Raw genomic sequence first — 81307 nt, forward strand, 5'->3', positions numbered from 1 at the left:
CACCACCGCTGCGCGGCGGTCCCCCTCCCCGTGCCGGGGAGGATTTCTTGGGACTAGCTTCCCCCCGCACCTTCGCTATAGCCTTGCGCCATGCCATCGATCGATCGCTACATGGCCCGGCTGATCGCGGTGCCGCTCTTCTCGACGCTGCTGATCTCGGCGATGCTGCTCGTCCTCGACCGGATGCTGCGGCTGTTCGATTTCGTCGCCGCGGAGGGCGGGCCGGTCAGCGTCGTGTGGCGGATGCTCGCCAACCTGCTGCCCGAATATCTGGGGCTCGGCATCCCGATCGGGCTGATGCTCGGCATCCTGCTCGCCTTTCGCAAGCTTGCCACCTCGTCCGAGCTCGACGTGATGCTGGGCGTCGGCATGAGCTATTGGCGGCTGCTGCGCGTGCCGTTCCTGTACGCGACGGTGCTGGCGGCGGCGAACCTGGCGATCGTCGGCTTCGTCCAGCCGCTGGCACGCTACAATTACGAGGCGCTGCGCTTCGAACTGCGCACCGGCGCGCTCGGCGCATCGATCAAGGTGGGCGAGTTCACCAGGCTGGGCGAGCGCATGACGCTGCGGATCGAGGAAAGCCGCAACTCAGGATCCGACCTGCGCGGCATCTTCGTGCAGGCCAGCCGCCCCAATGGGCAGTGGCTCGGGGTGACTGCCGAGCGCGGCCAGTTCCTGCGCTCCCCCGATCCCGACACGATCATCTTCCGCCTGACCAACGGCACGCTGATCCATAACGCACCCGATTTCCGGGTTCCCCGGACGCTGACCTTCACCGCGCACGACCTGCCGATCGATCTGCCCAAGTTCGGCAGCTTCCGCCCGCGCGGCGGACGCGATCTCGAACAGACGCTGCCGCAGCTCGCCATCACCGGCCAGAACCCCAACGTCAGCGAGGAGGATCGCGACGGCGCGCGCGCGAACTTCCACTTCCGTCTGGCGGAGGTGGCGACGATGTTCCTGCTGCCGATGCTGGCGCTGGCGCTGGGCGTGCCGCCCAAGCGGTCGTCCTCGGCGCTGGGCGTGTTCCTTTCGATCGTCATCATCGTGACCTATCACAAGGTCAACGAATATGGCGAAGCGGTCGGCGGTCTGGGCCGGATCGACCCGATCATCGCATTGTGGGTGCCGTTCCTGCTGTTCGCCGCGCTGGTGCTGCGCCTGTACTGGGTGATCGCGCGCGTCCCCGGCGGGGAGCCGATCGGCGGCCTGGAACGCGGCGCCGCCAAGATCGGCAAGTTCATCGGCCGCTATCTGCCCGGCAAGCGCAAGGCGGCGGCGTGATGCGCAGCTTCTTTCCGTCCGCGACGGTCGCGATCTACATGGCACGGCTGTTCCTCGTGCGGACCTTCGCCATCCTGTTCGCGCTGGTGCTGGTGCTCCAGGCGCTCGACCTGCTCAGCGAGAGCGGCAAGATCCTCGCCCATCCCGGCAACGGACAGGCGGAGGTCCTGCGCTACGTCTCGCTGCGCACGCCGCAGATCATCGCGCGGTTTCTGCCCTTCTCGGTGCTGCTCGGCACCATCCTGACGCTGACCCAGCTGAACCAGAACAGCGAGATCATCAGCCTGAAGGCCGGCGGCCTGTCGGCGCATCAGGTGCTGGCGCCGCTGATCCTCGCCAGCTTCGGCGTCGCGGCGGTCTCGTTCGCGTTCAACGAACGCGTGGTGGCGCGCGCGACCGCGACGCTGACCGTGTGGGACAATGTCGACTATGGCCCGATGCCGGTCGACCGGGGCGAGCGGACCAATGTGTGGGTGCGCGACGGCGACAACCTGATCCAGGCCGCGCGGGTCGCGGGCCGCGGCGAGGCGACCCGGCTGCGCGGCATCACCGTCTACAGCCGCGAGGGCAGTTCGCTGCGCGCGCTCATCACCGCCAGCCGTGGCTGGCGCGAGAACGGGGCGTGGCGGATCGACAATGCCGAGCGCTTCACCGTCGCGACCGGCGTGCGCGAACGGTTGGGGTCGCTGCGGATCGCCGGCGGGGTACGGCCCGACCAGTTCACGCTCCAGAATGTCGATCCCGATGGCCTGTCGTTCCACCAGCTGTCGACCGCGATCGACGATCTGGTCGAGGCGGGGCGCCCTACCAAGGCGCTGGAGGGTGCGTTGTGGCACAAGCTGTCCGGGCCGCTGTCGGCGGTCCTCATGCCGCTGCTGGCGGCGGTCGCGGCGTTCGGCGTCGCGCGGTCGGGCAAATTGTTCGTGCGCGCGGTCATTGGCATGGCGCTGGGGTTCACCTATTTCGTGGCGGACAATTTCGCGCTCGCGATGGGCAACCTTGGGGCCTACCCGCCGTTCCTAGCGGCATGGGCACCGTTCCTGCTGTTCTTCCTGATCGGCGAGGCGGTGCTCATCCGGACCGAGGAATAGCCCCCTTGCCGTCCCACTTTGGCCGCAAAGCGCGGGCAATGCGGGCATCATGGGCGAATCGTCCGGTTAAGGGATTGGATTGAGGAAGTTAGGCCGATGAACGCGATCACCGGGAAGCAGGGCTTCTGGAAGAAGTCGCACCATCTCGACAAGATGACCTTCAGGCAGCTGGTCGTCGCGTATTTTCAGTATCCGGCGATCATCGCCTATATCGCGCTCGCCTTCGTCGCGATCGGGCTGTTCGCCTGGTCGCCGGCACCGCTGGTTCCGACGCTGGCGTCGATCGGCATCGCGGTCGTCGCCTATCCGCTGGTGTGGTACGCGCTCCACCGCTGGGTGCTGCATTCGAACTGGATGTTCAAGTTCTCGCCGCTGGCCGCGACGTGGAAGCGGATCCATTACGACCATCATCAGGACCCGAACCAACTCGAAGTGCTGTTCGGCGCGCTGCACACCACGCTGCCGGCGATTGCGATCGCGACCGCCCCGATCGGCTATGCGATCGGAGGGTTCGGCGGGGCGATGGCGGCGCTGGCGACCGGCCTGCTGACGACCTGTTTCTACGAATTCTGCCACTGCATCCAGCATCTGGCCTACAAGCCCAAGAACAAGCTGCTGGTCGAATGGAAGCGCAAGCACATGGCGCACCATTTCCATGACGAACATGGCAATTTCGGCATCACCAACTTCTTCTGGGACAAGGTGTTCGGTACCCATTACGAGCGGTCGGAACGGCCGGAGAAGAGCCCGACCGTCTTCAACCTCGGCTATACCGAGGAGGTGGCGAAGCAATATCCGAAGGTCGCCGAGCTGTCGGGCGGCGTTGCCAAGGGGCATCCCCGCTACCGCGACTGATCCGGGGCGGATCATCGGACGCCGGCGAACCGGCGCGGATGACCGATTTGTCATTTGAAGTTTGCCTCGGGGCGGCGCATTGCCGCCCCGTTGCTGTTTTGGGGGAGAGCCATGTCGATCACCGTCCGTCCGGTCGTAACCGCTGCCGATCGCAAGGCGTTCATCGCGCTCCCCTATCGCCTCTACGCCAACGACCCGCACTGGGTGCCGCCGCTCAAGACCGAGGTCGCCGGACAGATCGATCCGAAGAAGAACGGCTGGTTCAGCCATGCCGAGGCGCAACTCTATATCGCCGAGCGCGCGGGCAAGGTCGTCGGGCGGGTATCGGCGCATCTCGACACGCTGGCGCTGACCATGCCGAGCGACAAGGGCTTCGGCCCCGGCGTCGGCTTCTGGGGCATGTTCGAGGCGGAGGACGAGGCGACCGCCAACGCACTGATCGCGCAGGCCGAGCAGTGGCTGCGCGGCAAGGGCATGACGCGCGCGATCGGCCCGTGCGCGCTGTCGATCTGGGAGGAACCCGGCCTGCTGATTCAGGGGCATGACCACAGCCCGACGGTGCTGATGGGCCATCACCTGCCGCAATATCAGGGATGGATCGAAGGTGCCGGCTATGCCCCGGTCAAGCAGCTCGTCACCTACGACCTCGACATCACCACGGATTTTCCGCCGATCGTCCAGCGCATCGTCGCAGCGGGCGAAAAGAACGACCGCATCCGCATCCGCCGGGTGAACAAGGCCAAGTTCGCCGATGAGGCGGAGATCATCCTGCGCATCCTGAACGACGCATGGTCGGACAACTGGGGTTTCGTACCGCTGACCCAGCCCGAAGTCGACGATGTCGGCAAGAAGCTGAAGCCGCTGGTGTTCGAGGACCTGATCCGCATCGCCGAGCTGGACGGCGAGCCGGTCGCGTTCATGATTACCCTGCCCGACATGAACGAACCGCTCAAGCCGATGGGCGGATCGCTGCTGCCGTTCAACTGGCTGAAGCTGCTGCTGTGGCTGCGCGCGCCCAAGGCGCGGACGATGCGCGTGCCGCTTATGGGGGTGGTCAAGCGGTTGCAGGCGTCGCGGATGGCGAGCCAGCTGGCCTTCATGATGATCGAATATATCCGCCGCGACGCGGTGGCGAAGTTCGGTGCGTCGCGCGGCGAGATCGGCTGGGTGCTCGACGACAATCAGGGGATGAACGCGATCGCGACGACGATCGATAGCAGGATCAACCGCGTCTACCAGATGTACGAACGCACCTTGTGACGGCGCGTCGCCGGGCGGTCGGCCCGGCGGCAGCGGTCGACGCTCAGCGTCCGCCGAGTGCGACGACGGGGTCGAATCCGCGCGCCTGCCACGCTTCGCGCGTCCGGCAGATCCGGCGGCGATCGATCGCCCCTTCGCGACGGTCGCGAATGCAGTAGCGCATGACCTTGACGGGCGGTGTGGTCGCCCCCGCGGGTGGTGCGGGCGTCTGGCTGGTTGCGGCGAACAATGCGGCGAGCAGCGTTGCGATGGTCATCGGAATGTCCTCCCTGCTGCCCGATCAGCGACCGGCGAGCGCCGCGTCGAGATCGACGCCCATCGCTTCCCAGTTCGCGCGCGTATTGCACAGGGTCCGGCGAATATGGCTCCCGGTGACGGCTTCGGCGCGGAAGCAGTAGCGGGCGTTGCGCGCGCCCTTGTACGCCAGGGCGTCCTTGCCGGCGCGAACCGTGACGGTGCCACCACCGACGGTGGTGGCCGCCGTCGTGGCGGCAGTCGTGGTCGCGGCAGGCGCGGCGTCGGGTTCGGCGGCGAAGGCCGACGTGGTGGCAACGAGGCCGAGGACGATCGACGTGGCGAAGCGAATGGCGGTCATGATGCTGTCTCCCTGTGCATTCCGGCGTGTTGCCGGAGTTGCATCAGTCTTTGCAGTGACTGTGCCAGTTTTCAAAAACAGCCAATTACAGGTACTTAGCTTTTGACTACAAATGTAAATGTGATGAACACCGCCAACTGGCAGTAGCATACGCCAAATATTGGCAATCAGAAGCGGTGCGACAAACCGCTATAGACCCGGAGGGCGGGCGTATCGTGGTCGAGCCCCGCGACACCGCCCGCATCTACGAAGAAATCGTCGGACAACTGCCACGCGACCGCCAGCGCCGCGCGGTGTTCGGTCGCCATGTCGTCGTGCGCCCATTGCCCCTCGACCGTGACCTGACATTTGTCGCTGACGACGATGCCCAGCCCCAGCGTGGCGGTAGCGACGGCCATGTTCCCACCGCGATCCTCACGCGGCATCGTCGCGATCTCCGGCGAGAATTGCAGGTTCAGCCTGTCGGTCAGGTCATAGCTGACCGGCGCGATCAGGCTGGCGCCCCACCCGCCCGAACCGACCGGCGACCGGCCCGTCGGCACGGTGACCGACGGTTGCAGGCCGTAGGACAGCCCCTTGCCATCCGGGTTGCGCAGCGCGATGCGGCTGCCGATTTCGAGATCGCCCGTCCGTGCGGTCCGGCCACCGGTCGCGCGATCGCGCACGACGCCCACCGGCGCCCAGTCGGCCTGCAATTCGATCCGGTCGGTCAGGCCCAGCCGGACCAGCGTATCGCCGAACAGGACGGTGTCGGCATCGCCGTCGCGCTCCCAGTCGGACAGGGCGGTCTCGATCGCCACGCGCCCGGCATCGATCGTGCAGGCCGACTGGCCGAGACTGGGCCGGGTCGAACAATAATCGCGCGCCGATGCAGAGGTCGGCAGCAGGACGGCCATGCCCCACAGGGCGACGCCCGCGCGCTTCAACGCAGTCGGACCCAGGTCGGCGCGTGGTCGCTCGCCTTCTCGCGTCCGCGATAGCCCTTGTCGACGCCGGCATCGACCAGCCGGTCGGCAGCGATCGGGCTGAGCAGCAGATGGTCGATACGGAACCCGGCGTCACGCTGCCACGCCCCCGCCTGATAGTCCCAGAAGGTCCACACTCCGCCCTTCGGAAAGCGGGTGCGCAACGCATCGGTCCAGCCCTGCGAGACTAGGCCGCGATAGCCGGCGCGCGATTCGGGCTGCATCAGCGCGTCGTCCTGCATCGCACGGACCGAGAACACATCGTCGTCATTCGGAATGACGTTGTAATCGCCCGCCAGCACCACGGCGCGTTCCTCGGCGAGCAGCAACGCCGCCCGCGCCCGCAGCCGGTCGATCCAGCGCAGCTTGTAGTCGAATTTCGGTCCCGGCTGCGGGTTGCCGTTCGGCAGGTAGATCGACGCGACCACCAGCCCGCCGACATCCGCCTCCAGATAGCGGCTGTGTTCGTCCTCGGGCTCGCCGGCGAGGCCGCGCAACCGCTCTACCGGATCAGCTCCGCGCGCCAGCACCGCGACGCCGTTGAACCCCTTTTGCCCATGCCACAATGCGCCATAGCCCGCCGCGCGGATATCCGCCTCGGGAAAGGTTTCGTCGCTGGATTTCAGCTCCTGCAGACAGACGATGTCGGGCTGTTCCTCGGTCAGATACTCGATCAGCCGGGGCAGTCGCGCCTTGATGCCGTTGACGTTGTAGGTGACGATCCGCACGTCAGACCGCGAAGCTGGTGCCGCAGCCACAGCCCGACGCCGCCTGCGGGTTGGTCACGCGGAACGCCGCGCCACCCAGCGATTCGACGAAATCGACCTCGCTGCCGCGGACCAGATCGAGGCTGACGGTATCGACGACCAGCTTCACGCCGTCGGTTTCGGCGACGCTGTCATCGGCATCGATGCTGTCGGCCAGGCCGAAGCGATACTGGAACCCCGAACACCCGCCGCCCTCGACCGACAGGCGCAGGATCGCGGGCTTTTCCTGCTTCGCGGCAATCGCCGCCACGCGCGCCGCGGCGGCAGCGGACAGGGTCACGTCGGTCACGGTCATATCCATGCCGTGCAGATAAGCGCATGGCGCCCGGACGGCAACCGGCGCAGGCGGTACGGCGCTTTATTCGGCGACGACAGGACCACCCATCGCCAGCCGCTGCCGCTGCGCCCGGTCGGCCGCCATCGCCAGCTGCCCGGCCTGCAGATACGGCGCCGGATTGACCGCCGAACCGTCGATGCGGACTTCGTAATGCAGGTGGCTGCCGGTCGAACGGCCGGTCGAACCCATCAGCCCGATCAGCTGCCCGCGCTTCACCCGCTCGTGATCGCGCACGATGATCTTCGAAAGATGGCCATAGCGGGTCGCGATGCCCTTGCCATGATTGACCTCGATCAGGTTGCCATAGCCGCCGGCGCGTTCGGCGCGGGCGATGACGCCATCGGCGGTGGCATAGACCGGGGTGCCGATCGGACCGGGGATGTCGACGCCGGCGTGCATCGCGGCGGTGCCGCGGAACGGGTCGGAACGGACCCCGAAATTACTGGTGAACGACAGGCTGGCGACCGGCTGATAGGACGGGATCGAGATCGCGGCACGCTCGATCGTGTCGAGCTTCTTCCAGCTTAGGAACAGCGCGCGGAACTGGGCATCGGCCTGCGCATCGGCGGTCGCCGACGCGGCGGTGGCGGCAGCGGCGGTCGCGGCGTCGACCGGCTCGTACGGACCGCCCATCGCCGGCATCACGCGACGCGGGTTCAGCCCCAGCCTGCGCAGCGTCCGCGCGGTATCGGCATAGCGGGCATCGGCCATCGCCTTTGCCTGCACCGCCATCGCCGCCTGCTGCCGGGCGACCCGGTCGAACGGGCGGGTGACGAGGCTGGCTTCGCTGGCAGGCTGCTGGTGAAGCGCGGCGAGGGCGAGGCCGTCGACATCGTCACCACCGGTCAGCACCGCGGCCAGTGCCGCCTGTCGCTTGTCGAGCCGGGCGGCGTGCGCGCGGGCGTCGGCGTGGAGGCGGGCGACATCGGCGCGCATCGCATCGACCTGCTGCTGCATCGACGCGACCTTGTCGTCCGATGCGACCGCGGTACCGATCGCCACCTGCCCCATGCCATAGGCCGAGAAGGCGACGGTAATCGCCGCCAGCCCGGCGGCCGCGGCCTGGTTCCGGCCGGAGATGCTGTGGCGGCGAAGCTGCTTGCCGTCGTGCAGGATGAAATGGCGGGTCCGGAAGATCGAACGGAACCCCGCGAACGGAGCGACGTTATTTTTCAATACGGAAGTAATCGACATTCTGTCCCGCTATCCGAGCGTTATGCCCGCATCGGCATGCCGACACGAACGATGAACCCTGCTGTCTCGACGGTTGCCCCACCGCGTATCGACCGGTGTAGGACTTGCCGGATGCGGGCCGCCCCGCGCAAGCGCGGCGACAGCGCGTCGCGCCGAACCGTCGCGCCGGTACGGCGAGTCGTTTAACCTTGTTTGGCCGGTGCCGCTTTGTTCCGTCGTCGCGCGTCGAACGGTCGTTGCAAACGATTCGACCGGATCATGCCGACACGGCGTCCAGCACGTCCTGCGCATGGCCCGCGACCTTCACCTTGCGCCATTGGCGGGCGAGCGTTCCGGCCGCGTCGAACAGGAACGTCGCCCGCTCGATCCCCAGATACGTCCGGCCGTACATCTGCTTTTCGCCCCATACGCCGAACGCCTCGCACACCGACCCGTCGGCATCGCCGGCGAGCGTGACGGTCAGCCCGTGTTTTTCGGCGAAGCGCGACAATTTGGCCGACGTGTCGCGCGACACACCGATCACCGTCGCGTTCCGCGCGGCGAACCCTTCGGCCAGCGCCGAAAAGTCCTGCGCCTCGCGCGTGCAGCCGGTCGTGTCCGCCTTGGGGTAGAAATACAGGACGAGCGGTGCCCCGATCTGGTCGCGCAACGCGATATCGGTCCCGTCGGCCCGGGTCAGCCGGCCATCGGGTAGCGTGTCACCAGTTTCCATCGTCGCCCTCCTGTCGCGCCATCGCGGTCCATGCCGCGGCGACGATCTGCCGCGTCGCCTCCAGCGTGGCAAGCGCCGTCGGCCAGTCGCGGCTGCCCAGCGCCGCCGCCAGGATCGGCTGGGTCGCTGCCGACGGCACCTGTCCGTCCGGCGCGACCAGCCGCATCGCCACGATCAGGCGGGTCAGGAAATCATGCGCCGGTCGCAGCGGCGCGGGCAGCAGGCCGTCGGCGACCAGCAGGTCGATCGCCTCGCCCAGCTGCGGCACCAGCCCCCGTCCGGTGCGCAGCTGCGTGACGTGGACCGTAAATTCGAGGTCGACCAGCCCGCCGGGTGCGAGCTTGGCGTCGAGCGGTCCCGAGGGCGGCTTGTGCCGCGCCATGTCGACCCGCATCGCCGCAGCCTCGGCCGCGATGTCGCGCGCCGGCCGGTCGCCGCGCAACACGCGCGCGATGATCGCCGCCGCCTCCGCCTGCCCCGCCGCCGAGCCGACGATCGGTCGTGCCCGGGCCAGCGCCATATGCTCCCACGTCCACGCATCCTCGCGCTGATAGCGGTCGAAGCCGGCCAGCGACACGACCAGCGGCCCCTGCGCACCCGATGGCCGCAGCCGCGTATCGACCTCGTACAGCGGCCCCGACGCGGTCTGGACCGACAGCGCCGCCGTCAGCCGCTGCGCCAGCCGGTTGTAATAAAGGACCGCCCCCAACGGCTTCGCGCCATCGGATTCGGCGGCGAAATCGCCGGTGAAGCAGTAGATCAGGTCGAGGTCGGAGGCATGGGTCAACGCCCCGCCCCCCAGCCGCCCCAGCGCCAGCACGATCAGCTCGCTGCCCGGCACCCGCCCGTGCCGCTCGGCGAACGCATCGATCGTCGCGGCCGACAGCACCCGCACCGCCGCCTCCGCCACCCGTGCATAGCCCGCCGCCACCGCCAGCGGGTCGCCCGTCCCCGCCACCACCTGCACGCCCAGCATGAAGCGCTTTTCGTTCACCACGTCGCGGACATGGTCGAGCAGCCGTTCATAGCCTTCGCCGCCGCGCGCGCCCATCTCCGCCGCCAGCGCATCGACCGACCCGACCGGTTCGAGCGCGCGTGCGTCGATCAGCGCGTCGAGTAGCGTCGCCCGCCGCGCCAGCGCCTCGGCCAGCGTCGGCGCATGGCACAGGATCGTGCTGAACAACCGCGCCAGCGCCGGCTGCGCCTCCAGCAGGCGGAACAGGTTGATTGCGCTGGGCAGCCGCGCCAGCATCGCGTCGAGCCGCAGCAGCGCGGCATGGGGGTCGGCGGCGGTCGCCAGCCCCTCGATCAATCCCGGCAGGCTGTCCTCCAGCGCGGCGCGTGCCGCCGGACTGCGCAGCGCCGGATAGGCACCGCCGCGCCAGTCGGCGATCCGCCGTGCCCCCCGCTCGCCCGACGCGAAGCCGAGCGCGGTCAGCCGCTCGGCCAGCGATGGCGGATCGACCGGCAAGCGCGGTGTCGCGGCACCGTCGAGCCGGTCATAGATCGCACCGACCGCCGCGACCTGCGGCGACAGCAGGTCGAGCAACGCCCGCCCGTCCGCGACCCCCTGCAACCGCGCGACGCGATCGAGCGCATCGGCGTGTTCGGGCAGGCTGTGCGTCTGGCGGTCGTCGACCATCTGCAACCGGTGCTCGATCGTGCGGAACAGCGTGTAGGCCCCGTCCATCGCGACCGCTTCGTCGTGCGCGATCCGGCCACCTGCCGCCAGCGCCGCCAGCGCGTCGCGGGTCGCCGGCGCCCGCAGCGCCGGATCGCGCCCGCCGTGCACCAGCTGATGGACCTGCGCGAAGAACTCCACCTCGCGAATGCCGCCGCGCCCGCGCTTCAGGTCGTATCCCGGTCCGAACGCCTGCCCCTGCGCATAATGGTCGCGGATGCGCCGCGTGATCTCGCGGATTTCGCCGATCGCGCCATAGTCCAGCGCGCGGCGCCACACGAACGGGCGGATCGCGTCGAGGAACCGCTCGCCGAGCGCCACGTCGCCCGCCACCGCGCGCGACCGGATGAAGGCGGCACGCTCCCATGGCAGCGCGGCGGATTCGTAATAGGAAACCGCCGCATCGACCGGCAACGCGATCGGCGTCGCTTCGGGCGATGGCCGCAGCCGCAGGTCGACGCGCAGGACATAGCCGTCGCCGTCGCGCGCCTGCAACAACTCGACCGCGCGCTTCGCGATCCGCACCGCCGCCTCGGACGGATCGTCGCGCTCGCGCCGCGGCAGGACGGCGGGATCGTACAGCAGGATCGGATCGATGTCGGACGAATAGTTGAGCTCGTGGCTCCCCTGTTTGCCCAGCGCGATCGCCGCGAAGCCGACCGGGTCGGCGCCGGGGGTACGCTCCGCGATCGCCTGCACGATCGCGCGATGCAGCGCGCGGTCGGCGAAGTCGCTGAGCGTCCGGGTCACCTTCGTCAGGTCATATGCCCCCGACAAGTCGCCGAGGGCGACCAGAAGCGCGATGCGCCGCCGCTCGATTCGCAACGCCCGGGCGAGCGGCAGGTCGGGCGTGGACGCGACCGCCGACAGGATATCGCCGTCGAACCCGGCGACGCGGTCCAGAAACTCGCTTTCGCGATCGATCAGCGTCGACAGGAACGGCGATCCGGCGCGCACCCGCGCCAGCACATCCGGTGAAAGCTGCATCATATCCTCGCTACCAGACGCGACCAGTAACGGTAACTATCGGGTAAACGGGTGAAACGAAACGACGATGCGGCCGTTGGAGACACATGGCACCGCATGTTCCCTCGTCCGGCAAACGGCCCTTTTCAGGCCAGGTCGTCCGGTCCCCCAGCGCCGGCGACGGCGTGGGCCGGGCGTTGCGCGACGTCTATGGCAAGGACAAGCGCCTGCCGGGGATATGGGATCAGTATCTGCAACGGCTGGACGACTGGTCCGGCGAGTGACGATCCTCAGCGCTCGCGGCTGAGGTCGTCCACTTCGCCCATGATCGTATCGAGTACGGTCTGGCCGTTATTGTCCGGCTGTTCGGCGCGCGACGGCAATTTGCCCTCGGTCATCAACGCTTCCAGCGCGACGCGGCCACGCGCCACGCGGCTCTTGATCGTGCCGACCGCGACGTTGCAGATTTCGGCGGCTTCCTCATAGGCGAAGCCACCCGCGCCGACGAGGATCAGCGCCTCGCGTTGCGGCTGCGGCAGATGCAACAGCGCGCGCTGCATGTCCGCCAGCTCGACATGGCGGTCCTGGCTCGCCGGGGCCGCAAGGATGCGGTCCGCGACCAGATCGTCCCACTCGCCCTTGAAGCGCGCACGACGCATTTGCGACAGATACAGGTTGCGCAGGATGATGAAGGTCCATGCGCGCATGTTGGTGCCCGCCTGGAACCGCTGCCGCGCGGCCCATGCCTTCAGCAGCGTTTCCTGCACCAGGTCGTCGGCGAGATCGCGGCTGCCCGACAGCGACCTGCCGAACGCGCGCAGATGCGGGATGACCTGTGCCAGTTGCTTCTTGAATTCGGGGTCCGGCAACGCGACGTGCTCCCGCACCTCGCCCGCCGCGTCCTCGCTGATATCGGATTCAGTCATTCTTATCCGTTCGATACGCAGTCGGCCCATGAGGGGCGGCCCCGAACATAGGGTCGCCGAACGCCGATTGCCAGCACCTCCCGGCGGTCCGTGCCGGACGGTCGCGTCGGGGGTTTCAGGTCAGCAGGATGTACGCCATCACGCCGATCGCGGCGACGAGCGACACGATCAGGATGTAGCGGGTAACGCCGGGGGTTGCGCCAGCGCGTGCTTCCGTCGCGGTGACATGAATGCGGTCTTGATCGTCTGCCATCGCCTATCAACCCCCGAAGTTCGTTTTGGGTCCGTACCGTTATTCGGCAGCTTCCGGCACCGTGGCTTCGTCGAAGAACAGCGCCTGGCTGATCGCCGCCTTGACGGTCGAACGCTGGAACGGCTTGGTAATCAGGAACGTCGGTTCGGGACGCTCGCCGGTCAGCAGCCGCTCGGGGAAGGCGGTGATGAAGATGACCGGCACGTTGAACTCGGACAGGATGTCCTTGACCGCATCGATGCCCGAGCTGTCGTCAGCAAGCTGGATGTCGGCGAGCACGAGGCCCGGACGATCCTGCATCGCCAGCGCGACCGCCTCGTCGCGGGTCACGGCGACGCCGGTCACTTCGTGGCCCAGATCGCGGACGATCTGTTCGAGGTCCATCGCGATCAGCGGCTCGTCCTCGATAATCATCACGCGCGAGCGGGTCTGCTGCTCGATCTCGCGCAGCGCCTCGGCGACCAGATCCTCGACCTCGTCCGGGCTCGCCTCGATCAGATAGGCGGCATCCTCGGTCGTGAAGCCTTCCATCGCGGTCAGCAGCAATGCCTGACGCGACAGCGGCGCGATGCGCGAGAGGCGCGCCTGTGCGATCGCCTCGTTCTCGTCGCCCGATGCGCTGGCGGCACCGAACGCTTCGGGCTGTGACGACGCCCAGATCGCCTGGAAGGTGCGGTACAGGCCGAGGCGCGGATCGACGTCGCGCGGGAATTCCTCCGGTGCCGCGACGATCGCTTCCAGCGTCGCGCGGACATACTGGTCGCCCTCGGTCTGGCTGCCGGTGAGCGCCCGGGCATAGCGCCGGAGGAAGGGAAGATGCGGCGCAAGCTGCTGTCCGAGCGACATGGTCAGATAAGTCTCCTTCGGCGCGGCGCCGGTCGACCCGTCACCGCAAACTTCAACATCAACGATACGTGCACGGAGAAACGCCTCCCCCGAGTTCGCGTCGGATCATGGAACCAACGAGCGCGTCTTTAGTTTCATGTGCGCCCGGCGTGCTGACAGCAGATTGTCCAGACGTCGTTCGGCAGGTGATTATCGTGCCGGGATTTGACCGGGCATCGGGGGAAGGCATTGCTTCGTGAAGGATGGTGAACAGGCGGCCAAGCAGTCGAACGCGAAATCCGCTGCGGCCTCGCCCGACAAGAAGGATGCTTCCAGTCTCGGGAACGCCCTGCGCGCGGTCTATCAGGATGCAGCGGGGGAAGCGGTGCCCGACGAGATGCTCGACTTGCTGAGCAAGCTGAAATAGCCGCGGCGGTGTGACGACCACCACTTCCGCCCGCCTGAAGCCGCCCAGTCCGACCGCCGCGCTTCGCCGGGCACCGACCGGCGCCAAGCTGATGCTGATCCTCAGCGCGGCATTGCTTCCGCTCGCCCTGATCGCATTGTTCGCCACCCTGCAAACGTCGCGGATCGCCGATGTCGATTTGCGCGCGCGGTTGCGCGTCGCGGCGACCGAGGCGTCGCGGGCGTTGTCGATCGAACTTGCCGGCGACATGACCGCCTTGCGCGTGGCGATGACCGCGCTCAGCACCGATCCGGCCAATTCGCCTAGCTGCGCGCGGGTCGAAGGTGTGTTCGCGCAACAGACATCGGTCGGCGCCCGCTTCGGCATCTATTCGTCCGACGGACGGCTGGTGTGCGGTACCGCGATTCCCGTTCGGATGACCGGCGCCCCCGATGCCGGTGGCGTCCGCGCGCAGATCGTGCCCGGTGGCGGGCTGGTGCTCGACATTCGCGGCGTCAGCGAGGCGCGCGCTGTCGCGTTCTTCCCGGTGACGATGCTGCGCGAACTCGCCCAGCCCAGCGGGTTCGCCACCCCGTTCCAGGGCAGCCTGGAACACGGCAAGGACGACGAACTCGTCCTTGCCCAGCTTCCGGACGAGGCAGGGCTCGATCGCCGCGAACAGGTCGATATTCCGCTCGGCATCGACGACCTGACCTTTACCATGGCGGTGCGTCGCGCGCCGTTCACGTCGTCGGCGATCGTCGCCATGCTGTTGCCGCTGGTGATGTGGATCGCCGCGACCGGCATCGGTTGGTTCGTCGTCGACCGGTTGCTGATCCGGCCGCTGCGCCGGTTGCGCGACGATATCGAGCGCTATCGCCCCGGCCATCCGATGGCGGACGTCGATCTGGGCGCGGTTCCGGCGCAGGAGATCGCCGATCTGGGCGAGACCTTCCAGGAACTGACCCACACCGTCGAGCGCCACGAACAGTCGATGGCCGACGGACTGGTGCGCCAGACCAAGCTGACGCGCGAAGTGCATCACCGCGTGAAGAACAACCTGCAAGTCATTGCCAGCCTTATCAATTTCCACGCACGCAGCGCACATGGCGAGGCAGCGGCCGACGCTTATGCCACGATCCAGCGCCGCGTCGACGCGCTCGCGGTCGTCCATCGGAACCACTATGCCGAGATGGAGGAAAATCGCGGGCTCGAACTGAAATCGGTGATCGGCGAACTGGCGTCGAACATCCGTGCCACCGCGTCGGGCAGCGCGACCAGGTTGGGCATCACGCTGAACGTCGAACAGGTGCTGGTGACGCAGGACGTCGCGGTCGCGGTGTCGTTCCTGCTGACCGAGCTGATCGAACTGGCGGTATCGGTCAATCCCGAGGCGCAGATCGGCGTATCGCTGCGCCACGTGCCCGACACCGACACCGCGATGCTGCGCGCCAGTTCGCCGGCGCTGGTCGAGAGCGAGGAACTGGAGGCGCTGGTCGCCAGCCGCTACGGCCGGATCATCCTCGGCCTCTCGCGCCAGTTGCGCGCGCCGCTGCATCACGATCCGCTGATCGGCGCCTATGAGATCACGATCGCCGCGAAGGCGGGCTGAACCCGGTCAGCGCAGGCCGAGCAGCTTGTGCGTCTGTAGCGACAGCCGCCATTTCGGACGCGCCATCGCAAAATCGACCGCCGCGTCGCGATTCACCGCTTCGAGACCGATCGCGTCCATCGGCTGGACCAGATGATGCGCGAAGTCCCATCGCTCCAGCGCGTCGACGTCGATCCCCGCCTGCGGCCAGACCAACTTCAGCTCGTCGCCGCGTCGCTGGACGACGTCGCTCCCCGCCTTGGGACTGATGCAGACCCAGTCGATGCCCGGATGCGCGGCGATCGTGCCGTTGCTTTCGATCGCGATGGCGAAGCCGGCATCATGCAGCGCGGCGACCAGCGCGTCGTCGATCTGCAGCATCGGTTCGCCGCCGGTCAGCACGACGAAACGCCGCTCCGCCCCGCCGTCCCAGTGCCCGACCACCGCCGCGACCAGCGCCGGGGCGTCGGCGAACTTGCCGCCGCCCGCGCCATCGGTTCCGACGAAATCGGTGTCGCAGAAACGGCAGATCGCGGTGGCGCGATCCACCTCGCGCCCGGTCCACAGATTGCATCCGGCAAAGCGCACGAACACCGCCCGGCGCCCGGCATGCACCCCCTCCCCCTGCAGAGTCAGGAACATTTCCTTGACCGAATAGGTCATCGCCCGGTGTCGGGCCGTTCCGCATAGCGCGTCGGATCGGGCAGGCCCGCCTCGACGAAGCCGCGTGCGCGCAGGCGGCAGCTGTCGCACCGGCCGCAATGGAGATCGCCGACCGGGTCGTAGCACGACCAGCTCATGCCGGCGTCGATGCCCAGCCGGTCCGCCTCGCGCGCGATATCGGCCTTGGTCATGGTCTGGAGCGGGGCGTGGATGCGGAACGGATCGCCCTCGACCCCTGCCCGCGTCGCCAGCTCGGCAAGCCGTTCGAACCCGGCGATGAATTCGGGCCGGCAATCGGGATAGCCCGAATAATCGAGCGCGTTGACGCCGATCCACAGGTCGCGCGCGCCCGCCGCCTCCGCCCAGCCGAGCGCGAGGCTGAGGAAGATCGTGTTGCGCGCCGGGACATAGGTGACCGGGATCACATCCGCGACCACCCCGTCCTTCGGCACGGCGATCGACGCATCGGTCAGGGCCGACCCGCCAAAGGCCGACAGGTCGAGCGGCAGCACGACATGGCGTTCGGCGCCCAGCGCCGCCGCGATCCGCCGCGCCGCCGCCAGTTCGACCAGATGGCGCTGATTATAGTCGATCGACAGCGCCAGCAGCCGGTGCCCGGCCTCGCGGGCCAGCGCTGCCGCCACCATCGAGTCGAGCCCGCCCGACACCAGCACCACGCTGAGGGGAGTATTCGTCATGCCGCGCTCGCTAGGGCTTTCGGGAAGGAAGGGCAACCGCCGGACAAAGAACGGGCCGCACTGCGGCGGCCCGAGGGGGTTCCATGCCTAGGGGAAACATGCATGCCCGCAAGGACATTTCATTGTCCTACACCATCCAGGTTAAACAGGCGCTTAACGGGGCCGGGCACCGCAATTGCCCAGCCGCCGGGCGACATATGCATCGGCGAACGGCATGCCGTCGACGATGCCCTCGCTCTCGATCCGCAACGCGCGCGGCGTATCGACATGGATCGTGGTGCGGACATGGCCCGATCCGGGGCAGGTATAATGTACCGTGGCGATACGCGGCGTATCCTCAATCACGAACCGGCTGCACTGGGCGGCGCGCAGCCGCAGGCGGAAAAGCACCGCGATATCGGACACGCAGCTGTCGCGCGCCGCCTCGGGCGATCCGGGATTGCGCAGCGCCCATTGTCCGGGCGCCACCGCCTGCATCGCGCGCAACGTCGGCGCGGCGGCCGGCTGTGCGACGGCCGCCGTCGCCATTCCCAGTGCGGCGATCAGCGCACATCGTAACGGCAATCCCCCCATGTCCATTCCCCCAGATGGCCCGCGTCAGGCGGCGATGTCGGCCAGCGCCAGCGGAAACTTCGTCGCGCAGAAGGCGCAGTCGACGGTGATGATCCCCGCCTCGTCGGCCATCGCCGCCCGTTCCTCCTCCGGAAAGCGGGAGATGACGCCGGCGATATAGTCCCGGTCGCAGCGGCAGCCGCGGACGAGCGGCGTGCTCGCCAGCACGCGCACCTCGCGCTCTTCGTTGAACAGGCGCCAGACCAGCGTTTCGAGCGGCAGCATCGGATCGGCCAGTTCGTCGGCACCCATGGTCGAACCCAGCGCCTCGACATGGTGCCATTCGGGATGGTCGAGCCGGACGTGCAGCCGCTCGCGCCCTTCCTCGCCCTCGGGCAGATGCTGGAGGAAGATGCCCCCGGCGATCCGATCGCCATTGTCGTCGACGCCGATGCCGAGGCGGACCAGCGACGGGATCTGTTCGGATTGCAGGAAATAGCTTTCCGCCGCCGCCGCGATCGAATCGCCGTCCAGCGGCACGATCCCCTGATAGCGCTCGCCCGACGTCACCTGATCGAAGGTGATCGCCAGATAGCCCTGTCCGAACAGCGCGAACAACGACGGCTCCTCGCCCAGTTCGGCAAGGCGGTCGCGATCGAAATCGACATAGCCCCGCAGTTCGCCGTTCTTGTAGTCGCACACCATCAGCCGGACGATGCCGCCCTGCGTCTGCGCCTGCAGCGTCAATTGCCCTTCGGCATCCTTCAGCGTCGATCCCAGCAACGCGGTCAGCGCCAGCGATTCCGCCAGCAGCTTCTCGATCGGCGCGGGATAGGCATGGGCGGCAAGGATCGACTGCGCGACCGGCCCCAGCCGGACGACGCGACCGCGCGCATGATGGTCGGGAAGCGTGAACCCGATCGCACGATCGAGGTCCGGCAGGCGAACGGTATCAGACAAGCGAAGCTCCCATGGCCCGGCCGAAACGGCCAAACTGTGATCGATCACTCACATGGTAGCCCGCACCGGATTCCGCAAGCGCTTTGCGCTACGTTGCGGTTGCGAAATGTAGTGCAGTCGCGGTGGTCAGCCCGGAGGCGATCGACATTCCGTCGTTCCTGGCGACCACGGGCGGTTCCGGTCGAACGATCCGCCCCGCCCGTCACCCGGGTGACTTCGCGACCTCTGCGAAAGTCGCGAACAGAGCCAACTCCTCGCAGTACCCCGGCGAAGGCGAGACCTCTGCAAAAGGTTTCGATTCCTCGCCTTCTTCTGTACCCCCCGCGCAGGCGGGGGTCCAAGGAGCCGGCGCGCCGACGTTCGGCACCAGATCCAGCGTACCCCCGCGCAGGCGGGGGTCCAGGGGCACAAGCGCAAGCCGTTGTTTTATACTTGGCTCTGCCCCCCGCCTGCGCGGGGGTACAATGCACTTTATGGGCAGATTAGAGACTTTCGCAGAGGTCTCGGTCACGCCCGGGGTAACAATACGCCCGTGGACGACGACCGGCCTTAGCCGACCAGGCCGAAGCACCAGCGCAGGATCGCCTTCTGCGCATGCAGCCGGTTCTCCGCCTCGGGCCAGATGTGCGACTGCGGTCCGTCGATCACCTCGGGCGTCACCTCCTCGCCGCGGTGCGCGGGCAGGCAGTGCAGGAACACCGCGTCGGACTTCGCCTGCGCCATCAGCGCAGCGTCGACCTGATATGGCGCCATCGCCGCCAGCTTCTGTTCGGCATGCGCCTGCCCCATCGATATCCACGTGTCGGTGACGACGACATCGGCATCGCGCACCGCGGCGACCGGATCGCGGGTGATCGTCGCGCGCGCGCCCGCCGCCGACAGCACCCCGGGCGCGGGATCATAGCCTTCGGGACAGGCGGCGACGACGTCGAAACCCATCAATGCTCCCGCCTCGACGATCGAATGCAGCACGTTGTTGCCGTCGCCCAGCCACGCCCATTTCGTGCCGGGCAACGCCTTGCCCGCCTCGATCACCGTCAGCAGGTCGGCGACGATCTGGCACGGGTGCGAATGGTCGGTCAGGCCGTTGATGACCGGGACCGAACTGTAGCGGACCATTTCGCCCAGCTTGGCCGGATCGTCGGTCCGCACCATGATCGCATCGCAATAGCCCGACAGGACGCGGGCGGTATCGGCGATCGTCTCGCCGCGGCCGAGCTGCGTCGTGCCCGCGTCGAGCACCAGCGCCGATCCACCCAGCTGACGCATCGCCATGTCGAACGAGACGCGGGTACGGGTCGACGATTTCTCGAACACGCAGGCCAGCGTATGGCCGGCGAGCGACGCATCGGCATCGGCGCGGCCCTTCGGCCAACCCTTCCGCGCGGCCTTCGCGTCGAGCGCGTCGTTGAGGATGGCGGCGATGCCGTCGGCACCGGCCGAGGCGAGATCGAGGAAATGGCGCATTGTGGGTAAATCCTCCCCTTCACGGGGAGGGGGACCGTCCGCAGGACGGTGGAGGGGGTTCTCCACCAACGCCGCGCTTCGGGGCAATCCCCCTCCACCATGCTTTGCATGGTCCCCCTCCCCGTACCGGGGAGGAGTTTCTATCAATCGTCGGCGACCGGCACGTAGACCCGCGCGGCGGCCGACAGCTTCTCCACCGCTTGCGCGATATGGCTTTCGTCGATCACCAGCGGCGGCAGGACGCGGACGACGTTGTCGCCCGCCGCAACCGTCAGCAGCTGATGCTGGTCGCGCAGATGGGCGACGAAGCGGCGGCTGTCCGACTTGAGCTTGAGCCCAAGCATCAGCCCCATGCCGCGTACTTCCTGAAAAAGATGGTCGTGGTTCGGGATCATCTGTTCGAGGCTGGAACGCAGCCGGTCGCCCATCGCCTTCACATGGGCGAAGAACGCGGGTTCGAGCATCACATCGAGCACCGCCTGCCCCGCCGCCATCGCCAGCGGATTGCCGCCATAGGTCGATCCGTGGGTGCCGAACACCATGCCCTTGGCCGCTTCCCCGGTGGCGAGGCACGCACCGAACGGAAAGCCGCCGCCGATGCCCTTTGCCGCCGCGACGATATCGGGCGTCACGCCATATTGTTCGTGCGCGAACAGCGTGCCGGTCCGGCCATAGCCGCACTGGACCTCGTCGAGCACCAGCAACAGGCCGCGTTCGTCGCACGCCTTGCGCAGGCCCGTCAGGAACTCGGGCGTCGCGGTGCGCAGGCCGCCCTCGCCCTGCACCGGTTCGACCAGGAACCCGGCGGTGCTGTCGTCGATCAGCGCCAGCGCGCCGTCGAGGTCGTTGAACTCGGCATATCTGAACCCGGGCAGCAGCGGTTCGAACCCGTCGCGCATCTTGGCCTGATTGGTGGCCGAGATCGTGCCGAGCGTCCGCCCGTGGAACGCCTGGTTGAAGGTGATGAGCGTGTGCCGCTGCGGATTGCCGTTGGCAAAATGGTAGCGGCGCGCGGTCTTGATCGCGCATTCGACCGCCTCGGCACCCGAATTGGTGAAGAACACCGTGTCGGCAAAGCTGTTGTCGACGATCCGCTGCGCCAGCGCCTCGCCCTGCGGGCTACCGTACAGGTTGCTGACATGCATCAGCGTCGCGGCCTGTTCCTGGATCGCCCTGGTCAGGTGCGGATGGCCATGGCCCAGCGCATTCACGGCGATGCCGGCGGCGAAGTCGAGATACTGCGTGCCGTCCTCACCATACAGGTAGCAGCCCTCGCCTCGGACCGGACGCACGCCGCACCGTGGATAGACGGGCATGAGCGCGGGGGTCGTCATCGAACTGCTCCTTTGAGAAATAACGGCGTTCAAAACGCAAACGGGCGGCCAAGCGGGCCGCCCGGAGCGGCGCTGTACCGCCCCCGATGCCGTGCCGTCAATTCTTGAGCTTCCATCCCGAGCGCAGCAGCGCATAGCAGCCGATCGCCATCGCGATGTCGGCCGCGAGGATGACGGCGCCGCCCACCAGCACCGGCGAATCGGCGCGTTCTAGGAAGCCGTAGCGGAAGCCGGAGATGATGTAGAAGAACGGGTTAAGGTGGCTGATCGACCGGAACAGCGGGGTCAGCGCCTCGACCGAATAGAAGGTGCCCGACAGCAGCGTCAGCGGGCCGATCACGAAATTGGTGATCGCGGCCGCATGGTCGAACTTTTCCGCCCAGATCGACGTCATGACGCCGGCCAGCGCGAGGAAGGTCGATCCGAACAGTCCGAACCACAAGACGGCGCCGGGATGGCGCGGCATGACATGGACGCCGGGATAGAGCAGCATTGCCCCCCACAGCACGATGCCAACGAGGAACGCGCGCGTCACCGCCCCGCCGACCAGCGCGGCCAGCAGCTCGCCGGTCGACAGCGGCGGCATCAGGTAATCGACCACCGTTCCCTGGATCTTGCCGACCAGCAGCGCGAAGCTGGAATTGGCGAAGGCGTTGTTGAGCATCGCCATCGCGATCAGCCCCGGCGCCACGAAATCGGGGAACGGCACGCCCAGCACGGTGCGCCCCGCCCCGCCCATCGCCACCGAAAAGATGACGAGGAACAGCAGCGTCGTGACCGCCGGCGCCCAGATCGTCTGCAGCTGCACCTTGAAGAACCGGCGCACCTCCTTGATATAGAGCGTGCGCAGTCCACCCCAGTTCACGTTCCGGATGACCGGTACGCCGGGGTCGGCGATAGTGATTTTCGCGCGTAACGGGGATTGTTCCTGCATGGCTGTGTCGCCTAATCGCTGGCGCGCGCGGCGGCAAGGACGATGGTCGCGGCGCGCACGGGCGAATTGAAGGACGAAGACGGGCATGAGCTGGACCGAAGAACGCATCGCGACGCTGGCCAAGATGTGGGAATCGGGGATGACCGCCAGCCAGATCGCCGAGGAACTGGGCGGGATCAGCCGCAACGCGGTGATCGGCAAGGCGCATCGCCTGGGCCTGCAATCGCGTCCGTCGCCGGTGCGGTCGAACGATGCGGCCAAGGCGGCAGCACCCGCGCCGAAGCCCGCAGCACCCGAACCCGCGCCGGTCGTCGCCGCACCACCGCCGCCGCCGCCCGCGCCAAAGCCGGCCCCCGAACCTGCGCCTGCCCCCGAACCGGTTGCAGCCGCGCCGGTCGAGGACGATCCCTTCACCCCGTTGCCCGAGGAAGAACAGGCCGACGCGGTTGAGGACGACGAGGAAGAGGAAGACGCCCCGGTTGCAGCGCCGCGTCGTGCCGAACCGGTGATGCGCTCGGTCGGCCCCGGTGGCTTCCTGCGCCAGAACCCCGGCGAACAGAGCGCCCCGCTGACCCCCGCCCCGCCGCGCCGCCTCGTGCCGGCACGGCCGAGCGATGCGATCGCGGGCAAGACCACGTTGCTCGACCTGAACGACCGCATCTGCAAATGGCCGATCGGCCATCCGGGCGAACCCGATTTCCATTTCTGCGGCGACAAGGTGAACCCCGGTTTCCCCTATTGCGTCGACCATTGCGGCCATGCCTATCAGGCGCAGTTGCCGCGCCGCGACCGGCGCCCGCCGCCGCCGCTCCCCTATGGCGGCCCGCGCGTCCGCTGATGTCCGAAGCCGCTCCGTTCGCGACGGGGCGGCTTTTTCGTCGGTGCGTCAGAAGCGGAAGTTCGCCCGGACGCGCGCGCTGTGCCAGTCGAACCGGCGATCGCCGGGGGTTACGTCGGCAAGCGGAAGACGCTCGCCCGCGGAACGCGACCGGTCGGTCACGCTGGTGAAGGTATAGAGCAGGCCGATCGAGAACCGCTCCGACACCCGTTGATCGAGCCCGGCCCCCGCGGTCCAGCCCCAGCCATTGCTCCGGTCATGATCGCCCGCCCGATCCGTCGCCGGCCCGCGATCGATCCGGGCCATGGCCGCACCCCCGGTGACGTAGGGCAGCGTGTCGCCCAGCGCATAGCCGGCACGCAGCCGCCCCTGCGTACTCCAGTCCATCGACCGCACGATACGCTGGCGCAGCGCCGCCCGGTCGTTCCCGGCGTTCCGCTCGCCGATATTGCTGCGGCCGAATTCGCCCACCGCGCCGACCACGACATCGCCGAACTGGAGATCGTACCCCACATGCCCGCCATAGCCGGAGCGCTCGCTGTCGCGCCGGCAGCCGACGGGCGCGGATGCCGTGCGGCCGCTGCACGCCATGGCGGCGAACGTCGTCCGGCCGGTGTCGGCGAAAATGCCGTCGAGGTCGGTATCGCGCTGCAACGGCGCCTCGCGTTCCTCGTGTGCGAAATCGAGCCCGGCGCTGATCCCGGCATAGCCCCCGCGCCACATCCGGTCCTGCGCGAAGGACGAGGTCGCCACCATGCTCGTCGCCATCGCCGCCAGCACCCGCAACCGCATACGATACACCTTCCACCGTTGTTGCCGGGTCGAACGGGCGAGCGCCGTGAGCGCTCCGCGATGCAGCATAAATTTTGGCATCGGCCAGGAATCCGGCGAGGCCGGCCCCGCGTCGCGTGCTTTGCGGACAGTCCCGTTTCGTTCTATAGCGCGGGCATGGCCGACAATCTGTTCGAAGCGAATATCCCCGCCACGCCCGCCTATGACGCATCGTCGATCGAAGTGCTGGAGGGGCTGGAGCCGGTGCGTCGCCGGCCGGGCATGTATATCGGCGGCACCGACGAGCGCGCGCTGCACCACCTTGCCGCCGAGGTGCTCGACAACGCGATGGACGAGGCGGTCGCCGGCCATGCGACCCGGATCGAGGTGCAGCTGGACGTCGGCAACCGCCTGACCATCATCGACAATGGCCGCGGCATTCCGGTCGATCCGCACCCGAAATTTCCCGACAAGTCGGCGCTGGAGGTCATCCTGTCGACGCTCCATTCGGGCGGCAAGTTCGCGGGGAAGGCCTATGCGACGTCGGGCGGCCTGCACGGCGTCGGCATCTCGGTCGTCAACGCGTTGTCGGTCGATACGGTGGTCGAGGTCGCGCGCGACCGGCAACTGTATCGCCAGCGTTTCTCGCAGGGGCAGACGATCGGCCCGCTCGAACATGTCGGCGCCGCCCCCAACCGGCGCGGCACGCTGGTCGCGTTCACCCCCGACGCGGAGATATTCGCGGATCTCCAGTTCAAGCCGGCGCGCCTGCACAAGCTGGTGCGATCGAAGGCCTATCTGTTCGCCGGCGTCGAGATCCGCTGGAAATGCGCGCCCGAACTGGTCGAGGGCAGCGACGTCCCCGCCGAAGCGGTGTTCCAGTTCCCCGGCGGCCTTGCCGACCATTTGCGCGAACAGATCGGCGGCCGCGAATGCGCCACCGCCGATTTCTTCACCGGCACGCAGGACTTTCCGGGGGATCAGGGCCGCGTCGAATGGGCGGTGGCATGGCCGCTGTGGAGCGACGGCAGCTACAGCTATTACTGCAACACCATCCCTACCCCCGATGGCGGCACGCACGAACAGGGGTTGCGGCAGGCGCTGGTCCGGGGCCTGCGCGGCTTCGCCGATCTGGTCGGCAACAAGCGCGCGAAGGACATGTCCGCCGACGACGTCACCGTCGGGTGCGAGCTGATGCTGTCGGTCTTCATCCGCGACCCGCAGTTCCAGAGCCAGACCAAGGACCGCCTGACCAGCGTCGAGGCCGCCAGTCTCGTCGAAAAGGCGGTGCGCGACCATTTCGACCATTTCCTCAGCCACAATATGGAGCGGGGCAAGGCGCTGCTCGGGCTGGTGCTGGACCGGATGGACGAACGCCTGCGCCGCAAGGCCGAGCGCGAGGTCAAGCGCAAGACCGCCACCTCGTCGCGCAAGCTGCGCCTGCCCGGCAAGCTGACCGACTGCGCCTCCGACGATCCCGCCGGCACCGAACTGTTCATCGTCGAGGGCGATTCGGCGGGCGGTTCGGCCAAGCAGGCGCGCGACCGCAAGACGCAGGCAATCCTGCCGATCCGCGGCAAGATTCTGAACGTCGCCTCGGCGACCAGTGCCAAGATCCTGGCCAATCAGGAGATCGCTGACCTGGTCCTCGCCATGGGGTGCGGCACGCGCAAGGACTGCCAGCCCGACGCGCTGCGCTACGAACGCATCGTCATCATGACCGACGCCGATGTCGACGGCGCGCATATCGCCACGCTGCTGATGACGTTCTTCTTTCAGGAGATGCCCGACATCGTCCGGCGCGGGCACCTGTATCTGGCGCAGCCGCCGCTCTATCGCCTGACCGTCGGTGCCAAGTCGCTTTATGCGCGCGACGACGCCCACCGCGCCGAGCTGGAACGCACCGCGTTCAAGGGCAAGAAGGTCGAGGTCGGCCGCTTCAAGGGGCTGGGCGAGATGAACCCCGGCCAGCTGCGCGAAACGACGATGGACCCAAAAACCCGCAGCATGATCCGCATCACCCTGCCGCAGGAATATGAGGAGCGTGCGGCGGTGAAGGATCTGGTCGACCGGCTGATGGGAACCAACCCGGCGCACCGCTTCGCCTTCATCCAGGAAAATGCGGCGCGGCTGGACGACGAGGTGATCGACGCCTGATCGCCGATTGACCCTTTTCGCCCCGCCTTCCATGATCTTGCACGGGATCGAGGGGGATATGGAATGGGTATCGCGACGGGCATGATCGCCTTGATGTTGCAGGCGGCGGCGCCTGCCACGCCACCGCCGGCAGCGGTGACGTCGGTTACCACCCCCACGCCGATGATCGTCCGACAATCGGATGCGCTGGTCGCCCTGCTGCGCGGCACCGGCGAGTATGAGACCTTGTTCGCCCCGTCGTTCCGCGCGGCGATACCCAAGGCGCAGTTCGACAGGCTGACCGCACAGGTCATCGCCGCGCTCGGCCAGCCGACGCGGATCGAACAACTGGAGCCCACGAACCCGCTGCACGCCACGTTGAAGATCGGCTTCGAACGCGGTGTCATGAACGCGGATATCGTGATCGCCGGGGACGCGCCGTACCAGATCACCGGATTGCTGTTCAAAGGCGCCGAACCCCGCGGCCCCCGCGCGGCGACGATCGACGGGGTGATCGAACAGCTGGCGACGCTGCCGGGAACCACCGTGTTCGCGCTGGCGCGACTGGGCGATGCCGCGCCGAAGCTATCGGCGTCGCGGGCAGCGACGACCCCGATCGCGATCGGCTCTGCGTTCAAGCTCGTCATCCTCGCCGAACTCGTCCGCTCGATCGAGGCGGGGGAGCGCAAGTGGAGCGATGTCGTGACGCTGGACGGGTCGGCGCTGCCCGGCGGGGGCTATGCGCAACAGCCAAAGGGCACGCGCATCCCGCTTCGCGCGCTGGCGGAGCGGATGATCTCGGTCAGCGACAACAGCGCGACCGACATCCTGCTGTTCCATCTCGGGCGGCAAAAGGTCGAGGCGATGCTGCCCGTCGTCGGTTTCACCGACGGGGCACCGCGCAACGTCCCGTTTCTGGGAGCGCTGGAATTGTTCAAGCTGAAGGGCGTGGACGGCGGCGCGCTGGGCGCGCGGTATCTGGCGCTGCCGCCGGCGGCGCGACGCGCGTTCCTCGACGGGACGGTCCGCGATACCCCGATCGCCGCGATACCCGCGACGTTGTTTCAGAACGGCACGCCGCTGCGCATCGCCGAACTGGAATGGTTCGCCAGCCCGAACGACCTGATCCGTGCGCTGGACTGGCTGCGCCGGCATATGGACGGGGCGGCGGGTGCCGATCTGCGCGCGATCCTGTCGAAGAACCCAGGCTTGCCCGATGCGACCGGCGGCTGGCGCTATGTCGGCTACAAGGGCGGTTCGGAGCCCGGCGTGCTGACGATGGCGTTCCTGCTACAGGGCAAGGACGGGACGTGGCATGCGCTGGCGGGCGGGGTCAACGATCCGGCAAGGGACGTCGACACGCTGCGGTTCACCGGACTGATGGGTCGCGCGCTGGAACTTGCCGCGCCGCGTTGAGGGTGGGAGCCGGACGACCCGCTGCGAAATCGTTGCGGCTGCTTCCTTCCGGACCTGACCGGGTTGGCGACGGCATCGTCCGCCCGACTCCCGCGCGCCATATGGGCCAAGCGCGCGGCGTGCGCAAGAGGATCAGTCGCGGTTGCGCGGCAGTCGCGAGTACGGGACGAAATCGCCGAGCGACAGCGACCCGCTGAACATCCGCGAATTGCGATCGACCAGATTCACGATGTCGATCCGGCACAGCTGCGTGCCGATGGTCCGCGTGACCAGAATGTCGTCGCGGTCGAGCAGCCCGCCGCCCGCCGGCCGGTTGACGTACAGCGTGCCGTTGTTCATCCGATAGACGATCGCCGTGTCCTCGACGATCTCGCTCGATCGGATGTTGCGCAGGTTGATGCAGTCGACCGGCCGGTCGCTGGTCCGCCCCGCGGTGATACGCGACAGCGCCGCCTCTCCGGCCGCCGCACGCTGCGCGGCGCGATCCTGTGCGCCGACCGGAATCGCGCTGCCGGCGAGGAGCATGACGGACAACAGGGTGAACAGGCGCATGGTCGGGGTCCCGCGATGAATGGTCGATGCCGTCGATAGCATCGACTGCCTGAACGCATGCTGACGCCGGTTCGTTGCCGGCGCAATCCCCGCTGCGACCGTTGGCGCGGGCCGAAGGTCGGCGACCGGGGCGGCGACCCCGTTCCCCCGGACTTCGCGTCGAAACCTCTGCGAAAGTCTCGATTCCTCGCCTTCTCGCGTACCCCCGCGCAGGCGGGGGTCCAGGGTCACGAGCGCAAGCCGTTGTTATACCTGGCTCTGCCCCCCGCCTGCGCCGGGGTACGGATTGAAGACTTTCGCAGAGGTCTCGAACAGTTCCGGGGTCACGGGCAGCGGCAGGCGCTTCAATCGGCAAGGTGGTCGACCGACGGAAGGCCGAACGCCCGATTACAGCGTCGCTGCCGCCTCGATGATCGGCACGAACTTGTCCGCGGTCAGGCTCGCGCCGCCGACCAGCGCGCCATCGACGTCGTCGATCGCCAAGATCGTCGCGGCGTTGGCGCCGGTGACCGATCCGCCATAGAGGATGCGGATGCCGTCGGCGGCGTCGCCCACCATCTGGCGCAGCTTGGCGCGGGCGATCGCGTGGACCTGCGCGATCTCGTCCGGCGACGGGGTGCGGCCGGTGCCGATCGCCCAGCGCGGTTCATAGGCAAGGGTGAACCAGTCGCCGCTCGCCCCCTCGGGTACCGACTTCTCGATCTGCGCCTGCACCACGCGCTCGGCACGTCCGGCGTCGCGCTCGGCCTCGGTCTCGCCGCAGCACAGGATGACGTCCAGCCCCTGTCGGCGCGCCGCCGCCGCCTTGGCCCACGCGTCGTGGCTGGTTTCGTTCTGGTCGGCGCGGCGTTCGCTGTGGCCGACGATGACGATCGTCGCACCGGCCTCCGCCAGCATCTCGGCCGACACGCAGCCGGTGTGCGCCCCGCGATCGTTGGCGTGGACGTCCTGCCCCCCGATCCGCAGCACCTTTGCGACGGCGGCGGCATGATGGACCAGCGTCGCGGGCACGCACAGCGCGACGTCGACCTTCGGCGCAGCGGCGGCGGCGGCGTCGATCGCCTCGATCTCCGCCAGCTGTCCGCGCAGCCCGTGCATCTTCCAGTTACCCGCGACCAGCTTGCGACGACTCATACCGATGGCTCCCCGGCGTTTTACATGTTCTACAGCCGATAGCGGCTCTGGCGTTTCGCGCAACCTTGAAGCGGCGGCAACCGCCTTCTAAAGCGGCATCCTCCCATTCCTTTCGATCGGTTGCACGGATGCTCGGTTTCTTCAGGCGCATGACCAAGTCGAAGGTCGGCATCTTCGTCGGCCTGCTGCTGCTGGCGGTGATCGCCATCGGCTTCGCGGTGGCCGATCTCAACGGCCTGCGCCCGGCGTCGATGGGCGGCAGCGGCGCGGCCATCGCGACGGTCGGCGACGACAAGATCACCGACACCGCGCTGACCGAACGGATTCGCGGCGACGTGCAGCAGGCGGCGCAGCGCCAGCCCGGCCTCGACACCGCGCAATATATCGCGCGCGGCGGATTCGAAGGCTCGCTGAACCGCGCCATTTCCGATGCCGCGCTGCGCCAGTTCGCGCAGGAGCACGGGCTGGTCGTGTCCGATCGCTACGTCGACGGACAGATCGCCAGCCTGCCCGCGTTCCAGGGGCTGGACGGCAAGTTCCACCAGCAGACGTTCGAACAAACGCTGTCGCGTGCCCGCATCACACCGCAGCAGCTGCGCGACGACATCCGCCGCGCGACGCTGACCCGGCTGATGCTGGAGCGGACGATCGAGAGCAGCTTCCTGCCGCAGCAGCTGGCGCTGCCCTATGCGTCGCTGGCGAAGGAAGCGCGCACCGGACAGGTGGCGATCGTGCCGACCGGTGCCTTCCCCGCGCCGGCCGCACCGACCGACCAGCAGCTGCAGGCCTATTACACCGCCAACCGTGCGCGCTACACCGTGCCGGAGCGCCGCGTGATCCGCTATGCGATCGTCACCCCCGCCAGCGTCACCGCGCAGGCGGCGCCCAGCGATGCCGAGGTGCAGGCCGCCTACAGGGCCAATGCCGCCCGCTTCGCCCCGTCGCAGACGCGCAGCGTGACACAGGTCGTGGTCGCCGATCAGGCGGCGGCGACGAAGCTGGCGCAGGCGGTGCGCGGCGGACAGGCGCCGGGCGCTGCCGCCGGTGCGATCGGGCTGGAGGCGACGACCCTTGCCGGGCAGACCCGCGGACAGCTGGCGGGCAGGACGTCGCCCGCCGTCGCCGACGCGGCGTTTGCCGCGCAACAGGGTGCCGTGGTCGGCCCGGTACGCTCGCCGCTGGGCTTCGTCGTGCTGAAGGTCGACGCGGTGACGCAGGTGCCGGGCAAGACGCTGGAACAGGCGCGCCCGGAACTGGTCGCCGAGCTGAGCAAGACCAAGGGCGCGACGGCGCTGGGCGCGATCCAGGAGAAGATCGACGGCGGCATCACCGATGGCGCGACGTTCGACGAGATCGTCGCCGACGCCAGGCTCAGCGCGCAGGCGACGCCGCCGGTCACCGCGCAAGGCATCGACCCGATGAGGCCGGCCCAGCCCGACCCCAGGCTCGCGCCGATCATCGAGGCCGGGTTCGCATCGGAAGCGGGCGACGCGCCGCAGATCGTGCAGACGGCGGCCGACGGCACCTTCGCACTGGTCGCGACCGGCGACGTCACCCGCGCCGCGCCGCGCCCGCTGGCTGAAATCCGCGATCAGGTCGCCGGGCAATATCGTCAGGACCAGGCGCTGAAGGCGGCGCGGGCGGTGGCGCAGCAGATCCTGAACAAGGTGAATGGCGGCATGCCGCTTGGCACCGCGGTCGCGCAGGCGGGCTTGCGGCTGCCCGCCCCGCGGCCGGTGACGGCGTCGCGTGCGCAGCTGGCCCAGCTGGGTCCGCAGGTGCCGCCGGCCTTGTCGCTGATGTTCTCGATGGCGCCCAGGAAGGCGCGGCTGACGGCGGCGCCCAATGGCGAAGGCTGGCTGCTGGTCTATCTGGACAACATCCAGCGCGGGAACGCCGCGAACGACAAGGCGGCGATCACCGGTGTCGGCCGCGAGCTGGGCCGACTGACCGGCAACGAATATGCGGAGCAGTTCGTCGAGGCGGTGCGCCGGCAGGTCGGCGTGCAGCGTAACGAGCAGGCGATCAACCGGGTCCGCAACGAACTGGTCGGCGGCGCCGCTCCCGCTGCCGCGCAATGACCGGCGTAGAGGGGCTCGCCGCCGCCCGTGCCGCGCTGGCGGACGGGCGCCCGGCGCTGCTGTGGGCGACGCGGGTCGCCGATACCGAAACGCCGGTCGCCGCCGCGCTCAAGCTGATGCAGCCGGGCCGCGGCGACTTCCTGCTCGAATCGGTCGAGGGCGGGTCGGTGCGCGGACGCTACAGCCTGCTCGGGCTGGCTCCCGACCTCGTCTTCCGGGCCGAAGGCCACCGGGCGACGATCAACGACCGCTGGCTGACCGATCGCGACGCCTTTGCCGATTGCGGCGAGCCGACGCTGGCGGCGCTGCGCACGCTGGTCGCACAGTGCCGGATGGACGTGCCCGCCCCCCTGCCCCGCGCGCTTGCCTGTCTGGTCGGCTATTTCGGCTATGAAACGGTCGGGCTGGTCGAACACCTGCCGCAGGCGGCGAACGATCCGCTGGGCCTGCCCGACATGATGTTCGTGCGGCCGACGGTGCTGCTGGTGTTCGACCGGCTGTCCGACACGCTGTTCGTCGTCGCGCCGGTGTGGCCGGACGGCAGCGTCGATGCGGCGGCGGAGCGGATCGAGGCGACGGCGGCGGCGCTGGATGCCGCGATCCTGCCCCCGGCGGTGCGGCGCAACGACCTGCCCGAGCCGGTGCTGACGCCGACGCTCCCCGCCGGGCGCTATGGCGACATGGTCGCGGCGGCGAAGGAATATATCGCGGCGGGCGACATCTTTCAGGTGGTGCTGGCGCAGCGCTTCACCACGCCCTTCCCGCTCGAACCGTTCGAGCTGTACCGAGCGCTCAGGCGGATCAATCCGTCGCCGTTCCTCTATCACCTCGACCTGCCGGGCTTTGCGCTCACCGGGTCGAGCCCGGAAATCCTCGTCCGGCTGCGCGACGGCGAGGTCACGATCCGGCCGATCGCCGGCACGCGGCCGCGCGGCGCCACCGCGGCGGAGGACACGGCGAACCGGACCAGCCTGCTGGCCGATCCCAAGGAGCGCGCCGAGCATCTGATGCTGCTCGACCTTGGCCGCAACGATGTCGGTCGGGTCGCGTCGACCGGCAGCGTGCGGGTGACCGACAGCTACATGGTCGAATTCTACAGCCATGTGATGCACATCGTATCGAACGTCGTCGGCACCCTGCGCGACGATGCCGATGCGCTGGATGCGCTGTTCGCCGGGTTCCCGGCGGGCACCGTGTCGGGCGCGCCCAAGGTGCGCGCGTGCCAGATCATCGCCGAACTGGAGCAGGAACGCCGCGGTGCCTATGCCGGCGGGGTCGGCTATTTCAGTCCCGACGGGTCGATGGATTCGTGCATCGTGCTGCGGACCGCGGTGGTCAAGGACGGGATGATGCATGTCCAGTCGGGCGCGGGCATCGTCGCCGACAGCGATCCCGCGTCCGAACAGCGCGAGTGCGAGGCGAAGGCCGGCGCGCTGCTGGCGGCGGCACGCGAGGCCGTGGCGCAGGCGGCGAAGGTGCGCTTCGGACAATAGCGCGGAAGTTGGCGAAGGTTGCGCTACGTTAAGGTCGCCGGGTTATGGTGTCGGGCGGCGGGTTTCGCGCAACCGTTTGATATCGCGTGGCTCGTCGGGTGAACGTCATTTCCATCGCCGCGCGGATGTTGACACCGCGCGGTCGTGAACGAGGAAAGCCATGGTGACCATCCGCCGTGCGACGCTGGACGATATCGATCGCATCGTGCCGCTGTTCGATGCGTATCGCCAGTTCTATGATATGGGCAGCGATCCCGACGGCGCGCGGCGGTTCCTGACCGAACGGCTGGAGCGCGACCAGTCGGTGATCCTGCTGGCGGCGGACGATGCGGGGTTCGCGCAGCTCTATCCGTGTTTCTCGTCGGTGCGGATGGCGCCGACGATGATCCTGAACGACCTGTTCGTCCGGCCCGAGGTCCGCTGCGGCGGCGTGGGGGAAGCATTGCTGCAAGCGGCGTGCGACCATGCGCGGGCAAGCGGCGCGACGCGGATGACGTTGCAGACCGCGGTCGACAACAGTGCCGCGCACGCGCTGTACGTGCGTGCCGGATGGGAACGCGATGCGCGGTTCCTGACGTACGGCATCGTGGTGTGAGCGGTTTACCGGAGAAAGAGCGCTGGCGAGGGTAGGCGGGAGCCGGGGTGTAGGAAAGTGGTTCGTACGCCCCCGCCGCTACCGCCGCAGCGCGATCCAGCCGAGCCAGAGCCAGCCGACGATCATCGCCAGTCCGCCGAGCGGGGTGATTGGCCCCAGCACCCCCCGCGGCCCGCCCAGCGCCATCGCGTAAAGCGATCCGCCGAACAACAGGCCGCCGGCGACGAACAGCCAGCCGGGTCCGCGCGCGCCGAGGTTCAGCGCGACCATCGCAGCGATTGCATGGGCGAGCTGATACTGGCCGCCGGTCTTGAACCACTCGACCGCCGGACCGGACGCGCCATGCGCCCCGAACGCACCGGCGGCGACGGCCATGGCGCCGGACAGCGCAGCGGCGAGGAGCAGGAGGTTCATGACAACAACTCCAGAGTATCAACGACCATCGCCGTGGCGACCAGCAGCGCAGCAATCGCAGCGATCAGCACGGCACCTGCCAGCATATCCTTTACGGCCCCAATCTCGGCATGATAGCCGGGATGCAACAAGTCGATTACGCCTTCCAGCGCAGCGTTCAGCAGTTCGAGTGCCAAAACCAACGCAATGGTCACGGCGACCAGTGCCCACCACGACGGTGCCGGCCGCAGGGCCAGCAGGGCAACAATCGCCGCCGCAGCGAAGGCGAGATGGGTGCGGAAGCTGGCCTCACGACGCCAGCCGACACGCAGCCCCGCGATCGCGAAGCCCAGTCGCTCACGCAACGGCCGACCCTTCATGCCATCCTCTCCATCAACCCTCGTCCGCCACCGTGCCGGACGCCGCGCTGACACGGGCATGGGTGAAGATCATCTCGCGCCCCTGTTTCAGGTCGCCGGTTTCCGACTGTTGCAGCAGGCGCTTCGCGTCGGTCTTGCGATACAGGTCCTCGGTCCGGTCGATCTCGCCATCGTCGACGCCGACGCTGACCATCGCCGCGCGGGCCATGGTGACGGCGGAGTCGAGTACTTCGCGGAACACGCCCAGCACCGGCGCGTCGACCAGCTTGATGACGGCGCGGCGGTCATAGGCACGCACGAAGATGCCGGGCGCGGGAAACGCCTGATGGATCGCGTCGATCGTGGCGGCGTCGAACGGATCGCCGTCGGTGCAGAAAAGCAGCAATTCGGCATCCTGCGCACCGGCAAGGCGCAGCAGGTCGATGCGCGTGCCGTCGCCATAATAGACCTTCATCCCGAAACTGCCGGCGATCTCGATCATCTCGACATCGCGGTCGATCACGGTGACGCTGATCCCTTGCGCCAGCAGCATCTGCGCCACGGTCTGTCCGAAGCGGCCATAGCCGACCACGACCGCGCTGGCGCCGTCATGCCGGGGGCCTTCGGGTTTCATGCCGTCTTTCCGCTCGGGATCGGCGCGGAACCGGCGCGTGGCCATCATCAGGAACGGCGTGGTCGCCATCGACAGGGTGACGATCGCGCCGAAGACGCTGGCCGCCTCGGGTGCGATCAAGAGCGCGTTCTGCGCCTGCGCGAACAGGACGAAACCGAATTCGCCGCCCTGGCTGAGCAACAGGCCCAACGCCAGCGCACCGCGCCACGGCATGCCGAACAACCGCCCGATGCCGAAGATCACCAGCCCCTTGGTCGCGATCAGCGCCAGCGCCATGCCGACCACGAAGACCGGGCGTTCGATGATCGCGCCGAGATCGAGCATCATGCCGACCGCGAGGAAGAACAGGCCGAGCAGGATCGAGCGGAACGGCTCGACATCGGCCTCCAGTTCGTGACGATACGGGCTGTCGGCCAGCATCACGCCGGCGATGAACGCGCCCAGCGCGGTCGACAGCCCCAGCGACTGCATCACCGCCGCGCTGGCGATGACGGTGAACAGCCCGGCGAACACGAACATCTCGCGCTCGCCCATATTGCCGATCAGGCGGAACAGCGGGCGTAGCAGGAAGCGGCCGGCGAGGATCAGGCCGACGACCGCGCCGACGGTCCACAGCGCCAGCTGCCAGCCCGGCGGGCCGGCGGCATCGGCCGGGTTGCGCGACAGCGCGGCGACAATGGTGATGAGCGGGACGATCGACAGGTCCTGGAACAGCAGGATGGCGAAGGCACGCTCGCCGAACGGCGTCTTCATGCGCCCGGCCGATTGCAGCATCGGCAGCACCTGCGCGGTCGACGACAGCGCCAGCGGCAGGCCCAGCGCCAGTGCCGCAGCCCAGCTGAAATGCGTCGCCAGCCAGACGACGCCGGTGATCGCGACGCCGCACAGCACGACCTGCAACAGGCCGAGGCCGAAGATGTCGCGCTTCATCTGCCACAGCCGCGAGGGGCTGAGCTCCAGCCCGACGAGGAACAGCAGCAGGGTAATGCCGAGTTCGGCGATGGCCAGTTTCGATTCGGCGTTGCCGACAAGGCCCAGCACCTGCGGCCCGACGACCGATCCGGCGACGAGATAGCCGAGCGTGGCGCCCAGCCCGAGCTTGCGGAAGATCAGTACGAACACCAGCGCCGCCCCCAGCAACGGGGCGAAATCATGGAGCAGCGACGCGGTGCCGTGTTCCATCAGGCGGCGGCTCGCTGGCCGGCGGCGACCGCCGCGGCTTCGGCAGCGGCCTCGAAGGCGAGGCGGATCGAGGCGTGGCGCGCGCTGTGCGGACGCGCCGGTTCGAACAGCGTCAGGCCGGACCAGTCGGGCGCATCCCCCTCCCCGGCCAGCCATGTGGCCAGCGCGTCGCTGGCGGCGGCGAGGTCGGCGGGTGACTTGCCGACGATCTGCCGGGCGAGCAGCGCCGACGATGCCTGTCCCAGCGCACACGCGCGCACCAGCATGCCGACCGCCGCGACCCGGCCGTCGTCGCCGAGTGCGATGTCGACGGTCACGCGGCTGCCGCAAACGGCTGAGCGTTTCTCGACCGAGGCGTGGGGCTCGGGCAAGCGGACGGCCTGCGCGGTTTCGGCGGCGAGGCGGAGGATTTCGGTGTTGTAGAGATTTGCGGTCACGCGCGGGATGTAGGGCGCGATCGTGACGGTGGCGAGTCGCCCCCTGTCGTTTTCTACTCGCCGAACACCGGCTCGCCGCGGCGGCGACGATCGATGAAGTCGACGACGCTGGTGCTGGTGGCGTTGAGCAGCGGGTAGGTGCGGGCGTCCTTGATCCACGCGGGCCGGCGCGTCGGCCCGCCACCGATGAAGTCGGCCGCGAGCAGGAGCAGCAGGAAGGCGAGGCTGACGAGGATCAGCCCCTTCACCGCGCCGAAGCCGAAGCCGAGGGCGCGGTCGACGGGCCCCAGGACCGAGGCGCGGGTCCGCCGGCCGATGCCGTTGGCGACGAGGCGTCCGGCGAAATAGCCGATGCCGGCGATCAGCGCGAAGGCGAGCGTCGCCGCGCCGCCCGCGGTCCCGGTCGGCCCGACCAGCGCGGCGGCAACGGGGGTGTGGAACAGTTTCAGCGCGATCACGACCAGCGCCCATGCGCCGAGCGACAGGACTTCGGTGACGAAGCCGCGCATGAAGCCGAGCACCGCCGCGCCGCCGACGGTGAGGAGAACGGCGATGTCGAGCGAGGTCAGGCCCATGGGCGTGGCTATGCCGGGCGACGGGGGGATTGTCGAGCGGCTGCTAATCCTCCCCGGGATCGTTCACCGGCCGAGCATATAGTCGACGAACCGCGGCAAATCCTTGAACCCGGACAGCTTGACCGCGCCGCCCTCCGCCTGGTTCGCCGGGGCCAGCGCGCGGGCGAAGCCGAGCTTGCCGGCCTCCTTCAGCCGCAGCGCGCCGTGCGCCACCGGGCGGACCTCGCCCGACAGCGCGATCTCGCCGAACACGATCGCATCGGCGGGAACGGGGCGTTCGGACAGCGCCGACACCAGCGCGGCGGCGACCGCAAGGTCGGCGGCGGGATCGGTCACCCGGTAACCGCCGGCGATGTTGAGATAGACTTCGGCGGTGGCGAAGGCGAGGCCGCAGCGCGCCTCCAGCACCGCGAGGATCATCGCCAGCCGCCCCGAATCCCACCCGACGACCGCGCGGCGGGGCGTGGCACCGGAGGCGAGGCGGACGGTCAGCGCCTGCACCTCGACCAGCACCGGACGCGTCCCCTCCAGCGCGGGGAAGACGACGGTGCCAGTGACATTCTCGTCACGGCTGGTGAGGAACAGCGACGAAGGGTTTGAAACTTCGGACAATCCCTCGCTCTCCATCGCGAAGACGCCGATCTCGTCGGTGCCGCCGAAGCGGTTCTTGACCGCGCGCAGGATGCGGTACTGGTGGCTGCGCTCGCCTTCGAACGCCAGCACCGTGTCGACCATGTGTTCGAGCACGCGCGGGCCGGCGATCGAGCCGTCCTTGGTGACGTGCCCAACCAGCACGACCGCGGTGCCGCGTTCCTTGGCGAAGCGGATCAGTTCGCCCGACGACGCGCGGACCTGGCTGACGGTGCCAGGCGCACCCTCGATCAGGTCGCTGTGCATCGTCTGGATCGAATCGATGATGAGCAGGTCGGGTGCCGCCGATCCGCCGAAGGTGGTGAGGATGTCGCGCACCGAGGTCGCCGCCGCCAGTTGCACCGGTGCATTGCCGAGCCCCAGCCGCCGGGCGCGCAGCCGGACCTGATCGGCGGCTTCCTCGCCCGAGACATAGGCGACCGACTTGCCGGCCAGTGCGAGCTTCGCGGCGGCCTGTAGCAGCAGCGTCGACTTGCCGATGCCGGGATCGCCGCCGATCAGCGTCGCCGATCCTTCGACGAAGCCGCCGCCCAGTGCGCGGTCGAGTTCGGCGATGTCGGTCTTGAGCCGGTCGGGCAGCGCGATGGCGGTGTCGAGACCCGACAACAGGATCGGCCGGCCGCCGCTTTGCAGGTTGTGGCGCGCCGAAAACGGCGTCACGACCGCGCCGGCATCCTCGACCAGCGTGTTCCATTCGCCGCAATCGGCGCACTGCCCCGCCCATTTCGAGGATACCGATCCGCATTGCTGGCAGACATAGCGCTTCTGGGGTTTGGCCATGCCGCCGCCGGTAGCAGATGCGGAACGAAAGGGGAATATCAGTCCAGTTCGCTGCCGCGCTTCAGGACCTTCGTGCCGTCGTCCTGCTCGATCAGATAGGCTGGATTGTCCTTCGTGCCGTTCTTGGTGATCTTGCTGCCCTTGATCGTGCGCTGCACGCGGCGGTCGAAGCGTTCCTCGACCTTGCCCTCCGCCGTGCCGTTGCCCCACGACCATTTCACGGTCTGGCCCTTCCGGTAGCTGTCGCTCATCCTGCCGCCTCCTGTTCGTCGGCGAGGTCAACCCTCTGGCCGCGACAGCGTTCCGGTGGCGTACGTGGCGTTCCGACGCTATGGCGCGCAAATGAAGCCTTCCCAGCTCCGCGTCGCGATGTTCAGCGGAAACTACAATTATGTCCGTGACGGCGCCAACCAGGCGCTCAACCGCCTTGCGCGCCACCTGCTCGACCATGGCGTCGCGCTGCGCGTCTATTCGCCGACGACCGACAAGCCCGCCTTTCCCCCGACCGGCGATCTGGTCAGCGTGCCCGCCTACGGGATGCCGGGCGGGCGCGGCGAATACAAGCTGGCGCGCGGGCTGACCGCGAAGACCCGTGCCGACCTGACCGCGTTCGCGCCGAACGTCGTCCATGTCAGCGCGCCCGACATCCTCGGCCACCGCGCGCTCAGCTGGGCCCGGACGCAGGGGATCGCGACCCTCGCCTCGCTCCACACCCGGTTCGAAACCTATCCGCAATATTACGGCATCGGCTTTCTCGAACCCGTGGCGGTCGCGCTGTCGAAGCGGTTCTACAACCGCGCCGATCAGGTGATGGTGCCCGGACGCGGCATGGCCGACCTGCTGCGCGAATGGGGGGTCGGCTCCCCCATCGGCATCTGGTCGCGCGGCGTCGACCATCAGCGGTTCAGCCCGGCGATGCGCGACCTCGACTGGCGCCGGTCGCTGGGCATCGGCGACGACGAGGTGGCGGTGAGCTTCCTCGGGCGGCTGGTGCTGGAAAAGGGGCTCGACGTCTTTTCGGAGGTCGCGACCGAGTTGCAGCGTCGCGGCGTCAGGCACCGCATCCTCGTGATCGGGGAAGGCCCGGCGCGCGACTGGTTCGCCGAGCGCGTGCCGCATGCGGTGTTCGCCGGGTTCCAGGCGGGCGACGATCTGGGCCGGGCGGTCGCGTCGATGGACGTGTTCTTCAACCCGTCGATCACCGAGACGTTCGGCAACGTCACGCTGGAGGCGATGGCGGCCGGCGTGCCCGTCGTCGCCGCGCGGGCGACCGGCGCGTTCGGCATGGTCGAGGACCGCACCACCGGTTTCCTCGTGCCGCCGCGCGACGTGCCCGCCTATGCCGATGCGATCGCGCGACTGTGCGAGGATGCCGATCTGCGCTGGCGCATGGGGCTGGCGGGGCATGATGCCGCCAAGGAATATCGGTGGGACAGCGCGAACCAGTCGGTGCTGGATGCGTATCTGCGGATCGCGCGGGGGTAGAGTACCGATCCTCGCCGGCGTCGCCCCGGCGAAGGCCGGGGCCTTTCGCGGCGAGGCGCGCGCGCCATTACCGGGAGATCCCGGCCTTCGCCGGGATGACGATCGGGTTGCGTGGGAAACACCCCACGCTTGGCTCCTGCCCGCCCGTGCGCTTAACGTCGCATCAACCCGTGTCGGTTATCGCTGGGGGGTACGCGAAGGGTCCGGCCGATGATCGACAATTTCTCGCTGGGGCTGACCCACCTCCTGATGCTGGTCGCGGCATGGCGGTTGCTGCGGCGGAGCGACCTCGACGACGAGCGGGTGCGCGACGACAACCCGCGCAAGGGGCGGGATCGCTTCGGTGCGTGACCTCGTCTTCGTCGCCTTCCTCGGTGCACTGTTCGCGGCCGGTTTCCGAAAGCCGTTCGTGTTCGTGCTGACCTATGTCTATATCGACATCGTGTCGCCGCAGCGGCTGACCTATCTGCTGCTCAATTCGATCCCGATCTCGCTGATCGCGTGCGGGCTGGCGGTGCTGGCGTGGGCGGTGGTCGACGACAAGCGCGATACGCGGCTCGCCCCGCGACAGGGGCTGATGCTGGCGCTGCTGCTCTATTGCCTGTGGACGACCAAGACCGCCGACTTCCCGGTCGAGGCACAGTTCAAATGGGAATGGGTGTGGAAGGCCCTGGCCTTCGCGATCTTCCTGCCGCTGACGCTCAGGACCAGGCTGCGCATCGAATCGCTGCTGCTGTTCATGGTGCTGTCGGCGGCGTCGATCATCATCGTCGGCGGGATCAAGACGCTGGGATCGGGCGGCGGCTATGGCGAGCTGAACCTGATGGTGTCGAACAATGCCGGGCTGTACGAAGGATCGACGATCTCGACCGTGGCGATCGCGATCATCCCGCTGATCCTGTGGTTCAGCAAGTTCGGCACGGTGTTCGCCCCCGACTGGCGGGTGCGCGCCTTCTGCTATGCCCTGATATTCTCGTGCCTGCTGATCCCGGTCGGCACGTCGACGCGGACCGGCCTGCTGTGCATCGTCCTGCTCGGCGTGCTGATGCTGCGCGACGTGAAGCGGCGGCTGACCTATCTGGCGATGGCCGGCGCGGCGGCGGTGATGGCGGTGCCGTTCCTGCCGTCGGCCTTCACCCAGCGGATGGAGACGATCGGCACCTATCAATCGGATGCGTCGGCATCGACCCGGCTGGCGGTGTGGATGTGGACGCTGGACTATGTGCAGGACAATCCGTTCGGCGGGGGGTTCGTCGCCTATCTCCAGAACCGCATCCGCTATGAAAAGGTCGCGGTGGTCGGCGAAGGCGCCAACCGGACGGTCGAGCGCAGCCTCGAGGTCGATGCCGGTCGCGCCTATCATTCGGCCTATTTCGAGATGCTGGGCGAACAGGGCTATCCGGGGCTGTTGCTGTGGCTGGCGATCAATCTGGGCGGGCTGTTCCGGATGGAAGTGCTGCGGCGGCGCTATGCGAAGGCGGGCGAAGAGGACGCGTGGGTCGTGCCGCTGGCCGCCGCGCTGCAGAACGGACACGTGGTCTATCTGTTCGGCGCGAATTTCGTGGCGATCGCCTTCCAGCCGTTCGTCTTCATGCTGATCGGCGCGCAGATCGGGCTCGACACCTATCTGGCGCGCAAGCGGAGCGAACAGGCATGGAGCCCGATCCAGCGACGCAAGAAGGGGGCGGTAGCGGCATGAACGAATTGAAGGCGCTGACCGGCGCGCGCGGCCTCGCCGCATGGTGGGTGGTGCTGTTCCACCTGCGCGGATCGATGGCGGAGATGCATCCGGCGATCGAATCGGCGATCGCCAAGGGGTATCTGGCGGTCGATTTCTTTTTCCTTCTGTCGGGCTTCGTGATCTGGCTGTCATGGGGCAAGCGGTTCGGCGAGGGCGGATTTCCGGTCGCCGGACGGTTCCTGTGGAAACGGATGGCGCGCATCTGGCCGCTGCACCTGTTCGTGCTGGGATGCGCGGTCCTGCTGGCGGTGGTGCTGGCGGCGAGCGGACGCAACATCGACCGCTTCCCGTTCGCCGAATTGCCGCTGCATATCGTGCTGCTGCAAAGCTGGGGCATGACCGACCCGCTGGCGTGGAACGACCCGGCATGGTCGATCAGCGCCGAGTCCGCCGCGTACCTGCTGTTCCCGCTGCTGGCGGTGGCGTTCGACTGGCGGCGGGTGCCGGGCGTCGTACTGGTCGCCTTCGTCGCGGTGCTGCTGGTCGGCATCCTGCCCTTTGCCGGCCAGGACGGGCTGGGGAGCGACCTGCAACGCTTTGCGGTGGCGCGCTGCGTGCTCCAGTTCGCGGCGGGGACCGCGATCGGCGCGCTGTGGCTGCGATGGCAACAGCGCGACGGGGTGGCGGCAATCGCCGGCGTGCTGGCGCTGGCGCTGGTCGCGGCATGGGGATTGAAGCTGCTGCCCGAAGCCTATGCGCTGCCGCCCGCGCTGGCGTGCCTGTTGCTGGCGCTGGGGATCACGTCGAACCGGCGCGGCAATCCGCTGGAATGGTGGCCGCTCTATCGGCTGGGCGAGATCAGCTATGCGACCTATCTCGGCCATTTCCTGCTGTGGTTCGTGTTCAAGCTGCTGCTGGTCGACGATGCGGCCAATGCGCCGGTCTGGGTGCTGGCGCTGTATGTCGTCGCGGTGATCGCGTCGTCGGAACTGCTGTATCGCGGGGTCGAGCGGCCGGCGCAGGGGTGGTTGAACCGGGTCGGGGACCGCAGGCGGGTGGCGGTGGCGTAGCGTTACCGCCGTCACCCCGGACTTGATCCGGGGTCCCGCTTCTCCTGCGACGGTTGAGAAAGAAGCGTCACCCCGGGTCAAGCCCGGCGTGACGTGTGGCGGCCTGGCATTTTGAAGGAAACGTCGCCCCAGCACAGGCTGGGGCCCCCCGCGGCTAGAGTTTGATCCATCCGCATGGAGACGTCACCCCAGCGAAGGCTGGGGTCTCCATCGGCTCCTGCTGCACGCTATCACAGGAAGATCCCAGCCTTCGCTGGGATGACGTGTGTGGTGGCTAACGTTTGTCCTCCGAGCCACGTACCCCCGCGCAGGCGGGGGTCCAGAGCCCGGAACGCGACGATAGCGTCTGCTGCCCTGGACCCCCGCCTTCGCGGGGGTACGGCATGGGGCACGCCGCAGCCCGCCCCCTCACCTCACGCCTCCGCCAGCTCGCTTTGCAGCGCCTCGATCACCGCTTTCGAAAAGGCTGGGATGTCGTCGGGCTTGCGGCTGGTGATGAGGTTGCCGTCGATCACTACCTCTTCGTCGACCACGTCGGCACCGGCATTTTCGAGGTCGGTGCGGACCGAGGGCCAGCTGGTCAGGCGGCGGCCGTCGACGACGTCCGCCTCGACCAGCAGCCACGGGGCGTGGCAGATCGCGGCGACGATCTTGCCGTCGTCCATGAATTCGCTGACGATCTCCACCGCGCGTTCCTCCATGCGCAGCTTGTCGGGATTGCCGACGCCGCCGGGCAGCAGCAGCATGTCGAATTCCTCGGTATCGACATCGTCGAGCGTCAGGTCCGGCGTGATCTTGCGCGCCGCTTCGCTGTCGTTGACGACGCCCTGGATCGGATCGGTCCCGATCGAGGCGAGCGTTACCTGCGCGCCGGCATCCAGCAGCGCCTGACGCGGGTCGAACAATTCGGATTCCTCGAACCCGTCGGTGGCGAGGATCAGGACGCGGGCATTGGCGAGGTCGGCCATCGGTAATCTCCTGGGGCGTGGTCCGGTCCCTAACCGGTCGGCATCGGGCGGGTTCCGGAACGAAGCGACGAGCCGAACATTCATCAGGTCAATCGCAGGGACAGCCCGATGGAACCAGCCGCCGACGACGACCTCCCCTGCCCCGCCGGTTGCGTGTTTTCCGATTGCGAGGCGCCCGGCATTTCCCGGCGCAAGCTGACGCGCGGCTGGGGCTATTACGATGCCGATGGCGACCGGATCACCGACCGCGAAGAGATCGACCGGCTGAACCGCATCGGCCTGCCCCCCGCCTACCGCGACGCATGGTTCTGCCCCGACCCGACCGGCCATATCCAGGCGATCGGATGGGACGAAAAGGGCCGCAAGCAATATCGCTATCACGTCGATTTCCGCGAGGCGCAGGAAACGGCGAAATATGACCGGTGCGCGGCGTTCGGACGCAAGTTGCCGAAGCTGCGCGCGCAGGTGGAGCGCGACCTCGCCAGGCGCGTGCTCAGCCGCGAACGCGCGGTGGCGGCGGTGGTACGTCTGCTCGATCTGGGCCGGGTGCGCGTCGGCAACGAAGGCTATGCGCGGGTGAACAAGAGCTTCGGCGCGACGACGCTGCGCAAGCGCCATGCGAAGCTGACCGGCACGAAGCTGAAACTGCAATATCGCGCGAAGTCGGGCAAGATGCGGGTGCTGACGATCACCGACCGCTCGCTCGCCAGCTTCGTGCGCAAGTGCCAGGACCTGCCCGGGCAGCACCTGTTCCGCTGGATCGACGATGTGGGTGAGACGCATCCGGTCACCTCCAGCGACGTCAACGCCTATATCCGCGCGGCGATGGGCGACGACTTCACCGCCAAGCATTTCCGGACCTGGGGCGCGAGCGTGCTGGCCTTCACCTCGCTGGCCGAGGCAGCGGACGATATCAGCCTGAAGACGATGCTGGGTCCGGTCGTCGATGCACTGGGCAACACCCCCGCCATCGCGCGAAAATCCTATGTCCATCCGCTGCTGGTGACGCTGGTGAAGGACGGGCAGAGCGCGTTTCGCGAAACGCTGCGCCTGCCGCGATCGGCACGGCATCTCAGCCGTCACGAACGCGGGCTGATCGCGTTGCTGGAGGCGCATGACGACGTCGCCGCCGCCGCCTGAGAGGACCACATGACTACCAACACCGCACCGCCCGCCGCGACGGTAGAAAAGAGCTTCAACACCGATCAGGCGCAGGCGCAGGCGCGGCTGCTGTTGCAGGACAGCGCGCGGTGGATCGCCGACAACTGGTTGCAGGTGCTCGTGGCGCTGGGCATCGGCGTGGCGATCGTGCTGGTGCTGCTGCTGGTGCGGCGCTGGGGGATGAAGCTGGCGAGGGACGACCGCGCCGGATGGGGCAGCGTGGTCGCGCGCGCGATCGGGCGGACCGGGCTGTTCTTCATGGTGATGCTCGCCGCCAAGCTGGTCGACGGCTATACCAGCGCGCCGCCGATGGTAACCCGGACGATCGAGTTCCTGTTCACCGTTGCTGCGGTGTTCCAAGCGGCGATCTGGGCGCGCGAGGTGATTTTGGGCGCGGTCGAGCGGCGGACGGCGAGCGACCATTATCATGGCGAGGCGCTGGCATCGGCGATGGGGCTGATCCGGCTGCTGGTCACCTTCGCGCTGTTCGCGATCGCGCTGATCGTCGTGCTCGACAATCTCGGGGTGAACGTAACCGGCCTCGTCGCCGGGCTGGGCGTCGGCGGCATCGCCATCGGCCTTGCGGCGCAGGGCATCTTCGCCGACCTGTTCGCCGCGTTGTCGATCATCTTCGACAAGCCGTTCCGCCGCGGCGACAATGTCAGCTACGACCAGACCAACGGATCGATCGCCGAGATCGGGCTGAAATCGACGCGCATCCGCTCCGTCACCGGCGAGGAGCGGATCATTTCGAACAAGAACCTGCTCGACAAGGAAATCACCAACAACACCCGCCGCGCGCACCGCCGGGCGTCATTCGTGATCGGCGTGACGTACCAGACCGATGCCGAGACCTGCGCCCGCATCCCCGCGCTGCTGCGCGCGGTGGTCGAAGGCGAGGAACGGGTGTTCGTGCGCTGCGGGCTGATCGGGTTCGGCGCGTCGAGCATCGATTTCGAGCTGCTGTTCGATTCGACCGGCGCGGACTATGCCGCCTTCTACGACGGGCGCACCGCGGTCGGCATCGCCATCCTGCGCCGCTTCGCCGCTGAGGGGATCGAGATCGCCTATCCGACGCAGGTAAACCTGAGCGCGCGGGCGGACGGGACGATCGTCGATCCGTAACCCGCACGTCCGTAGCATTTTTCGAACATAGGGTCTGGCTGATCAGTGACTGGATGAACGTTTTTCCTGTTCTCGGTCCGGAAATGCTTGGCGGCGGGACCGGTCCGCGCTACAACCGTTCGCATAACGGATGAGGATGCGCGCGTGGCGGAAATCGCGGCGGAGGAGATGGCCGGGCAGATCGGCACAGTGTGGCATTCCGACTGGCTGGTGCTGACCCAGACGATGATCGACGCCTTTGCGGAGGCGACCGGCGACCGCCAGTTCATCCATGTCGATCCGCAGGCCGCCGCCGCCACGCCGTTCGGCGGTACGATCGCGCACGGATTCCTGCTGCTGTCGCTGATGCCGAGGCTGGCGGCGATAAGCGACCAGCCCGCCATCGCGGGCGCACTGATGGGCGTGAACTATGGCGGCGACCGCACCCGGTTCCTGTCCCCCGTCCGCGCCGGCAGCCGCATCCGCGGACGCTTCACCCTGCTGGCGATGGCCGAGAAGCGGCCGGGCCGGTGGCAGCAGACGATCGAGTATGCCGTCGAGGTCGACGGCACCGACAAACCCGCGCTGATCGCCGAATGGATCAGCCAGATCTTCACCGGAACAAGGATTTAGGCATGCGCTCCGCCGTTATCGTCTCGACCGCGCGTACCCCCATCGGCCGCGCCTATCGCGGGGCGCTCAACAACCTGCCCGCGCCGACGCTGGCCGCCCATGCGATCCGTGCGGCGATCGAACGTGCCGGCATCGACGGCGCGGAGGTCGGCGACGTGCTGCTGGGCGCGGCGATGCAGCAGGGGCATCAGGCGAACAACATCGCGCGCAACGCCGCGCTGCGCGCCGGGCTGCCGATCACCGTGCCCGGCATGTCGATCGACCGGCAATGCGCCAGCGGACTGATGGCGATCGCAACCGCCGCCAAGCAGATCGTCCACGACCGCATGGACATCTGCGTCGCGGGCGGCATGGAATCGATCAGTCTCGTCCAGACGCCGCAGATGCGCGTCGCGCCCGATCCCGAACTGCTGGCGATGCACGCCGACATCTACATGCCTATGCTGCAGACCGCAGAGATCGTCGCGCAGCGCTATGGCATCTCCCGCGAGCGGCAGGACGCCTATGCGCTCCAGTCGCAACAGCGCACCGCCGCGGCGCAGGCCGCCGGACGGTTCGACGCGGAACTGATCCCGGTCACTGCGACGATGAACGTCGTCGACAAGGCGACCAAGGAAATATCGACCCGCGAGGTCACGCTGACGAAGGACGAGGGCAACCGCGCCGACACGACGCTGGAGGGGTTGCAGGCGCTCAAGCCCGTGCTGGGCGAACAGGCGGTCATCACCGCGGGCAATGCCAGCCAGTTGTCGGACGGGTCGTCGGCGTGCGTCGTGATGGAGGAGTCGGTCGCGGCGGCGCGGGGCTTGCAGCCGCTCGGCCGCTACGTCGGCATGGCGGTGGCCGGTACGAAGCCCGACGAGATGGGCATCGGCCCGGTCCATGCCGTGCCCAGGCTGCTCGAACGATTCGGCCTGACCGTCGACGATGTCGGACTGTGGGAATTGAACGAGGCGTTCGCGGTGCAGGTGCTGCATTGCCAGGACGTGCTGGGTGTCCCGAACGATCGGCTGAACGTGAATGGCGGGGCGATCGCGATCGGCCACCCCTATGGCATGTCGGGCGCGCGCATGACCGGCCATGCGCTGATCGAGGGCAAGCGGCGCGGGGCGAAATATGTCGTGGTGACCATGTGCGTCGGTGGCGGCATGGGGGCTGCGGGATTGTTCGAGGTGCTATAAACCGTCAACACCGTGTTGACAGTAAGCCGTCAATAATGGATTGACCAATCGTCAAATCATCATTGACGGAGAGTCGAATGCAGATACAGGAAGAACAGGCGCTGCGGTCTCGGACGGCGTCGATCGTGCTCGAATGGGCGGCGGATCGTCAACCCGCGTTCGCCGGCGAGGGCAAGGCCGACTTTGCTGACGCGATCGTGGCGGCGCACGTCGTGGCCGACGAAGCCCGGCTGGGCCTGCACCGCTGGATCGATGCTGCGCGCCGGGCCGACATGAGCTGGACCGAGATCGGCGATACCCTGGGCATCAGCAAGCAGGCGGCGCAGCAGCGCTTCCGGCGGCTGGCGAACGACAGTGAAGACGGCGAAGCGGACGGCGCGACTTTCGTTCGCACCGGGGCGACGGCGTTCAACGAGATGCGCATCCTCGCCGAGGAAGGGCGCCGCGGGAACGAACTAATCGCGCTGGGCGTGCTGACGCTGATCCTGCGGCCGGGCGACCGGGTGTGGGAATATTGCCGCCGGATCGGCACAGGCAGCGATTCCGTGCGGCTAGAGGCACAGGGCTGGACGCATGTCGCCAGTTACCTGCCGTTCCATTATTACAAGCGGGTGGTCGGGTAAAACAGGATGACGTTGGATGGGTCCGTTCGTCCTGCGTAGCCCCTTCGACTGCCTGCCTGCGGCTGTTGCTCCGGGCAGGCGCTGCGCTGGTCGAGAAGCGTCGGTCGAGAACGGGTCGCTTGGGGCAACCCGTTCTCGACTTCGGTTCTCGACAGGCTCGAACCTGCGCTCGAACCAAACGGATGGGTAGAGATATCGGAAATGAAGGCTTCGCCCCCTCACCCGATCCGCTGCAACCACCCGTGCGGATCGTTGCTCCGGCCGCGCTGGATGTCGGTCAGCTGCTTGAGCAACGCCCGTGTCCGCTCGCCCGGCTGGCCGTCGCCGATCTGGAACGCGAAGTCCGCCGACGATACCTTGCCGATCGGCGTCACCACCGCGGCGGTGCCACAGGCGAAGGCTTCGACCAGACGGCCGCTGGCGGCGTCGGCCTGCCACTGATCGATCGAATAGCGTTCCTCGCGCACGGTGATCCCGGCGTCGCGCGCCAGCGTCAGGATCGAATCGCGGGTGATGCCGGGCAGGATGGTGCCGGTCAGCGGCGGGGTCAGCATCGTGCCGTCGTCGAACACGAAGAAGATGTTCATGCCGCCCAGTTCCTCGACCCAGCGGCGCTCGACCGCGTCGAGGAATACGACCTGGTCGCAACCCTGCCGGATCGCCTCCGACTGGGCGAGCAGGCTGGCGGCATAGTTGCCGCCGCATTTGGCGTCACCGGTGCCGCCGGGGGCCGCACGGGTGAATTCCTTCGATACCCATAGCGACACGCTCCTCGCGCCGCCGGGCCAGTAATTGCCTACCGCCGAGGCGATGACGCAGTAGAGATATTCGGCCGAGGGCTTCACGCCGAGGAACGTCTCGCTCGCGATCATGAACGGGCGCAGATACAGCGCGCTGCCCTCCCCGGCCGGAATCCAGTCGCGCTCCGCCAGCACCAGTTCGCGGCACGATTCGACGAACAGGTCCTCGGGCAGCTCGGCCATGGCAAGGCGGTGCGCCGAACGGCGGAAGCGCGCGGCATTCTGTTCGGGGCGGAACAGCGCGACGCCGCCATCGGGCAGCGCATAGGCCTTGAGCCCTTCGAAGATTTCCTGCGCATAGTGGAGTACGGCGGCGGCAGGGTCCAGGACGATCGGCGCGCGCGCGGTGATCTTCGCATCGTGCCAGCCCTTGTCGTCCGACCAGCGGACCGTTGCCATATGGTCGGTGAAGACGCGTCCGAAACCGGGATTTACTATCCGCGCGGCCCGCTCGCTCGCCGCGACCGGGGTCGCATGTGGTTCGAAGGCGAAGCTCGGCTGCGTCATGGCGTCCTCATGGATGAATGCTTGCGGTGGCGTAGGACGGATGGCACAAATGGTCAACATGACTGCCCCATTGTCACCCGCCCAACCCGTCGCCGCCTCCGCCCTGTTCCTGCGCGAGGCGGAGGTCCGGCGGGGAATCGAGCTGCTCTATTTCGGTTACAGCCACCTGACGCGGACGATCGACGAGGAACTGGCGGCGCAGAATCTGGGGCGGGCGCACCACCGCGCGCTGTACTTCATCGCACGGCGACCCGATCTGTCGGTTAGCGAGCTGTTGCGGTTGCTCGCGATCACCAAACAGTCGCTCGGCCGGGTGCTGAACGACCTGTCGGCGCGCGGGCTGGTGGAAAGCCGTGCGGGCGATCGCGACGCGCGGCAGCGCTTGCTGAAGCTGACGGCGGAGGGACAGGCGCTGGAGGCGCGGCTGTACGAGATGCTCAACGCCAGGCTGTCGCGCGCCTATTCGGGGGCGGGGCAGGATGCGGTCAGCGGCTTCTGGGCCGTGCTGGAGGGGCTGATCCCGGCCGGCGACAAGGCGGCGGTGGCCGCGCTGGGGCGGTAAGGCCGGCATCCCTCTTGGCGGGACCGAAGTCGCCCGAAACCCCGGCCTTCGCCGGAGTGACGTTCCGGTCGGGATTCTTGAGTTTGATCCATCCGACTTTAAACGTCACCCCAGCGAAGGCTTGGGTCTCCATCGGCTCCTGCTGCGCGCTACCACCGGGAGATCCCAGCCTTCGCTGGGATGACGCCCGTTTCAAAAGAGATGGTTCAAATTCTAGCGCGCTGCCGCCGCCATCTCCGCATTGCGGCGTTCGGATGCGGCGAGCGTGGCGGCCATCAGGCGCTTGAGGGCATCGCCGTCGTCGAGGACGTTCAGCCCCTGCCGGGTCGAGCCGCCGGGGCTGGCGACACGGTCGGCGAGAATCGCGGGCGAGACGTCGGCGCCGGCGGCCATCGTCGCGGATCCCCGTACGGTGGCGATGGCAAGGCGCTGCGCCTGATCGGCGGGCAGGCCGAGCGCGGTGCCGGCGGCGGCCATCGCGTCGATGAAGCGGAACACGAAGCCGGGCCCGCAGCCCGACAGCGCGGTGACCGCGTCGAACAGCGCGGCGTCGTCGATCCATTCGACCAGCCCGAGCGGGGCCATCAGCCCGGCGGCGAGCGTCTTCGCCGCCGCATCGGTGCCGTGCGAATGGAGCGTCACCACCCCCTGCCCGATCGCGACCGGCAGGTTGGGCATGGCGCGAACGACGGTGGCGACGTCGAACCGCGCGGCGAGCGCCGTTTCGTCGACCCCGGCGAGGATCGAGACCAGCAGCGGCGCACCAGCGATACGCGGCGCGAGGGCGGGTGCGATGTCGTCCAGCTGCTGCGGCTTGATCGTCAGCACGACGATCGCGGGCGGACCGTCCTGCGGCATCGTCGTCGCGTGGGTCACCCCGGCCGGCAGGTCGCGCGGGGTGCGGGTGACGACGGTCACCGCCACCGGGTCGATCCCGTCGGCGACCCAGCGTTCCAGCATCGCGCCGCCCATGTTGCCGCAGCCGATCAGCCACAACGGTCCGGGCAGGTGCATCATGCCTCGCCCTGCGTCTCGATCATCGACGCGGCGATCGCTTCCTTGGGGCTCTTGCCGCCCCACAGGACGAACTGGAACACCGGGTAGAAGCGTTCGCATTCGTCGATCGCGGCGTCGATCATCAGTTCGGCCTGATCGATCGTCAGCACCGGCTCCTCGCCCAGCATCGCGGCGTGGCGATAGAGCAGGATACCGCTCGACGACCACAGTTCGAAATGGCCGATCCACAGCTGTTCGTTGATGAGGCCGATCGTTTCATAGATCGCGGCGCGGCGTTCGTCGGCGACACGGACGTCGGGCAGCGCGAGGAATTGTAGCACGCCGTCCTCCCCGCGCCAGATCGCGCGGAGTTCGAACTCGGTCCAGCTGCCCTTCACATTGGCGACGATCTCGTCGCCGTCACGCTCGTGCTTCCAGCCGTGCGCCGCGAAATAGCGCTCCAGCGTGTCGATCGGCACGGCGTCGTCGCCGTCCTCTTCCACTTCGTCCAATATCATCCCCACGTCTGTAGTCGCTCGCGTCGCCCCCGTCACGCGTCACGGCGTGCGACGGGGGGGCAGTGCGTTCAGAGCGCGCCTTCGCCGGCACCCGGGCTGTCGGCGGGTTCGCGGTCGAGCGGCGATGCGGCGGTCGCCTTGCCTTCCAGCGCGTCGAGCCGGGCGCGCAGCGCGTCGGCCTCGTCACGGGCGGCGACGGCCATCGCCTTCACGACCTCGAACTCGTCGCGGCCGACGAAATCCATGCCGCCGAGAAAGGTCTTGGCCCGCTCGCGGGCAGCGGCCTCGCCCTCGCGCGCCATGCCGGCGATGGTGCCGGCCGCGCCGTTCACGAACTTGGCGAAATCGTCGAACAGGCGATTGTCGGACTGCATGGAAAATCCTTCCGGTTGGTCGGGCGACGGATACGCCCGCCCCTCTCTAAAGTGCGATTTGGGTGGAATGGGCCGGCGGCACAAGGGTTTCGGCATCGGGATTGCGCCGATCGATCTGCCAGTTCAGTGCCGATGCGATCACCAGCCACACCAGATACGGCACCAGCAGCCACGCCGCGAGCGGCCGGACACGACCAAAGGCGAAGGTGGTCGCGGTCGCCGTCGCGAACAGCGCGAGGATCAGGTACAGCGCCAACGTCACCTGATGCGCGCCGAAGAACAGCGGCGACCAGACGAGGTTCATCGCCAGTTGCACCGCGAACAGCGCGATGGCGATGCCGCGCCCGCGCGCGCCGCGGGCGTTGAGGACGATCGCCAGCGCGAAGCCCATCATCAGGTAGAGGATCGTCCACACGACCGGGAACGCCCAGTTCGGCGGCCGGATCGCCGGCAGGTCGAGCATCCGGTACCAGCCGTTCGCGTCCCCCGCGACGACCAGTTGCCCCGACGTGAAACCCAGCAGCAGGATGGCAGGCACGCATACCACGGCCCGCCGCAGAAACCCCGATCGCAACTGCCACTTCGACGCGATCTCGCTCATCCCGTCCCCCAGCACAGGCAGCACCCGTCGCGCCGCCGCTCAGGGCGCATTGCTTGATGTGTGCGATGCATCATTGCAAGACAAACCGCCCGATTCGGGCGCATATGCAGCAATCAGGAACTCGATATTGCCCTCCGGGCCAGTAATCGGGCTGCGATCGACCCCTTCGACCTGCCAGCCAAGGGTGGTCAACCATGCGGCGACTTGCGCACAGACGCGGTCGTGAACGGCTGCATCGCGGACGACGCCGCCCTTGCCGACCTCCTCGCGCCCCGCTTCGAACTGCGGCTTGATGAGTGCTAGCAGGCGGCCGGCGGGCTTCACGAAACGCAGCGGCACCGCCAGCACCTTCGACAGGGCGATGAAACTGGCGTCGCACACGACCAGATCGACGGGTTCGGGGATATGGGCGTCGGTCAGCAGGCGGGCGCTCAGTTGCTCCAGAACGACGACGCGCGGGTCCTGGCGCAGTTTCCACGCCAGCTGGTTGGTGCCGCTGTCGACCGCATAGACCCGTTCGGCGCCGCGAGTGAGCAACACGTCGGTGAAGCCGCCGGTCGATGATCCCACGTCGATCGCCACCGCGCCCGCCACGTCCCAGCCGAACCGGTCGAGCCCGTGCGCCAGCTTGATTCCGCCGCGCGACACCCACGGGTGATCGCGCCCGCGCACGTCGAGCGCGACGTCGTCGGCGACCTGCTGCCCGGCCTTCTCGACCTTGCGATCGCCGACGAACACCAGCCCGGCCATGATGAGCGCCTGCGCGCGCGTCCGGCTTTCGGCGAGGCCGCGATCGACGAGCATCTGGTCCGCACGTTGTTTTGCCATGGCCCCGCATGGCGCGGCTTTCCGCCCGTCGCAAGCCGTCATCGCTTGGTCGATCATCTATTGCCTATCTAACGAGTAGGAATATGTTGGCGGTTGGGAAGCCAGCCCGGATCCGATCCCCCCTTAAGCTGACGGGCCGGCTTTCCACGTTTCGAACCACGATGCGCAGGAGAGCGACGATGGGACAATTCTCGACGCTCCCGACCAGCATGCCGACGGTGCTGACCGTGCCCGGCCTGAACGGCTCCGGCCCGTCGCATTGGCAGACCTTGTGGGAACAGTCGCGTCCGGACACCGCGCGGGTCGAACTGGGGCTGTGGTCGCGGCCGTTGCGCAACGCCTGGGTGACGAAGCTCGACCAGGCGATCCGGCAGGCGCAGGCGCCGGTGGTGCTGGCCGCGCATTCGCTCGGCTGCCTCGCGGTGGCGTGGTGGGCGCAGTTGTCGGGACAGCCCTATGGCTGGCCGGTGGCGGGCGCGCTGCTGGTGGCGCCGGCCGACGTCGATCGCCCCGGCGCGCCGAGCGAGTTGCAGGGTTTCGCCCCCACGCCGCGCTTCGCCCTGCCCTTCCCCTCGCTGGTCGTCGCATCGACCGACGATCCGTGGGTGTCGATCGAGCGCGCACATTCGATGGCGGTCGATTGGGGCAGCCATTTCGTCGACGCCGGTGCGCAGGGGCATCTGAACGCCGCCAGCGGCATCGGCTGGTGGGAAGAGGGGCAGGAACTGCTCGATCGGGTGATCGCCGCCTCGGGCGACGGCCACGGCCATATCCGCCATCCCAGCGACGCGCGGTCGGTGCTGGCGATCAACGCGACGGATGCCGCGCAAGGACAGTTCCTGCGATAGTCAGCGAAACGGGTTGGCGACCCGCAACCGGTCGTCGATGACGAGATCGTGGTGGAGGTCTTCGCTCCATAACCGGTCGCAACCGGCGGAAAGCGCGGCGGCGGCGATCATGCTGTCGTAGATCGACAGGCGGTAGCGTTCGGCGATGCGCAGACCGTCGCGATGGATGGCGTCGGTCAGCGGAACGATGTGCGCCGTGCCGGTCCGGATCAGGTCGATACGTTCGCGTATCTCGATCCACTCGACCCGCTGCTTGCGCAGGGAAACGGTCGCGAATTCGTTGAGGCACTGCACGCTGATGATGGCTGTTCCATCAAGCAGTTGTTGCGCCTCGGGACGACGGACGTCGTCGACGAAAGCGTACAGCAGGACATTGGTGTCGAGGAACGCCCGCACTACCGCGCGTTCGCTTCTTCGCGATCGAAACGATAGCCTTCCGGTAACGGGCGCGACAACGCGGTCATGCGCGCGCGCAGGGTCGACAGCGCCGCCTCGCTCAGCCGGTGCGGAACCTCTTCGCTCCGCCGCACCTCCACCGTATCCCCTTCGTGCAGACCAAGCGTTTCCGCCACGTCTTCGGGTATTACGACGGTGAGTTTGCCTCCGACTTTTTCCACCTTCACCGCCAGTCTCCTTCACCCGGGAAACTAAGCGGTCCGTCCGATCGTGACAACCGACTCGAGATACACCGCGAGGTCGCGCACGTCCTTCATCGGCGGCAGTTCGACCGGATCGTGCTGCGTCGGCAACGGCAGACCCAGCCGCTCCCGCCCGGCCCCGACCAGGTCCGCGACCTCTGCTTCATCGATCATCAGGAAGCAGGCGAAGTCATCGTCGGGATGCGGCACGACGTCCGCGCCATAACAGGACGCGATCAGTTCGCGGGTCAGCGCGGCGATCTCCGGCGATACGCCGGCGTCGGCGAGCATCGCGTCGCAATCCGCCGCACTCCAGCCGGCACGATACGCCCTGGCAGCGCGAAACTGGCGCCACATCCGCCAGTTGAACCAGCCGAGCGCGATCACTGCCAGCGCGATGATCGCCGCCGCCTTCTGCGCACCCGTCATGCGCGGACTTCGGTCGCTCCGCTCTCGTTCCAGCGCAGCGCGTGCAACACGGTGTCGACGATCTGCGGCGCGTTCAGGCCGGCTTCGTCATACTGCTTCTGGGGGTTGTTCTGATCCTGGAACGTGTCGGGCAGACGCATCGTGCGCAGTTTCAGGCCGGCGTCGATCAGGCCGGTGTCGCTGGCGAAGGTCAGGACGTGCGCGCCGAGACCGCCGACGGCGCCTTCCTCGACAGTCACCGCGACCTCGTGGCTGGTCAGCAGGCGGCGGATCAGCGCTTCGTCGAGCGGCTTGGCGAAGCGCAGGTCGGCGACGGTCGTCGACAGCCCCTTTGCCTCCAGCGCGTCGGCGGCCTTGAGCGCTTCCTCCAGCCGCGTGCCGAGCGACAGGATCGCGACCTTGTGCCCTTCGCGCACCAGCCGGCCCTTGCCGATCTCCAGCTTCTGCGGAACCTCGGGCAGCGCCACGCCGACACCGTTACCGCGCGGATAGCGCACCGCGATCGGCCCCGCGTCGTATTGCGCGGCGGTATAGGTCATGTGGACCAGTTCCGCCTCGTCCGCCGCCGCCATGACGACCATGTTGGGCAGCGTGGCGAGATAGGTCACGTCGAAGCTGCCGGCATGGGTCGCGCCGTCGGCGCCGACCAGGCCAGCGCGGTCGATCGCGAAGCGCACCGGCAGATTCTGGATACAGACATCGTGGACGACCTGGTCATAGGCGCGCTGCAGGAAGGTCGAATAGATCGCGCAAAACGGCCGCATCCCCTGCGCGGCGAGGCCGGCGGCGAAGGTCACCGCATGTTGTTCGGCGATGCCGACGTCGAAGAAACGGTCGCCATGTTCCTTCGCGAACCGGTCGAGCCCGGTGCCCGAGGGCATGGCGGCGGTGATCGCGCAGATACGGTCGTCGCTGTCGGCCAGCTTGCTGAGCGTATGGCCGAACACGTTCTGGTACTGCGGCGGACCGACCGGTGCCTTGACCTGCGTGCCGGTGATGACGTCGAACTTCTGGACGCCGTGATATTTGTCGGCCGCGGCCTCGGCCGGGGCGTAGCCCTTGCCCTTCTTGGTCACGACATGGACGAGGATCGGGCCTTCCTCGGCATCGCGGACGTTTTCGAGCACCGGGATCAGGTGATCGAGGTTGTGGCCGTCGATCGGGCCGACATAATAGAAGCCCAGTTCCTCGAACAAGGTGCCGCCGGTCGCCATGCCGCGGGCGAATTCGTCGGTCTTGCGCGCGGCGGTGTGCAACGGGCGCGGCAGGCGGCGGGCGATCTTCTTGAACGCCTCGCGCAGCCCGAGGAACTCGCGGCTCGACACGATGCGCGACAGGTACGCCGACAGGCCGCCGACCGGGGGGGCGATCGACATGTCGTTGTCGTTGAGGATCACGACGAGACGGTTGCCGGCCTGTTCGGCGTTGTTCATCGCCTCATAGGCCATGCCCGCCGACATCGCACCGTCGCCGATCACGGCGATGCCCTTGCCCGACGTGCCCGCGATCTTGTTGGCAACGGCGAAGCCCAGCGCCGCCGAGATCGAGGTCGAGCTGTGCGCCGCGCCGAACGGGTCGTATTCGCTCTCGGACCGCTTGGTGAACCCCGACAGGCCACCGCCCTGTCGCAGCGTGCGGATGCGGTCGCGGCGGCCGGTCAGGATCTTGTGCGGGTAGCATTGGTGGCCGACGTCCCACACCAGCCGGTCGGCCGGCGTATCGAAGACGTAGTGGATCGCGACCGTCAGTTCGACCACGCCGAGCCCGGAGCCCAGATGGCCGCCGGTGGTGCCGACCGCGCTGATGGTTTCCTGTCGCAGTTCGTCGGCGAGTTGCCGCAGATCACCGGAAGCCAGCTTGCGAAGGTCGGCGGGCGTGTGAACGGTGTCGAGCAGCGGCGTGCTAAGTAGATCGGCCATCACCCTTGCCTAGCGCAGGCGGAACCGACTGTCGATTGCTGGTGCGTGTCCGGCCGGTCAAAGGCCGCAGATGGTTCGATAAAGCATCAGGCCTTGTTGCAATCTGCACAAGTACCACGCACTTCGATCACGGGACGGACCGGAGTGAACCCGGCACCCGATGCGGCGGCGCGGACCGTCCCGGTAATCTTGTCGTCGTCGATATGCGTCGTCTGCCCACAACGGTCGCAGACGAGGAAGATACAGTCATGCAGACAGTCGGGATGGGTGTTCGCCAGATAGGCGTTCGCGCTTTCGACCCGGCGCGCAAGGTTGGCGTTCACGAACAGGTCGAGGATGCGATAGACGCTGTTGGGGGCGACCCGCCGCCCCTGCGCCTTCGACACGGCATCGGCGATGTCATAGGCGGAGGCCGGCTTGTCGAACGAGGCGAGGACGTCGAAGATGCTGGCGCGCATCGCCGTCCATTGCTCGCCGGCGCGGGTCAGCGCAGCCTCGGCCGCCTTGTTCCATTCGGTGCCGTGTCGTTCGTGATGTTCGTGCGCCATGGAGTCGAGATAGGCACCATGACCGATCGCGGCAAGCGGGTCAGCAGCCGGCGCGACGGTTCAGGTGGTGACCGAACGCCAGCAGACCGACCCCGGTCAGGGTCGCAATGGCTTCCGGCAGGCCGTGCGGCAGCGTCAGCGCGAGCGCCATGATGCCAAGGCCGACGCCGCCGATCGCGGTCGGCAGGCGCTGTCCGTGGCGCGCATATCCCGCGCCCAGTGCGACGATACCGAGCAGGACGGCGAACATCAGCCCGACTTCGTGGATCGCGGGATGCAGCAACGCGCCGCCGACCGACGCCAGCAGCGCCATGATCGCGATCGTCGTCACGCAATGTACCGCACACAGCGCCGACAGCATCATGCCCGCGCGATCGAGGCGACCTTCGTGCAACCAGGAACGGGCGGTGGAGCTGCGCATCGCCATCCTATGCCGCATGCCGCGCGAAGTTACAACATATCGCTTCATGCGAACGGTAACGATGCGGCGGCAGATCGGTTCGACCGGGTGGGGAAAATTCCGACGAGCCGGTCGGGCGTGTCGTTCAGGGTGACGCCTAGCCCTTTCCGCTCGATCGGCCTTCGGTGGACGAGAAGGACCGGCTTGCACACTAACCCCGGCCATCCTGCGCTACCGCTTGCGGGTCACCATCAGGTCCGGTTTCTTCGGTGGCTTCCACCCCGCCGGTGGCTCGACGCGCTGGCGGCTGGTGCCCAGCCCCATCGCGCCGGGTCGCTGGCGGGTCAGCCCGGCGGTGTCGGCGGCCGATGCCTGTTCGCCATCGGCACCGCCGCGCAGCAGGTTGATCCGGTCGCGCAACCGCGAGGCCGTTTCGAAATCCATCGCGGCGGCGGCGGCTTCCATCTGCTGACGCAGGGCATCGATCGAATCGGTCATCCGCTTCAAACGCACGACGGCGCCGAAGGGATCACCGCCAGTCGAACGCCAGCGGTGCCTCGCGAAAGGCGAAGCGGTCGAGATGGCGGGCGACAGCGCCCTTCAGCCCGTCGAGCTGTTCGGCGGACGTAGCATCGATCCGCACGGTCAACGCGTCGTCACCGGCATCGAACGTCACCAGCGCATCGCCGGGATGGCTGGCACCGCGCGCGTCGTGCGGAAAGACGACGGTGCCGTGACCGGCGTCGAACTCGACGGTCAGGTTGTGCTGCCAATGCTTGCACAGCTGTTGCAGATAGCGGCTGGCCTGCGCCGTCGGCACCGCGGCGGTGGTCGTGAAGTCGCTCATAGCCGTTCGACCTTCTGTGCGGCTTCGTCGAGGATCGCGGCGACGGCGTGCAGCGTGTCCGCATCGACATTCTCCCCCGACAGCCGGTGGTGCAGCGCGGCGCGCAGGTTGGTACGGGCACGGTGGATCGGGCCGGCATCGGTGCGGGCGCGATGTTCGCCCAGCGCCTTCAGCCGCTGGAACAGGTCGGCGACCCGGTCGGCGTCGCTCGCCAGTTGCGCGGTCCCCGCCTCGCTCACCGCGAAGCGCTTGCGCGTACCCTCGGTCGCCTGTTCCTCGATCAGGCCCATGTCGGTCAGCAGCGTCAGCGTGGGGTAGACGACGCCGGGGCTCGGCGCATACGCGCCGCCGGTCGCGGCCTCGACCGCGCGGATCAGGTCGTAACCATGGCGCGGCGCCTCCGCGATCAGCGCCAGCAACACCAGCTTCAGTTCGTCGCCGCCCAGCACCCGCCCGCGCGGACCGCCGCCATGACGCCCGCCATGCCGGCCACGACCATCCATGCCCGGTCCGCCGGTCCATGACGCATATCCCATTCCAAATCGCATAATCATTCTCCGATATATCTTTAACTCCAAGATATATCTTAAACCGGTGTGTGCAAGAGGTGGTTTCGGCTTTTTCACCGGCGACCTATATTGGCGGCATGGCCGACCTCTTCGCCGACTTTGCCCCGCCCCCGCAGGACACGCCGACCGGTGGGCCGCTGGCCGACCGGCTGCGCCCGGCCGCGCTGCCCGAGGTGGTGGGGCAGGATCACCTGACCGGGCCGGACGGCGCGATCGGGCGGATGGTGGCGGCGGGCAAGCTGTCGTCGATGATCCTGTGGGGCCCGCCGGGCACCGGCAAGACGACGATCGCCCGACTGCTCGCCGACGCGGTCGGCCTGCGCTATGCCCAGATTTCGGCGGTCTTTTCGGGCGTCGCGGACCTGAAAAAGGTGTTCGCCGAAGCGCGCGACCATGGCCGGATCGGCAAACGCACGCTGTTGTTCGTGGACGAGATCCACCGCTTCAACCGCGCGCAGCAGGACGGCTTCCTGCCCTATGTCGAGGACGGCACCGTCACGCTGGTCGGGGCGACGACCGAGAATCCGTCGTTCGAACTGAACGCGGCGTTGCTCAGCCGGGCGCAGGTGCTGATCCTCCACCGGCTCGACGCGGTCGCGCTGAACGAATTGCTGGCGCGCGCCGAAGCGGTCGAGGACCGCCCCCTGCCCCTGACCGATGCGGCGCGGGCGGCGTTGGTGGCGAGTGCCGATGGCGACGGGCGGTTCCTGCTGAACCAGGCGGAGACGCTGTTCTCGATCCAGCTGCCCGAACCGCTCGACCCCGCCGGGCTATCGGCGCTGCTGCAACGGCGGGTCGCGGTGTACGACAAGGACCGCGAGGGGCATTACAACCTGATCTCGGCGCTGCACAAGTCGCTGCGCGGATCGGACCCGCAGGCGGCGCTATACTACATGGCGCGGATGCTGACCGCGGGCGAGGAACCGCTGTACGTCCTGCGCCGGCTGACCCGCTTTGCGAGCGAGGACATCGGCCTCGCCGACCCGCAGGCGCTGGTGCAATGCCTTGCCGCCAGGGACGCGTACGAGTTCCTCGGCAGTCCGGAAGGCGAACTGGCGATCGTGCAGGCGTGCCTGTACCTCGCCACCGCGCCCAAATCGAACGCGGCGTACAAGGCGCAGAAGGCGGCGTTCAAGACCGCGCGCGAGACGGGATCGCTGATGCCGCCGCCCTCGATCCTGAACGCGCCGACCCGGCTGATGAAGGACATCGGCTATGGCAAGGGCTATGCGTACGACCATGATGCGGCCGACGGTTTTTCGGGGGCGGATTACTGGCCGGAGGAGATGACCGCGCAACGCTTCTACGAACCGACCGGGCGCGGGTTCGAACAACGGATCGCGGAACGGATGGCGTGGTGGGACGAACGGCGCCAGACGTCGTGAACGGCTGGCGCGATATCGTCGCGATCGGGCTGGCGCTGCCCGGCGTAGAGGAAGGCAGCAGCTATGGCCGGCCGGCGCTGCGGTTTCGCGGCAGGACGCTGGCGGGAACGACCGCGCCCGATCCCGGCAGCTTCGTGCTGCACGTGACGACGGCAGAGAAGGACGTGCTGCTCGCCACCGATCCCGCGACCTTCTGGCAGACCGATCATTATCGCGACGGGTCGGCGGTGCTGGTGCGCTACGGCACCGACGCGGGCGACCGGATCGCGCTGTTGCTGGAGCGGGCGTGGTGGGACCGGGCGACGCTGGCCCAGCGTCGCGCACGGGGCGAACGGCCCTGACGCGGCGCTTCACCCGGTTCGCCGCGATCGACTGGTCGGGACAGGCGGTCGCGCGGCCGAAAGGGCTGGCCGTCGCCGAACTGGTGGACGGCGCGCCGACGCTGGTGGAGCGCGAGGGCGGCTGGTCGCGCGGCGCGATCCTCGAGCGGCTGGCGGCGCTGGCCGACGAAGGCGCCGACATGCTGATCGGACTGGACCTGTCGCCGGCGCTGCCGTTCGTCGATCGCGGCAGCTACTTCCCCGGCTGGGACGCATCGCCGGGGGATGCGCGGACGTTGTGGGCGATGGTCGATGCGATGGCGACGGACGATCCGCATCTGGCGGCGACGTCGGTAGTCGCGCATGACGAATTGTCGCGCCATTTCCGGCGGCATCGCGCGTGCGGCGACCTGTTCGGCGCGGGGCGCGGGCGGTTGCGGGTGTGCGAGGAACGCCAGCTGGCGGCTGGGCTGTCGCCAACCAGTTGCTTCAACCTCGTCGGCGCGGCGCAGGTGGGCAAATCGAGCCTGACGGGCATGCGGGTGCTGCACCGGCTGGGCGGCAGGCTGCCGATCTGGCCGTTCGATCCGGTGCCGGAGCGTGGGCCGGTGCTGGTCGAAATCTATACCACCATCGCGGCACGGGCGGCGGGCGTGCGCCGCGGTCTGAGCAAGCTGCGCGATGCGGCGTCGCTGGATGCCGCGCTGGCGGTGCTGGGCAGTCCGCCGCATGTGGCGATCAAGCGCTATGACGATCACGCGACCGATGCGTTGGTGAGTGCCGCGTGGCTGCGCGGCGCGGCGGCGGATGCGGGGTTGTGGCAACCGGAGGGGCTGACGTCGGAGGTCGCGCGGACCGAAGGGTGGACGTTCGGGGTGCAGTAAATCCACCGCCCCTTCGTCATTGCCGTGAAGGCGGGAGTTCATTGCCGCCGGCGGAAATAGGTAAGTCACATTCGTCGCGTCTATGGATCCCCGCCTGCGCGGGCACGACGGTTGCCATCGGGATTCCCCTGCGCCGCCGCCCGTTGTCTTACGCGAAACCGCTTGGTAGATGGCACGCGGCGTGCCCCGTTACGTTAATGGTAAACGGCTTCCTTTGTAACGAAGAGACGCGGGTTCGATTCCTGCACGGGGCACCACTCCCGGTCAAAGCTGGGCACTCCAGCTTTGACGGGAATGCCGGTCGCGACACCGGCTTCCAGCGCGGCGGTTGGGCCGGTGATCTCGATCAGGCTATCGGACACTCGCACCTCAGCGACGAACATCTTGAGGTACGCCGCGCGCAACGTCGGGTCGCTCTCGCGCAGCCTAGCAGAAAGCAACTCTCCGAACTTGGCGACCGTATGCTCGTCGATCTGCCGCGCGCCTCGGACAAGTTGCGCCTCGATGATGTCGATCCGCGCGGAGACGCTGGCAAGCTTCGCCTTGTTCTCGGCCATGCGACCGGCAAACACCGGGTCGCGCGGGCTCATGATCTCGTCTTTCACAAGGATGAGCAGCTTGTTCATCGCCGTCTCGGTTCGCGTCTTCTCGGCGCGGAAGTGGCGGAGCTCCGCCTGACGCGCGATGTGCCGCTCGGCGGACAGGTCAAGCACGCCGGCGAGCAGCTCGCGCAAGCGCTCCGGCGCCAGTACCCGCCGTTCGATCGCATCGACGACGATCCCGTCGAGCTCCTCGCGCCGGATTGGGCGGGTGGAACAGCTGCCGCCCCGGTTCAGCCGGTCGTTGCAGCGGTAATAGGCATAGCGACCACCCTTGCCGGTGGCGATGGTAAGGCCGCTCGTACATCCCGGCCCACCGCACCGGGCAAGGCCGGTCAGCAGCGTCGTACCTGCTGCCATGTGCGGCGCCATTGCCCGCGGGTTCCGGCTGGCTCTGGTCGAGGCGACACGATCGAATTGCTCGCGAGATACAATCGCCGGGCACGCGACCGGGATCGCGTTTTCGATGTCGGGCCGGACGCCGTCATCGTCGGCAGTGCGATCATGGTACGTGCCGGTGTAGGCCTGGTTGGCGAGGATGCCTGCGATATTACCATTGGTGAACCGGGCACCGCGCAGCGAATAGGCGCCATCGTTCAGCGCTCTGACGATCCAGCGGCCGCCGCGGCCACTGTCCGCCCATTCGAATATGCGTTTGACGATTTCGGCCTCGGCCGGGACGATCGCCAGCTTCTTGCGCTCCTTCTCGCCGTCCGTCCGGGCGACATAGGTCTCGTAGCCGAAAGGGATCGGTCCACCGTTGTAGAAGCCTTGCCTTGCATTCTCGCGACGGCTCTTGCGGGTGAGGACCGCGGCGTCGCGGGCCTGTTCCTCGTTTATGAACGCGGTGAACGCGCGGCCGAGGCGTCGACCGCGGCCAGTACCGAAATTCTCGGTGATCGAGACGATCTCGACACCTGCGTCTTCCAGCTTGCCGGTCACCTCGAAAAACAGCCGGGTGCTGCGGGCTATGCGGCTCAGCATATACATAACGACCGCATCGACCGGATGATCGTCGGCGGTGGCTTTGGCTACCATGCGGCGGAACTCGGGGCGGCGGTCGTGCTGGCCGCTGAACCCGACGTCCGCAAACTCCTCGACGATGATGATGTCGTTCTTGCGCGCATAATCGTTGATCGAGTGGCGCTGCGCCTCGATGCTCTGCGGCGTACCATCCTCCTTGTCGACGGACAGGCGTAGATAGGCATAGGCGCGGATGGGGTTGGACCGGGTCACCGATTTCCTCTGTGTCAGATCAGCTGGTGAAGCTCGTCCTGAAGGGCATCGAGCACGGCGCGGAGTTCGGCTGGTGTGATCGGCGGCGCGATCAGCCGATCGACGATCAGCCGCTCACAGCCTCCCGTCCGGTACTCGACGCGGCCGGCGGACTGAGGATGTTGATCGGAGGGCTGTGCGGCCATCCCGCCGGAATGACAGGATGGCCCCGGACGAGACGCAACTTAGCCCCGCTAAAACAACACCTTTTGCAGAAGTGGCCACTTAGCCGGCCAGCAGAGATCGTGATTAACGCGGCTGCTCGCCGCTCGTCTTGCTGGTTCCGGATCCGTCGGCGATCTCGTCGAGGACTTCGCCGACGGCGGCGGTGCCGCGCTGGAAGGCGAGCGCGACGAGTTCGTGCATGCGTGACAGGCTGCTGCCCCTGTCGAGCCAGGCCAGGAAGCGCTTCTGTGCCTTGGGCGTGCGGAAGACGTGCCGGTAGAGCATCTCCTCGCCATATCCGGACGGTCCGCCGACCGACTGGCCGATGATGACCTCGCGGCTGCCTGGAGCGATCCAGACGATCGTGGCGTCCGCTTCGCCGTAGGGCTCAGCCTCGATCCGGGCGCGCAAGTAGCGGTCGAACGCCTCATAACCGATCTGTTCTACCTGCCGTCCCCAAGCAGCCCATTCGTCGCGGCGAACTGCCAGCCAACGCGCGAACGCGTTCAGCGACCGTTCGTCCGGGCAAGCCCCAACCCAAAGCGGCGTGCACGGGTTCTGCGTCTCCATTTCTTGGGTGACGAAGAGCATGTGGTGACCGCGCAAGGCCGACATCTTGAAGAAGTAGGTCTCGGTTGCGGGATCGATAGTGTGCGGGATCATCTCTGTTGTCCTTTGCTGATGTGTTCTCCGGAGCGGCTTCGGGTTCCATTTCCCTTCCTCGGCTCCAGCAATTCCAGGCTTCCAAGCTCCCCTCCTCGTCCTCGAATTCGTCGAGCCGGCCGATCGGCCGGTCACATGGAGAGCATCCGCGACAGCCAGACGGCGACGTTCATGCAGCCGACCCGCATCTCGGCTTCCGACCGCCACGGCGCGGGGCCGGGTCGCAGCCGGCCACCACGCAGGGAGAAGCACTCGTCACGCACCCCGTGGAAGTAAGGGCTCGGCACCAGCCAGGTGCCGACGTCGCTGCGCTGCCAAAGCACCATCGGTGCCAGCCAGCGGGTCGCATCGCGGCCCCACTGGCCAAATGCCAGTTCGACCCGGAACGGCTCAGCCGGATCAACGCGGACGATCAGGGCATCGCTGCGGGCGATGCGCGTACCGGGCGCGACCGTCTTCATCTCGGCCTGCAACGGCCGGATGGTGGGTACGAGCAGCAACTCGGCCGCTTCGACGTACAAGTAATGCGAAAAGGGCAGGTCGAGGCTGATATCGCCGCCGCGCAGCGACCAACCCTCGAGCCCGGCGATGGCGAGCGTCGCGGTGAGCGCGCGCGCCTCCGCCGCCCGCCCGGCGGCAGGTCCGTCGTTCATCGTTGGATACCTTTTAGCTGTAGGTGTCGGCGACGCGCCACATCCGGACGCGGGGCACGGGCAGCGTGCCGGCGACTTCGTGGATTACGGCGAGGCCGGCGATGTCGGGGCGGGCGAGCAGCGCCTGCGCGATCGAGAGGCCAGCGAGATCGGGACTCGGGCGATCGAGTGCAGCGCGAATGGCGATACTGTCACCGCGGCAGCGCACCTCTAGGCGGACAAGGATCCCGAGAAGGTACGCTGCGGCGGCCTCGCTCGTCATCAGAAGCGTGTCGGAGACGCGGCCGGTGTCGATCAGCTTTCCGACATCGATCGGGTCGACACCAAGCGGCGCGGCAAGCTGCGCTGGATCAAGCGCGTGGGTCAGGCCGAGGCGACCGATCTCGTCCAGCGTGCGCAGCAGCGGGGCGCTCATGCACTTGTCTCCTCGACAGTCCCGGCGAGCAGCTTGAGGACGAGGTCGCGTCCGCGGTCGCCGGCGAGATCGCCGACGAGAGTGGAAAACATGCTGAAGCGCGTGATCCGACGCGGTCCGGGAATGACAAGGTGGAGGTGCGGTCGCGCGCTGCCGCCTGCAAGCGAGGGCACGTGCTGGACCAGCAACGCGGCGACGTCGTGGTCGTCGACCACGCGTTTCGCCAGCGTCCGCCCGATCTCCCAGGCCGCATGCAGTCGATCAGGCGACGAGGTCAGCGTGACATAGGCCGCCAGCGCCTTCGCATCGGCTGGCTTTTCGCGCTCGGCGGCCTCGATCAACATCCGCGGGTCGCGCAAGTGATCGCTGGCGAATGCTGGCAGCAGCACCTCGTGCCGATAGGCGGTGATCGTCCACGGCGCGGCATTCGCGCCGGCGGCGGGTGCCAGCTTCATGCGGACGAAGGTCGAGAGCGACGGCGAGAAGGAGCGATATTCGGGCCGCAGCACACCCCACAGGACACGCAAGCCGCCGGGGCCGCTCTCGCCGGGCGGATGACCGAGGAGCGGGAGCCATGAGTGCGGGTTGGCTGAATCAGGCTGGACGTCGGCGTTGATCGGGAACGGCTTGGCCACGCTCACGCCTCCAACGGCTGGAAGAAGCGAGCGAGGCTGCGTGCAGCGCGCGCGATGCCGTCGGCGCGCTCGATCAGATCGGCGTATGGCGGCACGATCTCGAGATTGAAGCCCTGCCACGTGACCGACACCGCCGGGCCGAAACCAGCAGGCACAAGCCATGTACCGTCCGCGTCCTGATAGAGCGAGAAGCGGCGCTCGACCCAGACGGCGCAGGGCAGCGACCCGAGCGCGAAGTCTACGGCGATGCAGGGTCGCCCATCCTCCAGGTCGCCGATCCGCAACAGGATGACGTCAAGGCGATGCTCGGTGGCGATCGCCTCCAGTTCGCCGCCGAACAGCGGCGCAGGCACGGTCGTCGCGGCGATGACAGCGTCGCGTTCCGGTACGTGGATGGCATTGGGTAGGCCGGGCAACGTAACCTGATCGTAGATGTCGCCGGCAGCGAGCGCCTCGAGAAGCAGGCCGACGATGATGCTCGTCGGGCTGAAGCTCGTCACGGTGTTGATGGACATGGGGATGAAGAACCTTCTTGCGTGGTCCCGACCGGTCGGTCCGGAACAAGCCCTTCGGAGTTTCACCTCCTCTTCAGGCTCGAAGATCCTCCTCCATTCCCCCTCGGCCGCCCCCGCGGCCTTCGTCTCAGCGCCTGAGCGCTGCCGTCGGTGCTGCCAAGCAGACCGAGAGATCTGCCCATGCAATTGCAACCGTGTCGATTGTCGGTGCCGGCATCACCAATTAGTCCAAGAGGCGGAAATCCTTCTCCGCGGCGAGCGCGATTGCGCGAAGCTTGCCCATCACCGACAGGCTATTATCCCTGATGTAAGGCAGGGGCGGCCACATAACGATGTCGAGGGCATTGCTGCGCTGGCGTGCACCGTCCGATATGCAGCTGTAATCCGGCGAGCCGATCAACGCGTGGCATAACGCGTCCGACATCGAGAATGCTTTTTCAGATGGGTCGAGGTCAGCGGTAGCATAGTCGCGACTATCGCCCGTACCGTGAACGGTCGCCCGCACGATTGAGGAGGAATAGCGATAAAGTATGATATGCCACCAGTCCGGGTCGCTTGCCGTTACTGCGGCCTGCAGCGCGTCGAACGCCTGCTCGCTCGCTGCATCCCGCGATTGGATAATCGGCGGATCGGTCGGAACGGCGATGTACGATAACCATGCCGGTATGCGCTTGATCAGGTCGTCTAAAGTCTGCGGCGGCGGCGTTGCCCGGAAGTGCCGCATTTCGCAGCAGCTGAAGCGTTCGGCATCGATTTCGACCCTCACACTGGAAGCGTCGAAATCAACTCTTACCTCCGTCGAATAGCCGTACACACCGATTGACTGGCTATGCAGCTGGTTTGGGGCGTCATATATTATCACGCCGTTAGCGAGAACACGCTCGACTTTCTCGAGCATGCACGTGGCCTGCGAGATCATGTCAGGTTCTAGCCGATTTTCGATCTCGACACTCGAAAACTCGCGCATACATTATCTCTCGTTGCTTGGGCTGTAGGTCACTTTAATTTGCCGTTACTCGATCGGATCATTTTGCCGTCTCGGCTGCACGCAGCCGGGCGATGGCGATCTGGCGGCCATCGCAACGCGAAAGCGGAACCTCGTTGCCTGCGGTCCAGATCAGCGTCTTCATTGTGCCGCAGAAGCAGTGAAGGCGCTGATCGACGTACCAAAGCGACGCCGGGCAGGATGCGCAGGCGGTTTCAGGCGCCGGGACGTTCCCGTCGCGAAGGATTGGCGGAACATAGGAGGAGCGGCGCTTCGTGGTCGGTGAAGATGCGGTTGGCTCGGTCATGATGCTGGATCCCGGAAGTGAGCCTTCGCTCTAGCCGCCGCGCCCGCCACCATTCCGCAACTTAGCCAGCAAGATTTGATCCCAGTCGGGCGTTCCAACTTCGACTTCCGCCGCTGCCGGGACTGAGTTTTCTTCCGCATCCACATGGCTCCCTCGCGCCATGGACCGCTTCTTGCCGCCGGAAAGCCAATCACGCCTATCCCATTGCCCGTTGTGGAAGAGCCGGGCGATCAGCGCGAGCTGAAGCATCCCGTGATCCTTCTTCGGATGTTCGTCGCTGGTCAGATCCTTGCCGGCATCGGTTTCGCCGCTGGTCTGCACCGCACCCGGATGCCGTTCGACCGCGTCGCTCCGGTTCGTCGGGTTTTCTATCACCATCGGCGCTATTGGCGCCGGGGAAGCAACAGCCATTCCGGCGCTGGGCAGCTGATCCGGTTGCAAGGCTTCATCGATGGATTGGTCGCCAGCAGCTCCCGCAGCCTTGAGCGGCACCATTTTCGACTTGGCCGTGGGGAGTGCCGCCACGCGCTCCTGCACCACCCGTTGGATGGTGCTCAGCCGGGCATCGTACGATCCGATGTCGAATGACAGCAGCCTGCGGAGCCGGTCGGCGATAACGCGGCGGACGGCGTCTGACCGCAGTTCCAATGGGTCGGCACTGACTGTCGCAGTCGGGTCAGGCGCGTTTACCCGTATGGAAGCGCGCTGAAGCGTGCCGCGTAATGAAGTTCGGATGCTTACGAGGCGATCGGACAGGGAGAAGCTTGCGTTAAGGCTGGCAAGTCCAGCGCCAAGCTGATCGAGGCGGTTCATCCGCGCTCGCTGTGCATACAAACGCCGGCTGACCCACACGGCCCTTTTGCCCAACTTCGGCTGCGGCGTGTCGACGATCCCGCGCGCCTTGTTGCTAAGCGCCGTATAGCGACGGTCGCTGCCGGCGAGCATCAGCTGCCAGTTCATCGTATCGACCGTTAGTCGCCGCCGCGCCCGAATACCGTCCGGTGTGTTGATGTCACCGACCTTGGAGACGGCGAAGCTCCAGTCATAGGGCGCGTGGCGCTCCGCCGGGCGCAGCGAGTACATCAGGTGGCAATGGAAGTTGCGCTGGTCGCCCGACGGGTCCGGCTGGTGCATGCCGACGACGAAAGCGAGCCCGCGCCGCTTGAGATCGTCGCAGAGGTCGGTCACCACGGCGCGGCGGTCAGCCTCGGTGAGCGTCGCATCAAGGGCGATGACCTCGACCAAGTAAACGTTGGCATTGGCGCGGTCGTGCCTTTCCACCGCCTCGACCGTGCGCCAGAAGGCGAGCAGTTCGGCCCGGTCCTCGGCAATGTTCGACCACCATCCGACCTCGCCGCCTTCGAGCGCGTCTTCCCGGACCGCATACAAGGCCGCACGGCCTGCCTCACCGGCGCGCCAACGCCGCCCCGCCATCGAGCGGAAGCCGCGTGCGACCAGTGAGAAGTGGATCGACCTCAGACCGTCGGCACGCTGCTGGTCACGCCCACGCGGCGTGCCCGTGCTGAAGATCGCCTGGCGCGTGAACAGCCGCCGCGGCGTGGTACCAATTCTGCGCGGACGGTCGTGCTCGGCAACCTGCACCCGGATGCGGCGCTTACCGGCACGCTCCCGGTCACGATCCTCCTTTGCGGTACGCGCCCTCTGCCGGCGACCTGCCGCAGCCGCATCGCGGTCCTGCTCGCGCCATTGACGGGTCGCCCGGTTACGAGCGCTGCGCGCATCGGTCAGTGCGCGCTGGACCGCATCCGACCCTCCCTTCACCTTGGCGTAGCCGATCTTCAATGACCTTCTCCGGGGCAGGAGAGGGAGGGGGTGGCGAAGCGGTTTGCCGGGTTCCTCTGGCGCCCGAAAAACACTTTATCGCGCACCACCCCCTCTCTCTCCTGCACCTTTTGCCGTCTCGTGGTGGTGAAAGACGCAACTCAGGCCACCGTTTTCGAGATCGAGGGGCCGTCATTTTTGCTGGGCTAAGTTGCTGCATGCTCCCGCCGGTTGGGGCAGCGACCAAGGTGTGAAAAACAGCGCCCCGCCCGCCCTGAACCTTGACGCGTGCCGTCGCGATGTCGCCGACATGACCGCAAAGGTCGATGCGGCGACCCGCATCTGCGAAGCATCGATCAGCGATCTGCGCCGTCAGCATCACGCGCTGACGAAGCGCCGCGGACGCGGACGATCCGCCGACGCGAGCAACTATGCGCTGGGTGCCGGGCTTGCTCTCGTCGGCATGGAGGGCGTCGACGACACGGCGCTGGTCGGATTGATGGCGCATCCTGACCAGATGCTGGCGTGGCTTGCCCAGGTGCGCCGCGCCGGTGCCGGGCCGATGTTCGGTGATCTCGTGAAGGCGGTGTTCACCGATCAGGCATGCTACGCTTGGTGTCGCCAATGGGGAAGGATCCTCCAGTGGCGTCGCCGCAAGGCGCTGTACGATGCCGCGGTCAACAGCTTCACGTTGTCGGGTAAGGCCGGGCCGAAAGCGCGCTGGCGCCGCGAGGAGATCAGCGACGATCAGGCGGCGCTGATCGCGACGCTCGCCCACATCCTCGGTGAGGCGCTGCCCGACCTGGCGAATCGCGGCGAAGCCTTCGAGTGGATCTATGCGCGCGGCGGTAATCCGACCTACTGGCAAGAGCCTGCATCGCCGCCTGCGCTGGGCTTGGCGAATGACTGACGATCAGGATCTGGAAGTCGCGATCGGGTGCTTCGAGCGGAACCGCGCCGCCTTCGAAAAGGCGCTGGGCGAGTGCGAGGAAATCCTGGCGAAGGGCGGATTGGGCCTGGATCGCCACGCGCGTTTGAAGAAAATGCACGCGGCGTTGATAATCGAAAGAGCAGCGTTGCAGGATCGAATCAGTCGGGCGCTGGAGGAGTTATGACGAGCGCACGCATAAGTCGACCGGAGCAGCGGCGCCAACTCACCGCCATGAAGCGCCAGACGCCGCCGGAGAACGCACAACGCTCGTCCTACCTGACCTTGCATTCCGCCGATCCGCGAGCGATCCTTCAGGAGCTAGAGCTTAGCGGGTACCAGCTGACAAGATTGGTGACCGAACTGCACCACCTCACCTACAACGGCGGCATCGAGGAAGCCGAGTACGGCGCCCGCCTGTTCGATCCCGGCCTCACTGACATTCGCCTGCTCCCGCCAGGGCTGCTTGATGCCAAAGAGGAACTGCTGCCGCCGACCCTCATTCCGCGAACGCGGGAAGATCTCAAACGCTTTCTCAGGCGATTGATGATCCTCAACGGCGAGGAGGTAAACTATGACGTGCTCGTCAAGGGCTGGACGGACAGGCAGGGTGAGCGTCACGCGCTCGATCACCACGTCAGCGATCTATGGCGCATCCGCGATGCGAACATCGACGTATATGACGGGCTGGTGGCTGGCCGCTTCGCTACCGTCATCCGCCATCTCAAGACGGTCGATACTTCCGCCTATCGCACTAAGTTGCGAGGCGTCCTTATTCGACAGGCGCTGATCTGGTGCAGCCACGACGTCCAACTCGTCGTCGCTCGCATCGCGAAGCCGGTCGATCTCAGCAAGCTCGGCGTGCTCCGTGACGCCTCTGCGGAACGATCACCGCAGCGCGCTGCGAACAGCCAGACCGAGCGATACGATGCCATTGCAGAAACGCTCGATGCGTTCTTCGGCTGTCAGGATTGGCGCCGTGATGATGTCGAGCTTGCGGCACCAGCGGCGGAAACCCTGCTTGCCAAGCCGAAGCATGTCTGGTTTGGCCGAATTCTTCGGCGCCTTCGCTCAAGTGTGAAATCACCGGCGGGACCCGACCTGAAGCAGGTGACGGTGTTGATGCGTGCTGTCGCCGCGCAAATGCGCCATCCCGATCTGGCCGGAACAGAGTACCCTAAATATTTGGTGAAGTATAAAGGTCCGAAGACCTTCCCCGCCAAATGGCACCATCTCACCTCGCCCGTTTCCGTCATAGCCACCGCTGTTCGGCGCCTCATCCAGGCTGAGCATGAAATCCCGGCTATCGTCGATGATCTGATCGCCAACCGACAAAGCAAGCGCCCCACGCAGCTCAGGGGCAGCCTTTCAAGCTACGATAACATAACGCTTCCGCGGGGTGCAACTGAGCGGCTGGATGAGTTAGCCGCCTTCTACCATGACACGTTCATATCAGCACAGGCAACGAGCGAAGCGGTAGCAAATTGGAAGCACAGGAAAGAGACAGCAGATTTTCTCCGTGAAATGGGCGCACGCCGCCCCGGCGATCATCACGGGAACACTCGTCGTCGTTCCTTTTATCTGCTCGATATCATTCCTGAGCATCGATTTGCTGCCGGCAATTGATCATTGGACGTAGCCGGTCCGTTTTTTATTAAAGCTGGTGGATAGCGGAACGGCCGGTTTGGGCCGTCAGGTTTGCGTTCCCAGTCGTTCGTTCGCCAACCGTCAGACGGTAGCTACGCGTCTTGACTTTCGTCTTTTAAATTGATCGGCGGCGATCCCGAAAGCTGCCGTTTGCCCGACCTGCTGGCTAACGTCAGCTACTGGTCAAAAGCGCCCATTCCCACCCGGTAGACGGCCATATCGAAAAGGGCTGCCAGATCGCTGCCGCCTCGTTGCAAGCGGCAGCCATGAATAGCTGTCTACCGAGGATTTTATGGCAGCACCGTTACTGAATCCATTGCACGAAGTCTAGCGACTGCGAACTTTCGCCGAAGAGAACGATCCGCATTGGTTTAAATCTTCGGTTCTTTGATGAGTTGACTCGGCCGGGTCGGAAGCGTCAAATTTCACCGTGTCTGAAAGAACTCAAAACTTGGCGCTGCGACTGATGCGGCAGGGCGTGGAGCCGGCGGACGCTGTGCGTGCGGGCGTTGTCCTAAGCGACTTACCTTCGCTAGCCGGAGCAAAGATCGCAGCTGGGCCAGTTGGCGGTGGTACGCCTAATTGGGCGGAATTCTTGGGGCTCACGGAAGGGCAGAAGGCTGACCTGTTCCAGCATTCAAGCTATGGGCTGGTCTTCGTCAGGGCGGCGGAACGCTGGTTCGCTGTTGCTTTTGGGCTTGGCCATGCGAAGCTTGACGCCGCAGCCATCGAGCAGGACTTCGGCCTCCGCGTGGTTCTTAATGCCGTCGATCATCGCAAGCTGAAGAGTGCAGATGTCCGCACACCGGACGCGAACACGCTGAATCGTCGATCGCAGGCGAGTCGTGGCGCCGAGCGAACGGTGTTCGAAATCGACCCCGAACGGGACATCGTAAGAGGCTTGCTCGGCGAGCCGAAGGACAAGGCATTTGCGACACGTATCAGCGGGAGCGACAGCTTGTCGATTCGCCGCAAGGCGACGGTGGGCGACTTGCCAGCGATCTGCGCGAGGGCATTCGAGCTATACAACGAGGACGCGTATAAAGCCGAGTTCGGCTGGATCGACCACATCAGGCATGTTCGTGATCGAGATACGCTCGCCAAGCTCGAAGCAAGCCTTGTCGATACGATGACGGGAGCGCTCATAAAAAACGCATCCGAGATTGATGAGGTCAGCCTGGCCTTTCCTGCTATGTACGATCCAGACAAAGTTGGATCGGTCACCTTTCGTGGCTACGGCTCGCGTCTGGTTTATCCTGATCTAGAGGTGGCGCATTACCTTCAGGGCCTGAAGGACAAGGGCAAGGCCGCCTACACGGCGGATATGCTCGACAGCCATTTTGTGCAGGAAGCTGACGAGGACGGGACCTCCGCCGGTTCATCCTGGAAGATGCGGGATTGCTTGGTCTACGAGACGAAGCTGGAAGGCTCAACTTACACCTTGTCCGGAGGGCGCTGGTACAAGATCGACAACGCCCTCGCGAAGGAGGTCGAGGCGTACTTCGATGATGTCGCCAAGGTCGACTTGCCGGCGGCTGCCGCCGGAGATAACGAGAAAACCTATAACGCCGCGCTGGGAGCAGCAGGCGGTGACTTGCTATCGCTGGACGTCCAACTCGTGAAGCCGAGTGATGCTTCCTCGCCGATTGAGGTGTGCGACTTCCTTTCTAAGGGTGGCGCGCTTATTCATATCAAGGACAAATCTGAGTCTTCGAAGCTCAGTCACTTGTTCAACCAAGGCTTGGTGTCCAGTGTCGTGCTGAAGCGCGACGGCAAATTTCGCGACGCGGTTCGAGCAAAGATAGCGGCTCAGCCAGGCGGGGCTGTCTTCGAAGACATTATTCCGGCGGCCGACCAGCCGTTCGATACTTCTAAATTCACGGTAGTTTTCGGCGTGCTGGTCAACGCCGCATCAGGCAAGGACCTGAAGCTGCCATTCTTCAGCCTGATCTCGTTTCGTCATGCCGCGAGGCGGATTGCCAACGAACTCGGCTACGGCGTGGCTTTCTCTTGGATCAAGAAGCCAGGTGTGGGTGCCGGCAAGAAGAAGGCGAAGGCAGTTTCGCCAGACGCACCAGTTTGATGCGCGCTATCGAGGCATTTTATGTCCTAGCCTTCTCTAACGAAGAAGCGGCTCGCCAACCAAAGCGAAACGCGGCTGCATACCGGAATTATTGATGCCGTGGCCCACTCTGGGGCGGAATTCATCGGAAACTTCGGATCGCCGATGTGATCGATATCGATCGTCTAGCGCAGCGGCGGCTCGGCCGCGGAGCTGCCAGTCGGATACCGACCAGATCGCGACGTTCGCCGGTTGAGCGATTAACGACAGCTTGTGCAAAGAGCTGCCGTTTCACCTCCGATTATCGTAGCGAATATTGAGATTGGAATGGCGATGGCGCCGTACGTGACCGCGACCGCGTGATGCTGCCATGCCCAAACTGAAACGCCGCACCGTTGACATTACGAGTGGTAAGCATATCTTACCACTCGTAAGAGACGGAGAGTCGCGATGGACGCTAACATTATCAAGGCCAAGCTAATCGAAGTGCTGCAGACCGTGCAGACGTTGAGCGGCGAAGACTGCCCCACGATCGACGGGGGGACGAAGCCCGCCGAAGCCTTGCCGAAGTTCACCAGCAAGGTCTGGCCGGTCGCTGCCGGCATGCTCAGCATCGCGCTGGGCAAGTCCATCCCGTGCGAAGCGAACATCTTTGTCGATGACGACACGAAAGTGCCGCTCGCGATCAACCAGACCGTCGCGCTCGTTCTCAAGATCCTTGAAGCGCAGGACGCCAAGGAAGCCGAAGAGGCCGTGGCGGGATGACCGACGCACCCTCGGATAAGACTGCGACACTTCCGACGCGCCTTCGTGCCGCGCGTGAGGCTGCCGGCCTCTCGCAAGGTCAGGTCGCCAAGCTGATGAACATGCACCGCCCTACAATTTCTGAAATGGAAGCCGGCAATCGCCGGATCACCGCCGACGAACTCGCGAAGCTCGCAGACCTCTACGACACCAAATTGTCGTGGCTGCTGGGCGACGCGCCCGAACGTGCCGCGACCGACGATCCCAAGCTGCAGCTCGCTGCTCGCGAGCTTAGCAAACTCAAGCCCGATGACCTCGACCTCCTCCTGAAGCTCATCGCCGCCATGAAGTCCGACGATGACGAGAAAGGAGCCTAACCGTGAAAGCGCTTGCCAAGACGATGATGCACAACCGCCGCGCCTTGGCAGACAAGGCCATGAAGGCAGCGATTACGGCGCGGCTGAAAGCCGGCAAGGATCTGGTCAGCCCGGTCTGCATCTATTCGATTGCAGAAGCGCACGGGGTTCGCGTGACCTTCAACGACATCAACATGGAAGGGATGTACCAGCGCGGCTCGCCGCCGCGCATCCATCTCTCCAGCAAGCGCCCGTTGCCGCGCCGCGCCTATAATTGCGCGCACGAACTGGGCCACCATCTGCTCGGGCATGGATCGTCAATCGACGAGCTGCGCGAGAACCAGCTGGTCCGCCCGTGGGATGTGCCCGAGGAATACAGCGCCGACACCTTCGCCGCCTATGCCCTCGTGCCGACCTTGGGGCTGCGCAATGCCTTCGCCGTTCGCGGCCTGAAACCGGAAACCGCGACCCCGATCGATATCTATCGCATCGCCTGCCTGTTCGGCGTGGGGTACTCGACGCTCGTCACGCACCTGCTGTGGGGCGAGGCGATGATCAGCCGCGCTCGGGCGGACGCGCTGCGCAAGTTCACGCCCCGCACGCTACGCGCCCACATCCTCGGTTCGCTCACCCCGAACCCGCTCATCGTCGCCGACGAGGCATGGGGCGGCCATGCGATCGACGCTGAGGTCGGGCACCTCCTGCTGCTTCCGACCGGCACGGTCGCGCACGGCGACGCCGTGGTGCCGGTCGCTGATCTGGAGAGCGGACGCCTGTTCGAGGCGAAGCGCCCGGGCCTGGTCCGTATCGATCGCCCGGGAACCGACTGGGCCGCCTTCGGGCGTATTGCGCGTACGGCCTATGTCGGGCGTGCCGAATTCCGCCATTTGGAGGATGATGCAGATGAGTAAGGCATCCCGACCGGAGAATCCGGAACCGTTGATGATCGCGGCGAAGAGCGTGTCCGAGGCCTATGCCCGGACCTTGCTCCACGTTCTTGAGCATCAGGGAAATGAGATTGCCCCGCTTGTTCTTACCATGGATGGGTTCGGCGACGGGTATGAAATCCCGGAAAATACCCAGGTTCGCGCCGCACTGGATGCCCTTTTGAACAAGAAAAAGAAACGGGACGTCGAGGACGTCGCCTACACGATCTTCCCGCAGCGGCTCTGGACCATGGCGCAAAGCGACCGCGCCAAGCTGTTCGAATTCTACAAAATGGCGTTCCCCTTCTATCGCGCCCAGAATCCCAAAGCTAATGGCAAGGGCCTCTATTTCGAGCGGCTGATGATGTACGGCCGCGGCCCTTGCGACGGAAACCAGTTGGAGTGGATTTTGAGTCAGTATGATAGCCGCCCTGGCGTGCGCCGGTCGATGTGGCAGGCAACGACTTTCGACCCCGCCCGCGACCATAGCGCGACCGCCCAGCTTGGTTTTCCCTGCCTTCAGCATGTGAGCTTTGTGCCCACGAAGGCTGGTCTGGTCGCCAATGCCTTCTACGCCACCCAGCAGCTGTTCGATAAAGCTTATGGCAACTATCTCGGGCTCGCCCAGCTCGCCGCTTTCATGGCGCATGAAATGGGCATTCCGCTCGCGCGTCTCAACGTGACGATCGGGGTGGCCAAGCTGGAGCGAATCACCAAAACGGACAGCGCGATGAAGCCGCTGATCGAGGCAGCCCGCGCCTGCGTGGCGCCGGCCCCGCCGGCACCGCGGCCGTCTGCGTCCCTCCAGCTCGCCGTGCAGCCGGCCTGACGCGCTGTGACCAAGACTGGTACCCCGTGCGGTCGCAAGCGCGGCCGCCCTGCCAAGATTCCCGCAGCGACGTCGCGGACCCTTGAGTTCGACTATTCCGCCGCGGCGGCGCCGGCGGCGCCGATGATCATTTCGAGCCATCTGGCGCCAGCCAAGACGACAGCCGTTTACGACAGCTACTGGCGCTTCGCGGCTGAGCGGCAGCGGATATTCTATCGCCGCGCCCTCGGCAGCCCATGGCCTTGGACCGATAATCCGGTGATGGCCGTCTTCAAATTCACCAACGCCTACCGGGCGTCCGATCGCGTGAGCCAGTATCTGATCCGCCATGTGATCTACCGGGAGGACCTTCCTACTTCGATCGACGAAGTGGTGTTCCGCATCCTGCTGTTCAAATTGTTCAACAAGATCGAGACTTGGGAGAAGCTCGAAGGCGCGCTCGGATCGGTCACTTTCGCAGATTATCGCTTCGAGCATTACGACGCCGTCCTGACGCGGGCAATGGTCGAAGGGCACCGTATCTACTCGGCCGCTTATATCATGCCGCCGGGCAGCTCGGCGTTCGGCCACAAGGCCAAGCACCAGAATCACCTCAAGCTTCTTGAGATGATGATGGCGCAGTCCCTCCCGCAGAAGCTTGCATCGGCGCACACGATGCAACGCGGCTTCGAGTTGCTGCGCGCCTATCCGACGATCGGCGATTTTCTCGCCTATCAGTTCGTCACCGACGTCAATTACAGCGAGGTGACGAACTTTTCCGAAATGGATTTCGTGATCCCGGGACCGGGCGCCCGCGACGGCCTGCGCAAATGTTTCGCCGACACGGGCGGCCTGAGCGATGCTGAACTGATCCGCTTGATGGCCGACCGGCAGGAGCAGGAATGTGCGCGGCTGGGCCTGGAATTTCCCTCGCTCTGGGGGCGGCCACTACAGCTCATCGATTGCCAGAACCTGTTTTGCGAAGTCGATAAATATGCCCGCGTGGCGCATCCTGAAGCGGCAGGTCTCACTGGCCGCACGCGAATCAAACAGAAGTTCGCCGCACAGGCCCAGCCCATCGAATTCTGGTATCCGCCTAAATGGGGTATCAATGATCGTATTGCCGCCGGTGCGGTGCCGAACGAAGCGTTTGAGCCAACTCGGCCGGGCGCTGCAAATACGCAAGATGAAAGCGTCTAGGTCGGGAGCATTGCGGTGGATCTAAAAGCCTATCAAGCGCAGGCGCTGCTTACCGACAAGGTGCCGAGAACCAGTGAAGACGAAGCCGCGACGGCGTTGATCGTGCCGATGCTGGGCCTGGCCGGCGAGACTGGACAGCTGCTGAGCGAATACAAGAAGCATTTGCGGGACGGCGCGGCGCACCGTCTCTTCAAGGACCGGGTCGGCGAAGAGCTTGGCGACCTCTTATGGTACATCGCCAATGTCGCGAGCAAGTTCGGCCTCGACCTCGATCAGATCGCCGAGAAGAATCTCGACAAGGTTCGCGCGCGTTTTGCGCCCTCCAGTGCGCAGGCGCCCCAGCGCGATTCCGAATTTCCCGACCTCGAGCGCTTGCCGCGCCAGATGATCGTGCGCCTGGCCGAAGAGCACGAGACGGGGCCGAGGCCGAAAGTGCGGATGACGATCAATGGCGAGGGGATCGGGTCGCTGCTGGGCGACAATGCCTATGATCCCGACGGCTACCGATTTCATGATGTTTTCCACCTGGCCTATGCGGCGGTTCTGGGCTGGTCGCCGAACCTGCGGGCGTTCCTCAAGCGTAAGCGCAAGAGCCGCCCGCTGCTCGACGAGGTGGAGGACGGCGGCCGGGCTCGGATCATCGAAGAAGGCGTGTCCGCCTTGGCCTTCGACTATGCGCGCGTGCATAGCTTCCTCGATGGCGTCAGCGAGATCGACTACGGGCTGCTGCGCACGATCCAGAGCATGACGTCGCATCTGGAGGTCGGCGGCGCCACCGCAGCCGATTGGGAGCGCGCGATCTTGGAAGGCTTTGCGGTCTGGCGGCAGGTCCTCGCCAACAACGGCGGTGAGATTTCGGTCGATCTCGACGCCCGCACGATCAGCTATCTCGGCACGATCTGAGTTCCCAGAGCGATCACGCTCGCCAAGGCCATGTCACCTTCATGGCTGGTGCTGACCAGCCAAGACACGATGCCAAGCGCCTCGGCGCGTGCCTGTGCCTTGCCATGCAAGGCGATTGTCGGAGCGCCGGAAGGCAGCGTTATGACCTCGATGCCGAGGAAACCGACCCCGCCCGAGAAGCCCGTGCCGAGCGCTTTCATGACGGCCTCCTTGACGGCAAGTCGCCCGGACAGACGCGCGACGCGATCGGCGCCGGTCCCGGCAGATTCCTGTTCGTGTAGCGTGAAGCATCTGGTCAGGAGCTGATCGGTCGGATCAGCGAGCAAACGCGCGGTGTGGGCGATGTCGACCAAATCGATGCCGTGCGCGATGATCATATTGTCAGCTCGTTCATATTTCTGACAAATCTCTCAGACGGCTTGTCAGACTGGTGTAGCGAATTTTGACGAACGGAAGGAGCATGATGGTGGCGACGGGGTTCTGGAGCGGAGAAACGCTATCTACACGTTTGCCAGCGCTCATCGCGCCATTCGACAAAGACCGAATAGATTGTTCAGCATATACCTTGAGCATGGGTCGCGAGGTTTATGTTTCTCCAAGCGATCAATCTGAAGATCCAGAAAGCGTTACGATCCGCAAGCTGGCTGATGGTGATGCGTTCACGATTCCGCCGGGCCAGTTTGCATTTCTACTGACCGAAGAAATCGTAGAAGTGCCCGATGATGCGCTGGGCTTCATATCGATCAAAGCGAAAATCAAGTGGCGCGGCCTCATCAATGTTTCGGGGTTTCATGTGGATCCTGGCTTCAAGGGGCGTCTGATCTTCTCTGTCTACAATGCGGGGCCGGTGCCGGTCCACCTTCGGCAGGGGCAGCCGATGTTCCTACTTTGGCTGTCGAGCCTTGATCGCCCGACAAAATTGGGCCGAAAGAATGCGGCACAACTCTCATTCCCGGCAGAATTGATACCTAGCATTTCCGGCGAACTGCAATCAATTGCCGGGATCAACAAGAAAATTAAGGATGTTGATAAAGACCTCACCAGCCGCATCCACGCGGTCGAACGCGAACAAACATATTATAGGGTCATCGCGCTAATTCTGATGCTATTCGTCGGTGCCATGGTGACAAATTGGGTGCGCGAAGGTGGCTTGCAGCAACTTCTGGCCGCCTCGTCAACCGAGCCGGATCAAGCGGATAATGCAAGCGTCGAACCGCGCGTCAATTCGAGTGGCGCAATCCCTTCAAAAGCGGCGGACTCGGTTTCAAACTCAAATGAAGCCGGCGGTGGGGTTAAATAATGCAATTGCTGCGGCCCACCGCACCAGAGGACCTCGCAACCTATCTTCCGCGTTTTCTTTCGTTGATCGGACGAGAGCGTTGGTTCAAGCGTAAGCGGGGCGTGAAGGCCGCAGATTATGCTGCTTGCGCGTTCGGCTGATCTGCCGGGGGCATCCAGTTCCACGGCATCAACTCGTCCCAGCGACTGGCGGGCCAGTCGTCGGCGACCCTGGCGAT

The 81307-nt window shown here is 66.7% G+C and carries 92 protein-coding genes, 1 tRNA gene, 1 other RNA gene and 1 pseudogene; 39 read left to right on the top strand and 56 right to left on the bottom strand.

Annotated elements, in window-relative coordinates:
• Positions 1–90 precede the first annotated feature (90 nt).
• The 4 genes from lptF to QLH51_RS10635 all read left to right on the top strand — a co-directional run bounded on the left by lptF (position 91) and on the right by QLH51_RS10635 (position 4490).
• Complete coding sequence (lptF, locus tag QLH51_RS10620; protein WP_206429081.1) at positions 91–1284, top strand: LPS export ABC transporter permease LptF; 1194 nt, start codon at positions 91–93, stop codon at positions 1282–1284.
• Complete coding sequence (gene lptG, locus QLH51_RS10625; protein WP_125658844.1) at positions 1284–2375, top strand: LPS export ABC transporter permease LptG; 1092 nt, start codon at positions 1284–1286, stop codon at positions 2373–2375. Before lptF ends, lptG begins: the two co-directional genes overlap by 1 nt.
• A gap of 96 nt (positions 2376–2471) precedes the next feature.
• Entirely contained in the window at positions 2472–3230 is a 759-nt protein-coding gene (locus QLH51_RS10630) for a sterol desaturase family protein (protein WP_125658841.1), read from the top strand.
• A 111-nt stretch (positions 3231–3341) separates the two neighbouring features.
• Complete coding sequence (locus tag QLH51_RS10635) at positions 3342–4490, top strand: N-acetyltransferase (protein WP_125658838.1); 1149 nt, start codon at positions 3342–3344, stop codon at positions 4488–4490.
• A gap of 43 nt (positions 4491–4533) precedes the next feature.
• Here QLH51_RS10635 and QLH51_RS10640 read toward each other — a convergent pair whose 3' ends face one another.
• The 8 genes from QLH51_RS10640 to QLH51_RS10675 form a co-directional block, all read right to left on the bottom strand.
• The gene (locus tag QLH51_RS10640; RefSeq protein WP_125658835.1) at positions 4534–4746 is read right to left on the bottom strand and encodes a hypothetical protein; all 213 of its coding nucleotides are present in this window, start codon (positions 4744–4746) and stop codon (positions 4534–4536) included.
• Positions 4747–4770: 24 nt separating this feature from the next.
• Positions 4771–5085, bottom strand: a complete 315-nt coding sequence (locus QLH51_RS10645; RefSeq protein WP_125658832.1) for a hypothetical protein — start codon at positions 5083–5085, stop codon at positions 4771–4773.
• A gap of 167 nt (positions 5086–5252) precedes the next feature.
• The gene (locus QLH51_RS10650) at positions 5253–6011 is read right to left on the bottom strand and encodes a transporter (protein ID WP_125658829.1); all 759 of its coding nucleotides are present in this window, start codon (positions 6009–6011) and stop codon (positions 5253–5255) included.
• Positions 6008–6778 (bottom strand): exodeoxyribonuclease III, encoded by a 771-nt coding sequence (gene xth, locus QLH51_RS10655; RefSeq protein ID WP_125658826.1) that lies wholly within the window; start codon positions 6776–6778, stop codon positions 6008–6010. Before xth ends, QLH51_RS10650 begins: the two co-directional genes overlap by 4 nt.
• 1 nt (position 6779) lies before the next feature.
• Positions 6780–7118: a HesB/IscA family protein gene (locus tag QLH51_RS10660; protein WP_206429080.1), complete on the bottom strand. Its 339-nt coding sequence runs from the start codon at positions 7116–7118 to the stop codon at positions 6780–6782.
• Between the two features lie 57 nt (positions 7119–7175).
• Positions 7176–8348, bottom strand: a complete 1173-nt coding sequence (locus tag QLH51_RS10665) for a M23 family metallopeptidase (RefSeq protein WP_125658820.1) — start codon at positions 8346–8348, stop codon at positions 7176–7178.
• A 256-nt stretch (positions 8349–8604) separates the two neighbouring features.
• Positions 8605–9060, bottom strand: a complete 456-nt coding sequence (locus QLH51_RS10670; protein ID WP_125658817.1) for a peroxiredoxin — start codon at positions 9058–9060, stop codon at positions 8605–8607.
• Positions 9047–11728, bottom strand: a complete 2682-nt coding sequence (locus tag QLH51_RS10675) for a bifunctional [glutamine synthetase] adenylyltransferase/[glutamine synthetase]-adenylyl-L-tyrosine phosphorylase (RefSeq protein ID WP_206429079.1) — start codon at positions 11726–11728, stop codon at positions 9047–9049. The genes QLH51_RS10670 and QLH51_RS10675 overlap by 14 nt, the downstream gene beginning before the upstream one ends.
• 86 nt (positions 11729–11814) lie before the next feature.
• Between QLH51_RS10675 and QLH51_RS10680 the strand changes: the two genes are divergently transcribed.
• On the top strand, positions 11815–11991 hold the full coding sequence (locus tag QLH51_RS10680; protein WP_164516169.1) for a hypothetical protein: 177 nt from the start codon (positions 11815–11817) through the stop codon (positions 11989–11991).
• A gap of 6 nt (positions 11992–11997) precedes the next feature.
• Here the strand turns inward: QLH51_RS10680 and QLH51_RS10685 are convergent, their stop codons facing one another.
• The 3 genes from QLH51_RS10685 to QLH51_RS10695 all read right to left on the bottom strand — a co-directional run bounded on the left by QLH51_RS10685 (position 11998) and on the right by QLH51_RS10695 (position 13732).
• On the bottom strand, positions 11998–12633 hold the full coding sequence (locus tag QLH51_RS10685; RefSeq protein ID WP_125658812.1) for a sigma-70 family RNA polymerase sigma factor: 636 nt from the start codon (positions 12631–12633) through the stop codon (positions 11998–12000).
• A 115-nt stretch (positions 12634–12748) separates the two neighbouring features.
• The gene (locus QLH51_RS10690; RefSeq protein ID WP_164516168.1) at positions 12749–12886 is read right to left on the bottom strand and encodes a hypothetical protein; all 138 of its coding nucleotides are present in this window, start codon (positions 12884–12886) and stop codon (positions 12749–12751) included.
• 39 nt (positions 12887–12925) lie between these two features.
• Complete coding sequence (locus tag QLH51_RS10695; protein WP_125658809.1) at positions 12926–13732, bottom strand: response regulator; 807 nt, start codon at positions 13730–13732, stop codon at positions 12926–12928.
• A gap of 235 nt (positions 13733–13967) precedes the next feature.
• On the opposite strand from QLH51_RS10695, the gene QLH51_RS10700 reads away from it, so the two are divergent.
• Both QLH51_RS10700 and QLH51_RS10705 read left to right on the top strand, forming a co-directional pair.
• Positions 13968–14138, top strand: a complete 171-nt coding sequence (locus QLH51_RS10700) for a NepR family anti-sigma factor (RefSeq protein ID WP_164516167.1) — start codon at positions 13968–13970, stop codon at positions 14136–14138.
• Positions 14139–14148: 10 nt separating this feature from the next.
• A complete protein-coding gene (locus QLH51_RS10705; protein WP_206429078.1) occupies positions 14149–15729 on the top strand; it encodes a histidine kinase dimerization/phosphoacceptor domain -containing protein in 1581 nt (526 codons plus the stop codon).
• 6 nt (positions 15730–15735) lie between these two features.
• Here QLH51_RS10705 and queE read toward each other — a convergent pair whose 3' ends face one another.
• The 7 genes from queE to QLH51_RS10740 form a co-directional block, all read right to left on the bottom strand.
• Positions 15736–16371 carry a 7-carboxy-7-deazaguanine synthase gene (gene queE / locus QLH51_RS10710; RefSeq protein ID WP_125658806.1) on the bottom strand — a complete coding sequence of 212 codons (636 nt, stop codon included), beginning with the start codon at positions 16369–16371 and terminating at the stop codon, positions 15736–15738.
• Positions 16368–17069: a 7-cyano-7-deazaguanine synthase QueC gene (queC, locus tag QLH51_RS10715; RefSeq protein ID WP_125658803.1), complete on the bottom strand. Its 702-nt coding sequence runs from the start codon at positions 17067–17069 to the stop codon at positions 16368–16370. The genes queE and queC overlap by 4 nt, the downstream gene beginning before the upstream one ends.
• A 153-nt stretch (positions 17070–17222) precedes the next feature.
• Positions 17223–17597, bottom strand: coding sequence for a hypothetical protein (locus tag QLH51_RS10720; RefSeq protein WP_164516166.1), 375 nt, complete (start codon positions 17595–17597; stop codon positions 17223–17225).
• 69 nt (positions 17598–17666) lie between these two features.
• Positions 17667–18581 (bottom strand): Hsp33 family molecular chaperone HslO, encoded by a 915-nt coding sequence (hslO, locus tag QLH51_RS10725; protein ID WP_125658796.1) that lies wholly within the window; start codon positions 18579–18581, stop codon positions 17667–17669.
• 549 nt (positions 18582–19130) lie between these two features.
• Positions 19131–20048 (bottom strand): ornithine carbamoyltransferase, encoded by a 918-nt coding sequence (gene argF / locus QLH51_RS10730; protein WP_125658793.1) that lies wholly within the window; start codon positions 20046–20048, stop codon positions 19131–19133.
• Positions 20049–20191: 143 nt separating this feature from the next.
• Entirely contained in the window at positions 20192–21382 is a 1191-nt protein-coding gene (locus QLH51_RS10735) for an aspartate aminotransferase family protein (RefSeq protein ID WP_125658790.1), read from the bottom strand.
• 97 nt (positions 21383–21479) lie between these two features.
• Positions 21480–22316 carry an ABC transporter permease gene (locus QLH51_RS10740; RefSeq protein ID WP_125658787.1) on the bottom strand — a complete coding sequence of 279 codons (837 nt, stop codon included), beginning with the start codon at positions 22314–22316 and terminating at the stop codon, positions 21480–21482.
• Positions 22317–22401: 85 nt separating this feature from the next.
• On the opposite strand from QLH51_RS10740, the gene QLH51_RS10745 reads away from it, so the two are divergent.
• Complete coding sequence (locus QLH51_RS10745) at positions 22402–23154, top strand: GcrA family cell cycle regulator (protein ID WP_125658784.1); 753 nt, start codon at positions 22402–22404, stop codon at positions 23152–23154.
• A 48-nt stretch (positions 23155–23202) separates the two neighbouring features.
• On the opposite strand, the gene QLH51_RS10750 is transcribed toward QLH51_RS10745, so the two are convergent.
• Positions 23203–24015 (bottom strand): outer membrane protein, encoded by an 813-nt coding sequence (locus tag QLH51_RS10750; RefSeq protein ID WP_164516164.1) that lies wholly within the window; start codon positions 24013–24015, stop codon positions 23203–23205.
• Between the two features lie 87 nt (positions 24016–24102).
• On the opposite strand from QLH51_RS10750, the gene parE reads away from it, so the two are divergent.
• Positions 24103–26082 carry a DNA topoisomerase IV subunit B gene (gene parE, locus QLH51_RS10755; RefSeq protein WP_125658779.1) on the top strand — a complete coding sequence of 660 codons (1980 nt, stop codon included), beginning with the start codon at positions 24103–24105 and terminating at the stop codon, positions 26080–26082.
• 63 nt (positions 26083–26145) lie between these two features.
• A complete protein-coding gene (locus QLH51_RS10760) occupies positions 26146–27477 on the top strand; it encodes a serine hydrolase (RefSeq protein WP_125658776.1) in 1332 nt (443 codons plus the stop codon).
• Here the strand turns inward: QLH51_RS10760 and ffs are convergent.
• From ffs to tpiA, 3 genes are all read right to left on the bottom strand, one after another.
• Positions 27477–27571, bottom strand: an RNA gene (gene ffs / locus QLH51_RS10765) — signal recognition particle sRNA small type. The two genes, QLH51_RS10760 and ffs, sit on opposite strands and share 1 nt — an antisense overlap.
• Positions 27572–27609: 38 nt before the next feature.
• Complete coding sequence (locus QLH51_RS10770; protein WP_206429077.1) at positions 27610–28029, bottom strand: hypothetical protein; 420 nt, start codon at positions 28027–28029, stop codon at positions 27610–27612.
• Positions 28030–28416: 387 nt separating this feature from the next.
• On the bottom strand, positions 28417–29163 hold the full coding sequence (tpiA, locus tag QLH51_RS10775; RefSeq protein ID WP_125658773.1) for a triose-phosphate isomerase: 747 nt from the start codon (positions 29161–29163) through the stop codon (positions 28417–28419).
• A 128-nt stretch (positions 29164–29291) separates the two neighbouring features.
• Here tpiA and QLH51_RS10780 point away from each other — a divergent pair, with 128 nt between their 5' ends.
• The 3 genes from QLH51_RS10780 to QLH51_RS10790 all read left to right on the top strand — a co-directional run bounded on the left by QLH51_RS10780 (position 29292) and on the right by QLH51_RS10790 (position 33332).
• Positions 29292–31244: a peptidylprolyl isomerase gene (locus tag QLH51_RS10780; RefSeq protein WP_125658770.1), complete on the top strand. Its 1953-nt coding sequence runs from the start codon at positions 29292–29294 to the stop codon at positions 31242–31244.
• Positions 31241–32737, top strand: coding sequence for an anthranilate synthase component I (gene trpE, locus QLH51_RS10785; RefSeq protein ID WP_125658767.1), 1497 nt, complete (start codon positions 31241–31243; stop codon positions 32735–32737). Before QLH51_RS10780 ends, trpE begins: the two co-directional genes overlap by 4 nt.
• Before the next feature lie 163 nt (positions 32738–32900).
• Positions 32901–33332 (top strand): GNAT family N-acetyltransferase, encoded by a 432-nt coding sequence (locus QLH51_RS10790; RefSeq protein WP_283514546.1) that lies wholly within the window; start codon positions 32901–32903, stop codon positions 33330–33332.
• A 78-nt stretch (positions 33333–33410) separates the two neighbouring features.
• On the opposite strand, the gene QLH51_RS10795 is transcribed toward QLH51_RS10790, so the two are convergent.
• The 7 genes from QLH51_RS10795 to QLH51_RS10825 all read right to left on the bottom strand — a co-directional run bounded on the left by QLH51_RS10795 (position 33411) and on the right by QLH51_RS10825 (position 38594).
• Positions 33411–33746, bottom strand: coding sequence for a DUF423 domain-containing protein (locus QLH51_RS10795; RefSeq protein ID WP_125658761.1), 336 nt, complete (start codon positions 33744–33746; stop codon positions 33411–33413).
• Positions 33743–34105 (bottom strand): diacylglycerol kinase, encoded by a 363-nt coding sequence (locus tag QLH51_RS10800; RefSeq protein ID WP_125658758.1) that lies wholly within the window; start codon positions 34103–34105, stop codon positions 33743–33745. The genes QLH51_RS10795 and QLH51_RS10800 overlap by 4 nt, the downstream gene beginning before the upstream one ends.
• Positions 34106–34118: 13 nt before the next feature.
• Positions 34119–35900: a cation:proton antiporter domain-containing protein gene (locus QLH51_RS10805; RefSeq protein ID WP_125658755.1), complete on the bottom strand. Its 1782-nt coding sequence runs from the start codon at positions 35898–35900 to the stop codon at positions 34119–34121.
• Positions 35900–36337, bottom strand: a complete 438-nt coding sequence (locus QLH51_RS10810; protein ID WP_125658752.1) for an iron-sulfur cluster assembly scaffold protein — start codon at positions 36335–36337, stop codon at positions 35900–35902. The genes QLH51_RS10805 and QLH51_RS10810 overlap by 1 nt, the downstream gene beginning before the upstream one ends.
• 53 nt (positions 36338–36390) lie before the next feature.
• Positions 36391–36912 carry a CvpA family protein gene (locus QLH51_RS10815; RefSeq protein ID WP_125658749.1) on the bottom strand — a complete coding sequence of 174 codons (522 nt, stop codon included), beginning with the start codon at positions 36910–36912 and terminating at the stop codon, positions 36391–36393.
• A 63-nt stretch (positions 36913–36975) separates the two neighbouring features.
• The gene (radA, locus tag QLH51_RS10820; protein WP_125658746.1) at positions 36976–38343 is read right to left on the bottom strand and encodes a DNA repair protein RadA; all 1368 of its coding nucleotides are present in this window, start codon (positions 38341–38343) and stop codon (positions 36976–36978) included.
• A 38-nt stretch (positions 38344–38381) separates the two neighbouring features.
• Positions 38382–38594 carry a DUF2945 domain-containing protein gene (locus QLH51_RS10825; protein WP_125658743.1) on the bottom strand — a complete coding sequence of 71 codons (213 nt, stop codon included), beginning with the start codon at positions 38592–38594 and terminating at the stop codon, positions 38382–38384.
• A gap of 91 nt (positions 38595–38685) precedes the next feature.
• On the opposite strand from QLH51_RS10825, the gene QLH51_RS10830 reads away from it, so the two are divergent.
• The 4 genes from QLH51_RS10830 (at position 38686) to QLH51_RS10845 (ending at position 42579) form a co-directional block, all read left to right on the top strand.
• On the top strand, positions 38686–39828 hold the full coding sequence (locus tag QLH51_RS10830; protein ID WP_125658740.1) for a glycosyltransferase family 4 protein: 1143 nt from the start codon (positions 38686–38688) through the stop codon (positions 39826–39828).
• 210 nt (positions 39829–40038) lie between these two features.
• Positions 40039–40179 (top strand): hypothetical protein, encoded by a 141-nt coding sequence (locus tag QLH51_RS10835; RefSeq protein WP_164516163.1) that lies wholly within the window; start codon positions 40039–40041, stop codon positions 40177–40179.
• A complete protein-coding gene (locus QLH51_RS10840; protein WP_125658737.1) occupies positions 40172–41527 on the top strand; it encodes a DUF5935 domain-containing protein in 1356 nt (451 codons plus the stop codon). The genes QLH51_RS10835 and QLH51_RS10840 overlap by 8 nt, the downstream gene beginning before the upstream one ends.
• Positions 41524–42579, top strand: coding sequence for an acyltransferase family protein (locus QLH51_RS10845; RefSeq protein ID WP_125658734.1), 1056 nt, complete (start codon positions 41524–41526; stop codon positions 42577–42579). Before QLH51_RS10840 ends, QLH51_RS10845 begins: the two co-directional genes overlap by 4 nt.
• 413 nt (positions 42580–42992) lie before the next feature.
• Here the strand turns inward: QLH51_RS10845 and QLH51_RS10850 are convergent, their stop codons facing one another.
• Entirely contained in the window at positions 42993–43547 is a 555-nt protein-coding gene (locus QLH51_RS10850) for a type 1 glutamine amidotransferase domain-containing protein (protein ID WP_125658731.1), read from the bottom strand.
• A gap of 108 nt (positions 43548–43655) precedes the next feature.
• Here QLH51_RS10850 and QLH51_RS10855 point away from each other — a divergent pair, with 108 nt between their 5' ends.
• The 5 genes from QLH51_RS10855 to QLH51_RS10875 all read left to right on the top strand — a co-directional run bounded on the left by QLH51_RS10855 (position 43656) and on the right by QLH51_RS10875 (position 48249).
• Positions 43656–44687 carry a DNA topoisomerase IB gene (locus QLH51_RS10855; RefSeq protein ID WP_125658728.1) on the top strand — a complete coding sequence of 344 codons (1032 nt, stop codon included), beginning with the start codon at positions 43656–43658 and terminating at the stop codon, positions 44685–44687.
• A 9-nt stretch (positions 44688–44696) separates the two neighbouring features.
• Entirely contained in the window at positions 44697–45833 is a 1137-nt protein-coding gene (locus tag QLH51_RS10860; RefSeq protein WP_125658725.1) for a mechanosensitive ion channel family protein, read from the top strand.
• Positions 45834–46001: 168 nt separating this feature from the next.
• Positions 46002–46445, top strand: coding sequence for a MaoC family dehydratase (locus QLH51_RS10865; RefSeq protein ID WP_164516170.1), 444 nt, complete (start codon positions 46002–46004; stop codon positions 46443–46445).
• Positions 46446–46447: 2 nt separating this feature from the next.
• Positions 46448–47626: an acetyl-CoA C-acyltransferase gene (locus tag QLH51_RS10870; protein WP_125658719.1), complete on the top strand. Its 1179-nt coding sequence runs from the start codon at positions 46448–46450 to the stop codon at positions 47624–47626.
• A gap of 77 nt (positions 47627–47703) precedes the next feature.
• Positions 47704–48249 carry a hypothetical protein gene (locus tag QLH51_RS10875; RefSeq protein WP_125658716.1) on the top strand — a complete coding sequence of 182 codons (546 nt, stop codon included), beginning with the start codon at positions 47704–47706 and terminating at the stop codon, positions 48247–48249.
• A 218-nt stretch (positions 48250–48467) separates the two neighbouring features.
• Here the strand turns inward: QLH51_RS10875 and QLH51_RS10880 are convergent, their stop codons facing one another.
• Positions 48468–49556: a branched-chain amino acid aminotransferase gene (locus QLH51_RS10880; protein ID WP_125658713.1), complete on the bottom strand. Its 1089-nt coding sequence runs from the start codon at positions 49554–49556 to the stop codon at positions 48468–48470.
• Positions 49557–49614: 58 nt separating this feature from the next.
• Here QLH51_RS10880 and QLH51_RS10885 point away from each other — a divergent pair, with 58 nt between their 5' ends.
• Positions 49615–50118 (top strand): MarR family winged helix-turn-helix transcriptional regulator, encoded by a 504-nt coding sequence (locus tag QLH51_RS10885; RefSeq protein ID WP_206429076.1) that lies wholly within the window; start codon positions 49615–49617, stop codon positions 50116–50118.
• Between the two features lie 213 nt (positions 50119–50331).
• Here QLH51_RS10885 and QLH51_RS10890 read toward each other — a convergent pair whose 3' ends face one another.
• From QLH51_RS10890 to QLH51_RS10910, 5 genes are all read right to left on the bottom strand, one after another.
• Positions 50332–51132, bottom strand: a complete 801-nt coding sequence (locus QLH51_RS10890; protein ID WP_125658857.1) for a pyrroline-5-carboxylate reductase family protein — start codon at positions 51130–51132, stop codon at positions 50332–50334.
• Positions 51132–51632 carry a YbjN domain-containing protein gene (locus tag QLH51_RS10895; RefSeq protein WP_125658855.1) on the bottom strand — a complete coding sequence of 167 codons (501 nt, stop codon included), beginning with the start codon at positions 51630–51632 and terminating at the stop codon, positions 51132–51134. Before QLH51_RS10895 ends, QLH51_RS10890 begins: the two co-directional genes overlap by 1 nt.
• A gap of 68 nt (positions 51633–51700) precedes the next feature.
• The gene (locus QLH51_RS10900) at positions 51701–52006 is read right to left on the bottom strand and encodes an accessory factor UbiK family protein (protein WP_125658707.1); all 306 of its coding nucleotides are present in this window, start codon (positions 52004–52006) and stop codon (positions 51701–51703) included.
• A 46-nt stretch (positions 52007–52052) separates the two neighbouring features.
• The gene (locus QLH51_RS10905; protein WP_125658704.1) at positions 52053–52607 is read right to left on the bottom strand and encodes a TspO/MBR family protein; all 555 of its coding nucleotides are present in this window, start codon (positions 52605–52607) and stop codon (positions 52053–52055) included.
• 39 nt (positions 52608–52646) lie between these two features.
• Entirely contained in the window at positions 52647–53435 is a 789-nt protein-coding gene (locus QLH51_RS10910) for a TlyA family RNA methyltransferase (RefSeq protein WP_206429074.1), read from the bottom strand.
• Positions 53436–53614: 179 nt separating this feature from the next.
• On the opposite strand from QLH51_RS10910, the gene QLH51_RS10915 reads away from it, so the two are divergent.
• Positions 53615–54283, top strand: coding sequence for an RBBP9/YdeN family alpha/beta hydrolase (locus QLH51_RS10915; protein ID WP_125658701.1), 669 nt, complete (start codon positions 53615–53617; stop codon positions 54281–54283).
• Here QLH51_RS10915 and QLH51_RS10920 read toward each other — a convergent pair whose 3' ends face one another.
• From QLH51_RS10920 to QLH51_RS10960, 9 genes are all read right to left on the bottom strand, one after another.
• Positions 54284–54679 (bottom strand): PIN domain-containing protein, encoded by a 396-nt coding sequence (locus QLH51_RS10920; RefSeq protein WP_125658698.1) that lies wholly within the window; start codon positions 54677–54679, stop codon positions 54284–54286.
• Positions 54679–54906, bottom strand: coding sequence for an AbrB/MazE/SpoVT family DNA-binding domain-containing protein (locus QLH51_RS10925; RefSeq protein ID WP_125658695.1), 228 nt, complete (start codon positions 54904–54906; stop codon positions 54679–54681). The genes QLH51_RS10920 and QLH51_RS10925 overlap by 1 nt, the downstream gene beginning before the upstream one ends.
• A gap of 24 nt (positions 54907–54930) precedes the next feature.
• The gene (locus tag QLH51_RS10930) at positions 54931–55350 is read right to left on the bottom strand and encodes a hypothetical protein (protein ID WP_125658692.1); all 420 of its coding nucleotides are present in this window, start codon (positions 55348–55350) and stop codon (positions 54931–54933) included.
• The gene (gene dxs / locus QLH51_RS10935) at positions 55347–57269 is read right to left on the bottom strand and encodes a 1-deoxy-D-xylulose-5-phosphate synthase (RefSeq protein ID WP_125658689.1); all 1923 of its coding nucleotides are present in this window, start codon (positions 57267–57269) and stop codon (positions 55347–55349) included. The genes QLH51_RS10930 and dxs overlap by 4 nt, the downstream gene beginning before the upstream one ends.
• Positions 57270–57355: 86 nt before the next feature.
• Positions 57356–57817, bottom strand: a complete 462-nt coding sequence (locus QLH51_RS10940) for a Fur family transcriptional regulator (protein WP_125658686.1) — start codon at positions 57815–57817, stop codon at positions 57356–57358.
• Positions 57818–57857: 40 nt separating this feature from the next.
• Entirely contained in the window at positions 57858–58238 is a 381-nt protein-coding gene (locus QLH51_RS10945; RefSeq protein WP_125658682.1) for a MerC domain-containing protein, read from the bottom strand.
• A 210-nt stretch (positions 58239–58448) separates the two neighbouring features.
• A complete protein-coding gene (locus tag QLH51_RS10950) occupies positions 58449–58715 on the bottom strand; it encodes a UvrB/UvrC motif-containing protein (protein WP_125658679.1) in 267 nt (88 codons plus the stop codon).
• Positions 58716–58746: 31 nt separating this feature from the next.
• Entirely contained in the window at positions 58747–59064 is a 318-nt protein-coding gene (locus tag QLH51_RS10955; RefSeq protein WP_125658676.1) for a DUF2218 domain-containing protein, read from the bottom strand.
• Positions 59061–59600 (bottom strand): PadR family transcriptional regulator, encoded by a 540-nt coding sequence (locus QLH51_RS10960; protein WP_206429073.1) that lies wholly within the window; start codon positions 59598–59600, stop codon positions 59061–59063. Before QLH51_RS10960 ends, QLH51_RS10955 begins: the two co-directional genes overlap by 4 nt.
• A gap of 110 nt (positions 59601–59710) precedes the next feature.
• Here QLH51_RS10960 and QLH51_RS10965 point away from each other — a divergent pair, with 110 nt between their 5' ends.
• From QLH51_RS10965 to QLH51_RS10980, 4 genes are all read left to right on the top strand, one after another.
• Positions 59711–61018: a replication-associated recombination protein A gene (locus QLH51_RS10965; protein WP_125658670.1), complete on the top strand. Its 1308-nt coding sequence runs from the start codon at positions 59711–59713 to the stop codon at positions 61016–61018.
• Positions 61015–61359: a hypothetical protein gene (locus QLH51_RS10970; protein WP_164516162.1), complete on the top strand. Its 345-nt coding sequence runs from the start codon at positions 61015–61017 to the stop codon at positions 61357–61359. The genes QLH51_RS10965 and QLH51_RS10970 overlap by 4 nt, the downstream gene beginning before the upstream one ends.
• Complete coding sequence (locus tag QLH51_RS10975) at positions 61308–62222, top strand: hypothetical protein (RefSeq protein ID WP_206429072.1); 915 nt, start codon at positions 61308–61310, stop codon at positions 62220–62222. The genes QLH51_RS10970 and QLH51_RS10975 overlap by 52 nt, the downstream gene beginning before the upstream one ends.
• 183 nt (positions 62223–62405) lie before the next feature.
• A tRNA-Thr gene (locus QLH51_RS10980) sits at positions 62406–62479 on the top strand.
• Between the two features lie 564 nt (positions 62480–63043).
• Here QLH51_RS10980 and QLH51_RS19950 read toward each other — a convergent pair.
• The 10 genes and pseudogenes from QLH51_RS19950 to QLH51_RS11030 form a co-directional block, all read right to left on the bottom strand.
• Positions 63044–64057 (bottom strand): annotated as a pseudogene (locus tag QLH51_RS19950) (recombinase family protein); the annotation flags it as partial.
• A 14-nt stretch (positions 64058–64071) separates the two neighbouring features.
• The gene (locus QLH51_RS10990) at positions 64072–64242 is read right to left on the bottom strand and encodes a hypothetical protein (protein WP_164516161.1); all 171 of its coding nucleotides are present in this window, start codon (positions 64240–64242) and stop codon (positions 64072–64074) included.
• A 103-nt stretch (positions 64243–64345) separates the two neighbouring features.
• Entirely contained in the window at positions 64346–64924 is a 579-nt protein-coding gene (locus tag QLH51_RS10995; protein ID WP_125658664.1) for a hypothetical protein, read from the bottom strand.
• A gap of 131 nt (positions 64925–65055) precedes the next feature.
• Complete coding sequence (locus QLH51_RS11000; RefSeq protein ID WP_125658661.1) at positions 65056–65577, bottom strand: hypothetical protein; 522 nt, start codon at positions 65575–65577, stop codon at positions 65056–65058.
• A gap of 13 nt (positions 65578–65590) precedes the next feature.
• Positions 65591–65992 (bottom strand): hypothetical protein, encoded by a 402-nt coding sequence (locus QLH51_RS11005; protein ID WP_125658658.1) that lies wholly within the window; start codon positions 65990–65992, stop codon positions 65591–65593.
• Positions 65989–66627, bottom strand: a complete 639-nt coding sequence (locus QLH51_RS11010) for a hypothetical protein (protein WP_125658655.1) — start codon at positions 66625–66627, stop codon at positions 65989–65991. The genes QLH51_RS11005 and QLH51_RS11010 overlap by 4 nt, the downstream gene beginning before the upstream one ends.
• A gap of 2 nt (positions 66628–66629) precedes the next feature.
• Positions 66630–67142 carry a hypothetical protein gene (locus QLH51_RS11015; protein WP_125658652.1) on the bottom strand — a complete coding sequence of 171 codons (513 nt, stop codon included), beginning with the start codon at positions 67140–67142 and terminating at the stop codon, positions 66630–66632.
• Positions 67143–67365: 223 nt separating this feature from the next.
• On the bottom strand, positions 67366–68109 hold the full coding sequence (locus QLH51_RS11020) for a hypothetical protein (RefSeq protein WP_164516160.1): 744 nt from the start codon (positions 68107–68109) through the stop codon (positions 67366–67368).
• 58 nt (positions 68110–68167) lie between these two features.
• A complete protein-coding gene (locus tag QLH51_RS11025; protein WP_125658646.1) occupies positions 68168–68434 on the bottom strand; it encodes a hypothetical protein in 267 nt (88 codons plus the stop codon).
• 30 nt (positions 68435–68464) lie between these two features.
• Positions 68465–70237 (bottom strand): MobA/MobL family protein, encoded by a 1773-nt coding sequence (locus tag QLH51_RS11030; RefSeq protein ID WP_125658643.1) that lies wholly within the window; start codon positions 70235–70237, stop codon positions 68465–68467.
• 289 nt (positions 70238–70526) lie between these two features.
• Between QLH51_RS11030 and QLH51_RS11035 the strand changes: the two genes are divergently transcribed.
• From QLH51_RS11035 to QLH51_RS11080, 10 genes are all read left to right on the top strand, one after another.
• Positions 70527–71126: a hypothetical protein gene (locus QLH51_RS11035; protein WP_283514547.1), complete on the top strand. Its 600-nt coding sequence runs from the start codon at positions 70527–70529 to the stop codon at positions 71124–71126.
• Positions 71119–71331 carry a hypothetical protein gene (locus QLH51_RS11040; protein WP_125658637.1) on the top strand — a complete coding sequence of 71 codons (213 nt, stop codon included), beginning with the start codon at positions 71119–71121 and terminating at the stop codon, positions 71329–71331. The genes QLH51_RS11035 and QLH51_RS11040 overlap by 8 nt, the downstream gene beginning before the upstream one ends.
• A gap of 47 nt (positions 71332–71378) precedes the next feature.
• Positions 71379–72770 carry a hypothetical protein gene (locus QLH51_RS11045; protein ID WP_164516159.1) on the top strand — a complete coding sequence of 464 codons (1392 nt, stop codon included), beginning with the start codon at positions 71379–71381 and terminating at the stop codon, positions 72768–72770.
• Positions 72771–73242: 472 nt separating this feature from the next.
• Positions 73243–74874 (top strand): DUF6119 family protein, encoded by a 1632-nt coding sequence (locus QLH51_RS11050; RefSeq protein WP_125658631.1) that lies wholly within the window; start codon positions 73243–73245, stop codon positions 74872–74874.
• 429 nt (positions 74875–75303) lie between these two features.
• A complete protein-coding gene (locus QLH51_RS11055) occupies positions 75304–75618 on the top strand; it encodes a hypothetical protein (RefSeq protein ID WP_125658629.1) in 315 nt (104 codons plus the stop codon).
• On the top strand, positions 75615–75974 hold the full coding sequence (locus QLH51_RS11060; protein WP_125658626.1) for a helix-turn-helix domain-containing protein: 360 nt from the start codon (positions 75615–75617) through the stop codon (positions 75972–75974). Before QLH51_RS11055 ends, QLH51_RS11060 begins: the two co-directional genes overlap by 4 nt.
• Before the next feature lie 2 nt (positions 75975–75976).
• Complete coding sequence (locus QLH51_RS11065; protein WP_125658623.1) at positions 75977–76864, top strand: ImmA/IrrE family metallo-endopeptidase; 888 nt, start codon at positions 75977–75979, stop codon at positions 76862–76864.
• Positions 76857–77708 carry a thymidylate synthase gene (locus QLH51_RS11070; protein ID WP_125658620.1) on the top strand — a complete coding sequence of 284 codons (852 nt, stop codon included), beginning with the start codon at positions 76857–76859 and terminating at the stop codon, positions 77706–77708. The genes QLH51_RS11065 and QLH51_RS11070 overlap by 8 nt, the downstream gene beginning before the upstream one ends.
• A gap of 6 nt (positions 77709–77714) precedes the next feature.
• The gene (locus QLH51_RS11075; protein WP_125658617.1) at positions 77715–78887 is read left to right on the top strand and encodes a nucleotide kinase domain-containing protein; all 1173 of its coding nucleotides are present in this window, start codon (positions 77715–77717) and stop codon (positions 78885–78887) included.
• A gap of 15 nt (positions 78888–78902) precedes the next feature.
• Positions 78903–79790 (top strand): nucleoside triphosphate pyrophosphohydrolase family protein, encoded by an 888-nt coding sequence (locus QLH51_RS11080; protein ID WP_125658614.1) that lies wholly within the window; start codon positions 78903–78905, stop codon positions 79788–79790.
• Here the strand turns inward: QLH51_RS11080 and acpS are convergent.
• Entirely contained in the window at positions 79772–80167 is a 396-nt protein-coding gene (acpS, locus tag QLH51_RS11085; protein ID WP_125658611.1) for a holo-ACP synthase, read from the bottom strand. The genes QLH51_RS11080 and acpS overlap by 19 nt on opposite strands.
• An 83-nt stretch (positions 80168–80250) precedes the next feature.
• Between acpS and QLH51_RS11090 the strand changes: the two genes are divergently transcribed.
• A complete protein-coding gene (locus QLH51_RS11090; protein WP_206429071.1) occupies positions 80251–81090 on the top strand; it encodes a dCTP deaminase domain-containing protein in 840 nt (279 codons plus the stop codon).
• Positions 81091–81307 lie beyond the last annotated feature (217 nt).

This window comes from Sphingomonas sp. 2R-10 (assembly GCF_030062225.1).
GTDB lineage: Bacteria > Pseudomonadota > Alphaproteobacteria > Sphingomonadales > Sphingomonadaceae > Sphingomonas.

What these genes read in the sequence shown, in the direction of transcription:
- QLH51_RS10915 (WP_125658701.1), top strand. Translation starts at nt 53,615, where the DNA reads ATGGGACAATTCTCGACGCTCCCGACCAGCATGCCGACGGTGCTGACC.
- trpE (WP_125658767.1), top strand. Translation starts at nt 31,241, where the DNA reads ATGACCGGCGTAGAGGGGCTCGCCGCCGCCCGTGCCGCGCTGGCGGAC.
- queC (WP_125658803.1), bottom strand. Translation starts at nt 17,069, where the DNA reads ATGACGAATACTCCCCTCAGCGTGGTGCTGGTGTCGGGCGGGCTCGAC.
- QLH51_RS10795 (WP_125658761.1), bottom strand. Translation starts at nt 33,746, where the DNA reads ATGAACCTCCTGCTCCTCGCCGCTGCGCTGTCCGGCGCCATGGCCGTC.
- QLH51_RS11005 (WP_125658658.1), bottom strand. Translation starts at nt 65,992, where the DNA reads ATGAGCGCCCCGCTGCTGCGCACGCTGGACGAGATCGGTCGCCTCGGC.
- QLH51_RS11060 (WP_125658626.1), top strand. Translation starts at nt 75,615, where the DNA reads ATGACCGACGCACCCTCGGATAAGACTGCGACACTTCCGACGCGCCTT.
- QLH51_RS10875 (WP_125658716.1), top strand. Translation starts at nt 47,704, where the DNA reads ATGCAGATACAGGAAGAACAGGCGCTGCGGTCTCGGACGGCGTCGATC.
- QLH51_RS11055 (WP_125658629.1), top strand. Translation starts at nt 75,304, where the DNA reads ATGGACGCTAACATTATCAAGGCCAAGCTAATCGAAGTGCTGCAGACC.
- QLH51_RS10995 (WP_125658664.1), bottom strand. Translation starts at nt 64,924, where the DNA reads ATGATCCCGCACACTATCGATCCCGCAACCGAGACCTACTTCTTCAAG.
- QLH51_RS10950 (WP_125658679.1), bottom strand. Translation starts at nt 58,715, where the DNA reads ATGACCGATTCGATCGATGCCCTGCGTCAGCAGATGGAAGCCGCCGCC.
- QLH51_RS10665 (WP_125658820.1), bottom strand. Translation starts at nt 8,348, where the DNA reads ATGTCGATTACTTCCGTATTGAAAAATAACGTCGCTCCGTTCGCGGGG.
- lptG (WP_125658844.1), top strand. Translation starts at nt 1,284, where the DNA reads ATGCGCAGCTTCTTTCCGTCCGCGACGGTCGCGATCTACATGGCACGG.
- QLH51_RS10800 (WP_125658758.1), bottom strand. Translation starts at nt 34,105, where the DNA reads ATGAAGGGTCGGCCGTTGCGTGAGCGACTGGGCTTCGCGATCGCGGGG.
- QLH51_RS10635 (WP_125658838.1), top strand. Translation starts at nt 3,342, where the DNA reads ATGTCGATCACCGTCCGTCCGGTCGTAACCGCTGCCGATCGCAAGGCG.
- QLH51_RS10830 (WP_125658740.1), top strand. Translation starts at nt 38,686, where the DNA reads ATGAAGCCTTCCCAGCTCCGCGTCGCGATGTTCAGCGGAAACTACAAT.
- QLH51_RS10965 (WP_125658670.1), top strand. Translation starts at nt 59,711, where the DNA reads ATGGCCGACCTCTTCGCCGACTTTGCCCCGCCCCCGCAGGACACGCCG.
- acpS (WP_125658611.1), bottom strand. Translation starts at nt 80,167, where the DNA reads ATGATCATCGCGCACGGCATCGATTTGGTCGACATCGCCCACACCGCG.
- QLH51_RS10660 (WP_206429080.1), bottom strand. Translation starts at nt 7,118, where the DNA reads ATGGATATGACCGTGACCGACGTGACCCTGTCCGCTGCCGCCGCGGCG.
- QLH51_RS10885 (WP_206429076.1), top strand. Translation starts at nt 49,615, where the DNA reads ATGACTGCCCCATTGTCACCCGCCCAACCCGTCGCCGCCTCCGCCCTG.
- QLH51_RS10740 (WP_125658787.1), bottom strand. Translation starts at nt 22,316, where the DNA reads ATGCAGGAACAATCCCCGTTACGCGCGAAAATCACTATCGCCGACCCC.
- QLH51_RS10680 (WP_164516169.1), top strand. Translation starts at nt 11,815, where the DNA reads ATGGCACCGCATGTTCCCTCGTCCGGCAAACGGCCCTTTTCAGGCCAG.
- QLH51_RS10940 (WP_125658686.1), bottom strand. Translation starts at nt 57,817, where the DNA reads ATGGCGCACGAACATCACGAACGACACGGCACCGAATGGAACAAGGCG.
- QLH51_RS10910 (WP_206429074.1), bottom strand. Translation starts at nt 53,435, where the DNA reads ATGGCAAAACAACGTGCGGACCAGATGCTCGTCGATCGCGGCCTCGCC.
- QLH51_RS10805 (WP_125658755.1), bottom strand. Translation starts at nt 35,900, where the DNA reads ATGGAACACGGCACCGCGTCGCTGCTCCATGATTTCGCCCCGTTGCTG.
- QLH51_RS10735 (WP_125658790.1), bottom strand. Translation starts at nt 21,382, where the DNA reads ATGACGACCCCCGCGCTCATGCCCGTCTATCCACGGTGCGGCGTGCGT.
- QLH51_RS10690 (WP_164516168.1), bottom strand. Translation starts at nt 12,886, where the DNA reads ATGGCAGACGATCAAGACCGCATTCATGTCACCGCGACGGAAGCACGC.
- QLH51_RS10855 (WP_125658728.1), top strand. Translation starts at nt 43,656, where the DNA reads ATGGAACCAGCCGCCGACGACGACCTCCCCTGCCCCGCCGGTTGCGTG.
- QLH51_RS11000 (WP_125658661.1), bottom strand. Translation starts at nt 65,577, where the DNA reads ATGAACGACGGACCTGCCGCCGGGCGGGCGGCGGAGGCGCGCGCGCTC.
- parE (WP_125658779.1), top strand. Translation starts at nt 24,103, where the DNA reads ATGGCCGACAATCTGTTCGAAGCGAATATCCCCGCCACGCCCGCCTAT.
- QLH51_RS11045 (WP_164516159.1), top strand. Translation starts at nt 71,379, where the DNA reads ATGAAGCGCCAGACGCCGCCGGAGAACGCACAACGCTCGTCCTACCTG.
- QLH51_RS10645 (WP_125658832.1), bottom strand. Translation starts at nt 5,085, where the DNA reads ATGACCGCCATTCGCTTCGCCACGTCGATCGTCCTCGGCCTCGTTGCC.
- QLH51_RS10850 (WP_125658731.1), bottom strand. Translation starts at nt 43,547, where the DNA reads ATGGCCGACCTCGCCAATGCCCGCGTCCTGATCCTCGCCACCGACGGG.
- QLH51_RS10955 (WP_125658676.1), bottom strand. Translation starts at nt 59,064, where the DNA reads ATGAGCGACTTCACGACCACCGCCGCGGTGCCGACGGCGCAGGCCAGC.
- QLH51_RS10630 (WP_125658841.1), top strand. Translation starts at nt 2,472, where the DNA reads ATGAACGCGATCACCGGGAAGCAGGGCTTCTGGAAGAAGTCGCACCAT.
- queE (WP_125658806.1), bottom strand. Translation starts at nt 16,371, where the DNA reads ATGACCTATTCGGTCAAGGAAATGTTCCTGACTCTGCAGGGGGAGGGG.
- QLH51_RS10720 (WP_164516166.1), bottom strand. Translation starts at nt 17,597, where the DNA reads ATGGCGACGGCGGCCGTCGCACAGCCGGCCGCCGCGCCGACGTTGCGC.
- QLH51_RS10845 (WP_125658734.1), top strand. Translation starts at nt 41,524, where the DNA reads ATGAACGAATTGAAGGCGCTGACCGGCGCGCGCGGCCTCGCCGCATGG.
- QLH51_RS10905 (WP_125658704.1), bottom strand. Translation starts at nt 52,607, where the DNA reads ATGAGCGAGATCGCGTCGAAGTGGCAGTTGCGATCGGGGTTTCTGCGG.
- QLH51_RS10780 (WP_125658770.1), top strand. Translation starts at nt 29,292, where the DNA reads ATGCTCGGTTTCTTCAGGCGCATGACCAAGTCGAAGGTCGGCATCTTC.
- QLH51_RS10835 (WP_164516163.1), top strand. Translation starts at nt 40,039, where the DNA reads ATGATCGACAATTTCTCGCTGGGGCTGACCCACCTCCTGATGCTGGTC.
- QLH51_RS10770 (WP_206429077.1), bottom strand. Translation starts at nt 28,029, where the DNA reads ATGCGCCTGTTCACCCTGTTGTCCGTCATGCTCCTCGCCGGCAGCGCG.
- QLH51_RS10675 (WP_206429079.1), bottom strand. Translation starts at nt 11,728, where the DNA reads ATGCAGCTTTCACCGGATGTGCTGGCGCGGGTGCGCGCCGGATCGCCG.
- lptF (WP_206429081.1), top strand. Translation starts at nt 91, where the DNA reads ATGCCATCGATCGATCGCTACATGGCCCGGCTGATCGCGGTGCCGCTC.
- QLH51_RS10695 (WP_125658809.1), bottom strand. Translation starts at nt 13,732, where the DNA reads ATGTCGCTCGGACAGCAGCTTGCGCCGCATCTTCCCTTCCTCCGGCGC.
- QLH51_RS10895 (WP_125658855.1), bottom strand. Translation starts at nt 51,632, where the DNA reads ATGATATTGGACGAAGTGGAAGAGGACGGCGACGACGCCGTGCCGATC.
- QLH51_RS10865 (WP_164516170.1), top strand. Translation starts at nt 46,002, where the DNA reads ATGGCCGGGCAGATCGGCACAGTGTGGCATTCCGACTGGCTGGTGCTG.
- QLH51_RS10870 (WP_125658719.1), top strand. Translation starts at nt 46,448, where the DNA reads ATGCGCTCCGCCGTTATCGTCTCGACCGCGCGTACCCCCATCGGCCGC.
- dxs (WP_125658689.1), bottom strand. Translation starts at nt 57,269, where the DNA reads ATGGCCGATCTACTTAGCACGCCGCTGCTCGACACCGTTCACACGCCC.
- tpiA (WP_125658773.1), bottom strand. Translation starts at nt 29,163, where the DNA reads ATGAGTCGTCGCAAGCTGGTCGCGGGTAACTGGAAGATGCACGGGCTG.
- QLH51_RS10640 (WP_125658835.1), bottom strand. Translation starts at nt 4,746, where the DNA reads ATGACCATCGCAACGCTGCTCGCCGCATTGTTCGCCGCAACCAGCCAG.
- QLH51_RS10825 (WP_125658743.1), bottom strand. Translation starts at nt 38,594, where the DNA reads ATGAGCGACAGCTACCGGAAGGGCCAGACCGTGAAATGGTCGTGGGGC.
- QLH51_RS10745 (WP_125658784.1), top strand. Translation starts at nt 22,402, where the DNA reads ATGAGCTGGACCGAAGAACGCATCGCGACGCTGGCCAAGATGTGGGAA.
- radA (WP_125658746.1), bottom strand. Translation starts at nt 38,343, where the DNA reads ATGGCCAAACCCCAGAAGCGCTATGTCTGCCAGCAATGCGGATCGGTA.
- QLH51_RS10890 (WP_125658857.1), bottom strand. Translation starts at nt 51,132, where the DNA reads ATGCACCTGCCCGGACCGTTGTGGCTGATCGGCTGCGGCAACATGGGC.
- QLH51_RS10930 (WP_125658692.1), bottom strand. Translation starts at nt 55,350, where the DNA reads ATGACGGGTGCGCAGAAGGCGGCGGCGATCATCGCGCTGGCAGTGATC.
- QLH51_RS10750 (WP_164516164.1), bottom strand. Translation starts at nt 24,015, where the DNA reads ATGCTGCATCGCGGAGCGCTCACGGCGCTCGCCCGTTCGACCCGGCAA.
- QLH51_RS11070 (WP_125658620.1), top strand. Translation starts at nt 76,857, where the DNA reads ATGAGTAAGGCATCCCGACCGGAGAATCCGGAACCGTTGATGATCGCG.
- QLH51_RS10900 (WP_125658707.1), bottom strand. Translation starts at nt 52,006, where the DNA reads ATGCAGTCCGACAATCGCCTGTTCGACGATTTCGCCAAGTTCGTGAAC.
- QLH51_RS10670 (WP_125658817.1), bottom strand. Translation starts at nt 9,060, where the DNA reads ATGGAAACTGGTGACACGCTACCCGATGGCCGGCTGACCCGGGCCGAC.
- QLH51_RS11015 (WP_125658652.1), bottom strand. Translation starts at nt 67,142, where the DNA reads ATGTCCATCAACACCGTGACGAGCTTCAGCCCGACGAGCATCATCGTC.
- argF (WP_125658793.1), bottom strand. Translation starts at nt 20,048, where the DNA reads ATGCGCCATTTCCTCGATCTCGCCTCGGCCGGTGCCGACGGCATCGCC.
- QLH51_RS10760 (WP_125658776.1), top strand. Translation starts at nt 26,146, where the DNA reads ATGGGTATCGCGACGGGCATGATCGCCTTGATGTTGCAGGCGGCGGCG.
- QLH51_RS10990 (WP_164516161.1), bottom strand. Translation starts at nt 64,242, where the DNA reads ATGGCCGCACAGCCCTCCGATCAACATCCTCAGTCCGCCGGCCGCGTC.
- QLH51_RS10815 (WP_125658749.1), bottom strand. Translation starts at nt 36,912, where the DNA reads ATGGGCCTGACCTCGCTCGACATCGCCGTTCTCCTCACCGTCGGCGGC.
- QLH51_RS11040 (WP_125658637.1), top strand. Translation starts at nt 71,119, where the DNA reads ATGACTGACGATCAGGATCTGGAAGTCGCGATCGGGTGCTTCGAGCGG.
- QLH51_RS11020 (WP_164516160.1), bottom strand. Translation starts at nt 68,109, where the DNA reads ATGCGCGAGTTTTCGAGTGTCGAGATCGAAAATCGGCTAGAACCTGAC.
- QLH51_RS11025 (WP_125658646.1), bottom strand. Translation starts at nt 68,434, where the DNA reads ATGACCGAGCCAACCGCATCTTCACCGACCACGAAGCGCCGCTCCTCC.
- QLH51_RS10685 (WP_125658812.1), bottom strand. Translation starts at nt 12,633, where the DNA reads ATGACTGAATCCGATATCAGCGAGGACGCGGCGGGCGAGGTGCGGGAG.
- QLH51_RS11090 (WP_206429071.1), top strand. Translation starts at nt 80,251, where the DNA reads ATGATGGTGGCGACGGGGTTCTGGAGCGGAGAAACGCTATCTACACGT.
- QLH51_RS10960 (WP_206429073.1), bottom strand. Translation starts at nt 59,600, where the DNA reads ATGGGATATGCGTCATGGACCGGCGGACCGGGCATGGATGGTCGTGGC.
- QLH51_RS10945 (WP_125658682.1), bottom strand. Translation starts at nt 58,238, where the DNA reads ATGCGCAGCTCCACCGCCCGTTCCTGGTTGCACGAAGGTCGCCTCGAT.
- QLH51_RS10880 (WP_125658713.1), bottom strand. Translation starts at nt 49,556, where the DNA reads ATGACGCAGCCGAGCTTCGCCTTCGAACCACATGCGACCCCGGTCGCG.
- QLH51_RS10860 (WP_125658725.1), top strand. Translation starts at nt 44,697, where the DNA reads ATGACTACCAACACCGCACCGCCCGCCGCGACGGTAGAAAAGAGCTTC.
- QLH51_RS11035 (WP_283514547.1), top strand. Translation starts at nt 70,527, where the DNA reads ATGACCGCAAAGGTCGATGCGGCGACCCGCATCTGCGAAGCATCGATC.